General features: G+C 72.5%; 96 protein-coding genes. 39 read left to right on the top strand and 57 right to left on the bottom strand.

The features are described 5' to 3' along the window. Positions 1–270: 270 nt before the first annotated feature. From FHS29_RS25950 to FHS29_RS25915, 8 genes are all read right to left on the bottom strand, one after another. Positions 271–663 (bottom strand): hypothetical protein, encoded by a 393-nt coding sequence (locus FHS29_RS25950; RefSeq protein ID WP_184694869.1) that lies wholly within the window; start codon positions 661–663, stop codon positions 271–273. Positions 664–779: 116 nt separating this feature from the next. Next, on the bottom strand, positions 780–1,511 hold the full coding sequence (locus FHS29_RS25945) for an alpha/beta fold hydrolase (RefSeq protein ID WP_184694804.1): 732 nt from the start codon (positions 1,509–1,511) through the stop codon (positions 780–782). 41 nt (positions 1,512–1,552) lie between these two features. Further along, the gene (locus tag FHS29_RS25940) at positions 1,553–2,143 is read right to left on the bottom strand and encodes a TetR/AcrR family transcriptional regulator (protein WP_184694802.1); all 591 of its coding nucleotides are present in this window, start codon (positions 2,141–2,143) and stop codon (positions 1,553–1,555) included. A gap of 25 nt (positions 2,144–2,168) precedes the next feature. After that, on the bottom strand, positions 2,169–3,008 hold the full coding sequence (locus FHS29_RS25935) for an ABC transporter ATP-binding protein (RefSeq protein ID WP_184694800.1): 840 nt from the start codon (positions 3,006–3,008) through the stop codon (positions 2,169–2,171). Beyond that, the gene (locus tag FHS29_RS25930) at positions 3,005–4,870 is read right to left on the bottom strand and encodes a dipeptide/oligopeptide/nickel ABC transporter permease/ATP-binding protein (RefSeq protein WP_184694798.1); all 1,866 of its coding nucleotides are present in this window, start codon (positions 4,868–4,870) and stop codon (positions 3,005–3,007) included. Before FHS29_RS25930 ends, FHS29_RS25935 begins: the two co-directional genes overlap by 4 nt. Continuing rightward, positions 4,867–5,808 carry an ABC transporter permease gene (locus tag FHS29_RS25925; protein ID WP_184694796.1) on the bottom strand — a complete coding sequence of 314 codons (942 nt, stop codon included), beginning with the start codon at positions 5,806–5,808 and terminating at the stop codon, positions 4,867–4,869. The genes FHS29_RS25930 and FHS29_RS25925 overlap by 4 nt, the downstream gene beginning before the upstream one ends. Positions 5,809–5,869: 61 nt before the next feature. Next, on the bottom strand, positions 5,870–7,408 hold the full coding sequence (locus FHS29_RS25920) for an ABC transporter substrate-binding protein (RefSeq protein ID WP_184694794.1): 1,539 nt from the start codon (positions 7,406–7,408) through the stop codon (positions 5,870–5,872). A gap of 231 nt (positions 7,409–7,639) precedes the next feature. Continuing rightward, positions 7,640–8,617 carry a methyltransferase family protein gene (locus FHS29_RS25915; protein WP_184694792.1) on the bottom strand — a complete coding sequence of 326 codons (978 nt, stop codon included), beginning with the start codon at positions 8,615–8,617 and terminating at the stop codon, positions 7,640–7,642. A 302-nt stretch (positions 8,618–8,919) separates the two neighbouring features. Between FHS29_RS25915 and FHS29_RS25910 the strand changes: the two genes are divergently transcribed. From FHS29_RS25910 to FHS29_RS25885, 6 genes are all read left to right on the top strand, one after another. Further along, the gene (locus tag FHS29_RS25910; RefSeq protein ID WP_184694790.1) at positions 8,920–9,642 is read left to right on the top strand and encodes an SDR family NAD(P)-dependent oxidoreductase; all 723 of its coding nucleotides are present in this window, start codon (positions 8,920–8,922) and stop codon (positions 9,640–9,642) included. 220 nt (positions 9,643–9,862) lie between these two features. Then, positions 9,863–10,972, top strand: a complete 1,110-nt coding sequence (locus FHS29_RS25905; protein ID WP_184694788.1) for a zinc-binding dehydrogenase — start codon at positions 9,863–9,865, stop codon at positions 10,970–10,972. A gap of 15 nt (positions 10,973–10,987) precedes the next feature. Next, entirely contained in the window at positions 10,988–11,944 is a 957-nt protein-coding gene (locus FHS29_RS25900) for an aldo/keto reductase (RefSeq protein WP_184694786.1), read from the top strand. Between the two features lie 29 nt (positions 11,945–11,973). Beyond that, positions 11,974–12,951 (top strand): alpha/beta hydrolase, encoded by a 978-nt coding sequence (locus FHS29_RS25895; protein ID WP_184694784.1) that lies wholly within the window; start codon positions 11,974–11,976, stop codon positions 12,949–12,951. Beyond that, positions 12,948–13,931 carry an alpha/beta hydrolase gene (locus FHS29_RS25890; protein ID WP_184694781.1) on the top strand — a complete coding sequence of 328 codons (984 nt, stop codon included), beginning with the start codon at positions 12,948–12,950 and terminating at the stop codon, positions 13,929–13,931. The genes FHS29_RS25895 and FHS29_RS25890 overlap by 4 nt, the downstream gene beginning before the upstream one ends. Then, positions 13,928–15,142, top strand: coding sequence for a multidrug effflux MFS transporter (locus FHS29_RS25885; protein WP_184694779.1), 1,215 nt, complete (start codon positions 13,928–13,930; stop codon positions 15,140–15,142). The genes FHS29_RS25890 and FHS29_RS25885 overlap by 4 nt, the downstream gene beginning before the upstream one ends. Positions 15,143–15,190: 48 nt before the next feature. Here FHS29_RS25885 and FHS29_RS25880 read toward each other — a convergent pair whose 3' ends face one another. Beyond that, positions 15,191–16,615 (bottom strand): aminotransferase-like domain-containing protein, encoded by a 1,425-nt coding sequence (locus tag FHS29_RS25880; RefSeq protein WP_184694777.1) that lies wholly within the window; start codon positions 16,613–16,615, stop codon positions 15,191–15,193. A gap of 31 nt (positions 16,616–16,646) precedes the next feature. On the opposite strand from FHS29_RS25880, the gene FHS29_RS25875 reads away from it, so the two are divergent. After that, positions 16,647–17,591, top strand: a complete 945-nt coding sequence (locus tag FHS29_RS25875; RefSeq protein ID WP_312865097.1) for a DMT family transporter — start codon at positions 16,647–16,649, stop codon at positions 17,589–17,591. 53 nt (positions 17,592–17,644) lie between these two features. Further along, positions 17,645–17,833 carry a DUF3072 domain-containing protein gene (locus tag FHS29_RS25870; protein ID WP_184694773.1) on the top strand — a complete coding sequence of 63 codons (189 nt, stop codon included), beginning with the start codon at positions 17,645–17,647 and terminating at the stop codon, positions 17,831–17,833. A gap of 133 nt (positions 17,834–17,966) precedes the next feature. On the opposite strand, the gene FHS29_RS25865 is transcribed toward FHS29_RS25870, so the two are convergent. Beyond that, a complete protein-coding gene (locus FHS29_RS25865; RefSeq protein ID WP_184694772.1) occupies positions 17,967–19,130 on the bottom strand; it encodes a hypothetical protein in 1,164 nt (387 codons plus the stop codon). Between the two features lie 195 nt (positions 19,131–19,325). On the opposite strand from FHS29_RS25865, the gene FHS29_RS25860 reads away from it, so the two are divergent. Further along, positions 19,326–19,649, top strand: a complete 324-nt coding sequence (locus tag FHS29_RS25860) for a hypothetical protein (RefSeq protein ID WP_184694770.1) — start codon at positions 19,326–19,328, stop codon at positions 19,647–19,649. Between the two features lie 61 nt (positions 19,650–19,710). Here FHS29_RS25860 and FHS29_RS25855 read toward each other — a convergent pair whose 3' ends face one another. Genes FHS29_RS25855 through FHS29_RS25825 form a run of 7 tightly spaced genes read right to left on the bottom strand, consistent with a single transcriptional unit; the run spans position 19,711 to position 28,851 of the window. Next, positions 19,711–20,487: a GNAT family N-acetyltransferase gene (locus tag FHS29_RS25855; protein ID WP_184694768.1), complete on the bottom strand. Its 777-nt coding sequence runs from the start codon at positions 20,485–20,487 to the stop codon at positions 19,711–19,713. Beyond that, entirely contained in the window at positions 20,474–22,342 is a 1,869-nt protein-coding gene (locus FHS29_RS25850) for a S9 family peptidase (protein ID WP_184694767.1), read from the bottom strand. The genes FHS29_RS25855 and FHS29_RS25850 overlap by 14 nt, the downstream gene beginning before the upstream one ends. After that, complete coding sequence (locus FHS29_RS25845) at positions 22,339–23,712, bottom strand: serine hydrolase domain-containing protein (RefSeq protein ID WP_184694765.1); 1,374 nt, start codon at positions 23,710–23,712, stop codon at positions 22,339–22,341. Before FHS29_RS25845 ends, FHS29_RS25850 begins: the two co-directional genes overlap by 4 nt. Beyond that, positions 23,699–25,477: a dipeptide ABC transporter ATP-binding protein gene (locus FHS29_RS25840; RefSeq protein ID WP_184694763.1), complete on the bottom strand. Its 1,779-nt coding sequence runs from the start codon at positions 25,475–25,477 to the stop codon at positions 23,699–23,701. Before FHS29_RS25840 ends, FHS29_RS25845 begins: the two co-directional genes overlap by 14 nt. After that, positions 25,461–26,273, bottom strand: coding sequence for an ABC transporter permease (locus tag FHS29_RS25835; protein WP_184694761.1), 813 nt, complete (start codon positions 26,271–26,273; stop codon positions 25,461–25,463). Before FHS29_RS25835 ends, FHS29_RS25840 begins: the two co-directional genes overlap by 17 nt. Next, entirely contained in the window at positions 26,273–27,226 is a 954-nt protein-coding gene (locus FHS29_RS25830; RefSeq protein ID WP_184694759.1) for an ABC transporter permease, read from the bottom strand. Before FHS29_RS25830 ends, FHS29_RS25835 begins: the two co-directional genes overlap by 1 nt. Before the next feature lie 2 nt (positions 27,227–27,228). Then, positions 27,229–28,851: an ABC transporter substrate-binding protein gene (locus FHS29_RS25825; RefSeq protein WP_184694757.1), complete on the bottom strand. Its 1,623-nt coding sequence runs from the start codon at positions 28,849–28,851 to the stop codon at positions 27,229–27,231. A 136-nt stretch (positions 28,852–28,987) separates the two neighbouring features. Between FHS29_RS25825 and FHS29_RS25820 the strand changes: the two genes are divergently transcribed. Genes FHS29_RS25820 through FHS29_RS25805 form a run of 4 tightly spaced genes read left to right on the top strand, consistent with a single transcriptional unit; the run spans position 28,988 to position 33,742 of the window. Next, complete coding sequence (locus tag FHS29_RS25820) at positions 28,988–29,875, top strand: serine hydrolase (RefSeq protein ID WP_184694755.1); 888 nt, start codon at positions 28,988–28,990, stop codon at positions 29,873–29,875. A gap of 26 nt (positions 29,876–29,901) precedes the next feature. Beyond that, on the top strand, positions 29,902–30,972 hold the full coding sequence (locus tag FHS29_RS25815) for a M20 family metallopeptidase (RefSeq protein ID WP_184694867.1): 1,071 nt from the start codon (positions 29,902–29,904) through the stop codon (positions 30,970–30,972). Next, positions 30,969–32,072, top strand: coding sequence for an o-succinylbenzoate synthase (gene menC, locus FHS29_RS25810; protein ID WP_184694753.1), 1,104 nt, complete (start codon positions 30,969–30,971; stop codon positions 32,070–32,072). The genes FHS29_RS25815 and menC overlap by 4 nt, the downstream gene beginning before the upstream one ends. A gap of 53 nt (positions 32,073–32,125) precedes the next feature. Next, positions 32,126–33,742, top strand: a complete 1,617-nt coding sequence (locus FHS29_RS25805; protein ID WP_184694751.1) for a PucR family transcriptional regulator — start codon at positions 32,126–32,128, stop codon at positions 33,740–33,742. Positions 33,743–33,985: 243 nt separating this feature from the next. Here the strand turns inward: FHS29_RS25805 and ilvD are convergent, their stop codons facing one another. From ilvD to FHS29_RS25790, 4 genes are all read right to left on the bottom strand, one after another. Beyond that, entirely contained in the window at positions 33,986–35,683 is a 1,698-nt protein-coding gene (gene ilvD / locus FHS29_RS25800) for a dihydroxy-acid dehydratase (RefSeq protein ID WP_184694750.1), read from the bottom strand. A gap of 308 nt (positions 35,684–35,991) precedes the next feature. Then, complete coding sequence (locus FHS29_RS25795; RefSeq protein WP_184694748.1) at positions 35,992–37,626, bottom strand: amidohydrolase; 1,635 nt, start codon at positions 37,624–37,626, stop codon at positions 35,992–35,994. A gap of 7 nt (positions 37,627–37,633) precedes the next feature. Continuing rightward, positions 37,634–37,768: a hypothetical protein gene (locus FHS29_RS37815; RefSeq protein ID WP_281391719.1), complete on the bottom strand. Its 135-nt coding sequence runs from the start codon at positions 37,766–37,768 to the stop codon at positions 37,634–37,636. Positions 37,769–37,928: 160 nt separating this feature from the next. Further along, positions 37,929–39,230 carry an amino acid permease gene (locus tag FHS29_RS25790; RefSeq protein WP_184694865.1) on the bottom strand — a complete coding sequence of 434 codons (1,302 nt, stop codon included), beginning with the start codon at positions 39,228–39,230 and terminating at the stop codon, positions 37,929–37,931. Positions 39,231–39,467: 237 nt separating this feature from the next. On the opposite strand from FHS29_RS25790, the gene ligA reads away from it, so the two are divergent. Further along, complete coding sequence (gene ligA, locus FHS29_RS25785) at positions 39,468–41,459, top strand: NAD-dependent DNA ligase LigA (protein WP_184694746.1); 1,992 nt, start codon at positions 39,468–39,470, stop codon at positions 41,457–41,459. A gap of 75 nt (positions 41,460–41,534) precedes the next feature. Here ligA and FHS29_RS25780 read toward each other — a convergent pair whose 3' ends face one another. After that, positions 41,535–42,164: a TetR/AcrR family transcriptional regulator gene (locus FHS29_RS25780; RefSeq protein WP_184694744.1), complete on the bottom strand. Its 630-nt coding sequence runs from the start codon at positions 42,162–42,164 to the stop codon at positions 41,535–41,537. 102 nt (positions 42,165–42,266) lie between these two features. On the opposite strand from FHS29_RS25780, the gene FHS29_RS25775 reads away from it, so the two are divergent. The 5 genes from FHS29_RS25775 to FHS29_RS25755 all read left to right on the top strand — a co-directional run bounded on the left by FHS29_RS25775 (position 42,267) and on the right by FHS29_RS25755 (position 48,794). Next, positions 42,267–43,463, top strand: a complete 1,197-nt coding sequence (locus tag FHS29_RS25775; RefSeq protein ID WP_312865096.1) for an FAD-dependent oxidoreductase — start codon at positions 42,267–42,269, stop codon at positions 43,461–43,463. A 144-nt stretch (positions 43,464–43,607) separates the two neighbouring features. Then, positions 43,608–44,258: a hypothetical protein gene (locus tag FHS29_RS25770; protein ID WP_184694740.1), complete on the top strand. Its 651-nt coding sequence runs from the start codon at positions 43,608–43,610 to the stop codon at positions 44,256–44,258. 299 nt (positions 44,259–44,557) lie between these two features. Beyond that, complete coding sequence (locus FHS29_RS25765) at positions 44,558–45,073, top strand: DUF4360 domain-containing protein (protein WP_184694738.1); 516 nt, start codon at positions 44,558–44,560, stop codon at positions 45,071–45,073. A 329-nt stretch (positions 45,074–45,402) separates the two neighbouring features. Next, positions 45,403–47,469 carry a M6 family metalloprotease domain-containing protein gene (locus FHS29_RS25760; protein ID WP_376774469.1) on the top strand — a complete coding sequence of 689 codons (2,067 nt, stop codon included), beginning with the start codon at positions 45,403–45,405 and terminating at the stop codon, positions 47,467–47,469. Positions 47,470–47,624: 155 nt separating this feature from the next. Continuing rightward, positions 47,625–48,794 (top strand): FAD-dependent oxidoreductase, encoded by a 1,170-nt coding sequence (locus FHS29_RS25755; protein ID WP_184694734.1) that lies wholly within the window; start codon positions 47,625–47,627, stop codon positions 48,792–48,794. 122 nt (positions 48,795–48,916) lie between these two features. Here FHS29_RS25755 and FHS29_RS25750 read toward each other — a convergent pair whose 3' ends face one another. Beyond that, entirely contained in the window at positions 48,917–49,543 is a 627-nt protein-coding gene (locus FHS29_RS25750) for a histidine phosphatase family protein (protein ID WP_184694732.1), read from the bottom strand. A gap of 10 nt (positions 49,544–49,553) precedes the next feature. Beyond that, entirely contained in the window at positions 49,554–50,141 is a 588-nt protein-coding gene (locus FHS29_RS25745; protein WP_221456585.1) for a transcriptional regulator, read from the bottom strand. Between the two features lie 172 nt (positions 50,142–50,313). Between FHS29_RS25745 and FHS29_RS25740 the strand changes: the two genes are divergently transcribed. Beyond that, positions 50,314–51,552 carry a PEP/pyruvate-binding domain-containing protein gene (locus FHS29_RS25740; RefSeq protein ID WP_184694728.1) on the top strand — a complete coding sequence of 413 codons (1,239 nt, stop codon included), beginning with the start codon at positions 50,314–50,316 and terminating at the stop codon, positions 51,550–51,552. Positions 51,553–51,699: 147 nt separating this feature from the next. Here the strand turns inward: FHS29_RS25740 and FHS29_RS25735 are convergent, their stop codons facing one another. Beyond that, on the bottom strand, positions 51,700–54,573 hold the full coding sequence (locus tag FHS29_RS25735) for an AfsR/SARP family transcriptional regulator (protein ID WP_184694726.1): 2,874 nt from the start codon (positions 54,571–54,573) through the stop codon (positions 51,700–51,702). Between the two features lie 123 nt (positions 54,574–54,696). Between FHS29_RS25735 and FHS29_RS25730 the strand changes: the two genes are divergently transcribed. From FHS29_RS25730 to FHS29_RS25715, 4 genes are all read left to right on the top strand, one after another. Beyond that, positions 54,697–55,062 (top strand): peptidase inhibitor family I36 protein, encoded by a 366-nt coding sequence (locus FHS29_RS25730; protein ID WP_184694724.1) that lies wholly within the window; start codon positions 54,697–54,699, stop codon positions 55,060–55,062. Positions 55,063–55,156: 94 nt separating this feature from the next. Beyond that, on the top strand, positions 55,157–55,531 hold the full coding sequence (locus tag FHS29_RS25725; RefSeq protein WP_184694722.1) for a peptidase inhibitor family I36 protein: 375 nt from the start codon (positions 55,157–55,159) through the stop codon (positions 55,529–55,531). Further along, positions 55,525–56,235 (top strand): ABC transporter ATP-binding protein, encoded by a 711-nt coding sequence (locus tag FHS29_RS25720; RefSeq protein WP_184694720.1) that lies wholly within the window; start codon positions 55,525–55,527, stop codon positions 56,233–56,235. The genes FHS29_RS25725 and FHS29_RS25720 overlap by 7 nt, the downstream gene beginning before the upstream one ends. Further along, complete coding sequence (locus FHS29_RS25715; RefSeq protein ID WP_184694718.1) at positions 56,232–58,490, top strand: hypothetical protein; 2,259 nt, start codon at positions 56,232–56,234, stop codon at positions 58,488–58,490. Before FHS29_RS25720 ends, FHS29_RS25715 begins: the two co-directional genes overlap by 4 nt. Before the next feature lie 126 nt (positions 58,491–58,616). Here FHS29_RS25715 and FHS29_RS25710 read toward each other — a convergent pair whose 3' ends face one another. Both FHS29_RS25710 and FHS29_RS25705 read right to left on the bottom strand, forming a co-directional pair. After that, positions 58,617–59,354, bottom strand: a complete 738-nt coding sequence (locus FHS29_RS25710; protein WP_184694716.1) for a GAF and ANTAR domain-containing protein — start codon at positions 59,352–59,354, stop codon at positions 58,617–58,619. 45 nt (positions 59,355–59,399) lie between these two features. Further along, on the bottom strand, positions 59,400–60,107 hold the full coding sequence (locus tag FHS29_RS25705; RefSeq protein ID WP_184694714.1) for a GAF and ANTAR domain-containing protein: 708 nt from the start codon (positions 60,105–60,107) through the stop codon (positions 59,400–59,402). A 345-nt stretch (positions 60,108–60,452) separates the two neighbouring features. Here FHS29_RS25705 and FHS29_RS25700 point away from each other — a divergent pair, with 345 nt between their 5' ends. From FHS29_RS25700 to FHS29_RS25685, 4 genes are all read left to right on the top strand, one after another. Further along, positions 60,453–61,214 (top strand): ANTAR domain-containing protein, encoded by a 762-nt coding sequence (locus tag FHS29_RS25700; RefSeq protein ID WP_184694712.1) that lies wholly within the window; start codon positions 60,453–60,455, stop codon positions 61,212–61,214. A 149-nt stretch (positions 61,215–61,363) separates the two neighbouring features. Beyond that, a complete protein-coding gene (locus tag FHS29_RS25695; protein WP_312865095.1) occupies positions 61,364–62,092 on the top strand; it encodes a GAF and ANTAR domain-containing protein in 729 nt (242 codons plus the stop codon). A gap of 4 nt (positions 62,093–62,096) precedes the next feature. Continuing rightward, positions 62,097–63,581 carry a PP2C family protein-serine/threonine phosphatase gene (locus FHS29_RS25690; protein WP_184694708.1) on the top strand — a complete coding sequence of 495 codons (1,485 nt, stop codon included), beginning with the start codon at positions 62,097–62,099 and terminating at the stop codon, positions 63,579–63,581. Positions 63,582–63,734: 153 nt separating this feature from the next. Then, positions 63,735–64,064, top strand: a complete 330-nt coding sequence (locus FHS29_RS25685; protein ID WP_184694706.1) for a DUF8129 domain-containing protein — start codon at positions 63,735–63,737, stop codon at positions 64,062–64,064. A gap of 123 nt (positions 64,065–64,187) precedes the next feature. Here the strand turns inward: FHS29_RS25685 and FHS29_RS25680 are convergent, their stop codons facing one another. Then, the gene (locus tag FHS29_RS25680) at positions 64,188–65,129 is read right to left on the bottom strand and encodes an RNA polymerase sigma-70 factor (RefSeq protein WP_184694704.1); all 942 of its coding nucleotides are present in this window, start codon (positions 65,127–65,129) and stop codon (positions 64,188–64,190) included. Positions 65,130–65,305: 176 nt separating this feature from the next. Here FHS29_RS25680 and FHS29_RS25675 point away from each other — a divergent pair, with 176 nt between their 5' ends. Then, positions 65,306–65,791: a carboxymuconolactone decarboxylase family protein gene (locus FHS29_RS25675; protein ID WP_184694702.1), complete on the top strand. Its 486-nt coding sequence runs from the start codon at positions 65,306–65,308 to the stop codon at positions 65,789–65,791. Between the two features lie 128 nt (positions 65,792–65,919). On the opposite strand, the gene FHS29_RS25670 is transcribed toward FHS29_RS25675, so the two are convergent. From FHS29_RS25670 to FHS29_RS25640, 7 genes are all read right to left on the bottom strand, one after another. Beyond that, positions 65,920–66,672 carry an SDR family oxidoreductase gene (locus FHS29_RS25670; RefSeq protein ID WP_184694700.1) on the bottom strand — a complete coding sequence of 251 codons (753 nt, stop codon included), beginning with the start codon at positions 66,670–66,672 and terminating at the stop codon, positions 65,920–65,922. Positions 66,673–66,797: 125 nt separating this feature from the next. Then, positions 66,798–68,897, bottom strand: a complete 2,100-nt coding sequence (locus FHS29_RS25665) for a transglutaminase-like domain-containing protein (RefSeq protein WP_184694698.1) — start codon at positions 68,895–68,897, stop codon at positions 66,798–66,800. Further along, positions 68,897–70,054 carry a DUF58 domain-containing protein gene (locus FHS29_RS25660; RefSeq protein WP_312865094.1) on the bottom strand — a complete coding sequence of 386 codons (1,158 nt, stop codon included), beginning with the start codon at positions 70,052–70,054 and terminating at the stop codon, positions 68,897–68,899. The genes FHS29_RS25665 and FHS29_RS25660 overlap by 1 nt, the downstream gene beginning before the upstream one ends. Further along, the gene (locus FHS29_RS25655; RefSeq protein WP_184694696.1) at positions 70,051–71,034 is read right to left on the bottom strand and encodes an AAA family ATPase; all 984 of its coding nucleotides are present in this window, start codon (positions 71,032–71,034) and stop codon (positions 70,051–70,053) included. The genes FHS29_RS25660 and FHS29_RS25655 overlap by 4 nt, the downstream gene beginning before the upstream one ends. A 23-nt stretch (positions 71,035–71,057) precedes the next feature. Beyond that, entirely contained in the window at positions 71,058–73,322 is a 2,265-nt protein-coding gene (locus FHS29_RS25650; protein ID WP_184694694.1) for a serine/threonine-protein kinase, read from the bottom strand. A gap of 62 nt (positions 73,323–73,384) precedes the next feature. Then, on the bottom strand, positions 73,385–75,049 hold the full coding sequence (locus FHS29_RS25645) for an FHA domain-containing protein (RefSeq protein ID WP_184694692.1): 1,665 nt from the start codon (positions 75,047–75,049) through the stop codon (positions 73,385–73,387). Between the two features lie 87 nt (positions 75,050–75,136). Next, positions 75,137–75,817: a hypothetical protein gene (locus FHS29_RS25640; RefSeq protein WP_184694690.1), complete on the bottom strand. Its 681-nt coding sequence runs from the start codon at positions 75,815–75,817 to the stop codon at positions 75,137–75,139. A 123-nt stretch (positions 75,818–75,940) separates the two neighbouring features. On the opposite strand from FHS29_RS25640, the gene FHS29_RS25635 reads away from it, so the two are divergent. Continuing rightward, on the top strand, positions 75,941–78,475 hold the full coding sequence (locus FHS29_RS25635) for a PASTA domain-containing protein (protein ID WP_184694688.1): 2,535 nt from the start codon (positions 75,941–75,943) through the stop codon (positions 78,473–78,475). 62 nt (positions 78,476–78,537) lie between these two features. Then, entirely contained in the window at positions 78,538–79,140 is a 603-nt protein-coding gene (locus FHS29_RS25630; RefSeq protein WP_184694686.1) for a hypothetical protein, read from the top strand. Between the two features lie 200 nt (positions 79,141–79,340). Here the strand turns inward: FHS29_RS25630 and FHS29_RS25625 are convergent, their stop codons facing one another. After that, positions 79,341–80,810: an aminotransferase class I/II-fold pyridoxal phosphate-dependent enzyme gene (locus FHS29_RS25625; protein ID WP_184694684.1), complete on the bottom strand. Its 1,470-nt coding sequence runs from the start codon at positions 80,808–80,810 to the stop codon at positions 79,341–79,343. A 93-nt stretch (positions 80,811–80,903) separates the two neighbouring features. On the opposite strand from FHS29_RS25625, the gene FHS29_RS25620 reads away from it, so the two are divergent. Both FHS29_RS25620 and FHS29_RS25615 read left to right on the top strand, forming a co-directional pair. Next, positions 80,904–81,065, top strand: coding sequence for a hypothetical protein (locus FHS29_RS25620; protein ID WP_184694682.1), 162 nt, complete (start codon positions 80,904–80,906; stop codon positions 81,063–81,065). 102 nt (positions 81,066–81,167) lie between these two features. Continuing rightward, positions 81,168–82,826 carry a RecQ family ATP-dependent DNA helicase gene (locus FHS29_RS25615; RefSeq protein ID WP_184694680.1) on the top strand — a complete coding sequence of 553 codons (1,659 nt, stop codon included), beginning with the start codon at positions 81,168–81,170 and terminating at the stop codon, positions 82,824–82,826. Between the two features lie 38 nt (positions 82,827–82,864). Here the strand turns inward: FHS29_RS25615 and FHS29_RS25610 are convergent, their stop codons facing one another. Together FHS29_RS25610 and FHS29_RS25605 are read right to left on the bottom strand one after the other, a co-directional pair. Continuing rightward, positions 82,865–85,981, bottom strand: coding sequence for an AfsR/SARP family transcriptional regulator (locus FHS29_RS25610; protein WP_184694678.1), 3,117 nt, complete (start codon positions 85,979–85,981; stop codon positions 82,865–82,867). Between the two features lie 187 nt (positions 85,982–86,168). Further along, the gene (locus FHS29_RS25605) at positions 86,169–86,462 is read right to left on the bottom strand and encodes a hypothetical protein (protein ID WP_184694676.1); all 294 of its coding nucleotides are present in this window, start codon (positions 86,460–86,462) and stop codon (positions 86,169–86,171) included. Between the two features lie 134 nt (positions 86,463–86,596). Between FHS29_RS25605 and FHS29_RS37810 the strand changes: the two genes are divergently transcribed. Then, on the top strand, positions 86,597–87,520 hold the full coding sequence (locus FHS29_RS37810) for a CPBP family intramembrane glutamic endopeptidase (RefSeq protein ID WP_312865093.1): 924 nt from the start codon (positions 86,597–86,599) through the stop codon (positions 87,518–87,520). A 96-nt stretch (positions 87,521–87,616) separates the two neighbouring features. On the opposite strand, the gene FHS29_RS25595 is transcribed toward FHS29_RS37810, so the two are convergent. The 5 genes from FHS29_RS25595 to FHS29_RS25575 all read right to left on the bottom strand — a co-directional run bounded on the left by FHS29_RS25595 (position 87,617) and on the right by FHS29_RS25575 (position 91,252). Next, complete coding sequence (locus tag FHS29_RS25595) at positions 87,617–88,537, bottom strand: aminoglycoside phosphotransferase/kinase family protein (RefSeq protein WP_184694672.1); 921 nt, start codon at positions 88,535–88,537, stop codon at positions 87,617–87,619. A 130-nt stretch (positions 88,538–88,667) separates the two neighbouring features. Next, positions 88,668–89,342 (bottom strand): DUF3618 domain-containing protein, encoded by a 675-nt coding sequence (locus FHS29_RS25590; RefSeq protein WP_184694670.1) that lies wholly within the window; start codon positions 89,340–89,342, stop codon positions 88,668–88,670. Next, complete coding sequence (locus FHS29_RS25585; RefSeq protein WP_184694668.1) at positions 89,318–89,749, bottom strand: phage holin family protein; 432 nt, start codon at positions 89,747–89,749, stop codon at positions 89,318–89,320. The genes FHS29_RS25590 and FHS29_RS25585 overlap by 25 nt, the downstream gene beginning before the upstream one ends. Next, complete coding sequence (locus FHS29_RS25580) at positions 89,736–90,524, bottom strand: hypothetical protein (protein WP_184694666.1); 789 nt, start codon at positions 90,522–90,524, stop codon at positions 89,736–89,738. Before FHS29_RS25580 ends, FHS29_RS25585 begins: the two co-directional genes overlap by 14 nt. 269 nt (positions 90,525–90,793) lie before the next feature. Next, complete coding sequence (locus tag FHS29_RS25575) at positions 90,794–91,252, bottom strand: DUF2243 domain-containing protein (RefSeq protein ID WP_184694664.1); 459 nt, start codon at positions 91,250–91,252, stop codon at positions 90,794–90,796. A 214-nt stretch (positions 91,253–91,466) separates the two neighbouring features. Between FHS29_RS25575 and FHS29_RS25570 the strand changes: the two genes are divergently transcribed. Beyond that, the gene (locus FHS29_RS25570) at positions 91,467–91,625 is read left to right on the top strand and encodes a hypothetical protein (protein WP_184694662.1); all 159 of its coding nucleotides are present in this window, start codon (positions 91,467–91,469) and stop codon (positions 91,623–91,625) included. 112 nt (positions 91,626–91,737) lie between these two features. Here the strand turns inward: FHS29_RS25570 and FHS29_RS25565 are convergent, their stop codons facing one another. The 7 genes from FHS29_RS25565 to FHS29_RS25535 all read right to left on the bottom strand — a co-directional run bounded on the left by FHS29_RS25565 (position 91,738) and on the right by FHS29_RS25535 (position 96,554). After that, complete coding sequence (locus FHS29_RS25565) at positions 91,738–92,295, bottom strand: hypothetical protein (protein WP_184694660.1); 558 nt, start codon at positions 92,293–92,295, stop codon at positions 91,738–91,740. Between the two features lie 22 nt (positions 92,296–92,317). Continuing rightward, positions 92,318–93,316, bottom strand: a complete 999-nt coding sequence (locus tag FHS29_RS25560; RefSeq protein WP_184694658.1) for a glycosyltransferase family 2 protein — start codon at positions 93,314–93,316, stop codon at positions 92,318–92,320. Between the two features lie 99 nt (positions 93,317–93,415). Beyond that, on the bottom strand, positions 93,416–93,577 hold the full coding sequence (locus tag FHS29_RS25555; RefSeq protein ID WP_184694656.1) for a hypothetical protein: 162 nt from the start codon (positions 93,575–93,577) through the stop codon (positions 93,416–93,418). A gap of 73 nt (positions 93,578–93,650) precedes the next feature. Further along, a complete protein-coding gene (locus FHS29_RS25550) occupies positions 93,651–94,469 on the bottom strand; it encodes an MBL fold metallo-hydrolase (protein ID WP_246440843.1) in 819 nt (272 codons plus the stop codon). A gap of 79 nt (positions 94,470–94,548) precedes the next feature. After that, the gene (locus tag FHS29_RS25545; RefSeq protein ID WP_184694654.1) at positions 94,549–94,713 is read right to left on the bottom strand and encodes a hypothetical protein; all 165 of its coding nucleotides are present in this window, start codon (positions 94,711–94,713) and stop codon (positions 94,549–94,551) included. Positions 94,714–94,880: 167 nt separating this feature from the next. Further along, positions 94,881–95,882 carry a methyltransferase gene (locus FHS29_RS25540; protein WP_376774465.1) on the bottom strand — a complete coding sequence of 334 codons (1,002 nt, stop codon included), beginning with the start codon at positions 95,880–95,882 and terminating at the stop codon, positions 94,881–94,883. Positions 95,883–95,966: 84 nt separating this feature from the next. Further along, the gene (locus FHS29_RS25535; protein WP_184694652.1) at positions 95,967–96,554 is read right to left on the bottom strand and encodes a helix-turn-helix domain-containing protein; all 588 of its coding nucleotides are present in this window, start codon (positions 96,552–96,554) and stop codon (positions 95,967–95,969) included. Positions 96,555–96,643: 89 nt separating this feature from the next. On the opposite strand from FHS29_RS25535, the gene FHS29_RS25530 reads away from it, so the two are divergent. Both FHS29_RS25530 and FHS29_RS25525 read left to right on the top strand, forming a co-directional pair. Further along, positions 96,644–97,144 (top strand): mycothiol transferase, encoded by a 501-nt coding sequence (locus tag FHS29_RS25530; RefSeq protein ID WP_184694650.1) that lies wholly within the window; start codon positions 96,644–96,646, stop codon positions 97,142–97,144. An 82-nt stretch (positions 97,145–97,226) separates the two neighbouring features. Beyond that, on the top strand, positions 97,227–98,201 hold the full coding sequence (locus FHS29_RS25525; RefSeq protein WP_246440802.1) for an alpha/beta fold hydrolase: 975 nt from the start codon (positions 97,227–97,229) through the stop codon (positions 98,199–98,201). Positions 98,202–98,282: 81 nt separating this feature from the next. On the opposite strand, the gene FHS29_RS25520 is transcribed toward FHS29_RS25525, so the two are convergent. The 3 genes from FHS29_RS25520 to FHS29_RS25510 form a co-directional block, all read right to left on the bottom strand. Then, on the bottom strand, positions 98,283–98,510 hold the full coding sequence (locus tag FHS29_RS25520; RefSeq protein ID WP_184694645.1) for a hypothetical protein: 228 nt from the start codon (positions 98,508–98,510) through the stop codon (positions 98,283–98,285). Between the two features lie 56 nt (positions 98,511–98,566). After that, positions 98,567–99,025 (bottom strand): SRPBCC family protein, encoded by a 459-nt coding sequence (locus FHS29_RS25515; RefSeq protein WP_184694643.1) that lies wholly within the window; start codon positions 99,023–99,025, stop codon positions 98,567–98,569. A gap of 224 nt (positions 99,026–99,249) precedes the next feature. Continuing rightward, entirely contained in the window at positions 99,250–100,128 is an 879-nt protein-coding gene (locus FHS29_RS25510) for an AraC family transcriptional regulator (protein ID WP_184694641.1), read from the bottom strand. Between the two features lie 203 nt (positions 100,129–100,331). Here FHS29_RS25510 and FHS29_RS25505 point away from each other — a divergent pair, with 203 nt between their 5' ends. Next, on the top strand, positions 100,332–101,558 hold the full coding sequence (locus FHS29_RS25505) for a cytochrome P450 (protein ID WP_184694639.1): 1,227 nt from the start codon (positions 100,332–100,334) through the stop codon (positions 101,556–101,558). A gap of 105 nt (positions 101,559–101,663) precedes the next feature. On the opposite strand, the gene FHS29_RS25500 is transcribed toward FHS29_RS25505, so the two are convergent. The 3 genes from FHS29_RS25500 to FHS29_RS25490 form a co-directional block, all read right to left on the bottom strand. Then, positions 101,664–104,804, bottom strand: a complete 3,141-nt coding sequence (locus FHS29_RS25500; protein ID WP_184694637.1) for an ATP-binding protein — start codon at positions 104,802–104,804, stop codon at positions 101,664–101,666. A 189-nt stretch (positions 104,805–104,993) separates the two neighbouring features. Next, positions 104,994–105,563 carry a GTP cyclohydrolase I FolE gene (gene folE, locus FHS29_RS25495; protein ID WP_312865100.1) on the bottom strand — a complete coding sequence of 190 codons (570 nt, stop codon included), beginning with the start codon at positions 105,561–105,563 and terminating at the stop codon, positions 104,994–104,996. A 68-nt stretch (positions 105,564–105,631) separates the two neighbouring features. Continuing rightward, positions 105,632–106,069 carry a hypothetical protein gene (locus tag FHS29_RS25490; RefSeq protein ID WP_184694633.1) on the bottom strand — a complete coding sequence of 146 codons (438 nt, stop codon included), beginning with the start codon at positions 106,067–106,069 and terminating at the stop codon, positions 105,632–105,634. Positions 106,070–106,147: 78 nt separating this feature from the next. On the opposite strand from FHS29_RS25490, the gene FHS29_RS25485 reads away from it, so the two are divergent. Beyond that, complete coding sequence (locus tag FHS29_RS25485) at positions 106,148–106,864, top strand: helix-turn-helix transcriptional regulator (protein WP_184694632.1); 717 nt, start codon at positions 106,148–106,150, stop codon at positions 106,862–106,864. 130 nt (positions 106,865–106,994) lie between these two features. On the opposite strand, the gene FHS29_RS25480 is transcribed toward FHS29_RS25485, so the two are convergent. Then, complete coding sequence (locus FHS29_RS25480) at positions 106,995–107,528, bottom strand: hypothetical protein (RefSeq protein WP_184694631.1); 534 nt, start codon at positions 107,526–107,528, stop codon at positions 106,995–106,997. Between the last annotated feature and the right edge of the window lie 64 nt (positions 107,529–107,592).

Here is a 107,592-nt window from a genome sequence, read left to right as displayed (position 1 = left end):
TCCTCGCGCGGAGCCGCCGCGCGCTGCCTTGCCGCGCGCCGCCCCCCCCCGCGCCCCCCCCCCCCGCGCCGCCCCCCCCGCCGCGCGCGCCACGGGCCGGGTCCCCCGACCGGGCCACTTCCGCGTGACGTCACCCGTTCCCGATCGGCGCCCGCCGGCGGTCAGGAATACCGTGGTGTCGCGTTCGTCGTGGTCGTCGAAGCCGTCACCGACGGGCACCGCCCGCACGGCCGGCTCCGACCCGGACCACGCCTCGCGGGTGGACCGGGGTCAGAAGTGGTCGGTCGCCGTCAACTCGTGCTCGAAGGAGTCCGCGCTCGCGACGAGCATGGTGAGCGGGCGTTCGAACTCCTCCTGGACGCTCAGGTCCTCCAGCGGCACGGCGTGCTTGAGCAGTGCGACGCCGTCCACCACCGCCGCGCCACCGACGAGTGACGAGCCGGCGAGCTCGAGCAGTCGTCCCGGGTCGATCGCGTCGACCCGGCCGACCGCCGAGGAGATCTCCAGCCACGCCCGGCCGTCCACGTCGGGCACGTGGTGCACCGCGACCTGCTGGGTGCGGCTGCCCTCCGTGTCGAGCCGGAAGCGCAGCCAGCTGTCGGTCTCCTCCAGCACCTCGTACCGTCGGCGAACGTAGTTGATCACATCGGTCCAGCTGGTCACCGTCATTGCCTCCCGCGTCCGGCCTTTCCCCACCGTAGTACCTGCGGGGGCGTCGGAACCCGCGCTACGCCCGGCGGCGTCGGACGTGGGGGGAGCCGAGGACGGGGCCGGCGGCGTCAGACGCCGAGGAACCCGAAGACGGCGGCACGCAGGTCGTCCCCCGCCAGCGCGCCGAGGTGGTCGCCGGGCACGTGCTGGAGCCGTGCGCCGGGAACCCGCGCGACGACCTGCTCGATGCCCCCGGCCATCGGGTCCTCCTGTCCGGCGACGAACAACGTCGGCACCTCGGGAGCGCGCGCGGCCGGGTCGAACGGCTCCCGCGCCAGCCCTTCGACGAGCCGCAGCAGCGATTCGGCGTCCTGCCCCTCGCCGGAGACCATGCCCGTGATGAAGCCGGTGAGCGGGTCCGCCGGCTGCGGTCCACCGCGGAGCGCGGCGCGGGCCGCGGCGAGGTCGACCGCGGCGAACGGTTCCACCGGGCTGAGCCCGCCGAGCACCAGCCGGCGCACCGCGACCGCGCGGGTGGCGGCGAGGTCCCAGGCGAGGCGGGCGCCGAGCGAGTAGCCGACCACGTCGACCTCGGCGGAGCCGATGCCCTCGGCCAGCCGCCGCAGCAGGTGCCCGGTGGTCACCTCGTCCGCCGAGTCCACGGCCGGGCCGCCCGCGTGCCCGGGCAGGTGCACCACGACCGTCTCCCGGCCCGCCGCGGCCAGCGGGCCGGCCCAGCGCTCGGCGGGCCAGTCGCCGGTGCCGCTGGCGGCGAACCCGTGGATGAGCACGACGGGCGGGCCGGTGACCTCGGAGGTGGGCTGGGTTCGGGTGACCGGCAGCGCGGCGACACTGATCATTCTACAAGTGTAGACCAAAAAACCGGGGCCGGTCCAGGAGTTCAGCCGGCGATCCGCTTCACGAGCCCCTCGATGTAGGCGCGGTAGCGGTCGACCAGCTCGCCGACCGGGTACATCAGGCTGGCCACGTTGGCGCCGATGGTGACGGAGATGATCTCGTCCGCGAGCACCCCGACGGCCGGCGCGTCGGGTGGCTCGCCGTTGTCCCAGGCGGCGGCGATCCGACCGGTCAGCTCCGCCCGCCAGGCCGTCAGCAGGTCGCGGTACTGCCGGGCGAGGTCGGGGTTGGCGACCGAGTGCTCCCACAGCACCAGCAGCACGCGGGCGGACGTGATCCGGTGCGCGTCCAGCGGCATGGCCGCCGCGACGAACCCGCGCAGCGCCTCCATCGGGCTCGACCGGGCGTCCAGTTCGGACATCTGCTGCGCGGTCTCCTGGAGGACGCTCTCGAACGTCGCCGCGATGATGCCGTCCTTGCTGGCGAAGTAGTGCTTGAGCGCGCCGTTGGCGAACCCGGCCGCGGCGACGATGCTGCGCATCGTGGCCGCCTCGAAGCCGCCCTCGGCGATCAGCTTCTTGGCGACCTCGACGATCTCCCGGCGCCGCTGATCGTGGTCGATGACCTTCGGCATGGCTACGTCCCGCGTGCGGCGGTCGTCACGCCGAGTCGCGAAGGCCGAGCCAGGTGGCTCGGCGTTCGGCCTGGCGTACCGGGTCGGCGACCGGCGCGGCGAGCAGCAGCCGCCGGGTGTACGGGTGCGTCGGCTCGTGCGCGACCGTGCGGGTGGGCCCGGACTCGACGATCTCGCCCTGGTACATGACCGAGACCCGGTGGCAGATGCGGCGCACGACGCCGAGGTCGTGCGAGACGAACAGGTACGCCACCCCGGTTTCCCGCTGCAGGTCGATGAACAGGTCCAGGATCGTCGCCTGGGTGGTGAGGTCGAGCGCGCTGACCGGCTCGTCGCAGACGATCAGCCGGGGCCGGCGGACGAGCGCCCGCGCGATGGCGATCCGCTGCCGCTGCCCGCCGGAGAACTCGCTCGGGTACCGGTGCACGGCGTCGGTGGGCAGCCGCACGCGGTCGAGCATCTCGGCGACCACCGCCCCCGCCTGCGCCCGCTTCGTCCCGGCCACCAGGAGCGGCTCGGCGAGGACCTCGCCCACGGTCATCGTGGGGTCGAGCGAGCCGTACGGGTCCTGGAAGACGACCTGGATGTCGTTGGCCAGCCGGCGGCGCGCGGCGCCACGCGCGTGCGTGATGTCCTCGCCGTCGAACGAGATCCGCCCGGACGTGACCGCGGCGAGGCCCAGCACGGCCTTGCCGAGCGTGGACTTGCCCGAGCCGCTCTCCCCGACCAGTCCGACGCACTCACCCCGGCCGACCGTGATCGAAACGCCTTTCAGCGCGCGCAACCGCAGCTTGCGGTGCAGCCGGTAGTCGACCACCAAGTCCTCCACCGCGAGCAGCGGCGCGGTGTCCTCGGGCGCGTTCATCGTGCGTCGTCCTCTCCGCCCACGTGCGCGGCGCTCCGGTCCAGGTCCGCGTCCAGGCGCGGATCCCGGTCCCATGCCTCGTCCAGTTCGTGCCGTCCCTCGGTGTCGTCCAGGGACGCGCTGATCAGCTCGGCCGTGTACGGGTCCTCGGGGTGCCGGAAGATCCGCTCCACCGGGCCCGTCTCGACGATCCGGCCGTCCTTCATCACCACGACCCGGTCGCAGATGTCCGCGACGACGCCGAAGTTGTGCGTGACGATCACCAGCGCCATGCCGTACTCCTGCTGCAGCTCCCGGAGCAGTTCGAGCACCTCCGCCTGCACCGTGACGTCGAGCGCGGTCGTCGGCTCGTCGGCGACCAGCAACGACGGCCGCCCGGCGACGGCACCGGCGATCAGCACGCGCTGGGCCATGCCGCCGGAGATCTGGTGCGGGTAGGACGCCAGCACGCGGTCGGGGTCGGTGATGCCCACGCGGACCAGGACCTCCCGCGCACGGGCGCGGGCCGCGGTCTTCGACAGGCCGTGCACGTGTCGCAGCGGCTCGACCAGTTGGCGCTCGACCGTGTAGCACGGGTCGAGGTTGCTCATCGGCTCCTGCGGCACGTAGCCGATCGACCGGCCGAGCAGCGTCGCGCGTTCGGCGGAGGGCAGGCGGCCGACCTCCCGGCCGTCGACCCAGATGCCGTCCGCGACCGCGGTGCCGCCCGACGGCAGCAGGTCGAGCACGGTGAAGATGGTCTGCGTCTTGCCGGAACCGGACTCCCCCACGATGCCGAGCACCTCGCCGGGGGCGGCGTCCAGGGACACCCCGCGGACGACCTCCTTGACCCCGGTCGGGGTCGCGTAGCCGACGCGCAGGTTCTCGATCCGCAGGGCGCAGTCCGCGGCCTGGTGCTCGTGCGTGCCGCTGGAGACCCGGTCGGGCAGGTCACCGGGCGCGGGGGCGGGGCCGGCGAGCGCCTGCCGCACCCGTAGCCGGGCCCGCCGGGCGGGCTGCTCCGTGCGGACGCTGATCAGGTCGGCCAGGGTCGACCCGATGAACGCCAGCGCGGCGATCGTGACGCCCAGCGCGATCGAGGGCCACAGCAGGATCAGCGGGTAGGTCAGCATGTTCTTGAAGCCGTCGTTCATCATCTGGCCCCAGCTCGGCGTGGACGCCGAGCCGATGCCCAGGAACTGGAGGCCTGCCTGCATGCCGATGGCGATACCGGCGGTCAGGGCCGTCTGCACGACGATCGGCGCGTACACCGCGCGCAGCATGTGCGTGCGCAGGATGCGCGGGTTGGTCACCCCGGCGACCCGGGCGGCGTCGATGTACGGCTCCCGGCGGACGGCCAGCGCCCGCGCCCGGGTGATCCGGTAGTAGCCGGGGGCGAGGAAGATGCCCAGCGCGACCATCAGGACCGCGAAGTCCTGGCCGGTGCCCGCGGCGACCACCAGCAGCACGATCATGCCCGGGACCGACTGGAGGGCATCGCTGATCCACGAGCACACGCGGTCCGTGACGCCACCGAAGTAGCCCGCGGCCACGCCCGCCGGCACACCCAGCAGGAGACCCGCGACGCACGTGATGACCGCGCCGAACAACGTGGTCCGGGCGCCGTAGAGCAGCCGGCTGAGGATGTCGCGCCCGGCCGAGTCACCGCCCAGCGGGTGCCCGTCGCCGGGGGTGGCGTGGGTCAGCTTGAAGTCGACCAGGTTGGGGTCGAACGGCGAGAGCCACGGTGCGAGGACCGCCGCGGCGACCACGACCATCAGCACGCCGAGGGCGACCACACCGAGCGGGCGGCGCAGGTAGCGCCGCCACAGCGAGATCCGCTTGACGGGTGCCAGGGTGGCGGGGAACGGAGCTGCGGTCATCGCTCGCGCACCTTCGGGTTGACCCACCCGAGCACGAGGTCGAGCAGGAAGTTGACGATGACGACGAACACCACGGTGACGGCGGTCAGGCCGAGCAGCACCGGGATGTCCCCGATCTGCGAGGCCGACTGGGTCAGGCTGCCGATGCCGGGCAGGTTGAACACGATCTCGACCACGATGGCGCCGCCGAGCAGCCCGACGAACAGCAGCGCGAGCACGGTCAGCGCGGCGGGCGAGGCGTTGCGCAGCACGTGCATGGTGACCCGCCGGCCGGAGAGCCCGCGGGCCCGCAGCGTGCGCACGAAGTCCTGGTTGGCGACCTGGAGGAAGCCGTTGCGCAGCTGCTCCCCGACCATGACGATCGCGCCGAGCGCCAGGGACACCGAGGGCAGCGTGATCGACCGGAGCCAGCCGCCGACGGACTGGTCCGGCGAGACGTACCCGATGGCCGGGAACCACCTCAGCTCGATGGCGAACCACATCACCAGCACCAGGCTGACCCAGAAGCCGGGGAGCGCGAACAGCACCACGGACGCGAGCTTGAGGCCGCGGTCGAGCATGCCGCCGGGCCGCAGGCCGCACGCGATGCCCACGGCCACGCCGATGACGGCGGAGAGCACGGTCGCGACGACCACGACCGACAGCGTGACCGGGACGCGCAGCGCCATCTGGTCGTTGACCGGCTGGAAGTTGCGCCACGAGGTGCCGAAGTCGCCCGTGGCGGCGTTGGAGAACCAGTTCCAGAACTGGACGAGCAGCGGCTGGTCGTAGCCGATCTTGGTGCGCAGGGCGGCCTGCTGGGCAGGCGTGGCGCTGTTGCCGAGCAACCCGGGGGTCGGATCCCCGACGGCCAGGTACGCGAGGAAGAACGTCCCACTCGTGACGACCACGAGCAGCAGGATCCCCGACAGCAGGCGTTTCGCGATGAAGGACAGCATTTCTCGGCTCCTCACCGGCGGGTCCGTCCGGTGTGGACGGACCCGCCGGAGCACGGGCGCGTCAGCCGCGCTGGATGAACCGCAGCGTCGGGAACATCATGCCGGTGATCGGCGTCACCGTGATCCCCTTGACGCTGAAGTAGTTGTTGTCTGCCTGGTACCAGACGCTCCACCAGGCCAGGTCGACCAGCTTCGTGTTGAGCTGCTTGAGCAGCTCCGTCTGCTGCGGGCCGGGCTCGGCCTTCTCGACCTGCTCGACCAGCGCCTTGACCTCCGGGAAGGCGTCGACCGACGGGTTCGGGTTGTACCACTGGGCGGTGGTGACCTGGTCGGACAGCGTGGCCATGTCGTTGCCGCTCATGGCGATCACCGCGAGGAACATCGGGTACGTCGGCGCGTTCTTCTGGTAGTCCGGCATGGCCATGTCCTGCCACTCCACCTTGATGCCCAGCTCGCCGAAGGTCTGGTTGGCGGCGGGCTGCCACGCCGCGAAGATCGGCGACATCGGCATCTTCACGGCGAAGCCGTCCGGGTAGCCGGCGTCCGCGAGCAGCTGCTTGGCCTTGGCCATGTCCGTCTTGTACTTGTCGTTCATCGACTTGTCGTAGACGCCGCTGTTGTCCGAGGGGAACAGCTGGTTGGTGACCGTGCCGGAGCCGTTGCCGACCGCCTTGAGGATGCCGGCCGCGTCGAAGGCGTAGCTGATCGCCTGCCGGACGCGCTGGTCACCGAGGGCCTTGACCTGGCTGCCGGTCCGGTCGGCGAACTGCACGCCGACCCAGGACGACGGCTTGGACGCGATGTTCCAGCCGTTCTCCTTGGCCTTCGGCAGGTTCGCCGCGTTGGCGAACTGGACGTTGAGCTGGCCGGACAGCATCGCGTTGAAGCTGGCCGTCTGGTCGGTGATCGGGAACAGCTTCACCGTCGGGAACGGGTAGGTGCCGCTGTCCCAGTGGCTCTGCTTCTTGGTGAAGACGTACTGCGACTGCGGCGCCGAGTTGGCCTTGTCGTAGGTGTACGGACCCGAGCCGACCGGGCCGTTGGCCAGCGCGCCCGCCTGGATGGCCGCGGGGGAGGCCATCCAGCTGCGGCCCAGGCCCATGAAGTAGAGCAGCGAGTCGTCCCGTTTGGACAGTTTGATCTCGACGGTGTCCGCGTCCTTGGCCTCGACGCCGGCGACGTTGAGGTAGGCCTGTCCGGAGCGGACACCGGCCTTCAGGTGCTGGAGGTTCGCGACGGCCGCGGCGGAGTCGAACTTCTGCCCGTCGTCGAACGTGACGTCCGTGCGCAGTTCCGCGGTCAGGGTCAGCCGGTCGGCGGACCACTCCCAGGACTTGGCCAGTGCGGGCACCGGCTTGCCGTCCTTGTCCAGCGCCACGAGCGGGTCGTAGACGGCCGACAGGTACGGGCCGTCGAAGCCGATGTCGGCGGCGGCCGGATCCCAGGAGGTCACGTCCAGGAACACCCCGGCCTTGAGCTCGCCCGTGTCCGCGGTGCCGGTGCTGCCGCCACCGCCGCCGCCTGAACTGGTGCATGCGGCGAGCGCGGCGGCCACTGCGGCCGCTGTCGCGACCAGTGCCGCTGTGCGTGTCCTCGTCATCGAGTCCTTCTCTCGGGTGATGGACTGCCGGCGGGGTCACGCGCCGCTACAGCGGCCTGGTCCTCGCCTGGAACTGGTGGATCAAGGGGTGAGACCTGGCTCACCACGATGCGGGATAGTCTACGTTCGTCGGCAAAAAAATCAACGGTTGACCGACTGGTATTCGACCCGGAAGTAACCGAACAGCAACAATTCGGAGTCCGCGGAATCGTATATGAAAAGCGTTCTAGATCAGATCGCGTCGGCGACCAGCACGCGCGGGCTGCCCGGCAGCGCGAGGACCTCGCGGGCCCGCCAGCCGGTGCCGTCCAGCCAGGACCGCACCTCTGCCTCGGGGTAGACCACCGTGCCGTCGATGACGAAGTACTCCCCCGCGTGCAGCGCGTCGATCCCGCGCTGGCGCTCGTCGTCGTCCAGGAAGAAGTCGAGCAGCAGGAGGGTCGCCCCGTCCTTGGCCGCCGCCCGGGCGTTCGCCAGGATGGTCCGGTTCTGCTCGGCGGTGAACCGGTGGATCACGTGGTTGACCATGACGATGTCGTGGTCACCGCCCGGTGCGGCCGTCTCGGTGTCGGCGGGTTCGACGGTCGCCCGGTCGGTGAGGCCCGCGGCGGCGAGCGCGTCGGTGATCCCCTGCGTCGCCATGGGCGCGAACACGAACCGGACCGCGAGGTCGGGGTTGGCCCGCAGCGCGCCGATGGCGAACTCCGGCGACAGCCCGCCCAGGTCCAGCATCGACCGGTACGGCGTGAAGTCGAAGCCGCGCGCCAGCATCGCGGCGTGCAGCGCGTTGTACCGCATCACGCCGGCCATGAACGTGGCCCACCGGGCGTCGTCCATTTGCAGGTCGCCCGGCTTGGTCGTGTCCACCGTGTTGTCGAATTGCAACCAATGGCCGTAGCTGATCTCGTTGAGGAAGGTCAGGAACGGCGCGAGGTCGGTCGCACCGCCGCCACCGAGGTACTCCGCCGCGTCCGGCGCCAGCGAGTACCGGCCGTCCTGCCGGTCGAGCAGGCCCTGGGCGTTCATCGCGTCGGCCAGGATGCGGGCCAGCTGCTCGCTCACGCCGGTGGTCCCGGCGAGTTCGGCCGCCGTGCGGGCACCGTCGGCGAGGGCGCGGAAGAGCCCGATCCGGGAGGCGGCGAACAACTGCTTGGCGCCCATGTAGCCGATCGCGATGTCGACGATGCGGTCGGGGGCTGGTCCGGTCATGACGGCTCCTCGGAGGAATGCGGGTCACCTCGGCGGTGCCCGGACGAGAGAGTGATAGTCTACGCACGTCGACTAAAAGCGCCAGTCCCCCGGCCGGGTTCCACCGATGTCGATTTCCTGTCGGGCCACCGCTCGCGGCCCATCTCCGCGGCCCCGCCGCGGCCACCCGGACGACCACCGGGGCGCACCACCGCACCGAAGCGTCCGACCGCCGGTTCCTCTTGTGGTCCAAGGGGATTATTTTCTACGCTTGTATACAGTAAACCCGACCGGGAACCCTGGCCCGTTGAGAGGAACCGACGATGACGTCTGCCCGCACCGTGTTGGTCACCGGAGGAGCCGGCGGCATCGGCCGCGCGGTCGCCACCGCGTTCCACACCCTCGGTGACAACGTTGTCCTCGCGGACGTCGACGGCGCCGAGGACGCGGCCGCCGCGCTGGGCGTGCGCGGGGTGGCCGTGGACATCACCGACGAGGAGTCGATCACCCGGGCGCTCGACGAGACCGGGCCGGTGGACGTGCTGGTCAACAACGCGGGCCTGCTGAGCGTCCACGGCCGCCTGCTGGAACTGCCCGCCGCGGACATGCTCCGCATCCTGCACACGAACGTCCACGGCACTTTCCTGATGACGCAACAGGTCGCGCGCCGGATGGTCGAGCGCGGAGCGGGCGGGGTGGTGGTCAACCTGTCGTCGATCGGCGGCCGGCAGCCGACTCCCGGCATGGGCGGCTACGAGAGCAGCAAGGCCGCGGTCGACGCGCTGACCCGGTGGGCGGCCATCGAGCTGGCCGAGCACGGCATCCGCGTGAACGCGGTGGCCCCCGGCCCGGTGCTCACCCCGATGCTGGCCGCCGGGATGCCGGAGGGCTCGCCCGCACGCGAGGCGTGGGTGGGCCGGATCCCGCTGCGGAAGCTGGCCGCGGTCGAGGACGTGGCGGCGGCGGTGGTCTTCCTGGCCGGCGACACCGCGGCCCACATCACCGGCACGAGCCTCCCGGTCGACGGCGGCCAGCTGCTCGGCTGACGAGCGGGGTCGGACCACCCGGTCCGGCCCACCGCCCCACCTCCGGCGGCACCGGCCCACCCCGTGGGCCGACCGTCCACTGAGGACAGCGCACCGGCGTCCACAGTGGCCCTTTCCCGTGCTCGACGGACACGAGCAACGGGGTCTCGACATTTTAGTCGACAGCCGTAGACTATCCCCGGGCGGCCGGATCGCGCCTCCCGCCACCGGAAGGAGCCCGATGACCGTCCCGACCTCCACCCGAGCGGCGGTGCTGACCGAGCACGGCGAACCGCTGCACCTCACCGAACTCCCGCTGCCCGCCGAGGTGGAACCCGGCGCGGCCCTGGTCCGCGTCTCCTGCGCCACGCTCTGCGGCACCGACGTGGAGATCTGGTCCGGCAAGATGAGCTTCCCCGGCATGCTGCCGATGGTGCTGGGCCACGAGATGGTCGGCGAGGTCGTCGCCGTCGGTCCGGGCACCCGGGACGCGCTCGGCCGCGACATCGCGGTCGGCGCGCGGATCGGCTGGTCGGAGTCGACCTGCGGCGAGTGCTACGGCTGCACCGTGCTGCGCGAGCCCGTCGCGTGCTCCCGGCGCGGCTACGGCTTCCTGCAGCGGTCCGACGTCCACCCCTTCGCGACCGCCGGCCTGTGCGAGTACGCCTACGTCGTGCCCCGCGCGGCGAAGCTGCTGCTGCCCGACGACCTCCCGGACACCTGGGCGGCCATGGCGGGCTGCGCGGCCAAGACCGTGCTCCGCGCGTTCGCCGGCGCGGGCGGGGTGACGCCGGGCTCGCGGGTCGTGGTCCAGGGTTCCGGCGCGCTCGGCCTGTTCGCCACCGCCGTCGCCCACATCTCCGGAGCCGGCAAGGTGATCACCGTCGGCGCCCCGGCGTCCCGGCTGACCTTGGCCGCCGAGTTCGGCGCCGACGCGACGGTCGACGTCTCGGCGGGCTCGGACGGCATCGTCGAACGGGTCCGCGAACTCACCGGCGGGCACGGCGGTGACCTGGTGATGGACTTCGCCGGCGCCCCTTCGGTCGGCCGGGAGGCCGTCGCGATGGCCGCGCAGCGCGGCCGGGTGGTGATCGTCGGCAGCACGGGCCCGGACTCCGCGCCGCTGCCGCTCGGCACCGTGATGGGCAAGGAGCTCACCGTCGTCGGCTCGCTCAACGGCGACATCGCCGACTACCACCGGGCGATCGAGTTCTTCGGCGCCTTCGCCGACCGGATGCCGTGGCAGGACCTGTTCGGCACACCGGTCGGGCTGTCGGCCGCGTCCGACCGGATCGAGGCGATGCACCGGCTCGACGAGGTCAAGGCCGTCATCGACCCCCGCCTTCCCTGACCAGTAGGAGACACCGTGTCCACCTTGCCCCGCCGCCGCATCGGCACGTCCGACCTGGACGTCTCGCTGCTGTCCCTCGGCTCCTGGCACACCTACGACCGGATGGACTTCGCCGACGCCGTCGCGATGGTCCGCGCGGCCGTGTCCGCCGGGGTCAACCTGTTCGACGTGGCCGTCTACGGCATGCCCGGCAAGCCGCCGGTCTTCACCGACGTGATCTGGGGCGCGATCATGCGCGCCGCCGGCATCCCGCGCGACGAGTACCTGGTGTCGGCGAAGCTGTGGCTCGAGGGCTTCGGCGACGAGGGGTTCCGCCCGCAGCTGGAGAACGCCTTCCTGCGCGGCGGGTTCGACGTCGCCGACCTGGTGGTCCTCGGCGACCTCCGGCGGGACGACATCGCGCTGGAGGACCTGGTCGACGACCTCGCCGGGCTGGCCCGCGACGGGCTGATCCGGGCGTGGGGCGTCAACAACTGGTCCGCGGGCAACATCCGCCGCCTCCGCGAGATCGCCGCCGAGCGCGGCGTCGACGGCCCGCAGATCGCCCAGCTGAAGTACAGCATCGGCCGCCGCTCCATCCCGGACGGCGAGCCGTTCGGCAGGCTGTTCGCCGAGGGGTTCACCATGCAGGCCTCCGACGTGCTCGAGGGCGGCATCCTCGCCGGGCGCACCGGCCAGACCCGCGAGATCGGCCGCGACCCCGGAGGCGTCCGGGAGGCGATCAAGCAGACCGCCCCCGGCGTCGTCGAGGTCGCGGAGAAGCTCGGCACGAGCGCGGCCCGGCTCGCCGTCGCCTTCACGCTGACCCACCCGGCCAACGTCACCACGCTGTTCGGCGCGAGCCGGCTCGAGCAGGTCGAGGACAACCTGGCCGCCGTCGACCTGGTCGAGCGGGTCGGCGCCGAGGAGCTGCGCGCGCTGGTCGAGCCGTTCTGGGTCGACCGGGACGCGGTCGACCCGGAGGGCCCGTGATCTCCCAACCCGTCAGCGAGGAGCCTGCCGTGGCGCATCCCCCCGTCCCGTTCGACCCCGAGATCGAGCCCGCGCTGGCGCAGATCGTGTCGCCGGACGCCCCGCCGTTCACGCCCGAGTCGATCCCGGCGATGCGGCAGGCCATGGCCGCGATGTTCCCGCCCGCCGCCGAAGTCGTCGGGGACGCGCCCGTGGACGTCGTCGAGCGGACGATCCCCGGACCCGACGGCGCACCGGACCTGGAGATCACGGTCCTGTCCCCGCGCGGCGCCCGGGGGCCCGTGCCCGCCCTGTACAACATCCACGGCGGCGGCATGATGATCGGCCACCGCAACATGGACGTCTCCCGGCTGCTCGCCCTGGTCCTGGAGCTGGGCGTGGTGGCGGTCAACGTCGAGTACCGGCTGGCCCCCGAGCACCCGCACCCCGCGCCGGTGGAGGACTGCTACGCCGGCCTGGTGTGGCTGGCCGGGCACGCCGACGAACTCGGCGTCGCCCCGGACCGGATCGTGGTCATGGGCGGCAGCGCCGGCGGCGGCCTGTCCGCCGGGGTGGCGCTGCTGGCCCGCGACCGGGGTGGCCCCGCGCTCGCCGGGCAGCTGCTGCTCTGCCCGATGATCGACGACACCAACACCACGGTCGCCAGCAGGCAGTACAGCGGCCTGGGCACCTGGACCCGGGAGTCGAACCTGGCGGGCTGGCGGTCGCTGCTCGGCGACGCCGTCGGGACCGACGCGGTGTCGCCGTACGCGGCACCCACCCGGGCCACCGACCTCTCCGGGCTGCCGCCCGCGTTCATCGAGGTGGGCAGCGCCGAGCCGTTCCGGGACGAGGACACCGAGTACGCGCTGCGGATCTGGGCCACCGGCGGCCAGGCCGAACTGCACGTGTGGAGCGGCGCCTTCCACGGGTTCGACATGTACGTGCCCGACTGGCACGTCAGCCGGACCGCGCTGGCGACGCGGAACTCGTGGCTGCGCCGGGTCCTGGGCCTGGGTGCGGAATGAGCACCGGACAGTACCGGCCCGTGCCGTACGACCCCGAGCTGGAACCGGGGCTCGCGGCGTTCCTGGACCTGGTGGAGCGGATCCCGCTGCGGGCGGACACCATCCTGGCCAACCGCGCCCACTTCGCGACCATCATCCCGCCGGTCGAGCAGATGGTGGGCGACCTGCCCGTCGAGGTGGAGGACCGCACGGTGCCCGGCCCGCCGGGCGCGCCGGACGTCGTGGTGACGGTCGTGCGCCCGCGCGGCGGGGTCACCGACGCGCCCGCGCTCTACAGCATCCACGGCGGCGGGATGGTGCTCGGCAACCGGTACTTCGGCCTCGCCGGGCTGGTGGAGGACGTGCTTCGGTTCGGCGCGGTCGGCGTGTCGGTCGAGTACCGGCTGGCCCCGGAGCACCCCGCGCCCGCGGCGGTCGAGGACTGCTACGCGGGCCTGGTGTGGCTCGCCGAGCACGCCGACGAACTCGGCGTCGACCGCGGTCGGATCGTGGTGACCGGCGCCAGCGCCGGCGGCGGCCTGTCCGCCGGCGTGGCGCTGCTGGCGCGGGACCGGGGCGGGCCGGAGATCGCCGGGCAGATGCTGATGTGCCCGATGCTCGACGACCGCAACGAGTCGGTGTCCACCCGGCAGTACGACGGGATCGGCGCCTGGGACCGCAACAACAACGACACCGCCTGGGACGCCATCCTGGGCCCGTTGCGGGGGACCGACGAGGTGTCGCCCTACCAGGTCCCGGCCCGGATGGCGGACCTGTCCGGGCTGCCTCCCGCGTACCTCGACGTCGGCGCGGCCGAGATCTTCCGGGACGAGACGACCGAGTACGCGCTGCGGATCTGGGCCACCGGCGGCCAGGCCGAACTGCACGTGTGGGCGGGCGGGTACCACGGTTTCGCGGGGTTCTCCCCCGACGCCGAGGTGTCCCGGGCCGCCGGCGAGGCCCGGTTGTCGTGGCTGCGGCGGATCCTGCGGGCCACGTGAGCCTGCGCCGGGTCGCCGTCGTCCTGGGGCTGCTGGAGACCTTCGGGCCGATCTCGATGGACCTCTACCTGCCCACCCTGCCGCGGCTCGCCGCCGACCTCGGCACCAGCGAGAGCCTGGCGCAGGCCACGATGTCGGCGTGCATGCTGGGGCTGGCGCTCGGTCAGCTGGTCGTGGGCCCGCTCAGCGACCGGTTCGGCCGGCGCCGCCCCCTGCTGGTCGGCGTGGGGCTGTTCGCGTTGCTGTCCCTGCTGTGCGCGGTGACGCCGTCCATCGAGCTGCTGCTGGCCGCCCGGTTCTTCCAGGGGCTGTGCGGGTCGGCCGGGATCGTCATCGCCCTGGCCGTGGCACGCGACCTGACCGACGGCGTCGAGCTGGTGAGGCTGCTGGCGATGCTGACCACGGTCGGTGCGCTCGCACCGATCGTGGCCCCGGTCGTCGGCGGGCAGCTGGCCCTGGTGATGGACTGGCGGGGCATCTTCGCCGTCCTGGCCGGGATCGGCGTGGCGCTGTTCGTGCTGGCCGCGACATCGCTGCCGGAGAGCCTGCCACCCGGATCCCGGCACGCCCGGGGCAGCGCGTACAACTTCGGCGCGGTGCTGCGGGACCGGCTGTTCCTGTGCTTCCTGCTCGTCGGCGCGTGCGGCGGTGCCGCCTTCTTCACCTACCTCGCGTCGATCAGCTTCGTGCTGCAGGACAGCTTCTCGCTGAGCCCGCAGCTGTTCAGCATCTGCTTCGCGGCCAACGCGGTCATGTCCGTGGTCGGCGCGCAGGTCAACCGGGTCGCGGTGCGCCGTGCGGGACCGGCGCGGATGTACGCCATCGGCACGACCACGACGGCGGTGGCGGCCATCGCGATGCTCGTCGCGGTGCTGCTCGACGCCGGCTTGGTCGCGATGCTCGTCCCGTTGGCGCTGGTGATGCTCGCGATCGGCTGCTCGCAGGCCAACGGGTCGGCACTCGCCCTCGCCGGCCACCGGGAACGCGCGGGAACGGCCGCAGCCCTGCTCGGCACGGCGTCGTTCGCCGTCGGCCCGTTGGTGGCGCCGCTGGTGTCGTTGAGCGGCACCAGCCCGCTGACCATGAGCCTCACCATGGCGGTGGCGTACGTCGGCGCGGCCGTGCTCGTGTGGCTGGCGGTGATCCCCCGGCTCCGCCGCCGTCCGGTGCACGCCGACCAGGCCGAAGTCGTGCCGCCCGGTCCGTTGTGACGTTCGAACGTCCGTCCTGACGAACGCCGTCGGCCCCGGGCGCTCCCGCTAGACGGTCCGCCGGTCCGCCGGGCGGGCCAGCGCGCGTCCGATGAGACGGGCGGCGTCGGCGAAGCGGTCGGGGTCGGGGCCGGAGTAGTTGAGGCGGATGAAGGGGCCGGAGGGCTCGGCGGGGAACCACTCGGTGCCGGGCGCGATCATCACACCGGCCGCTTCGCAGTCGCCGGCGAGCCGGTCGAGGTCGGTCGCGTCGGGCAGCCGGGCCCAGAGGTTCAGGCCGCCGGGCGGCACGTGCTCCAGGTGTGCCTGCGGGACGTGGTCGGCCAGGCTGTCGACGAGCAGGTCCCGCCGGGCCCGCAGCTGTTGGCGCAGGGTGCGCAGGTGGGTGCGCCAGCCGGGTTGGGTGACGACGTCGAGCGCGGCGGCCTGCAGCAGGCCGCTGACGTACATCGACTCCGCGCCCCGGTCGGCCAGGACGCGGTCGCGCGCGGGGCCGCGGGCGACGACGGCGGCGACCCGCACCGCCGGTGACACGCTCTTGGTCAGGGAGCGCAGGTAGACGACGTGGCCGGCGTCATCGAGCGCCGCCACCGGGCGCGCGGTGGTGTCGATCCCGAAGTCGTGGGCCCAGTCGTCTTCGACGAGGAAGGCGCCGTGGGCGCGGACGACGTCGAGGACCTGCTCGACCAGCCGAGGGGACCACTGCGCGCCGGTGGGGTTGGCGTAGTTCGGCTGCGCGTAGAACGCGCGTGCCCCGGTCTCCTCGAAGGCGCGCGCCAGTTCGTCCGGGTCCGGCCCGCCTGCTCCGCTGGGCACGGGGACGACCCGCACGCCGGCCTGCGCCGCGGCGAGGATGGCGCCCCAGTAGCTCGGCGACTCCACGAGCAGCGGCTGCCCGAACCCCACCAGGGAGCGGAACAGCGAGCTCAGGCCGCTCTGGCTGCCGGGCAGGACCACCACGTCGCGCGGTGCGGGCGGGGTGACACCCGCCGGGGTGGCCTCGGCGAGTTCGTTGGCGAACCACGCCCGCAGCTCCGGCAGCCCGGCGACGGCGGACCTGGTCAGCGCCGCGTCGCTGCGGGAGGCCCGGGCGAGCGCGGCGCGCACCAACCGCTCGGGGAGCAGTTCGCGGTCGGGGTAGCCGTCGTGCAGTCCGATCGCGTCGGGCGAGGTGGCGCGCAGCGGCATGGCCAGGGTGGGGATGCGGACCTGCGGGGAGCGCAACGCGCCGGTCTGCCAGCCGTAGTCGGGCGGGCGGACGGTCCGCACGGCGCGGACGAACGTTCCGACGCCGGGACGGGACTCGACGAGCCCGAGCGCGGCGAGCGCGTGCATCGCCTTCTGGACCGTGACCGGACCGGCTCCGTACTCCGCCATCAGCGCCCGGTTGGACGGCACCCGCGCGCCAGGCGGCGCCTGCGCGATCCACGCGCGCAGACCGGCCACGATACGGGCGGTGCTATCGTTGGACATGTCAGGAGACGATAGCGTTACTGGGCATTCGGTGGCGGTGCTATCGCCGTCGTGGGCGGGTCTGCGGTGGGGTCTGCTGGGGGTGGCGGCGTTCTCGTTCACCGTCCCCTTCACCCGCTTCGCCGTCGGGAGCCTGTCCCCGCTGTTCATCGGCGCGGGACGGGCGGTCGTCGCGGCGCTGCTCGCCGCCGCCGCGCTCGCCCTGACCAGGCAGCCCCTGCCGACCGGCCCGCAGTGGGGACGGCTGGCCGTGGTCGCCGGCGGGATCGTCGTCGGCTTCCCGCTCCTGACCTCCTACGCGCTCACGACCGCACCGGCCGGTCACAGCGCCGTGGTGATCGCGCTGCTCCCGGCGGCGACCGCGGTCATGGCGGTCGTCCGCGGCAAGGAGCGACCGCCCCCGTCGTTCTGGACGATGGCCGTGATCGGCGCTCTCGCCGCGGTGCTGTTCGCGTCCCTGCCGGGCGGCGGGTTCGGCGGGCTGCACTGGTCGGACCTGATGCTGTTCGGCGCGGTCGTCGCCGCGGCGGTCGGCTACGCGGAAGGAGGGCTGCTGGCCCGGGACCTCGGCTCCTGGCAGACGGTGTCCTGGGCGCTCGTGCTGGCCTCGCCCCTGATGGCGGTCCTGGCGGTCGTCTCGGCGGTGCGGCAGCCGCTGTCGGCGACACCGCCGCAGTGGGCGGCGTTCGCCTACCTGGCGGTGGTGAGCATGTTCCTCGGCTTCTTCGCCTGGTACCGCGGTCTGGCCGTCGGGCCGATGGCGCAGGTCAGCCAGGTGCAGCTGGTCCAGCCCGTGCTGAGCATCGCCTGGGCGGCGCTGCTGCTGGGCGAGGAGCTGACCTGGCCCACCGTCCTCGGCGGGGTGGCCGTCATCCTCTGCGCCGGCGTCGCCGTGCGCATCCGCCTCGATCGCAACACGTCGACCGCACCGCGGGGGTCACGGCGTTCGCGAGTCCCGACGCACGAAGGTGGTTGACCGCGCCCACTCGCGGGTATCTCGAACGTGCGTTCTAACGAAGGGAGACATCCGTGAACCGCACACCGGAGAAGGATCCGGAGGACTGGACGACCGGCGACGAGCCGATGACCGGGCCGCAGGAGTCCTACCTGCACACGCTGGCGCAGGAGGCGGGCGAGGAGGTGCCCGACAACCTGACCAAGGTGGAGGCCTCGCAGTTGATCGACCGCCTCCAGGAGCAAACCGGCCGGGGCCGCTGACCGCAAGCGACCTCGAACCCCGGCCGCCACTCCGGCCGCATCCTCGCCGCCCGCAAAGCCACCGTCACCTGACCACGGCTGCTTCCGGTCACCACCTGGTCACCACACACCCCGTACGTGGCCGAGGTGGTGGCTACACCAACCGGTCGTGGTGGGCTGCCGCTTCGGCGCGTACCGCGTCGAAGAACTCCTCGTCGGCTTCGTCGGCCTGCTCAGCGCCGTGCTCGTCCGCCTGCTCGTCGGCTTCCTCGCCGTCCCCGAAGTCATCGAGGTCCTCGCTGTCGAAGCCGGCGTGTTCCCGGTAGAGCAACCAGCAGCCGCGGATGCCGTCGAGCAGGTCCTCCAGGAGATCCCGGGCGGGCCGCATGGGGTCCAGCGGGGTGATCCGGGGCATCAGCTCGGCGAGCAGTTCCGCGTCCCCCGGTGCGAACCGCTCCGCCTTCGCGCGCGCCTGGGCGATCTCCTCTACCAGCCCGCCCGGATCGGCGAGCACGCCTTCGGCGGCCGTCATCGCCGCCGCCACCAGGTCCGTCACGACCTTCCTCGGCGACTCACCGGCCTGCAACCGCTCCAGCACGAGGGTCGGCGTCCGCACCGCGAGGGCCTCGATGTTGTCCGCCTCGATCACCACCATCTCCGGCCGGCACTCCGCCACCTCACCGGCGACCTCCGCCGCCGCCTGGAGCCAATGCGCGGCAGCGACCGCGGCAGCGGTCGGGTCGACCTCCTGCAGGAGCCCGGACGAACCCAACGGCCGCTCGCGCAGCAGGTCGTCCGCGGCAGCCACCTGCAGCGGTGACGCATCCGCGCGGGTCAGCTGCACAGCTTGTCGCGCACGGCCGGACAAGTCGCCCAACTCGGCCTGCTCGACCGCCGCCAGCTCCCGTCCCACCTCGTCGACCACACGATCGACCAACGCCGGGTCGTCGATGCGGTGGAGTGCGCGCCCGACGCGGTGCGCGGCCTCTTCCACCAGGACGTAAGACTCCTCCAGCAGCCCGCCCTCCGGGAGGTTGGGCTTGCTGATGGCCGGCAGCACGTCGGCGAACGCGTCGCGCTCTCCCTGACGCCGCCACCCCTCGCTGTTCGGCTCCATGCTGTCGGCCGCACTCGCCGGGTGCGTGTACGTCCGCCACGCCAGGCGCGACAACGTCGACAACGCCGCCACCAGCCGCATCACGTCGTCCTGGTCGACCGTCCGCCCCACCTCGGCGACCGTGCACGCCGATCGCCCGATCCCGGTCTCCCACACCGCGATCAGAGCACGGCCGGTCTCGTCGTAGGCGTAGAGCGTCATACCGCCATCCTGCCGGACGACGACGGATCCCGATGACCACAACGGTCACGCCACCGAGGAATTCCGGCCACCCGAAGGGATGGACAACGGTTCACGAGTGGATGGTCACCGGTGCGCGGGCGTGGGTTCCGGCAGGTGGGCGGGTAGACGCCTGCACGGCGCGGTCTTGCGCCTTCCACCAGAGAGGAGCGGTTGATGAAGAGGCAACGGATGACCAGTGCGGTCGTGGCTGTCGGCGCGGCCCTGGCGGTGATCGTCACGACCTCCGGGACGGCGTCCGCGGCCAAGGGCACCTTCGTCATCGGCGATACCGCGGTGTTGACCGACCCCCAGGACGAAACCTGCTACCCGATCGAAATCAAGAAGGGGAAAACCATTTACAACCGCACTGACCGATCCGCGAAGATGTACAAAGACCAGGATTGCACCACCTACGTCTTCGACATAGGCCGGAAGGGGAAGACCGGCCAATCTTCGATCGACGCGAAATGGAGCGTGAAGTTCAGGAAGTCCGGCTGACCGCCGGGTCGGCCCTGTCCCCGCAGGGGGTCGCGGAGGTCAGGGCCGACCCGCCACCGGATCAGAGCGGTTCGACGACGTAGGCGCCGTCCCGGGTGAACCCGGTGATCTCGGCCCCGCTCGACAGGTACGTGCCGAGGGACTCCCGCAGGCGCAGTCGCCACTCGTCGGCCGAGGCCGGGTCGGTCTTGCGCAGCCCCTCGATGTCGGCCGGCGTCGGCACCAGCGGGCCGTCGGCGGCGGCCGGGGGCGGCCGGCCGTCGCAGGCCGCCGCCACCTCCGGGGCGTTCAGGTCCCACCGCACCAGCAGCCGGTCGCTGGCCCCGGTGCCGTTGATGTCGTCCCCCATCTCGCCGTAGAAGTCGGGCAGGTACTGCACGGCGCGGGCGGCGAGCTTCGCCAGGTTGAAGTACGCGTTGCGGCGCACCAGCGGGTCGAAGGTCCAGGTGATGGTGTCCAGACCCCGCTCCAACGCCCACGCCCGCTGGTGCAGCTTGAGCGCGAATCCCACCGAACGGCCGCGCATCCCCTCGCTGACGCCGGTCACGTGGGAGTGCAGGGTCCGCCCGATCGGCGTGGCCAGGAAGCCGACCGTCGCGCCCACCAGGCGGTCGCCCAGGTAGGCGCCCACGACGTAGTTGCCCGCGTGGGCGAGGACGCGCATCAGCTCGTTGCTGACCGGCGGGTTGTTCGGGTCGGGCCGCCAGATGACCCGGAACAGGTCGTCCACCTCGCGGATCGAGTCCAGGTCGGGCAGTTCCCGGATCCGCACCGCCGACGCCGCCGCGGCGGCGGAGGCCGCGCGGACCGCGTCGTGGACGGTGTCAGGAATGGTCATTCGCGTGCCGCTTTCCGGTATGCCGGACCAGCCAGTCCACGGTCCGGCGGTGGTAGTCGAGTCGGTGCGACGGCTTGCCGTCGAGGATGAACAGGTGGCTCGCGCCGGGGTAGACGACCAGTTCGGCGGGCACGTCGTGGTCGAGCAGCGCGCCGAACCACTGCTCGGCCTGGCCGACCGGGCACCGCTCGTCCGCACCGCCGTGCAGCACCAGCGTGGGGCTGGTCACGGCGTCGACGTGGGTCAGCGGGGAGAGCGCGCGCCGGCGCTCCACCGGCCCGATCTCCTGCCTGCCGAGCAGCTCGCCCACGTCCGAAGTGCCGGAAATGCTGACCAGGTCGCTGACGACGCCACCGGCGACCACGGCCGCGAAGCGGTTCGTGCGGGTGGGCAGCCGGCACGACATGAAGCCGCCGTAGCTGTACCCGGTCAGCGCCAGCCGGTCGCGGTCGGCGATCCCCTCGGACACCAGGGCGTCCACGGGTTCGAGGAAGTCGTCCGCGTCCGCCTCGCCCCACCCGCCCAGAGCGGCACGGAGGAACTTCTCGCCGTACCCGTCGCTGCCGCGCGGGTTGAGCAGCAGCACCGTCCACCCTTGCGCCACAAGCACTTGGTGGTACAGGTGGATCGGATCGCGCACCGGGCTCCACGCGTTGTGCGGACCGCCGTGGACGTCGACCAGGAGCGGCGCGGGCACTGGGGCGTCCGGGTCGCGCAGCACCCAGCCGTGCACTTCCACACCGTCGGAGATGGTGAACGTGCGCGCTTCGGGCTTGGCGTGACGGACATCGGCGAAGTCCGCCGCGTACGACGTGACGACCGTCGGCTCACCGGTAACCGGGTCCAGGAAAGCGATCTCGCCGAATGCGTCCACAGTGGACAGAACGACGGCCGCCGCGTCCCGCGTCGTGGACAGCCCGGACACCAACCGGTCGCCGCCGATCAGCTTGCGGGTCGCGCCTTGGCCGTCGACCGCGTACAGGTGCGTGCACCCGTTGTCCCGTGCGCAGAACAGGAGCGTCGAACCCACCGCCTGCGGGAGTGCGCCGGGGTAGCCACCGCCCCCGGTCATGACGTTGCGATCCAGGTCCGCGGCCACGGGCTTGCCGCCCCGGACCATCCCCGCGTTGAACACGCCGTCCTCGGGCGTGCCCACCAGGATCAGCTCGTCGGTCCACGACACCGCGCCCACCACGCCGGCGCCGACCCGCTCGACCTCCGAGGTGGCCAGGTCCAGGACGTACGCGGGCGAGTCACCGGACTCGTCCGCGGCCAAGCCCAGGGCGTCGGCGAACGCCAGCCGCGTGCCGTCCGGGGACCACGCCGGCGAACCAGCGAACGCCGGACCCGACGTGACCCGGGTGACCGAGCGGTCGGCCAGGTCCAGCACGAACAGCTGCGAACCCGTGCCGCCCAACCGGCCCAGGCCGTCCAGCTTGTGCAGCCGCCGCGTCGTCGACACCGGCGCGCCGTCCGGGTTCCCGTCCACCAGCGCGGCGAACGCGATCCGCCCGCCGTCCGGGCTCCACACCGGCACGCCCGCGCCCAGCGGGAGGTCGGTCACCTGCTCCGGCTCGCCGCCGTCGACCGGCAGCAACCACACCTGGCCCGAGCGCAGGAACGCGATCGTCCGGCCGTCCGGCGAGAACCGGGGCGCGCTGTCGGCGCGGCCGCGGGTGAGCCGCCGCGTGGCACCGGAGCGGTCCACCCACCACAGCGACTGGACGTTCTCGTCGCCGTCGACCTCCTTGAGCGCGTAGGCGACGCGGCTGCCGTCCGGCGAGATCGACGGATCAGTGGGCAGCCGCAGCCGGGTGAGGTCTTCCACGACGTGCGCGCGCGTGGCGTCCGTCATCGCCCCTCCCCCTCGGTGCGGACCGCCGCCCGGCCGTTGAACAGGTACTCGGCGCGACCCTGCCCGTCCCGGCCGACCAGCGCGAGCACCTGGTGCCGGCCGTGCGCCTCCTCGACACCGATGATGGCGTCCTCGCGCAGCCGGACGAACTCGTCGCGGGTGGGCTTGAGCAGGATCTTGGCCTCGTCGGAGATCGGGGTCGTGTCCACCCAGCCGCGGCCGTCCTCGTCCACGCCGACCGTGAAGCCGACCAGGGGGGTGAGGTAGGTGCCGGTCACCAGGTCGGCGTCCAGCGGCTCCGGCTCGGCGGGCGGCGTGGGCAGCTCCGGGACGTCCGCGCCCGCGTGCTCGCGGAGCAGGTCCTCCACCAGGCCCCGGTAGATGCGCAGGCCGTCGAGGCTGTTGGTCAGCAGCGCCACCGCGAAGTCCGCCGCGCCGGAGATCCGGAGGAACGCCATCTGGCCGATGGTGCCGCCGTCGTGGCCGAAGACGTCGGCGCCGTGGTCGAACAGCTCCCAGCCCAGTCCCCAGCCACCGGCGAGCACGCCGATCGGGGGCACGTCGACCTGGTGCTCGCGCATGGCCTTCGCACTGGCCTCGCTCAGCAGCGGGGCACCGCCGCCGAGGTGCGCGTTCGCCCAGACGAGCAGGTCGCGGGCCCGCATGGCGAGCAGCGAACCGGCGGGGGCGGTGGACGGTTCGAGCGACCACACGGGTGCGGGCACGACCTCGCCGTCGCGGTCGACGTGCCCGACGGCGGCGCGGAACATGATCGCCTCGTCGGAGTTGGTGGCGACGTGCGCCAGGCCGAGGGGCTTGGCGATGTGGTCGTGGACCGCCGCACCGAACGTCTTGCCGCGCAGCACCTCCACCAGCCGGCCGAGCACCGTGTAGCCGGTGTTGCAGTAGGAGAACATCGCGCCCGGCTCGTGCACCTGCTGCGCGTCGGTGATGGTCCCGACGTACTTCTCCACCGCGTCGTCACCGCGGCCCGTGGGGTGGAACAGGTCGCCGTCGACACCCGAGGTGTGGTTGAGCAGGTGGCGCGGGGTGATCGCGGCGGTGGCCCTCGGGTCGGCCACCCGGAACTCGGGCAGGTAGGTGACGATCGGCTCGTCGATGTCGAGCAGGCCGTCGTCCACCAGCTGCATGACCAGCGTCGCGGTCCACACCTTGGTGATGGAGCCGATCTGGAACACCGCGTCGGTCGTGACCTCCACCCCGGTGTCCAGGCTCAGCACGCCGGCCGCGGCGTCCACGTACTCCCCGTCGACCAGCACCGCCGCCTGCGCACCCGGCACGCCGGACTCGGCCACCAGCTCGGCGAGTCTGCCGGGCAGCCAGGCGGCGATCTCTTCACTGCGTGACATGTGCTTCTCCCTCGGTGTGCGGTGCCGCGTCCGGGACCGACTGGACCAGCCGGACGGTGTAGGGGTGGGTGGGCGCGTCGAGCACGTCCGCGGTCGCGCCGTGCTCGACGATCCGGCCCCGGTGCATCACGACCATGCGGTCGGTGACCTGCCGTGCCACGGCCAGGTCGTGGGTGATGAACAGCAGTGCGATGCCCAGCTCGCGGTTGGCCTTCCGGAGCACTTCGAGCACCTGGGCCTGCACGGAGACGTCCAGTGCGGCCACCGGTTCGTCGCAGACCAGCAGCCGTGGTCGGACGGCGAGCGCCCGTGCGATGGCGACGCGCTGCCGCTGCCCGCCGGACAACGCCACCGGCCGCCGGCCGGCATACGAGGCCGGCAGGCCGACCAGGTCGAGCAGCGAGTCCACTTCGGACTCGACGTCGAGGTCTTCACCACGGCGGCGAAGGGATTCGGCGAGCGTGTACCCCACGGTGTGCGCCGGGTTGAGCGACGAGTACGGGTCCTGGAACACGCACTGCACGAGCCGGCGTGCGCGGGCCCGGTCGGCGGACCGGAGCCGCCGGTAGGACGTCACATCCAGGCCGCCCAGCGTGATCCGGCCCGAGGTCGGGTCGGTGAGGCCGAGCACGGCGCGGGCGAGGGTGGTCTTGCCCGACCCCGACTCGCCGACCACGGCCAGCGACTCGCCTTCGCCCACGTGCAGCGAGACCCCGGCCAGCGCGGTGTGCTCGGTGCGGCGCAGGCCGATCGACCGGTACACCTTCACCAGGTCCGCGACGTCCAGCAGCGTGGCGCGGGCGTCGCCGACGGGTTCCGCGTCGGGCTCGGCGAGCTCCGGCGGCGACAGGTCGATCCCGCCGTGCCGCCGGCACGCGGTGGCCCGGTCGCCGAGGTCGACGAGCGGGGGCGCGTGCTCGGTGCACGCGGGTTCGGCCCAGCCGCACCGGTCCGCGAACGGGCACCGGTCGACCACGTCGGCGGCGGCCGGGACGGAGCCCGGGATGCCCAGCAGCACGGGCTGCCGGTGGGTGACCGAGGGCACGGACCGCAGCAGCCCCGCCGTGTACGGGTGCGCGGGCGCGTCCAGGTCGGCGGACCGCGCGGACTCGACCAGCGCGCCCGCGTACATGACGAGCACCCGGTCGCACGCCTGGCGCGCCACCCGCAGGTCGTGCGTGATCAGGACCAGGCCCATCCGCCGCTCGGTCTGGATGCGGCGCAGCAGGGCCAGCACGTCGCGCTGGGTCGTCACGTCCAGCGCGGTGGTCGGCTCGTCCGCGATCAGCAGGCCGGGGTCCTTGGCCAGCGCCGCCGCCAGCGCGACCCGCTGCCGCATCCCGCCGGACAGCTGGAACGGGTACCGCCCCGCCACCGCCGGGTCGTCGATGCCGACCTCGGCGAGCCGCCGCGCCACCTCGACCCGGTCCGCCCGTCCGGGCAGGCTCTCCACGAGGTGCGTGCCGACCGTGGCGAGGGGGTTGAGCATGGTGAACGGGTCCTGCATCAGCAGCGCCACCCGGTGGCCGCGCACGCCGCGCAGGTCCTTGCGCCCCAGCAGCTCGGTGTCGTCCAGGCGGGCCGACCCGCCGGACCGCAGCTCCTGCGGGAGCAGCGACACCAGGGCGCGGGCGGTCAGCGACTTGCCCGAGCCGGACTCGCCGACCAGGCCCACCGTCTCGCCGGGCCCGACCCGGAACGACACCCCGCGGACCAGCACCCGCGACCGTCCATCGTGGACGGTGAGGTCACGCACGTCCAGCATCACGCCCCCTTGCGGACATCAGGTCGTAGAGGCGGTCGCCGAGCAGCGTCACGCTCGCGGCGACCACGGTGATGAGGACGGCGGGGCCGATCATGGCGGCCGGGTTGAGGTCGACCAGGCCCTTGTTCTCCGCCAGCATCCGGCCCCAGTCGGGCGCGCCGGTGCCGACGCCGAGCCCGAGGAACGCCAGCGCGGCCAGGCCGACCAGCGCCCCGACGAACGACAGCAGCAGGTTCGCCACCACGGTCGGCAGCACGTTGGGCAGCAGGTGCGCGAACAGGATCCGGCCGCGCCCCAGGCCCACCGTGCGCGCCGCCTCGACGTACGCGAGGTTGCGCTGCGCCAGCACGGCGCTGCGCACCATCCGGGTGTCGGCCGGCACGCTCAACGCGATCAGCACCCCGATCGCCAACGGGTAGCCGCCGCCGAACACCCCGACCACGACGATCGCGACCAGCAGCGGCGGGATGGCGTAGACCAGGTCGACCGCCCGCATGATCGCCGAGTCCACCCAGCCGCCCCGGTACCCGGCCAGCAGGCCGATCGCGGTGCTCAGCACGGCCACGCCGAGCGCCACCAGCGCCGGTCCCAGCAGCGCGGTGCGGGTTCCCGCGATCAGCCGGGACAGCACGTCGCGGCCCAGCTCGTCGGTGCCCAGCCAGTGCGCGGCGTCGGGCGGCATCGCGGTGCCGGCCAGGTCCTGCGCGCCGGGGTCGAAGGGCGCGATCCAGTCGCCCAGCAGGGCCGCGATCACCACCAGCCCCAAGGCGAACGCGGACAGTGCGCGCACGATCATCAGACACCTCCGGCGTGCCGGACCCGGGGGTCGAGCCCCAGGTAGCACAGGTCCACGATCAGGTTCACGCCGATGACCAGCGCGGCGGTGAGCAGCGCCAGGCCCTGCACCACGGGTATGTCCTTCGTGGACACCGACTCCACCAGCAGCGACCCCAGGCCGGGCAGCGCGAACGTCGACTCCACCAGCACCGCCCCGGTCAACGAGTACGCCAGCACCAGGCCGGCCGACGTGATCACCGGCAGGGCGGAGTTGCGCAGCGCGTACCGGCCCAGCACCACCCGCCGGGGCAGCCCGCGCGCCTCGGCGAAGGTGATGAAGTCCTTCGCCGTCACGTCCATCGTCGCCGCCCGCGTCTGCCTGGCCACGATCGCCACCCCGGCGACCGCCAGGGCGACCGCGGGCAGCGTCAGGTGGCTGATCCGGTCGGCGAACCCGCTGCCCGCGCCGAACACCGGGAACCAGCCCAGGCCGACGCCGAACACGCTCAGCAGCATCAGGCCCACCGCGAACGGCGGCGCGCTCACGCCCAGCAGCGCGGTCACCGTGACGCCCCGGTCCCACGCCGTGTCCCGCCGGATGCCCGCGGACAGCCCCGCGGGCACCGCCACCAGCAGCACCAGCACGAACGCGTACAGGCCCAGCCAGAGCGTCACGTCCAGCCGCTCGGCGAGGATGTCGACCACCTCGCGGCTGGACCGCACCGAACGGCCGAAGTCCAGTTCCAGCACCCCGGACAGCCAGTGCCAGTACCGCACCGGGAACGGGTCGTCGAGCCGGTGCTGGGCGCGCAGCGCGGCGATCAGCTCGGGCGTGGGCTGCCGCGCGCCCAACAGGGTCTGCTCGGGGCTGCCCGGGCTCGCCGCGAGCAGCGAGAACACCAGGAACGAGGTGACCAGCAGGGTGACCGCCGCCGCGAGGACCCGCTTGCCCAGGAACGCCAGGACGAACATGCCTACGCCGCCGCCTTCAGGGCGATCGCCCAGTTGAAGCCCGCCAGCCACGGCGTCGGGTCCGGGCTGAACACGCGCTCGGCGCGCAGGGCGTGCGCCGCGTCCTCCTCGAACAGCGGCACGTACGGCACCTCCTCGGCGTTGAGCCGCATGATCTCGGCGATCGGCGCGACGTCCTCGCCGAGCGAGCCGAGCTTCGCCTCCAGCTCCGGGTCGGCGAAGTTGGCCGTGTTGAAGCCGTTCGGCCCGGCGGAGGCCTGGCCGAACATCATGGGCAGCATCTCGCCGGGGTAGGGCGTGCCGCCGCCGGCGCGCATGATCTGGAGCTTCAGGTCCTTGTGCGCGTAGATGTTCGCCACCCACTGCTGGTCCGGCTGCGCCTTCGGCACGAGCGTGACGCCGATGGTCGACAGGTTGCGCGCCAGGTTCTCCAGCAGCAGCCGCGACCAGGGCTGGGTCGTCGGGTAGGGCACCTCGACGGTGAACCCGCCCGCGTACCGGGACTTCGCCAGCTCCTCCTTGGCCTTGCCCAGGTCGAACGGATAGGTCGGCAGCGACCCGATCACCTCGGCCGCCTTCTCCTTGCCCACCATCGTCTCCAGCTGGAGGGACGACACGGGGCTGGACGACAGCCGGGCCCGGCCGCCGAACAGCGGGTCCAGCAAACCCTGCCGGTCCACCGAGTGCGCGATGGCGCGGCGCACGTGCACGTCGTCGAACGGCGCGGTGGTGACGTCCATCGACAGGTAGTTCACGCTGATGGTGCGGGTGTAGTACATCGAGATCCCGGCCGTGCGCTCCCACTTGCGGATGTCCTGGAGCGGCACCCCGAACGTGCCGTCGACCTCGCCCGACATCATCGCGAGCCGGAGCGCCTCCGGGTCCGGGATCGGCTTGTAGGCGAGCTTCGCCACCTTCGGCCTGGTGTCCCAGTAGCCGTCGTGGCGCTCGAAGTCCACCCCGTCGGCGGGCGAGAACCGGGTCACCCGGTACGGGCCGGTGCCCATGCCCGGCTTCTCCGGCGAGCCGAGGCTCTTGCCGGCCGCCTCGGCGTACTCCTTCTGCTGCACGATCCACACCAGTGCGGGCACGTACTTGAACATGGGGTCCGGCGTGGTCAGCCGGACCGTGACCTCGTCGGGTCCGGTGGCCGCCACCTCCTTGAGCCTGGTGAGGTAGAGCTGCGTCTCGGCCGCCTCCGCCGGGTCCGCCTGGCGGCGCAGCGAGTGGGCCACGTCCTCGGCCGTCATCGGCTTGCCGTCCCAGAACGTCACGCCCTGGCGCAGCTTGTACACGTAGGTCAGCGGGTCCGGGTTGGTCCACGACGTGGCCAGCGCCGGCTGGAGCTCCCCGTCCGCGTCCATCCGGAGCAGCCCGTCGAACGCGGCGAAGATCGCCAGGTTCGACCGGGTGTCCAAGGCGTGCGCGATGTCGAGCGACCGGGGCGCGCCGGGCATCGCCCAGGTCAGCTCCGGGATGTCCGCGTCGCCCGCCACCCGCTTGCCGGTCGGTCCGGCCCCGGTGCCCACGCACCCGGCCAGCACGAGCGCCGCCGTTGCCGCCACTGCCGCGATCCTGGTCCGCCGCATCGCTGCCTCACCCGCCTTGTCGAGGAATTCCCACATGGTCGACCCGCCCGGCGGCCGGTCGCTTCGTCGCGCCCGACCAACCTGCGCCAGAGGGTTCGTCGGTCACGACGAAGCGCCGCGGGCCGGGCGGATCGTCCACTTGTGCCCTGGACCCCGGACGAATGGAGCGAGCATGGAGACCGCGCACGAGGTCGTCGACGAGATCCGGCGCCGGGCCGCGGAGGTCGGTGTCCGGGTGTGGCTGCACGCCGCGGACCTGGACGGACCGCGCCGGGTGGACGTCGACGGCGCGGAACCGGTGGTGTCGGCCTCGGTGTTCAAGGTGCCGGTGGCGGTGGAACTGGCCAGGCAGGGCGCGGCCGGGCTGGTCGACCTCGGGGAGCGCATCACCTACGTGCCCGGCACCGGCACCGACTCGCCGTACGGGCTGGCCACCTACCGGCACGAGGTCACCATCTCGTGGCACGACCTGGCCGTCCTGATGATCGGGATCAGCGACAACGTGGCCACGGACCTGGTGGTCGGCCGGATCGGGCTGCCCGCGGTGGCGCGGCTGCTGACCGGGTTGGGGTTCACCCGCACCGCGGTGCCCTACGACTGCGACGGCCTGTTCCGGACCGTGCGGGACGACCTGGGCGACGCGTTCACCGAGGACGCGTTCACCGCGCTGAGCCGGGAGGAGTACCTGCGGCTGCGCATCCTCCAGCCGGAGCACACCTGCCGGACCACGGCCGAGGAGACGACCCGGCTGCTGGGCATGGTGTGGCGGGACGAGGCCGCGCCCGCCGAGGCGTGCGCCGACGTGCGGAACTGGCTCGGTCTCCAGGTGTGGCCGCACCGGCTGCGGTCCGGGTTCCACGAGGACGGTGTGCGGGTGTCGGGCAAGACCGGCACGCTGCCGATGGTGCGCAACGAGGCCGGGGTGGTGGAGTTCCCGGACGGCGGGCGGTACGCGGTGGGCGTGTTCACGCAGGCCCACGACACCCGCGTGCAGGCGCCGGAACGGGACGCGTTCATCGGGTTCGCGGCGTCCCGGGCGATCGACTGGCTGCGCGCGTGAACCCGTTCGACGACGCGCTGCCCGCGATGCTCGCGGATGTGGAGCGCCTGGTGTGCAAGGAATCCCCATCGTCCGATGTGGACGCCGTGGCGGAAAGTGCCGACCTGGTGGCGGAGTTGGGGACCGCGCTGCTGGGTGTGGTCCCGGAACGCGTCGGCCCGCACGTGGTGTGGCGGCTGGGTGACGGACCGGCTCGGGTGCTGGTGCTGGGGCACCACGACACGGTGTGGCCGATCGGGTCGCTGCGCACGCACCCGTTCTCGGTGCGGGACGGGGTGTTGCGCGGTCCCGGCTGCTTCGACATGAAGGTCGGCGTGGTGATGGCGCTGCACGCCGTCGCCTCGCTGGCGGACCGGTCCGGGGTCACCGTGCTGGTGACCGGCGACGAGGAGCTGGGCTCGCCGTCGTCCCGCGGGCTGGTGGAGGCCGAGGCCGCCGGGTGTGCGGCGGCGCTGGTGCTGGAGGCGGCGGCCGGCTCGGCGCTGAAGGTGGCCCGCAAGGGTGTGTCGGCCTACGAGGTCCGGGCCGTGGGGCGGGCCGCGCACGCCGGGCTGGAACCCGAGCTGGGGGTCAACGCCGCGGTCGAGCTGGCGCACCAGGTCCTGGCGGTGGCGACGCTGAACGCCCCGGAGCGGGGCACGACGGTGACCCCGACCCTGCTGAACGCGGGCACCACCGGGAACACGGTGCCGGCCGCGGGTGGGTTCCAGGTGGACGTCCGGGTCACGTCGGTGGCCGAGCAGGAGCGGATCGACCGGCGGATGCGCGAGTTGGTCCCGGTGCTGCCGGGCTCCGCGCTGGAACTGCTGGGCGGGCCCAACCGGCCGCCGCTGCCCGAGTCGGCGTCCGCCGCGCTGTTCGCGCGTGCCAAGCGGTTGGGCGGAGAACTGGGGTTGGCGCCGATCACCGGCATCGCGGTCGGTGGCGCTTCGGACGGCAACTTCACCGCCGGAGTGGGCACGCCGACCCTCGACGGGCTCGGCGCCACCGGTGGCGGCGCGCACGCCGACCACGAGCACGTGCTCGTCGACGACATCCCCGGCCGCACCGCGTTGCTGGCCGCGCTGATCCGTGAACTGCTGGAGGAGGACGAGTGAAGCTGCGCGAGGTGGAGCTGCGCCGGATCCGGATGCCGCTGGTGTCCCCGTTCCGGACGTCGTTCGGCACGCAGACCGCGCGGGACGTCCTGCTGGTGCGGGCCGTGACCGACGAGGAGGAGGGCTGGGGCGAGTGCGTCGCGATGGCCGACCCGGTCTACTCGCCGGAGTACCTGGACGGCTGCGCGGACGTGCTGCGCCGGTTCTTCGTGCCGGCGCTCACCGCGCTGGACCGGCTCGACGCCACGTCCGTGGCCCCGGCGCTGCGGCGGTTCCACGGGCACCAGATGGCCAAGGGCGCGCTGGAGATGGCGGTGCTGGACGCCGAGCTGCGGGCTCGGGGCGTGCCGCTGGCGCGGGAGCTGGGCGCGGAGTCCGACTCGGTGCCGTGCGGGGTGTCGGTCGGGATCATGGACTCGATCGACGTGCTGCTGGACGCGGTCGGCGGGTACCTGGACGAGGGGTACCTGCGGATCAAGCTGAAGATCGAGCCCGGCTGGGACGTGGAGCCGGTGCGCGCGGTCCGGGAGCGGTTCGGGGACGACGTGCTGCTCCAGGTCGACGCGAACACCGCGTACACGCCGGCGGACACGCGGCACCTCGCCCGGCTCGACCCGTTCGACCTGCTGCTGATCGAGCAGCCGCTGGCCGAGGACGACGTCCTGGGGCACGCGGAGCTGGCCAAGGCCCTGGCGACGCCGGTGTGCCTGGACGAGTCGATCACCTCGGCCCGGACGGCGGCGGCCGCCATCACGCTGGGCGCGTGCTCGGTGGTCAACATCAAGCCCGGCCGGGTGGGCGGGTACCTGGAGGCCCGGCGCATCCACGACGTGTGCGTGGCGCACGGGGTGCCGGTGTGGTGCGGCGGGATGCTGGAGACCGGTCTCGGGCGGGCGGCGAACATCGCGCTGGCGGCCCTGCCGGGCTGCACGCTGCCCGGTGACACCTCCGCCTCGGACCGCTACTACCGGACCGACATCACCGAGCCGTTCGTGCTGGAGGGCGGTCACCTGCGGGTGCCCACCGGGCCGGGTCTCGGCGTGCGGCCGATCCCGGAGCTGCTGGAGGAGGTCACCGCGTCGAGCGAGTGGTTGTCGTGACCGACGAACCGGGCGCACACTCCCGTCGTGTCCGACGAACGGGGGCCGATGTGATGAGCACACGTCCGCGCGCCGGCCTCGGCCGGGTCCTGGAGGACCTGGGCACGACCCTGCTCGACCTCGCGTACGGCGACCCGGACGGCGTGGACCACATCGACGGCGTCGTCATCCACGATCCGCTGGACGAGCCCGTGCTGCCACCGCGCGCGCTGGTGCTCGGGGTGGGGATCGAAGGGGTGCCCGCGATCTCCGGCGCCCTGCGGCGGCTGGGTGGTTCGACCGCCGCGGCCCTGGTGGTGCGGTCGCCGGTGCCCGTCTCGGAGGAGCTGGCCGCCTCCGTCCGGGAGTCGGGGGTGGCGCTGCTGGGGCTGACGCGGGGCGCGTCCTGGGCCCAGCTCGCGGCGTTGCTGCGGTCGCTGCTCGCCGACGGCGACGTGGGCGCGGACGGGTCGGAGGCGGTCGGCGGTCCGGCGTCCGGGGACCTGTTCGCGCTGGCCAACGCGGTGGCGGCACTGCTGGACGCGCCGGTGACGATCGAGGACCGCAGTTCCCGGGTGCTGGCCTTCTCCGGGCGCCAGGAGGAGGCCGACCCGTCGCGGGTGGAGACGATCCTGGGGCGGCAGGTGCCCGACCGGTACACCCGGTCGATGGAGGAGATGGGGGTGTTCCGCGAGCTGTACCGCGGGGACCGGCCGGTGTACGTCGATCCGCTGGCGGCCGGCCTGGACGACCTGGTGATGCCCAGGGTGGCGATCGCCGTCCGGGCCGGTGACGAGGTGCTGGGGTCGATCTGGGCGGCCGTGCGGGCACCCCTGAACCCCGAGCGGACCAGGGCGTTCCAGGACGCGGCGAAGCTGGTCGCGCTGCACATGATGCGGCTGCGGGCCGGGGCGGACGTGCAGCGGCGGCTGCGCGCGGACCTGGTCGGGCAGGCGCTGGAGGCCGGGCCCGCGGCCGCCGAGGCGGTGCGGCGGCTGGGGCTGGTGGGGCGGACCGCCGTGGTACTGGCCATGTCGCCCGCCGATCCGAGCGACCCCAGCGTGGACGAGCACACCCGGCTGGTGGGCGAGCAGAAGCGGGTGTCCGACGCGTTCGCCATGCACCTGGGCGCGGTCTACCCCCGGTCGGCGGTCGCCCTGCTCGGCGACGTGGCCTACGCGATCGTGCCCGTTCCGGACGTGGCCGATGCGATCCGGGTGGCCTGCGACTTCGTGGAACGCGTCGGGGTACGGGTGCGGGCCCGGATCGGCGTCGGGTGCGTGGCGCTGGACGTGGCCGGCTTGCGCCGGTCCCGGACCGCCGCCGACCGGGCGTTGCGGGTGCTGCGGTCCGGGGCCGGTGCCCGGCGGGTGGCGCAGCTGGCCGACGTGGAGGTGGAGGTGCTGCTGCTGGAACTGCGCGACCTGATGGCGGCGCAGGGTGATCCGCCGGCCGGGCCCATCGCGCGGTTGGCCGCCTACGACGCCACGCACGGCGGGAACCTGGTCCAGACGCTGCGGGCCTGGCTGGACGCGTTCGGCGACGTAGCGGCGGCCTCGGCCGCGATGTACGTGCACCAGAACACGTTCCGGTACCGGTTGCGGCGGCTGTCGGAGGTGGGCGGGCTCGACCTGACCGACCCCGATGCCCGGTTCGCCGCGATGCTGCACCTGCGGCTGATGCCCGGGTGAGCTGCGGCATCCCGGTGGTGAACACGGTGACCGTGACACCCACGGCGGCGAGCCGGCACGTCACGGCGCATCAGCGGAGCATCACCCGCGTCCCGGTGCCGGCGATCGACGCCTGCCTCGCGATGACGTCCTCGTCCGCGGTCATCCGACCAGGTCGGCGAGGCCGCGTCACCGCCCGGGGGCTGTTCGGCCGGCGGCGGACCGGCCCCGACCGCCGCCGACCGACGCCGCCGACCGCGCGGGCTAGCCGCAGACCGCACCGCGCGAAGCCGACCCGACGAGCTTGGCGTACTTGGCCAGCACGCCGCGCCGGTAGCGGGCGGGCAGCGGCGCCCAACCCTCGCGGCGGGCGGCCAGCTCGGCGGCGTCCACGCCGACGTCCAACGTGCCGTTGGCCACGTCGAGGGTGATCGGGTCGCCGTCGCGGACGAACGCGATCGGCCCGCCGTCCGCCGCTTCCGGCGCGACGTGGCCGACGCACAGGCCGGTCGTGCCGCCGGAGAACCGGCCGTCGGTGAGCAGCAGGACGTCCTTGCCCAGCCCCGCGCCCTTGATCGCCGCGGTGATGGCGAGCATCTCGCGCATCCCCGGCCCGCCCTTGGGGCCCTCGTAGCGGATGACCACGACGTCGCCCGCGGTGATCGTGCCGTCCTCCAGCGCGTCCATCGCGGCGCGTTCGCGGTCGAACACCCTGGCGGTACCGGTGAACACGTCGGAGTCGAACCCGGCGGACTTCACGACGGCGCCGTCCGGTGCCAGGGATCCGCGCAGGATCGTGATGCCGCCGGTCCGGTGGATCGGCGTGGCCATCGCGCGCAGCACCGTGCCGTCGGGGTCCGGCGGCGCGATGTCGGCCAGGTTCTCGGCGACCGTGCGCCCGGTGACGGTCAGGCAGTCGCCGTGCAGCAGGCCCGCGTCCAGCAGCGCCTTCATCACCACGGGCACCCCTCCGATGCGGTCGACGTCGGTCATCACGTGCCGCCCGAACGGCTTCACGTCCGCCAGGTGCGGCACCTCGGCACCGATCCGCGTGAAGTCGTCCAGGCTCAGGTCCACCTCCGCCTCGTGCGCGATGGCGAGCAGGTGCAGCACCGCGTTGGTGGAACCGCCGAACGCCATCACCACGGCGATCGCGTTCTCGAACGCCTCGCGGGTCATGATCTGCCGAGCGGTGATCCCCTTGCGCAGCATCTCCACCACGGCCTGGCCGGACCGCCGGGCGAACCCGTCGCGCCGCCGGTCCGTCGCGGGCGGTGCCGCGCTGCCGGGCAGCGACATCCCCAGCGCCTCGGCCGCGCTCGCCATGGTGTTCGCGGTGTACATCCCGCCGCACGCGCCCTCGCCGGGGCAGATGGCGCGCTCGATCAGGTCGACGTCGGCGCGGCTCATCAGCCCCCTGGCGCAGGCGCCGACCGCCTCGAAGGCGTCGATGATCGTGACCTCGCGCTCGCTGCCGTCCGACAGCCTGACCCGGCCGGGCAGGATCGAGCCCGCGTAGAGGAACACGCTCGCCAGGTCGAGCCGGGCCGCCGCCATCAGCATCCCGGGCAGCGACTTGTCGCAGCCCGCCAGCAGCACCGAGCCGTCGAGCCGCTCCGCCTGCATGACGGTCTCCACGCTGTCCGCGATCACCTCGCGCGACACCAGGGAGAAGTGCATGCCCACGTGGCCCATCGAGATGCCGTCCGACACGGAGATCGTGCCGAACTCCAGCGGGTAGCCGCCCGCGGCGTGCACGCCGTCCTTGCTCGCCTTGGCGAGCCGGTCCAACGACAGGTTGCACGGCGTGATCTCGTTCCACGACGACGCGACGCCGATCTGGGGCTTCTCCCAGTCGTCGTCACCCATGCCCACCGCCCGGAGCATCCCGCGCGCGGCGGCGCGCTCCAGGCCGTCGGTGACATCACGACTGCGCGGCTTGACGTCCGGGGAATCGTTCATGGACGAAACCTAACGTCCGACCAGCCCGACCGCTGCCCCGGGCGTGTCCGGCAGGCTCGCCCGGGGCCGTAGGGCGCACATCAGAAGCCCTCGGCTTAACGTGGCGCGTCCGCGGAGGGGTGGGCTGACGTCCGTGGGCCTGCCTGACCACGGCAGGCCCACGGCGCGCTACCGCGACATGCGGTTCCGGCCGGTGACGCTCAGGCCTTGCGTTCAGTCCCTCGCGTTCAGTCCGTTGTGCTCAGTCCGTTGTGCTCAGTCCGTTGTGCTCAGTCCGTTGTGCTCAGTCCTCGGGCTTTCCGTCGGGCTCACTCGCGCTCGAACACCTTGCGCCCGGCGAACCACGTCTCGGTCACCTCGGTGGCGTGCAGCTCCGCGGTCGCGCTCTCGAACGGATTGCGGTCGAGCACGATGAAGTCGGCCGACTTGCCCGGCGTCAGCGACCCGGTGACGTCGTCGACCCCCATCGCGCGGGCCCCCGAGAGGGTGAACGCCTCGACCGCCTCGGCGAGCGTGATGGCCTGCTCGGGCCACAGCGCGCCCGCGTGGGCGCCCGCCGGGTCCTGCCGGGTCACCAGGCCCTGGATGCCCTCCCAGGCGTTCGGCGACTCGCTGACCGGCCAGTCCGACCCGCCCGCGACCAGGGCACCGCTGTCCAGCAGCGCGCGGTTGGGCTGCATGCGGGCCGCGCGCTCGGCGGGCAGCACGTTCGCGATGGCCGTGGGGATCACGCCGGGCACCCACAGGAACGGCGAGATGTCCGCGGCGACGCCCAGCGCGCCGAACCGCGCGAGGTCGTCGGGGTGCACGAACTGCCCGTGCGCCACCTGGAACCGGGTGTCGGTGTAGCCCTCGCCGCGCAGCTTCTCCACCGCGTCCAGCGTGGCGCGCACCGAGGCGTCGCCGGTGCAGTGGATCTTGGCGGACAGCCCGGCCCGGGCGGCGGCGCGCAGCCAGCCCTCCAGCTCGGCGGGCGGCATGGTCGGCGCGCCGTGGAAGCAGTCGCCGTGCACCTCGTCGGGCAGGTAGGGCTCCAGGAACGCCGCCGTGCGGGTCGGCGGGACGCCGTCGAGGAAGATCTTCACGAAGTCCGGCCGGTGGTGCTCGCTGCGGTAGCGCTCACCGACCTCCATCAGCGCCGACCCGATCGGGTCGTAGCCGAAGATCGGGTCGTTGACCAGCAGCGACGTCACCACCCAGGCGTCCAGCCGGCCGGCGTCGTCGAGCGACTTGAGCGCGTTGAGGATGTCGACCGACACCCCGGCGTCCTGGAACGCGGTGATGCCGTAGGAGTGCAGGATGCCGATCGCGTGCTGCGACGCGCGCGCGTGCTGCTCCTCGGTCAGCGTGCCGGTCTTCCGCACCGCCCGCTCGACCTGCACGCCCGCGGCCTCCAGCAGCACCCCGCAAGGGCTACCGGTGACCGGGTCGCGGACGATCACGCCGCCCGCCGGGTCCGGGGTCGACGCGGTGACCCCGGCCAGTTCCAGCGCCCGGCTGCTCACCCACCGGTTGTGCCTGCTGTCGTCGGAGAGCATGACCGGCCGGCCACCCGCCGCCGCGTCGAGCGCGCGTCGGGCGGACTCGTGCGACAGCCTCTCCACCAGCGTCGACGCCCAGGCGCCGCCGACCACCCACTCGTCCGGGCCGAGGTCGCGCGACCGGTGCCGGACCGCGTCCAGGATCGCCTCGAAGTCCAGGTCGCCGCCGAAGGTGAGCTCGAACAGCTCGGCCCGCCCGGCCAGCGCGTGGTGGTTGTGCACGTCGACCAGCCCGGGCATGACGAACGCGCCGCCCAGGTCGCGGACCTCGGTGTCCGGCCCGGGCTCGACCTCGTCGAGCGAGACCACCCGGCCGCCCTCGACGGCCAGCGAGGTGGCCCGGGGACGCGCGCGGTCGACGGTGTAGACGGTTGCGTTGGTGAGGATCAGATCGGCTGCCAAGGTGCGGTCACTCCCCGGTCAGGCCGCGGACGGCACCACGCGCGGCAGCACCCGGCAGCCGTCGATGCACGCCGAAGGCGGGATGGCGGAGTTCGGACCCGCCGCGCCCGGCGAGCGACCACTGGGCACCCGGACTGGACATGCGGCTCCTCACTCCCTGACCCGGGCAGTCTTGGCGTGCCCGAGCCCCGGCGGAACCCGCTCGCGGGTGGCCATGCGGCACCGGACAAGAAGGATGCGCTGACGGCCAAGCCGGCGCCCGACGGAGCACCCGCGACGGCGTGCACCGGTTGCGCACGCCTTCAGCGCGACCGCCGTCGGGTGATCACGGTGTGCGCGACGACCAGCACCGCGAAGAACGGCAGGCCCACCATCCAGGCGGTGTCCAGCCCGTCGATGAACGCCGTGGACACCAAGACGGCGAGCAGGAACAGCGCGGCGAGCCCGGACGTGACCGGCGCACCCCACAGCCGGACCGGTGACCGCCGGGTCGCGGCGCGGCGGAACGCCCAGTGCGTCGACAGGATCAGGATCCACACCAGCAGCGCGCCGAACACCGAGATGCCGAACAGGGCCAGGTAGGCGCTGTCGGTGACGGCGGACAGGGCGATGGCTAGGCCGGGCCCCGACGCGGACAGCGCGAGGGCGTTGCGCGGCACACCGGTCCGGCTCACCCGACCGGCCCACGCGGGCGCGTACCTGTCGGCTGCCAGCGAGTGCAGCATCCGCGTCGTCAGGTACAGGTTGGTGTTGGCACTGGACAACGCCGCGGTGAGCACGACGAAGTTGACGATCGTGGCGGCGGCCGGGATGCCCGCGCCCTCGACCACGCGGACGAACGGACTGGCGTCGACGGCCCCGCCCTGGGCGGTCGCGGTCCAGGGTGCCACGGCGACCACGACGGCTATCGCGAGGACGTAGAACAACACGAGTCGGAGCACCATGCGGCGCGCGGCGCGCGGGATGTCGCGTTCGGGGCGTTCCGACTCGGCGGCGGTGACCGCGACGACCTCGGTGCCGATGTAGCTGAACAACACGAACACCATGGCGAGGAACAGCCCCTCCAGGCCGTTGGGCAGGAACCCGCCGTGGGCGGTGAGGTTGGCCAGGCCGGTCGCCGGCGACCTGGGCAGGCCCACCGTGATCAGCACCAGGCCCAGCCCGATGAAGACCGCGATGGCGACCACCTTGATCATCGCGAGCCAGTACTCCACCGTGCCGAAGAACCGCACCGCCAACGCGTTCGTGCCGAGCGCCAGCACGGCGAAGGTGACCACGAGCGGCCACAGGGGCAGCTGCGGCCACCAGAACCGGACGTACAGCCCCGCCGCGACGATCTCTCCGCCGACCGCGATGGCCTGGATGGTCCAGTAGGTCCAGCGCTGCACGAAACCGGCCAGCGGCCCGAGGTACCGGTGTGCGATGGCGCCGAACGACCCGGCTTCCGGGTGCACCACGACCATCTCGGCCAGCGCCCAGGCGATGACGAACGCGACGAGGGCGCACAACGCGTACGCGAGGACCGTCGCGGGCCCGGCGTGGGAGATGGCGAGCGCCGAACCGAGGAACAGCCCCGTCCCGATGGCGCCGCCGAGACCGATCATGCCCAACTGCCGCCCGGTGAGCGCGCGCCGCAGACCGCCGGTGCCGGTGGTGCCCGACGGGTCCGCCACGGTGACCCTCCAGCCGATTCGCCGGGGCTGAACGCGTTCCAGCGAGTGTTGTGACCGGCGTGGCACGGTGTCAACCGACGAAGGGCTGCCCCACCGGCACACCCCCGCACCCACCCGGACGAACGCTGGTGAGGCGGTTTGTCGGTGGGCGCAGGTAGCTTGTTCGCCGTGGACGCTCGTGAACGGATCCAGGAACTCGCCGACCAGGTCGTGGTGCTGCGTGACGCCTACTACCGGGGTTCGCCGTCGGTGGCGGACGCCGAGTACGACGCGATCGAGGACGAGCTGCGGGGGCTGATCGAGGCACACCCGGAGCTGGCGCCCGACCCGAACCCCCTGGAGCAGGTGGGCGCGCCGGCGGTGCTGCACGCCCCGGTCCGGCACTCGCGTCCGATGCTGTCGCTGGAGAAGGCGACCCGGCCCGAGCAGGTCGCCGCGTTCTTCGACCGCTTCCCCGGCCAGCCGGTGGTGGTCATGCCGAAGCTGGACGGCCTGTCGCTGGCCCTGGTCTACGAGGACGGGCGGCTGGCCCGGGCGGTCACCCGCGGTGACGGCACGACCGGGGACGACGTGACCTTCCTGGTCCGGGCGCTGACCGACGGGATTCCCGACCGGGTCGACGCGCCGGGCCCGGTCGAGGTCCGGGGCGAGGCGGTGATGCTGCGCTCCACGTTCGCCGCCTACAACACCGCGCACCCGGACAAGCCGCTGATCAACCCGCGCAACGCCGCCGCCGGCACCCTGCGGGCGAAGGACCCGGCCACGGTCGCCGGGCGCCGCCTGCGGTTCTTCGCCTTCGACCTGGACACCAGCGCGGACACCGCGGCGGCCGACCTGGAGCACGGCCTGCGCACGCTCGGGTTCGACGTCGCCGAGATGCGGCACTGCGACGACGCCGAGGCGGCCCAGGCGGTGATCGGCGGGATCGAGCGGCAGCGCAACGACCTGGACTACGACCTGGACGGCGCCGTGCTGCGGCTGGCCGACCGCAACGCCTACGCGGCCGCCGGCACGCGGTCGAGTTCGCCGCGGGGCGCGTTGGCGTTCAAGTTCGCCGCCGAGGAGAAGACCACGGTGCTGTCCGATGTGGTCTGGGACGTCGGCAAGACCGGCAAGATCGCCCCGGTCGCCCACCTGGAGCCGGTCTTCGTGGGCGGCACGACGGTGACCCGGGCGACGCTGGCCAACCAGGAGGTCATTCGCGCGCGGGGCATCCGCATCGGCGACACGGTGCTGGTCCGCCGCGCCGGCGACGTGATCCCGTTCGTCGCGGGCGTGCTGGACGAGTCCAAGCGCACGGGCGCGGAGCGGGAGATCGAGCCGCCCACCGCGTGCCCCTCGTGCGGGCACCCGCTGACCGAACAGGGCAACAGCCGCGAACTGTTCTGCACCAACGTCGCCTGCCCCGCGCAGACCGTGCGGCGGCTGATCCACTGGGCGTCGCGGGCGGCGGCGGACATCGAGGCGGTCGGTCCGGTGTGGATCGAGCGGCTCGCCGAGGCGGGCGTCCTGGAACACCCGTCGGACTTCTACACCCTGACCAAGGAGCGGTTGCTGGAGTTCGACCGCATCGGCGAGACCTCGGCCACCCGCATGATCGAGTCCATCGCCACCAGCCGCGCCGTGGGCCTGCGCCGGGCGCTGATCGGGCTGGCGATCCCGATGGCCTCGGAGGGCACCGCCACCCGGCTGTGCCGCGCGGGGTTCGGCTCGCTGGAGGAGGTCGCCGACGCGGGCGAGGAACGACTCGTCGCCGTGGAGGACATCGGGCCGAAGGTCGCCGCCTCGCTGACCGAGCACCTCGCCCGGCTGCGGCCCGAGCTGGAACGGCTGCGGCAGCACGGAGTTTCCCTGGACGTGCGCGAGGAGGACCTGCCGCCCGTGGTCGCGTCCGACGCCCCGCTGGCCGACAAGACGGTGGTGATCACCGGCGCGATCAGCGACCCGCGCTCCGGTGAGAAGGTCCCCCGCCCCACCTTCCAGCGACTGTGCGAGAAGGCCGGCGCGACCACCGCGTCCTCGGTCTCGGCGAGCACCGACTACCTGATCACCGGTGCCGACGTCGGCGCGAGCAAGACCGCCAAAGCCGAGAAGCTCGGCGTCCAGGTCGTCGACCAGGGCGAGATCTGGCAGCAGCTGATCGCAGCCGGCATCGTCTAGCCACCGCCCGGTCGTCCGCGCAACGCTCCAGTGGTCGGGCAGCGGGCTTCGGAGCCACGCGGGCGGGTACCGCTCCTACCCGCTTTCCCTCGCGCCGACCCCGGGCCGGCGTGGTGCCGCCGTGGCGAGGTCCTCGACCAGCGCGGTGACCGTGTGCCGGATGCGTCCGTGGACGTCGGAGCCGGTGTCGGCGGTGAGCACGACGTGGTGGAGCACGCCGACGAGCGCGAGGGCCAGCGCCTCGGGGTCGGCGGCCGCGGTGACCCGGCCGAGCCGTTGCTCGGCCGCGAGGTAGCCGGCGACCGCGTTCTCGATCGCGTCGAGACCGGCCGTCTTCTCGCCGAGCACGGCGCGGACACGCCCCACCAGTTCCGGCCGTGAGACGAGGAGCCTGGCCAACGCCAGGACGGTCACCGGCGGGGTCGAGAGCACGGCGTCGCACAGGTTCCCGACGACGCTCCCGGTGCCGGCCCGCTCCGGCAGAGCCGCGGCTCCGGCGCACACCACGAAGGCGCGGTCGACGGCGTACGCGGCCAGGAAGGCGTCGAAATCGGCGAAGTGCGAGTACAGCAGCCCGGTCGCGACGCCGATCTCGCCCGTGACGGCCCGACCGCTCAGCCTGCCCGGCCCATCGCGGACGATCACGCGTTCGGCGGCGGCGAACAGCTGCTGCCGGATCTCCGGGATGGCGACACCTCTGGGCACCCCCTCAGTCTAAGTGCCCGGCCGACCTTGCGCCCGGAATGAGCATGTGTTCATACTGGGTTTGAGCACATGCTCATACTTGTTCGGACCCGGGGAGCGGCAGTGACGGATGGTGTCGGGGGCAGCGGTGCGCGGGCAGGACGGGTGGTCGTCTCGGGCGCCGGGATCGCGGGTTTGGCCACCGCGCTGCGACTGCACCAGGCGGGGTGGGAAGTGCTCGTGGTCGAACGTGCCCCGGCCCGCCGCAGCGGCGGCTACCTGGTGAACCTGCCCGGACAGGGCTACGACGCCGCGGAACGCCTCGGTGTGCTGCCCGGGCTGGCACGTCGACGCCTCGGTGCGTTCACGACGATCCTGGTCAAGTCCGACGGTCGGCAGAAGTTCGTGGTGCCGGCCGCGTTCGCGCAAGCCGCGCTGGGCGCACGGGTGATCACCCTGTTCAGGGGCGATCTGGAGGCCGCGCTGTACGAGGCGGTGCGCGATGTCGTCGAGATCCGCTTCGGCACCACGGTGCGGACCGTCACCCAGGACCGTGCCGGAGTCCGGGTCGTGCTGAGCGACGGCACGTCCGAGCGCGCCGAACTCCTCGTCGGCGCCGACGGTCTGCACTCCGGCGTCCGCCGGGTCGTGTTCGGTCCCGAGACCGACTTCCGGGTGGACCTGCAGCACCTGGTGGGGGCGTTCCCACTCGACCGGGTTCCGGAAGACGTGCCGGAGGCGGCCGGGACCACGTTCATCGGCGTACGGCGCACGGCGGCGGTGATCAACCTGGGACCAGGGCGGTCCTCGGCGTTCTTCACCTACCGCCACGCTGATCCGGCGGCCGAGCTGGCGCGAGGACCGGTGCGGAGCCTCACCGCGGCGTTCGGGGACCTCGGCGGAGGCGTGCCCGACGCGCTTCGCCAACTGGGAGCCGACCCGTCCGGTGCCTACTTCGATTCCGTGAGCCAGGTCGTGATGGAGCGGTGGAGCCGAGGGCGGGTCGTGCTGCTCGGCGACGCGGCCTGGTGCGTCACGCTGTTCGCCGGCTACGGCGCGGCCCTCGCCCTCGCCGGGGCCGACCGGCTGGGTGCCGCGCTGGCGGAGCACGGTAGCGATGTCCCCGCGGCGTTGGCCCACTGGGAGGCTCACCTTCGTCCCGAGATCCGCAAGCGGCAAGCATTGGCCCGCAAGGGGATCAGCCAGTTCGCCCCGCCCAGCGAGGCACACGTGCGGGCACGCGACCTGATGATGCGGGCAATCCAGCTGCCGGGGATCCGCAGCCTGGTCCGGCGTTCCATCGAGCGGGCGAGCCGGTAGGCCACAGCGGCCCTGAGGTCATCGCGAATCTCCGGTGCGGTGGACAGGCGACCCGCCGTCGCAGGTTCACCGCACCGGTCGAACCGAGCCGCCGCGGTGTCCGGTTGACTTGGCGCGCTCAACCAGGGCTTCGAGGAGGCGCGCGTGGAACGGCCCCAACACAGGAGACCATTAGTCGCGGTGGCGATGATCGGGGTGGCGTTGGCCGCCGTGGCGGGGCTCGCGGCATTGGCCGTGTGGCTGCTACCCGCGGAGTCGGCGGTGCCGGATGATCACTCGACCGAGCGCCCGGCCCCGACCGACAAGCTGCTCGACGTCGAGATCCCACCGTCCTCCTACGACGTCGCCGCCTCCTCCTGGCAGCCATACGGTCCTCTCTACGAGGCCGCCAACGACCTGTACACGCGCCACGGCGTGACCCACGCCCACGTATACGGACAGTCCACCGGCCGCCTCGTCTACCGCATCGACCTGGACGAGTTCAGCGGCACCCGTGCCGAACTGACCGCACGGCTGTCCGCCGATGCCGTGGGCTACTCCGACGCACAGGCGCGCCACTCCGACGTCGCCCTGGTGGTCAACCGGACACCGCTGCCGGTCCGCCGCGTCACGCCCGATGACGGACGCGGCGCCCACTACACCTGGCAGTTCGACGCCACGCTGCTCCGCCCCGGCCAGAACACCGTCGAGTTCGTGGTCGACGCCTCGGCGGAGTTCCCCAACGGCCTGTGCGTCTACGGCGACGCCATCGCCCCCGGACACACCGACGAACGAATCAAGCTGCGCACCGGGTAGCAGAACCGGGGCACGGCCGGCAGCGGCGCACCCAACCGATGTTTTGGTCACCCGATCAGTGACTGATTCGGACAGGCGACAGCCGAGCTCACCCAATGTGCGCGATCGTCCATCCGGTGGAGTTTCGTCACAGGTGCTCCCGCTACCGTCTGGTGCTGCCGCCGCAACCGGACACGGATTCAGAAAGGCCCCTCATGCTGACCACAGCAGCGGCGATGCTCTTAGCCGTCTCCACGGTGGTTCCGGCCGACGGAACGGACGTTGCGGACGAACCAGCTCCCCCGACGCGGGTCGAAGTGGTGAGCGTCAACGGATCGGGCTGCCCCGCCGGGACCGCGGACGTCTCGGCCGGCAGCACGACCTTCAGCGTCTCCTACCGCGCGTTCGTCGCCCATGCGGGCGCCGGGGCGGATGCCGCCGACTCCCGGAAGAACTGCCAGCTGAACCTCCGCGTGAGCCTCCCGCCGAACCACACCTACGGCCTCGCCCGGACCTCGTACAACGGCTACGCCCACCTGGAGCCGGGCGCGACCGCCCTGCACCGCATCAACATCTACTTCCAGGGCTCGTCGAACAACACGACGCTGAACTTCCCGTTCGCCGGCCCGATGTCCGACGAGTGGCGATCGACCTACTGGCCGAACCCGGACGACATCGTCTACTCCCCGTGCGGCGGCGACCGCAACCTCAACATCAACGCGGAGCTGCGGGTCGACCTCGGCACGTCGGACCGCGCCAAGCGGAGCTTCATCCTGGCGGAATCCAGCTCCGGCGCCGTCCGCACGCGACACGACTTCACCACGAAACCCTGCTGACGCCAAGACACCTGCCGAGCGCGACACAGGCCCTCCGGCCACCCGGCGACGACCACGGTCGCCGGCACGTCGTAGTCCTGGCCCGCCGAACGGGTCAGGACTACGGCGCCGAGCTTCCCTGAGCGTCGTGGACCTGGAGACCCGACGCGGTTCACGACGGCGACGAGTCGGTGACGACCGGCAGGCAGGGGCGGTGAACACCAGCAACTGACAACCGGACCGAAGGCTGTGCCGGGCGATTGACGGCGGTTAGCGTGTGTGGACAACTCTACGGAGGTGGCATGCACCACACACGGGTTCGTCGTGGGCACAGGCGCCCTGTCCTCTTATTGACCGCGCTGTTCTCGGTTGCCGCGCTGATCGCGGGCAACGCCGGCGCGGTCGCCGCTCCCCACGACGTGCCACCACACCCCTGGCAGTACGACCACTGGCCACAGCAGCAGCCGTGGCAGCAGACCCGGGACTCCGCGCGCGTGGCCGCGCAAGCCGGCTTCCCGGGGCCCATCGACCCGCAGGACTGGGTCAACCCGGACCACATGACGTGGGAGCGGGACTACAAGAAGATCCCCGGCACCAACTGGGCCGACCCGTCGGTCAAGGGTTCGGTGCGCACCTTCAAGGGCGCGCTGGTCCTGCTGGACTACCCGAACCAGCCGTTCGTCGTGACCCAGCCGCCGCAGTCGACGGTGTTCGGCAACCCCAGCACGGAAGCCCACGACATCCCGCGTGATCGGGTCGCGCAGTTCTACCAGGACTTCCTCAACAAGCCGAACGGGCTCAACCGCGGTCACACCGTGCACGAGTACTGGATGGAGGACTCCGGCGGGCGTTACGGCGTCGACCTGACGGGGTTCGGCCCGTACACCATGCCGGGCAAGGACCACGAGTACGCCATGGAGTTCCAGGACGGCACCGGCTGCCCGGCGGGTGACACGTGCAACCGCGACATCCGCACCGACGGCCGCGCGGCCTGGGTCGCCGACGTCGGGTCCGCGGTGCCGGCGGGCTTCGACTTCGTCTACTTCCTGTCCGCGGGCCAGGACGAGTCCGGCACCTGGCAGGAGTTCGGGACGATGAAGTTCCCGACCAAGGAGGACGTGCCCGACGAGTTCGGCCCGCCCGACGCCGCCCTGCCGAACTGGTCGCGCACCCGCTACGTCGACTGGACGTCGTGGGCGGCGGGCTCCAGCCTCTGGCCCAACGCCGGCAGCGGTTCGTCCACGCAGGCGGAGAGCTCCGGCCAGGGTGTGTACGCGCACGAGCTGAGCCACCTGCTCGGCATCGGCGACAACTACAACAACCCGTACGGCAACCCGCCGCGCCGCGCCTACACCGGTATCTGGGACATGCTGTCCCGCGGTTCCTTCAACGGACCCGGCGGCCCGCACTCCCGCTGGGTCATCCCGGCGACCGCGGGCGCGTCGATGGGCGCGCAGCACGTGCTGCGCAACAAGATCAAGCTCGGCATCGTCGACGAGCGCAACGTGCTGCGGCTGTCCCGCGCGGCACTGGCCGACTCCGGGACGGTGATCGCCCAGGTGACCGCCCGGACCGTGCAACCCGGGCCGAACGGGCTGTCGGGGGTCGACATCGCGCTCGACAACGGCGACCTCTCCCCCGCCTGCGACGTCCGGACCGACCCGCTCTGCGACGGCGGCGGCTACCAGAACTACACGGTCGAGGTCGTGGACCGGATGGGTTCGGACTCGTTCACGCCGGACGCGGGCGTGCTGCTCGCCAAGACCAAGAACGAGGACCGCGCGCCGTTCGCGTGGGTGGTCGACGCGAACCCGCAGGACATCGCCATGACCGACTACGTCCTGCCGGACGGGACCAAGGTGCCCATCACGGTCGGCGACTACCGCCAGCTCTCGGACGCCCTGTTCCACGCCGGCACCGGCTCGGGCAGCGAGTTCGAGTACGTCGACCAGGCCAACCGCCTGCACTTCTACGTGCTGAACGTCAAGCGCGACCGCCAGGGCCTGCTGTCCTACACGGTCGCCATCCGGTCGCTCGACGGCACGGGCGGCCCGCAGCGGCGGGGCGTGCGGGTCCTGCCGACCGCCGGCCGGACCGGCTCGGACGGCGTGGCCACCTGCCGGTTCCCGTTGTTCAACACCGGTCGCGGGGCCACCCCGGCCGGACAGCACCCCGAGGACGTCGCGCCGTACCTCGACGGCGACGTGTACCGCGTCTCGGCCACCGCCGAGAATCGCGGTTGGACGGTCTCCGTGCCGAACGCGTTGGCCACGGCGAAGTTCGGCCGGCAGGTCCAGGTCCCGGTGCACGTGAAGCGGGACGGCGGTTCGCTGCTGACCAAGGTGACCCTCAAGGCCACGTCGGAGAGCGACCCGACCAAGACCGCGACCGCGACCTGCACCGTGCTCGGGCGGTAAGCGCTCCCGCGGAGGGTCACGGGTGGACACGCGGCACCCGGCCGCGTGTCCACCACACCGCCCTGTCCCCGGCCGGCGGATTCCACCTGTCACGTCTCGCGGTGCTGTCCCGTCCCGTTGGTACACGGGTTGCCGACAGGAGCACGGAGACGGAAGTGGCGCGAGAGATCGTGGTGATCGGCGGCGGGCTGGCCGGGCTGACGGCAAGCATCGCCTGCGCGGAAGCGGGTGCGGCGGTCACGCTGCACGAAGCACATTCCACCCTCGGCGGCAGGGGCCGGACGACTCCGCCACCGTACGTGGCGCACGAGGGCGCCCACGTCTTCTACGCCGACGGCCCGCACTGGACCTGGCTGGTTGAACGCAACCTGATCGGCGACCTGGCCGGGATCCCGGCGCGGGCAGCGCTGGTGGCGGGCTTCCGGTACCGGGGGAAGCTGCGTCGTCGGCCCTTCCCCGGCCTGCTGCGCATGATCCGCGACCGGCGCCGTTCCGCCCCCGTGGACCGGGACTTCGCGAGCTGGGCGGGCGAGCGGTACGGCGCCGAGGCCGCGAAGGCAGCGGCCAACGCGATCTCCGTCGTCACGTTCGACGCCGACACCGGCCGGCTGTCGGCGGCGTTCGTCTGGGAACAGCTGCACCGCGTCTTCGCCCCGACCCGCCCCGCAGTCCGGTACGTGGTCGGTGGCTGGCCCACGGTGTTCGCGCGGATGGCGCGGCGCGCTCGGGAGCTCGGCGTGCAGATCGAGCTGAACTCCCGGGTCACGGAGATCCCGTCGGTGCCCACGATCGTGGCCACCGAACTGGCCAGTGCCCGCGCCCTGCTCGGTGACGACAGCCTGACGTGGGAGAGCGGTCGGTGCGTCATGCTGGACCTCGCGGTGCACCGCAGGCGCGGCGACATGTTCATCGTGTTCGACGCCGACCAGGGCGGGTTCCACGAGTGCTACACGATGCAGGACCCGTCGCTCGCGCCGGAGAACCAGTCGCTGTTCCAGCTCGACATGCCGATCCGGTCCGGGGAGTCACGAGCCGACGCGATGGCCAGGGTCGAGGAGCTCGCCGACCTCGCCGTCCCGGGCTGGCGGGAGCGCACCACCTGGAAGCGCGACGCCGTCGCACGCGGACGCAGCGGCGCTCTCGACCTGCCGGGGCAGACCTGGCGTGACCGTCCCGCGATCGTGCGCGGAGGAGATGTGTTCCTGGCGGGCGACATGGTCGCGGCACCGGGAATGCGCGGTGAGATTTCCATGAACAGTGCCGTTGTCGCGGCACAGGAGGCTTTGCGCGCGGCGGGTATCCCCGCAGCATCCGCACAACACTGAATCGACCGCGCCCGGGGCGTGTCCTCGAACTGTCCACACTGAACGACCCGCTGCGGCAACTACCCGACGATGACGTCGTGACCCGGACGCCGACACGGCGGAACGGCGTCGACCGAAGGGCTTCACGGCCGCACGGCCGCCGGGAACCCGGTCCAGCGCAGGTCGGCCGGCAAGTGGGTCATGTCGTTGAACATCACGAGCGCGGGAGGGAGGCCGTCGCGGTACTGGATCACCGTCAGTGCCGTGTTGGCACTGTTCAAACCGACCCACCGGTGCGGCGGCGCGCCGAGTGCGTGCCGCACCAGCCAAGCGATCTGGAACGCGTGCGTCACCAGAACCTCGTGCGTCGCGGTTGGTGTGTCGGCCTGTGCCCTTTCCGTGGCCTGGTCGGCGACTCTCGCGAACCGGGACACCAAGGCCTCGGCGAGCCGTCCACCCGAGGCCACCTCGGCGTCGTCGTACTCGTCGAAGAAACCGGCCCAGGGCGGCGGCATTTCGGTCGCACCCGGGACGTAGGGCACGTGGTCGGTGAGTTCGACGGCCTCGGCGACGGGCACGTCCGGCAGGTGCCGGGCGACTTCGCGGGCACTCGCCACGGCGCGTGGGATCGGCGAGTGCCACACGGCGTCGACCGGCAGGCCGGCCAGCCGTTCGCCGAGCAGGTTCGCCTGCCGTCGCCCGACGTCGGTGAGTCGACCGAACTCATCCGCTGCACCGTGGCGCGCCAGGTAGAGGTGTCGGGTCGCCATGAAGGGCAACCTACCGAGGTCCCGACTCCGCGCCGCGCTCCACGCCCAAGGTCGACAGCAGGTCCTCGTGGAGTTCCATCCACGTGGCGTGGCAGGAGGCCACGCCGACACCGGCCACCCACTGCCCCTCCCCCGCACGCGCGCGGGCCAGGGCTGCGGAGAACCGCTCGTCGTAGCCACCGAACCGCGCCAGCGCTCCCGTCAGAGCACCGACCAACCGCCCCAGCTCGTCGGCGAGCGCGGAAAGCTCGTCCAGCACGCGAGCGTCCCACTCCGGGTCGCTGTGGTCGTTGACCGCGAACTGGTTCCCGTCCTCGGGCTTCAGCTGCCAGTCGGTGCACGCACGCACCAGGCGCTCGTTCAGGGGCAGGAACGCCCGATGCGCGTCCTCCACGACGGTCCGGGCCCGGGCTTCGTCCAGCTCCTCGGCGAGCCTCCTGGCGTCCTCGGCCTTGCCCCGCCCGGTGAGCGTCCACCCGCCGGTGCCGGCGAACTCGACGCGCGTCACCCAGCCGTAGGCCTCGTTGTCCTCCAGCAGTTCGGAAACCTTGTGCCGGTCGACCCCGGTGCGACGGGCGACCGCGAGGTCGTCGGCCACGCCGGTCACCCGAACTGCGTGCAGGACCAGCAGGTCCGGCGATGAGTACCATCGCGACGGTGAGGCGTGCGTCATGGTTCAGAGCATCCGGGCAGGAGCCCCCGACGTCAAACGACGGTGCACGCGCTGAAAAGGCCGGGCCCGGCGGGCAGAAGCGAGTGCCGGAGGAGCGGTGCTGATCGACCTGGCCGAGGCCGGGCCCGCGACCTCGGGCGGCAAGGCCGCTCCGCTCGCCCGGCTCGTGCGGGCCGGGCTGCCGGTACCGCCGGGATTCGTGGTGCCGACCAGCGTCTACGAGGAGGCCGTCGCCGGCCTCGATCTCGCCGGCGCCGCCCGTCACGGGGCCGGGGCCGCGCGACTGCTGGTCGGGCGGGCGACCCTTCCTCCCGCGCTGGTCGGCGAGATTTCCCTTGCGCTCGAACGAATCGCCGACCCGTCCGGCGACGGTTGCGTCGCCGTGCGTTCCTCGGCGACCAATGAGGACGGTGTCGACGCCGCGGCGGGGCAGCACGACACCTTCCTGGGCGTCCGCGGTCCCGACCAGGTGGCCGATGCCGTTCGCAGGTGCTGGGCGTCACTGTGGTCCGAGCGTGCCGTCGAGTACCGGCGGTGGCGGGCCGAGGACGCGCGGGCCGACCTGCCCGCGACCGCCGTGCTGGTGCAGCGCCTGGTGGACGCCGACGTCGCCGGTGTGCTGTTCACCGGAACCGACATCCGGATCGAGGCGTCGTGGGGTCTGGGCGTGCGCGTCGTCGACGGTCGGATCACTCCGGACTCCTGGGTGGTGGCCGATGACGCGATCGCCCGGCGGGCGACCGGCGTCAAGGACGCGCGGCTGGACCGCGTGGGCACGCGGGTCGTCACGCGCGAGGTGCCGCCCGCCGACCGGGACCGGCTCTGCCTGGCCGACGACGTCGTACTCCGGCTCGCCCGACTGGGCCGCGAGATCGAGGGCCTGCTCGGTGGGCCACGGGACGTCGAGTGGGCGATCGCCGACGGTCGGATCTGGATCCTGCAGGCCCGTCCGGTCACCGCCGCCCTCCCGACCGCGCGCGCCGCGTCCTCGGACAGCGCCGCGGATCGCACCTCGTTGACCGGCACGCCCGGCAGCGTCGGGCTCGCCACCGGACCGGTGCGCGTGGTGCTCGGCCCGGACGACTTCGCCAGGGTGCGCCCCGGCGACGTGCTCGTGTGCCGGACCACGGAACCGGCGTGGACCCCGCTGTTCGGGGTCGTGGCCGCGGTCGTCACCGAGACCGGCGGCCTGCTCTCGCACGCCGCGATCGTGGCACGCGAACAGGGTCTGCCCGCCGTGCTCGCGGTCCCGGACGCGACGACGGTGCTGCCCGACGGCGCGACGGTCGAAGTGGACGGGAGCACCGGCCGGATCGTGCTGGTCGAGGAGCAGTAGGCCCCGGCGACCGCGCCGCAGGGCGGTGACGGCGGGCAGCCGGTCCGGAAACCCGCACGCTCCGGCGGTCGAGGAGGTCGGCGCGGGCTCCGCCCCGTGCGCGATCCGACGCGCTGCCGGCTCGGCCGTGGTCAGTCCGCACCGTGGTCAGTCCGAGGCAAGCGCGCGTTCGAGACTGACCCGGGTCTTGGCGAGCCGGCGCGGGTCGTCGAGCTTCTCGAACACCGCGAGCCCGCGCCTGATCAGTGCCAGCGCCTGCCTCCGGTCGCCCAGCGCCAGGTGGATGTCGCCGAGGCACACCTCGGTGCACGCGGCGCCGTGCTCGTCCAGCGTCAGCGCGAACACCTCGCGGCTGCGCACCGCGCACGAGTAGGCCCGATCCAGGTCGCCGACGCCGAGGTGCAGGTAGGCGAGGCTGCGCCAGGCGGCTGCCTCCCGCCGCCGGTCGCCCAGGTCGTGGAACTCCCGCCGGCTCGCGTTCAGCATCTCCAGCGCTTCCGCCACGTCGCCGCGCTCGCGCCGCACGATGCCGAGTTCGCGCAGCGACGCGGCCCGCCACCGCCGGTCGCCCAGCCGGCCGAACTCGTCCGTCGCCCGCCGCAGGCAGCGCTCCGCCTCGTCCCAACGCCCCTGGTAGCGGTGCAGCACGCCCAACTCGCGCAGGGCGTAGGCCAGCCACCGCGGCTGGTCGAGCACGGCCAGGCGGCGGAGGCACTCGGCGAAGCACGCCGCCGCGGCGGGCAGCCTGCCCTGCAACCGGTGGCCGACACCGACCGACAGCAGGGTGACCACCTCCAGCAGGGCGTCGCCCGCCGCGGGCAGCACCTCCAGGCACTCCCGGAAGAGCTTCTCGCACAACGCGAACTCCCGCTGCTCCCTGGCCGCGAGACCCCGCGCGAACAGCGCGAACGCCGTCCAGTAGGCGCTGCCCGACCGGCGGGCGGCGGCCAGGCCGAGATCCAGCACGCGCACCAGGTCGTCCCACTGGGCGCGCAGCTCCAGGTAGGCGCCCATCGTCGCGCCGAGCCGGCAGGTCAGCTCGTCGGACCCGTTGCGGACCGAGGTCTCGATCGCTTCGAGCAGGCAGCCGTGCTCCTCGTCCAGCCAGCCGGGGGCGTCCGCCACCAGGTCCTCGACCAGTCCGGGCGCGCCGAGGTCGAGCGCCGGGGCCCGGAACTCGGGCAGGCCGCCGAACCCGAGCCGGACGTCGGCCTGGCGCGCGATGTGCAGGTAGGCGTCGAGGACGCGCCGCTCCGAGTGCTGCCGTTCCTCTGCCGTGCTGTCCTGTTCCGCCTTCTCCTCGGCGAACAGCCGGAGCAGGTCGTGGAAGTGGTACCGGAGGCGGCCCGCCGCACTCGTCCCGCACTCCAGCAGGTTGGCCTCCACCAACCGCTCCAGGAGTCGCTCGGTGGGGTGCAGGTCCTGATCGAGCGCCGCGGCCGCCGCCCAGGCCGGGAAGCTCGCGCCGGGCAGCAGCGCCAGCAGCCGGAACGCCCGCCGTTCCGGCTCGCCCAGGCCGGCGTAGCTGAGCAGGAAACCGGCCCGCACCTCGCGGTCGCCGCCGACCAGCTCGTCCAACCGGTGCTGCTCGTCCTCCAGCCGCAGCGCCAGCGCGTCCGCCGTCAGGTGGGGCAGCGAGCGGAGTTTCGTGCCGACGATGCGCAGCGCCAGCGGCAGGCCGCCGCACAGCTCGGTGATGCGCCGGGCCGCGCCCCGCTCGACCGCCTCGTCGCCCACCAGCTTGCCGAGCAGGCGCGCCGAGTCGGCCGGGGCGAGCGCGCTGAGCCGGATCCGCTTGCAGGTGTCCAGCCCGGTCAGCCTGCTCCGGCTGGTGATCAGCACGCAGCAGCCCGGGTGGCCGGGTAACAGCGGCCTGACCTGGTCCTCCGACGCGGCGTTGTCGAGCACGAGCAGCACCCGCCTGCCCGCCAACCGGTCGCGGAACATGCCCGCCCGCTCCTCGGCCCGGCTCGGGACGTCGACACCGGCCACCCCGAGGTCCCGCAGGAACCGGGCCAGCACCTCCTCCGGTCGGCGCGGCCGGCGGTCGGCTCCCCGCAGGTCGACGAACAGCTGGCCGTGCGGGAACGACGTGGCCAGCCGGTGGCCGGCGCGGATCGCGAACGCGGTCTTGCCGACACCGGGGCAGCCGGTCACCGTCACGACCGGCAGGACGGCGGACTCCCGGCCGACCAGCCCGGACAGCTCGTCCAGGGCCCCGTCCCGGCCGGTGTAGTGGTCGGCCTCCGGGGGCAGTTGGCGCGGGCGGTGGTCGGTGGGAACGCGCTGCGGCACGGGGGCGTCGGCCAGCAGCACGCCGTGCAGCTCCCGCAGGGCCTGGCCCGGCGCGACCCCGAGGTCGGTGTCCAGCATCCGGTAGACCTGCTGGTAGGCGTTCAGCGCGTCCGCCCGGCGGCCGGACCGGTAGAGGGCGAGCATGAGCTGCCCCCACGACTCCTCGCGCAGCGGGTGGTCGGCGACGAGCTTGCGCAGTTCCCCGACGAGATCGGCGTGCTGCCCCAGTTCCAGCCGGACGTTGACGTGCCGCTCCACCACGGCGAGCCGCTGCTCCTCCAGCCTGGCCAACTCCGACCGGAGCACCGGGCCGGCGGCGTGGCCCTCCAGCGCGCCGCCCCGCCACAACCGCAGCGCCCGGTCGAACAGGTCCGCCGCCGCGGCGAGGTCCCCGCCGTGCAGGGCGCGGTCACCGGCCGCGCTCAGCCGTTCGAACTCCATCAGGTCGAGTTCGCCTTCGCCGACGACCAGCGCGTAGCCACCGGACCTGGTGACCAGCCGCGACGGGCCGAGGCGCTGCCGCAACCCCGCCACGTAGGTGCGCAGGTTGGACGCCGGGGTCGCGGGCGGTGCGTCCCACACGGACTCGGCGAGGTAGCCGATGCCGGCCGTCTCGTTGGCCCGGAGCAGCAGTGCCGCCAGCACCGCCCGTTGTCGCGAGCCCCCCAGCGCGACGGCCGCACCTCGATCACGGACCTCGAAGGGTCCAAGGATGCGGAATTCCACGGTTCGCAGTGTGCCCGACGGGTTGCCGCATCTGGGCGGGATCTGGGCAATCGGGCGACCACGGTTGTGCGCACTGCCGAATGTGCAGGTCGGATACCGGTCAGATAGGGGACAGGTGATTTTGTGGGCATCAACGAATTGGTGGTCGTCGGGGCGGTCTCCGCGGCCGTTCTGGCAAGTGGCGCCGGTGTGGCGGCCGCTGAAGCGTCCACCCGGTCCGACGTGTGCGGGGCCGGCCGGGTGTGCATCTACAAGTACCCCGACTTCCGCGTGAAGATCGGCGAACGTGCCGCCGGAGGTGGCGTCGTGGACATTCCACCCGCGCTCGGCCGACAGGTTTCCTCGTGGCGGAATCAAACGCGGGTGAACGCGGCGTTGTACGAGGGCCCGGGTGGTCGTGGACGTTGCATCACCTTGCGGGCGCTCGGGTCGGATGCGGACCTCCAGGGCAGCGAGGTGACGTCGTGGAGGACCGACCGCGGGTGTTGACCCACCGGATCTGGGCGGGATCTGGGCGCGGCGGGGCTCAGAGTTGCCCCAGCCTGCCGACAAGCGCGGGTCGGAACGAAGAACAGGGGATTTCATGAGGTTCGCGAAACTGGCGATCGCCGGGGCCATCGCAGGGGCGATCATCACGGGCGGCATCGGCGTCGCCTCCGCCGACGTGGAGGTCAAGGCAGACGCCTGCGGCGCCGACCGGGTCTGCATCTACAAGCACAACAACTTCTACGTGAAGATCGGCGAGCGGGCACCGTTCAACGGGGTCGCCAACATCGCGCTCGCGAACAACGACGAGATGTCGTCGTGGAAGAACCGCACCAACGTGAGGGCGGCGTGGTACCACGACCAGAACGGTCGGGGCCGTTGCGTCGGCATGGCTTCGGTCAGCAACGACGCCGACATCAACTCGCTGGACGACAACAAGCTGTCGTCCTGGAGGACTGACCGGGGATGCTGACCCGATCCTCCCGCTCGGCGGACCCGTGGCTCGTGGTCGAGGGCGTCAGCCGGTCGTTCGTCTCCGCCGCCGAGACCGTCCGGGCGGTGCGGGACGCCGACCTCACGGCGCACCAGGGGGAGTTCGTGTGCGTCTTCGGGGCGAGCGGCTCGGGCAAGTCCACCCTGATCAACCTGATCGCCGGGCTGGACACCGCCGATGCCGGGAGGATTCTCGTCGGGCAGGCCGATCTCGGCCTGCTCGGCGAGAGCCGGCGCGCCAGGCTCCGGCTGGAGACGATCGGTGTGGTGTTCCAGGACCACAACCTGATCGAGGAGTTCACCGCGCTGGAGAACGTCGCGCTGCCGCTGGAGGCGCTCGGCGTGGGACGCCGGGCGGCGCTGCGCCAAGCCTCCGCACAGCTGGCACGGGTCGGGCTCGGAGGCCTCGGCGACCGGGTGCCGAGCCGGATGTCCGGTGGGCAGCGGCAACGGGTCGGCATCGCGCGGGCGCTGGTCGGTGAGCGCCGCGTCCTGCTCGCCGACGAGCCCACCGGCGCGCTGGACTCCCGCAGCTCGCGCGAGCTCTTCGAGCTAATCCGGGTGCTGTGCGACCAGGGCTCGCTGGCGGTCGTGTGCTCGCACGACGAGCGGTGCCAGGAGCTGGCCGACACCGTGTACGAGATGGTCGACGGCCGCCCGATCGTCCGCGAGAGGGTGTCATGAGGTTCGAACTCTCGTTGGCGCGCAAGCTCATGCGCAACCGCGCGCTCGCGTGGTCCAGCACCGTCGCGGGCGTGACCGCCGCGGTGTTGACCGCCCTGTTCATCACCCTGCAGGCGTTCCCGCTCTCCGGCGCACAGGTCGTCGAACGGGACCTCGGCCGCTTCGACACCAAAGCCGACCTCAGCGCGGTCTTCGGCCTGACCCCCGGCAACGCCGACCTGGTGGGCACGATCACCTCGGCGGCACGCCGGGCCGGCGCGTCCGACGCGATGGTGTCCGTGACGTCCTTGGACATCAGGGCCGCCGTGCTCGACCCGCCCGTGACGAAGTACGTCGAGGCGGACTGGGCCGCCGGGCCGTTCCCGGAGCGCTTCTCGCTGGTGACCGGGCGGTGGCCGGAACGACCGGGTGAGGTGGTGCTCAGCGGGTCGATGTGGCCCGGCGGCGAGACCGTGTCCGTGCTGGCGGGCAACCACACCTTCCGGGTCGTCGGGACGGCCGACGACCGGTACTCGGACTGGGAGACCGTCCTGGCGGGCCGGGGCAGCTTCGCCGGGATCGGCGTCGCCGGGGTGACCGCCTACGCCACCCTGTACTGGGGCGGGAAAGCCGATCGGGACCGGGTGGTGGAGGCCGTCGGATCGGCGATCGGCGCTCCGCCGGCCGAGTTGACCGGGGGGATCACCGACCGGCGGACCGAACTGGCGCGCGAGGCCCGGTCGTCGGTGGAGCGTTTCCCGCTGGTGCACCGAATCCCGGCGCTCGCGCTACCGCTGCTGTCCGTGCTGACCGTGCTGGGGCTGACCAGGCGCCGGTCGTCGGACAGCCTGGCGGTGTTGACGTCGCTGGGCATCCCCCGGCCCCGCGCCGTGGCGGGCGTCGGCCTGGCGATCACGGCGTGGACGATGATCTCGACCGTGCTCGGGGTGGCGGCAGGCGTCGGGCTGGGCGTGCTCGCTCGGCGGATCGTCGCGCGGTGGAAGGCCGAGCCGTTACCGGAACTGCCCGGCCTGTGGTCACCGGTGGGGCAGCTACTGCTCATCACCGCTGCCGCCTGCCTGCTCGCGGCGGTGGTCCTGGGCCCGCGGCGGAACCGACCCGCGGCAACCGCCCTGGTGCGGCGGTGCGCCGCCATCGTCACCTGCGGCGTGATCGTGTTCCAGGTCGCGAGGTTGGACGGCATCCCGCAGGCCATGCTGCTCACCGGAACAATCGGTGTGGCGGTGCTCCTGGCCGCACCGGACCTGGTCGGCGGCGTGATCGGGCGGCTGCCGGGAACCGGGGCCCGGCTGCGGCTCGGCCGGCAACGACTGCTGCACAACCGGGGCAGGGCCGTCGCCGCCGTCGCGGTGCTCACCGCGGTGCTCGCCGCGCCGGTCGCCCTGCTGACGTTGGTGGCCACCGATGCCGCCACCCAGGAAGCCAGGTCCGTGCCCCTCGTGCCCCCGCACCAGGTGGTGCTCAGCGGGGTCGGCGGTTTCACCCAGCCGCCACCGCCCGAGGCGGTCGAAGCGGTCACCCGGCGGGTCGACTTCGCACAACCGCCGATCCGCCTGCGGCTCGCGGAAGGCGTGCTCGCCGTGGACACCCCGGAGGAGGCCGGCCGGCTGACCAACCGCCCGCTGACGACCGCCGAGGCGGAGTTGCTGCGCGGCGGTGGCGTGCTGGCGTGGAACGACCTCGAACCGTCGTGGCGGGCCACCCAGCGGGACGTCCTGCTCACCGGGACCGCGCGCGGGCTGGGGTTGCCGCTCACCGATGGCGGGATCGTGTTCACCGGCGTGCCGGACGCCGACGCCGTCGCGGCGCAGCAGGCGATCCTGGACGCCCGGCTCGACCACGGCCTCGTGGGCGTCCACGAGGCGCCCAGCCCCCCGTTCGTGCCCACCACCTTCTACGCGGCAGTGGCCGGCCTGGCGCTGGTCGCCCTGCTGGCCACCATGGCCGTGGCCAGGTCGCAGGTCGGCACCTTGCGGACCTACCTCGGCCGACTGATCACCATCGGCCTGCCGAGCCGCTGGGCGAGGCAGGTCCTGCTGATCGAGACCGCCGTGGTCGTCGGTGTGAGCACCTTGCTGGCGCCGGCCATCGCGGTCCCGTCGATCATCATCGCCGCATGGCGTATCGACGCGCTCACGCTCCGGATTCCCTGGCCGCACATCGGTGTCCTCGTCGGGGCGTTCTACCTGGCGACGGTGGCGGCGACCCTCGTCGCCAGCCGGCACCTCCGGGCGACCGACCTGGTCCGAACGTGACGCGACGACCCCTGCGTGCACCACGCCATCCGGTCACCCGCTCCGGGTCCGTTCGCCGGCCGCCACCGTCCTGACCCCGCGTGTGGCGGCGATCGCCGACGGGCGAGCCGACCCGGACCGGGCCGGCTAGCGGGAGTCCGGGGTGGGGCGCAGGGCGGCCGGGTCGACGCCGCCGTCGACGATCGCGCGGGCGACGTCGCGGAGGGGGTCGTGACGCCTGGCGGCGTAGTCGGAGATCAGGCTCCGTGCCTGTCCGGTGTCGGTGTCCAGCACGCCGGCGACCAAGCCGGTGGCGTGCGCGAGCAGCACGCGGTCGTTCAGCGCGGTCAAGGTCCGTTCCGCCAGCCGGTGCATGCGGGACGGGTCGCGCTCCTGGGACAGGCCCAGCACCGCGAGGTCGCCGAGCACGCGGCCGAGTCGTTCCTGCCACGTCTCCCAGTGGGCGGTCCGGGTGTAGAGGAGGTTCAGGCCGCCGACCGGGCGGCCGTCCAGGCGCAGCGTGACGGCGTGGATCGCGCGGAAACCGGTGTCGAAGGCGGCCTGGCCGAACGACGGCCAGCGATCCAACTCGGCCGCGAGGTCCGGACAGCCGACGTCCACGTCGCCGCGGATGCAGTCCACGCACGGGCCCTGGTCGATCTGGCTCTGCAGCAGTTCGACGAACCGCGCCCGTTCGTCGGACGCCGACACGACGCTGATCCCGCCACGCGGGTCGACCATCATCACGCCGGTGGCCGACGCCCCGAGCAACTTCGTGCACGCGGCCGTCACCAGGCGCAGCACCGAGTCGGCGTCGTGCTGTCCGACCAGGCTCGCCGTGAGTTCGCTCAACTCGCTGGCGATCTGGTCGTGGACACCGGGCACGCGAGCAGCATACGGCTCACCGCGCCACCACGCCCGCAGCGACGGTCAGTCCGCGAGCTGGTCCAGGGGGATGCTCCGGGCGAGCACGTCGCGGGCCACCTCCAAGACCGACCGACCCGACGAGAACGCGTGCGCCCGCAGCCGGGCGAAGGCGTCTTCGAGACCGATCCGCAGTTGCGCGGCCAGCATTCCGGTCGCCACGTTCACGTCCTGGTAGGAGACGACCATCCGCAGCCGGTCGTCGTCCCCGGCGAGTTCGTCCTGCTCCAGCAGGGCGAGCGTCACCAGGTCGGCCAACACGGCGGCATCGGCGATCGCGTCCGCGGACAAGCCGCCGGGGCGGCGTCGGTAGAGGTCGAGGGTGCCGAGCCGGATGCCGCCGAACTGGAGGGGGAAGGCGAACACCGCCGCGAGGTCCTCCGACGCGGTGTTCGCGGTGAAGCCCGGCCACCGCGCCCCGTCGGCGCTCAGGTCCCCCACGAGGACCGGGCCGCCGATGTCGAACGCCTCCACCCCGGGTCCTTCGCCCACCGTGTACTGGATCTCCTCCAGACGGGCGGCCCAACGATCACTCGCGCCGATCATCTCCTGGGCTCGCGCGTCACCGCGCAAGGTCAACGCCGCCGCGTCCACGCCGGGCAGGACACGGACGCACACGTCGCACAGCGCCTGCGCCAATCCCGAACGTCCGTGTGCCGTGGTGCACTCCGTGACCATCCGCGTGAGCCGGTCTCGACGCTGCCCGTCCAACATCCGTCCTTCGCCAGCGGTCGTGCGGCCGGCATGACGTCACCACCCAGCCCGTGAGGTGCCAGGGTACGAACTCGGACGGGGGTTCCGCACGCTCGCGGTGCGAGCCCGCGGGGAAGAGGTTCGTCACCGAACGGTGTACCCTTTTCGGGTCCGACGCGGTTCCCTGCCGACAGCGGTGGCCGTCGCGGACTGGTTTGTGAAGGACGAGTGCACCGACGTCCGCACAGTCGTCCGGTTCAAACAAGAGCTGGTGGGGACATCGCAGCGCCGACGCGTGAGAGTCGAGTGGCCTGCGGATGTCTCTCGTGCCGTGCTCGCCGAGGGGCCTCGTCGATCGACGAGGAGATGAACTTGACGTCACCGGAAGAACTGGGTCCACCGCTGCTCGACGCGCTCGACGATGTCACGAACGCACTGGAGAGCCTCGCGGACGCACTCGACCGTGAAGACGACCTCCGCGCCCTGGTGGACCAGGTCTGCAAGCAGGTGGTCCACGCGATCCCTGGTGTGGACGAAGCGAGCGTGACGCTGCTCCACGCCGGAACGCCGTTCACCGCGTCCGCGACGAGCGACCTCGTCACCCGACTGGATGGTGTCCAGTACCGGGAGAACGCAGGCCCGTGCCTGGACGCCGCCCAGAGCGGTCGGCTGGTGCGGGCGACGATCGAGGAAGCCGAGGACCGCTGGCCGGTCTTCGCGCGGGAGAGCCGCGCCGCCGCGATGGGCAGCTTCCTGTCCGCGCCGCTGTTCGTGGACAGCGAGCACTCCGGCGCCATCAACGCCTACGCCAGACCGGGCCACGGGTTCCTGGAACTGGACGGTCCGCTGCTCGGGTTGTACACGGCGGCGGTCGAGGCCGCGTTGCGCAGCCACAGCAAGTACCTGCAGGCTGCCGGACTCGCCGCGCAGCTGCGCGGCGCGCTGGAGTCCCGGGCCGTGATCGACCAGGCGAAGGGCGTGATCATGGCCGCTCACGGGGTCACCGCCGACGAGGCCTTCATACGGCTGGCCGAACGGTCGCAGCAGGACAACATCAAGGTCCGCGACCTGGCCGAACGGTTCATCGCCGACATCGTCCAACGCAGTCCCCGCCCCGAGGCGGAGTAGCCCCGCGACAGCCCGTCGCCCCGCACCGGTGTGCTTTGCGCTGCCGCTCGTCGGCATGACTCGCGCTGAACGGACGACCACGCGCCAGGTTCAAACGCGCGTCCACGAGGGTACGCATGGCGGACAGAAGGCGACGAGGGGGTGACGCTGTGGCGACGTCGTCGGACGCCTCGATGGCAGACGAACTGGCCCGTGTGTTCACCCGTGTGTCGGGTCTGCTGTTGTCGGAAGACATCGTGGCCACGGCGTTGAAGCTGATCACCTCGCTCGCGGCGCAGACCGTCGCCGGCAGCGCCGGGGCGGGTGTCTCGCTGTGGGACAAGCAGGGCGGACGCGTCACAGCTGCGGCGACCGATAGCGTGGTGCAACGCGCCGACTCGCTCCAGTACCAACTGGGCATCGGCCCCTGCCTCACCGCGTGGGAGGACCGGGTGGTCGTGCGCGTGGACGACCTGGCGCGGGACGAGCGCTGGCCGGAGTGGTCACGACGCGTGGTGGTGTCCGGGTTGCGGTCGTCGTTGAGCGCACCCCTGGTCGCCGGTGCCCGCCCGCTCGGCGCGCTGAAGGTCTACGCCCGCGAACCCGGCCTCTACGGGGCCCGCGATGAGCACCTGCTCGTGCTGTTCGCCACGCAGGCGGCCATGCTGCTGAGCCACATGAAAACCGCGCGGGATGCCGAGCGCGTCACCGAGAGGCTCAAGAACGGCTTGCGCGACCGGGAGTTGGTCGCGCTGGCCAAGGGGGTGGTGATGGCCCGGGACGGCGTGGACGAGCGGCGCGCGTTCCTGGCGCTGGCCGAAGCCGCCCGCAGGCAGGGCATCACCCTCCGGCAGGCGGCCGAACGCCTGACCCAGTCCACCTCGCGACGCCGCCGTTGACACCATGACCGACAAAGACCGCCTCGAAGAGCAACGACGCAGCCTCGCCCTGGCGCTGCGACGCGCCGAGCTGACCGTCGAGGAGCTCTGGCTGCGCCAATTCAGCCTGGGCGGCGACTCCGGCCTGATCGAGATCGACGCGTACCTCCACGGCATCGGCGAGCTGGACCCGCTGCAACGCGACGTGCTGGCGCAGACCGTCAACGAACGCCTCGACGAGGTCACCTGGGCGCACCGTGCGTCGTACAGCCGCCCGGTCCGGGACTCCCGCCCCCTCGGGCGGCCCCACGCCGCGCTGGTCGGGTTGCTGGAGGGTGCCGAGCTGGCGCCACCGGACCGGCTCCCGGCGGTCGCCGAGGCGGCGTGCCGGCTGATCGGGGTGGAGGTCACGATCTACCTGGCCGACTACGACCAGCGCCTCCTGCACCGCGTGAACGGCGCTTCGACCTCGAACGGCGACCGCCGCCAGGAGACGTTGCAGATCGACACCACCCTGGCCGGACGGGCGTTCCGGGAGGTGCGGGCGCTGCCGTCGACGACAGCCGGCCGGCCGCTCCTCTGGGTGCCGCTGCTGGACGGGGCCGAGCGCCTCGGCGTGCTCGAAGTGCGGCCGGCCGACCCGGCGGACCTCGAAGACCCCGGCCTGCGCACCCAGTGCCGCTGGCTGTCGATGCTGCTCGGGCACCTGGTCACGCTGCTCGACCAGTACGGCGACGCGTTCGACCTGGTACGCCTGCCCAAGCCGCGCACGACCGGCGGCGAGCTGATCTGGTCCCTGCTGCCGCCGCTGACCGCGGGGGTGGACAACTTCGTGGTGACCGGCGTGGTGGAGCCGCGCCAGGAGGTCAACGGCGACGCCTTCGACTACGCGCTGTCCGAGCACACCGCCACCCTGGTCATCATCGACGCGGCCGGGCACGACGTGCGCAGCGGCCTCGTCACGGCGACCGCGCTGGCCGCCCACCGCCGGGCCCGCCACGCCGGGCACGGCCTGTACGAGCAGGCCCGCGCCATGGACGAGGCCATCGGAGAGCTGTTCGACGGCAGGTCGTCCGACGGCAGGCTGTCCGCCACGGCCGTGCTCGCCGAACTCGACCTGGCCGGCGGGCGGCTCCGCTACCTCAACGCGGGCCACCCGCCTCCCCTGGTCATGCGGGCGGGCAAGGTCGTCAAACCACTGACCGGCGGGCTCCGGCCACCGCTCGGCCTCGGCGCCCACGCGCTGACCATCGCCGAGGAGGCCCTGCAGCCGGACGACTGGCTGGTCCTGCACACCGACGGCATCACCGAAGCCCGCGACCGCACCGGCGTGCCCTTCGGCGACGCACGGCTGGCCGACTGCCTGCAACGCGAGGCGGCAGCCGGCTACCCACCACCCGAGACCGCGCGCCGACTCATCCGCGCCATCCTGGAACACCAGGACGGCGAGTTGCAGGACGACGCGACCGTCCTGCTCGCCCGCTGGAGCAGCCCGCGCCACCCCACGTGAAGCCACCAGGCCACCAGGGTCGCAACGGGAAGCCCGACCCTGGTGTAACGCTGGGTGATGCCGCTGACGACCCGTCGAGCGGCTGCGAAAGTACGAGTCGTGCGTCCGAGGAGGGGTCGTTTCGGCCCTGGTGACGCGGGTAGCCGACCGGACATGAACGATGACTTCCCCATCAGGGATTACGACCACCTGACGACGGGAGACCTGCAGCACCGGATCCGGTCGCTGTCGGCGGACGAGCTGCGGCGCGTGCTGGAGCACGAACGCGCCCACGGCGACCGCACGCCGGTGGTCGAACTCCTCACCGCACGACTGTCCCAAGTGGAGGACGGCGCCGAACCCGCCGGCGGCGACCAGCGCAACACCCCGCCCGCCGACTCCGCCGGCGGCAAGCCGGAAGTGTCACCCGCCCACTCACCGGACCCCAACACACCGCTGCGCCACGGCGTGGCCGGCCAGACCCCTTCCCGAGGCCGCCCTTGACGACCGCCGCGCGGGCGTAGTGGAACGCCGGGATCCGAAGCGCGCGGGCCGCCATGTGCGGAGTCCGCTGCCCGGTCACCCTGCGCACACCCGCAACCGGTCGTCGACCACGCAGTCCTCGCCTCAGCGGCGCAGGGTGGTCTCCCGGTGCATGTGCGACAGCTTCTCGGGATTGCGCACGGCGTAGAGCCCGGTGATGAGGCCGTCGTCGATGCGCACCGCCACGACGCTGTCGATCTCGCCGTTGAGCCGGAGGATCAGCGCCGGGTGGCCGTTGACCTGCACCGGCCGCAGCGACGCCAGGTCGGCCATCCTGCCCAGCCCGGCGGTCAGCACGCGTGCCACCTTGTCGGCCCCCACGATGGGCCGCAGAACGGCCTGCTTGACGCCGCCACCGTCACCCATCAGGACGACATCCGGAGCGAGGATGTCGAGCAGGCTCTGCAGATCGCCGGTCTCGACGGCCCGCTGGAAGGCGTCGAGCGCGTCCCGGGTCTCGGCCGGGGACGCGACCCCACGCGGTCGGCGCGCGGCGACGTGCGCCCGCGCCCGGTGGGCGATCTGCCGGACCGCGACCGGGGTCTTGTCGACGGCTTCCGCGATCTCCTCGTACTCCAGGGCGAAGACCTCACGCAGCACGAACACCGCCCGCTCGGTCGGCGTGAGCGTCTCCAGCACCAGCAGCATCGCCATCGAGAGGCTGTCGGCCAGTTCGACGTCCTCGGCCACGTCGGGCGCGGTCAGCAGCGGCTCGGGCAACCAGGAGCCGACGTAGGACTCCTTGCGCCGGCCGAGCGTGCGCAGCCGGGTGAGCGCCTGGCGGGTGGTGATCCGGACGAGGTACGCGCGCTGGTCCCGCACCGCGTCGAGGTCGACGCCCGCCCAGCGCAGCCAGGTCTCCTGGAGGACGTCCTCCGCGTCGGCGGCCGAGCCGAGCATCTCGTAGGCGACGGTGAACAGCAGGTTGCGGTGGGCGACGAACGCCGCGGTGGCCGAGCCCGTGCGGTCGTCCCGGCTCATCGCCCCGCTGCGGTCTTCGGGCCGGGTCTGCGGCGTCCCGTCCATGGGTGGCCCCCTTCACTCTCGACTGCGTCACCCACCAGACGCCGATTCCCGCTGTCTTGTGACATCGAGTCGACTACGGGTCTGGTGGCGCAGGTCACGAAGCCGCGCTGTCACAGAGATCGGGGCGCCGGCATCTGGTGTTCGTCCAGTGCAACACCACGAGTGAGGACGAAGCCATGGAACCCCGCCTCAACCTGTTCGACAACGAGACCGCCATGAAGTTCGGCAAGCGGTTCGCCAACGCCGGGCTGGTGGTCGAACAATCGTCGCTGCCGAAGGCCACCCAGGAGCTGGTGTCGCTGCGCGCCAGCCAGATCAACGGCTGCGGTGCCTGCATCGACATGCACACCAAGGAGGCCGCAGCCGCCGGCGAGACTCCGGTCCGGCTGCACCTGGTCGCCGCGTGGCGCGAGGCCACCGTGTTCACCGAAGCCGAGCGGGCCGCGTTGGCGCTCGCCGAGGAGGGCACCCGGCTCGCCGACGCCCACCACGGCGTGTCCGACGAGACGTGGGAGCAGGTGCGCAAGCACTACGACGACGAGCAGATCGGCGCCCTGGTCGCCCTGGTCGCCCTGATCAACGCGGCCAACCGGCTCAACGTGATCGTGCGCAACCCGGCGGGCTCCTACGAGCCCGGCATGTTCGCCGCCATGAAAGGCTGACCGACAGGCGAATCCCGACCCGGCCAGGATCACCCGATCCGGGCCGGGCCGCGCATGTCCGGGCACCGCTTCGAAACCGTCCGTGGCCGTGCACACCTGGTGTACGTCACTCGACCGGCCAACCCCGCTCACCCTCGGACGGCATCTGTCAGCCAGTCCGACAGCCGGGTCGGGCCGACGAGTGCGCCGGCAGCGGGCAGCAAGGTCTGCTGGTCGAGCAACGTGCCGAAGTAGCGGGCCTTCGGGTCGGTGACGACCTTGCGCCGGTCGTTCCTCGCCGCCAGCACGGTGCGGATCCAGTCGTCCATGCCGAACACCTCCGGACCGCCGACCTCCACCACCCCGTCGAGCGGCGCGCCCACCGAGGTCTGGGCGACGATCGCAGCCACGTCGGCGGCGGCCACCGGTTGCACGCCCCCGTTGGGCAGAGTCACGACGCCGTCCGAGGTCGCGGTGTCCGCGATCCCGCCCGCGAACTCGAAGAACTGCGTGGCGAGCACCAGTGAACAGCTCAGCCCGGATTCGCGGATCAGTCGTTCCTGGGCCGCTTTCGCCCGCAGGTAGCCGGAGTCCGGTGCGCGCTCGGCGCCGACCACGGACAGCGCGACGTAGTGCCCGACCCCGGCGCCCCTCGCCGCCTCGATCAGGTTCGTGGTGGCGGTGCGGAAGAACGCCAGCACCTCGTCGTCGGCGAAGGACGGCGAGTTCGACACGTCGACCAGCACGTCCGCACCCCGCACCACCTCCCGGAGCCCTTCACCGGTGATGGTGTCCACCCCGGTCGAGGGCGACGCCGCCACCGCCTCGTGCCCGTGCTCGCCGAGCCACGCGACGACGTTCGTGCCGATCAGGCCTGTCCCGCCGATCACGACGACCTTCATGGTGACTCCTCTCACCGGTGCCCCGGTCGGTCCGGGACGCCTACGCCAGCCAGGGGCGACGCGATCCCATGAGCCGGCCCGAGCAACGCCGCATCGGGTTGTCGCCGCGTCGGTTCGTCAACGGGTCAGTTCGGACGCAGACCCCCGAGACCCTCATACTCGACCGGCCTGCGTCGCACCACCAACGGGCGCGGGTCGAACAGCCAGGCTGCGCGCCGGCCGGGACTCAGTCCGCCGCGCACCTGTGCCCGGATCTCGCCCAGCTGACGTGCGGCCGTCGCCGCCATCTCCTCGGTGACTTCGTCCGGAGCGAAACCGACGCGGTCGACCAGTTCCGCCAGCGGGCGCAACGCGAGCCGGTGGATCTCGGGCACCGCTTCCACCACCTGTCCGGTGGTCTGGCGTTCGTGGACCGGGGCGCCACCGGCCCGCAGCGTGGTCACCGCTTCGCGCCACGCAGCCATGACACGTCGGCGAGGCGTGCCACGCCGAAGGGCACGGCGGCGTGCGGCCTTGAGCAACGGGACCGCGAACAGCAGCGCCACCGACACCGCCCCCGCCACGGGCAGCACCACGTCCGACCGCGGTCCGGGCGTCGGTGGCACCGCGGCGTTCGGCGGCGCCTCCCACTCGGGCTCGGGCGCAGGCTCCGGGTCGTGAGCCGGTGGCAACTGGACCGAGCCGGTGTCGGGCCGGGTCGCCTGGTCGGGTGGTTCGTCACCGACGTCGGCGGCCTCCCGGGTCGGGCTGGGGTCGATCGGCAGCCAGCCCAGCCGCTCGAACCGGACCTCGACCCACGCGAAGACGTCCCGCCCTTCGACGTGCAGCGCGTCGCCGTCCCACCGGGGCCGGAAGCCGAGCACGACCCTGGCGTCCCAGCCGAGCTGTCGGCACATCAGGGCGAACGCCGACGCGTACTGCTCACTGGTTCCGCGGTGGCTCTTCAGCAGCGCGGAGACCTGGTAGAGACCGTTCCCGCCCGGCGCCTCGTCCGAAGCGTCGTAGTGGAACGGCACGGCGCGCAGGTTGTGGTAGAGCCCGAGGAACCGGTCGAGTTCGGTGTGCTGCCCCGCGGTCGCGGCGTCGACGAAGCCCAACACCTCCGGCGGCAGCAGGAGGTCCGGCCGTCCGGCACCCACCGCGGGCTGGTCCGTGCGCAGGAGTTCCGGCGACACGACCGGTTCGGTCGCGCTGATCCGGTACTCCGCGGGTGTCTCCTGCCCCGCAGGCACCACCAGGTCGCCGGTGTCGGCGTCGAAACCGAGGTCCGCCACGCTGACCCGGCCCGGCCACCCCGGTCTGGGCAGCCAGCCGATGCTGTCAGGTGTGCCCAGCCGCAAGTGCAGCGTCGTCTCCCGGCGCGGTGCCGTTCCCTGCGACGGGGCGGGCAACTGGTGTGCCGCACGGCGGTAGTCCGCCGCCGGTGACCAAGCCCGACCGTCGAATCCCGTCAACGTCACCATGCCCAACCGGTCGACCCGCTCGGAGGCGGTGCCGTCGATCTCCAGCACCATGCGGCCATCGCGCAACGCCAGGTACTGGGCCATCGGGTTGGTGTGCCGCTTGGGCTGCACCGGCGCGTCCACCAACGCCTGTGCGCTCGCGGGCGGACGGAGCGCCGTCGGGCCGAGCAGCCCGAACGCCGGCCCGACCACGGCCGCCAACGCCACCACCACACCACCCACGACGAGCCGGGCACGTGAAGCGGTGCCCGCGCTGAACAACGCGGGCAAGGTGCTCACGACGACGAAGGCCGGTACGTACCAGGCCGGCAGCGGACCGGCGGCGGCGCCGAGCGAGAGCCCCAGCGCCAGGCACACCGACGCCGGCAGCACCGGCAGGAGCACAGCCCTGGCCGCGAGGTGCACCGCGGCCAACGACGTCAAGCCCGACAGCACCGACACCGCGGCCAACTGCGGTGCGGCGGCTTCGGTCGGCAGCACCGACGTCAGCAGCCGGAACGGTCCGGACAGCACGTCACGGCCGGGACGGGTGACCGCCGCTACGGCCGCGACCACCCAAAGCAGGGCCAGCGCGGTGCCGACACCGCCGGACATCCGCTTGAGCACCGAGGTGGCGAGCAGTTCCCACGCCGCGACGACGGCGGCGGGGACCACGACGGCCACCGCGAAGGCGAGCCCGGCCTCGGCGTCGAACACCGGCCGGAACGACCAGGCGGCCAGGGCGGCGAGGGCCGCGGCGCACACCACGCGGACGGACGACATCAGCCCACCACCCCGCCGAGCACCAGGTGGTTCCACGCGGAGACCGCCTCCACCGCGCTGCTCGCGCTGAGCACCGCCATCCCCTGGCGGCGGTAGGGCGGCGGGGCCTCGTGGTGCGCCGGCAGCACCTCCAGCACCACGATCGGCGCGAACCGCCGGCGCCGGTGGGCCAGCCTGGCGGCCACGGCGTCCTCGGCGGGTCCGGTGACGACCACGAGCGCGCCACCGGGCTGCGCCCGGTCCACTTCCTCCAGCAGCCGCAGCGGATCGCCGTCCGAGGTCGACTCGGCGGCGGCCAGGCGGTCGAGCACCGAGATCGCGTCGGAGGCGGGGTCCTCCCCCACCACGTGCACGCCCACGGGCCGCCCGGTCTCCACCGCGGCCTGCGCGATCGACGCGGCGACTTCGACGGCGTGCTCGAACGCGGGAGGCTCCAGCACCGACACGCGGGTGTCGAGCACGACCGTCACCGTGGGTTCCATCGTGTCCACGGAGTCGCGCACCACGAACCGCCCGACGCGGGCGGTGGACCGCCAGTGGATGCGTCGCGGGTCGTCACCGGGCACGTAGTCGCGCAGCGACGTGAAGCTCATCGTCCCCGCCTTCGACGCCTCGGCGCGACCCTCGTAGTCCGGCACGGTGCCGACGGGGATCTGCTGCGCGTGGTGCACGCGCGGGTGGACCCACAGCACGTCGGTGCCGCCCTGCGGCTGCACCCGCCGGAACAGGCCGAGCGGATCCCTCCGGCCGGCCAGCAGCGGTCCGACCAGCAGACGTCCCCTGCGCCCGGTCGGCAGCGAGTACGGCACGGCGCGCCACCCACCGGGGCGCAACGCGGGCACCCGCACCTCCACCGGCTGCCCGCCGACCCGGTCCAGCACCAGCAGCTCGGGGACGGGCAGCCGGCCCGGGTTGCGCACCACCAGCCTGGCCAGCGCGGGCTCGCCGACCGAGACCCGTTCCGACACGACCTCGCGGGTCATCCGCACCCGTGGGCGCACGACGACCGTGGCGGCGCACAGCACCAGCAGCGCGCCTCCCGCGACCGCCAACGACACGAGCGTCGCGTACCCGAGGACGACGCCCGCCCCCAGCAGCACGCCGGTGCCCAGCAGGACCGCCCGACCCGCGGCGGTGAGCGGCACCCGACCCGTCACACCCGCACCGCCTGCGTGGGTGCGGGCACCGAGCCGAGCACCTCGTCCAGCACGGCGGCCGTGGTCACCCCGCGCACCTGGGCCTGGGCGGTCGCCATCAGCCGGTGCGCGAGGACCGGTCCGGCCACCGCCCGCACGTCGTCCGGCACCACGAAGTGGCGTCCGGACCCCAGCGCGTACGCCTGGGCGGCCCGCAGCAGCGCGAGGCTGCCGCGGGTGCTCAGGCCCAGCCGCAGGGCCTGGTGCTCGCGGGTCGCCTTGGCCAGCAGGGCGATGTAGCGGGCGATCTCCGGGGCCGTGTGCACGTCGGCCGCGGTCCGGCGCATCCACTCGACGTCGTCGAGCGTCGCCACCGCCCGCAGGACCGGCGGCGCCGCGGCGGCCCGGTTGATCAGGATGTCGGTCTCGTCCTCCAGACCGGGGTGGCCGAGCGAGATCCGCATGAGGAAGCGGTCCAGCTGCGCCTCGGGGAGCTGGTAGGTGCCTTCCAGGTCGATCGGGTTCTGGGTGGCGACCACCAGGAACGGCTTCGGCACCGGGTGGCCGACGCCGTCCACGGTCACCTGCCCCTCCTCCATCACCTCCAGCAGCGCCGACTGGGTCTTGGGGCTGGCCCGGTTGATCTCGTCGGCCAGCACGACGTTGGCGAACACCGGCCCGCCGCGGAACCGGAACTCCTGCCGGGCCTGGTCCCAGACCGACACGCCGGTGATGTCACCGGGCAGCAGGTCCGGGGTGAACTGGATGCGCTGCCAGCTCCCCGAGACGCTCGTCGCCAGCGCCTTGGCCAGCGACGTCTTGCCCGTGCCCGGCACGTCCTCGATCAGCAGGTGACCTCCGCCGAACACGCACGCGAGCGCGAGTCGGATCGCCGGCGCCTTGCCCTTGATGGTCCGTTCGACCTCGGCGAGGACGGCGTCGTGCGTGGCCCGGAACCGGAGGGCCGAGTCGTGGGCGTCGGTGGCGGTGTGGGTCGTCAAGGTCGTCGTCCTCGTGATGGGTTTCACCGGGTGGGGCAGGCGGGTTTCGGGGCCGGGTCGAGCGGGCGGGCGGTCGTGCCGAGCGCGATCACGTAGTAGCAGCCCGACTCGCGCGGTTCGGGATCCCGGTAGGAGGTGGTGTCGGCGGGCACTTCCCGGCGCGGGTCGAAGCCCTGCATGACGACGAAGCGGTCGAGACCGGGCAGCGTGGTCGCGTCGGCGGGCCAGGACACCGTCGCCGCGCCCTCCGCGTCGACCACGACGGTGACCGGCACGAAGTAGACGCCGGATGCGGCGGTGCTCGCCGAGGCCGAACCGGTCGGTGCCGACCCGGCCGGCGCGACGACCTTCGGGACCACGAACGTGCCGACCGCGAAGCCCGCCACGGCGACCGCGGTCACCGCGACCGCGACCAGCAGACGACGGCGGGACGGACGGCTCGCCGCCGGCGCGGGGGCAGGAGCGGGTTCGGGACGCCGGCTGCTCGTGCGGGTGGGCAGCGACCGATCGGCGTCCGCGGCGGCGGCGTGCCAGGGCGCGGGCTCGACGGGTCGAGCGCCGGTACGGGTGGGCAGGGACTGGACGGTGTCCGCGGCGGGTTCGGGCGCCGGCGCCGGCGCGGTTCCCGGCGGCGTGAGCGCGATCTCGCGGACCAGGTCGTGGAGGACCTCCGACGCCTCGACCGCGCTGGGCCGGGCGCGCGGGTCCTTCTCCAGGCAGGCCGACAGGAAGCGCCACGCCAGGTCCGGCAGGCCCGCCGGCCGGGCGGGTCGCTGGACCTGGTGCTGCCGGAGCACCTGGTCGGTCGTCGGACCGGGGAACGGCCGCCGCCCGGCCAGCACCTCGTACGCCGTGACGCCCAGCGCGTACACGTCCGCCTCGGGTGACGGCTCGCCGGAGCCGACCAGCTCGGGCGCCAGGTAGGACGGGGTGCCCAGCAGCAGGCCCATCCTGGTCAGGTCCGGCTCGCCGAGGGGCTTGGCCAGGCCGAAGTCGGTGAGCAGCGCGGTGTGGCGGTCCCCCGAGACCCGGACGAGGATGTTCGCGGGCTTGACGTCCCGGTGCACGATGCGGCGCTCGTGCAGGTGCGCCAGGCCGGAGGCCACCTCCGACAGCAGCCGCACGCCGTCCGCCCGCCCCACCTGCCCGGTCTTGAGCAGCGCCCGCAGGTCGGTGCCCGGCACGAACTCCATGACGATCGCCGACCGGCCGCGGTCGACCACGATGTCCAGCACCTCCACCAGGTGCGGGTGGGCCAGCCCGCGCAACGTGGCGTGCTCGCGGGCGAGCCGGGCGAGGCTGGTCCCGTCGGCGTCGGAGTCCGGGTTGAGGATCTTGACCGCCACCTCGCGCCCGTCACTCCTGCGGCGCGCCCGCCACACCTTGCCCGCGCTGCCCGAGCCCAGCTCCGACAGCAGGGTGTAGTCGGTGCCCATCGCCTGCTCCGACCGGGACCAGCCCGCCGCGGGGAGGTGGGGCGTGCGGCCGGGGTCGTCCAGCTCGTCCTTCAGGCTCAGCGCGAACGACGCGAGGGAGTGCGGCCGGTCCTCGGGTCTTCGCGCAAGCGCTTGGCGCAGCAGGTCGACCAGCCGCGGCGGCAGGTCGCGGGCGGTGGGCGGCGGTGACGACTCGTCGAACAGGTGCAGCAACCGCTCGTCCCTCGACCCGGCCACCGGCGGCCTGCCGGTGGCCAGCGTCCACACCGTCGACGCGAACGCGTACACCTCGGCCTGCGGTGTCCAGTCACCGCCTTTGAGGACCTCGACCGGCTCGTGCCCGGTGCCCTCGGTCTTGGCGCCGGCGATCTCGGCGAGCACCGGCAGCACCGGCGTGCCCAGCAGCACCCGCCCGCTCGGCTGCCGGACCAGCGCCGCCGGGCCCAGGCCGCGGTGCAGGACGTCCGCGCCGTGCAACGACACCAGGGCCGGCGCGGTGCCGAAGACGGCTCGCCGCACCTGGTCCAGGGGCAGCGGTCCGCGCGCGGCCAGCTCGTCGGCGAGCGAGGGCCCGGTGGACTCGGTGACGAAGAACGGGCGGGCGTCGGCCGTCTGGCCGTGGTCGAGCAGCGGCACGACCAGCGGGCTGTTGAGCTCCTCCAGCGCGGTGGCCAGCGAGGAGAGTTCGGTCCTGACCCGGCGCAGCGTGGCGCGGTCGAGCGGTTCGACCACCACGTGCACGGTCACCTCGGCGTGGTCGGACTCCCGGGTGGCCCGCGCCACGACGCACAGGCCGACGCGGATCGGGTCGGTCGTCACCCGGTAGCCGGAAAGCTGTCCGATGGCGACCACGCCCGCACCTCCAGTCCCGTGCGGCCGAACCCCCGTCGGCCCTCGATCGAGGGACAACATAGTCACCGGTCGACACGTCCCGTAGCACGACTTCGGAGGTGAGCAACCGTCACTTCTTCTTGGGGCGCAGGAGGATCCGGCGCGCGCCGCACATCTGCGGTGACGACGGCAGCGGTGGTGTCGTCCCGGTCCGGCATCACCCTTCCGGTGGGCCGCCCCAGTTCCGTGACCAGTCGCGGTCGAACGGACAGGTCGCCCTCCGCCCCCGGCGACTGCCGAGGGCCGCCGGCCGGCATGACGATCGGCGCGAGCGCCAGGGCGAGCCGCATCGCGTGCTCCGGGAGCAGCCCGTCCACCAACACGTCGGCCACGGCGGGGAACCCCCGGTACCGCAGCTCGGCACGGCTGCCGGACTCGTTGACCGACACCAGGGTCGTGCCGCACGCGGCGGGCAGCGCGTCCTCGTCCTCCGCCAGGCACAGTGCGGTGACGCCCGCCGCCGGCCCTTCGTCCAGCACCTCGGCCAAGCCGGGGATGCCGTGCAGTCGCCGCACGCCGTCGAGCACGACGAGCACCCGGGCCCCGTCGAACCGCGACGCGGCGCGCCGCCGCGCGACCAGGGCGCGCAGTTCACCGAGCCTGGCCCGAGCCTGGTCCTCGTCGGTGGCGACGAGGCGCGAGCAGTCGAACGCCGCGACGGGCGGCCGGGTGTGCGGCAACCAGCCGGCCCATTCCCAGGCCGGCGCTCCGCGGGGCCCGGTCACGAGCACGATCACCAGGTCGTCCGGTGCGCACAACACCGCTGCCTGGGCGACGACGGCCCGTGCCGAGGCGAGCAGCGCGTCGCGCGGACCGGCGAGGCCCAGCACACCGGCCTCACCCAGGTCCGCGGTGACGGGCACCGCGTGGAGCACCGGCGCCGGTTCGGCGAAGGGCATCCGCACCTCCGCCGGGCGGTCGTGCAGCCCGAGCCTCAAGCGCAGGAAATCGGGATCGGCACGGCGGCGCTCCCACAGCCGGGCGGACGGCCCGCGGGCGATGCCCAGCAGCATCGTGGGGTCCGGATCACGCGCCCGCAGCATCCGTTCCCCGTCGGGTGCCACCGGCACCGGGCGTTCCGCCGGTCGGTGGAACACCCGGCTCACGCCATCGGGCCCGGCGGTCGACTCCGCGTCCGCCGGGACGACCTCGCGCAGGCCGATCACGGTCTCGCCCAGTCCCGCGACGTCACCGGGGAGCAGGTCGGCGGACCCCTCCAGCAGCCATCCCCGCCACCGGACGCCGTTGTGCGAACCGGTGTCCTCCAGGCGGACGCGACCGGTGCCCGCCGAGATCACCAGCCGCGCGTGCCGCCTGCTCACCTCCGCGTCGGCCAGCACCAGCCCCGCGTCGGGCGCGCGACCGATCCGCAGCTCCCCCACCGGGTACAGCGTCGTGCTCGGTCCGCCGTGCAGACCGCCTACCACCGCCACCTCCCTGGTGCCGCCGCCGACCGCGGCGCCGCTGTCCACCGGTGGTGGCGCGTCCAGGCCGAGCACGGTGCCGTTCGCGATTCCGGCCTCGCCCAGCGGCAGCCAGCCCGGCAACGCCACCGGGCCCAGGTAGAGGGCCTCGCGGCAGCCCAGTGCCAGGGCGAGTTCCGCGACGCGGTGCTCCGGCCCGACGGTCGCGACCACTGCGCGCCGGACGCCGTCACGTCCGACGCACACCAACCCGACCTCCACCACGCGCCGCTCCCACCGCCGTTCCTCCGTCCGCCCGGACGTTAAGCAGCCCGGTGGCGGGTCGGAATCGGAAGCCCTTCCCAACCGCCGTCACAGGCCGATGAGGCGCAGGTCGTGCTCGGTGATCAGGCCGCGGGTCAGGGCGTGCTCGGCGAGGTTGATCAGCGCGTTGGCGCCGTTCATGTTGGGCACCCCGGCCTTCGTCAGGCGGGTGCGCAGGTACTCGATCTTGCGCAGCAGCGTGGTGCGGGGCCAACCCAACCGCTTGGCGGCGGCGTCATAAGTGCGCGGGTAGGGGTCGTAGGCCGCCCCCTTCTGCAGATAACCCGCGAACAGGGCGGTCAGCGCCAGTTTCTCCTCGCGGGTGAGCACGACGTCGTCACCGGTGATCGTCGGTTGACCGGTGGGCAATTCCCGCAATCCTGCGGAGTCGAATTCGTGCGCGTCGATCTCCACGATGTGCGGTCGAGATCCGCCGCCCTGCACGTAAACGCGCATCGACCCCTGGAGCACGGAGCGCTTCCCCGGTCCGACCAGGCTGCGCAACCCGCGATCGTCGACGAGTTCGAGCCCGCGCCTGGTGCTCGTGTTGACCACGAACCAGATGCCGTTCTCCGAGGTGATCACGCCCGCGCGGCGGGAGATCGTGGCGTCGTCGGGGTCCAGGCACACCGTGCACTCCCGCGAACGGCCGAACGCGAACTCCTCGCCCGGCGCCACCGTGTAGGCCTGCGCACCGACCCGGACCTCCACCGGCAGCTGTCCGCTCACAAATCCTCCGCTCTGTTGGGGAGTACTTCCCGTTTGCCGGGGGCCACCGCTTTTGTACCCTCCAGGTGCACCGTGCCACGCCCCGAATGACTCGTTGCGCCAATCGTCGTACTGGAGACCCAAGTGGGCGAATCGCCATCCCGCCGGAAAAGCACGTCACGCCTGCTCATGCTGACCGGCGCGGTGCTCGCGGCGGTGTTCGCGGCCTCGGTCGGCGCCGGTTACAGCATGACGGACACGGAATTGAGCAATGCTCAGGCCGTCGTGCAGCACGGCGACGGGGTGGTGCAGGTCAACACCGAGACCGAACGCGTCGAAGCGGAGGCGCGGGCCCTGGCGACGGGCGGGCAGCAACTGGAACTGGTCCGGCTCGCCGACGGCCGCGTCGCGTCGGTCAACCACGCCACCGGGCAGGTGCTCCTGCTCAACGAGGACCTGGGCAAGCAGGGCACGCCGATCGAGCAGTCGTCCGCCGGGGTGCCGCGCGGGGACGAGGTGCCGGTCGTCGTCGCGACCACCTCGGCCGCCTACCTGCTGCGGCCGGGCGAGGACGTGGTGGAGCTGATCGACCCGGACGGGCACCCGCGGACCCCGGTCACGGTGCCGGGCGCCACGCGGACGGCGGTGGGCGACGGCGGCGCGGGCATCTGGGTGCTGACCGAGGACGGCGAGGTCGCGCACGTGGTCGGCGAGCGGTTGGCGCGGACCGTCTCGGCGCCGGCCCCGGTCGAGCACCTGACCCTCGCCGACGGCCGGCCGATCGGGATCACGCGGACCGGTGAGGCGCTGGACGTCGCCGCGACCCCGCTGAAGTCGATCAGCCGCGAACCGGTGCCGCACGGCGACACCGTGGTCGTGCCCGCGGCGAACGGCGCGGGCCGGTACCTGCTGGTGCTCGACCGCAGGGGCAAGCTCATCTCGGTGGACCCGCGCACCGGTCAGCGGCACGAGTTCGACGACCTGCCCAAGGGCGCCGACCACAACCTGGGCGCACCGGTCGTGCTGGACGACCGGGTCTACGTCCCCGACTACGCCACGCACCAGCTGTGCGCCTTCGACCTGCGCACCGGCTCCCGCACGGAGACGATCACCGTGCCCGGCAGGTCGCCCGACTTCACCGTCGAGGTGCAGGACGACCGGGTGGTGGCCAACGACCCGGTGGACCGCCGCACGGTCGCGGTGGACCCGGACGGACGGCGCACGGTGATCGACAAGGGCCGGGCTCCCGGCGTCGAGACCGACACCGAGAACCCCGAACCCGTCCGGCCGCCCGAGCCCTCTCCCGAGTCGACACCCGCTCCTCCCACCTGGACACCCGCTCCCCCGCCGACCACCCCGACCGCGCCGCCGGTCGATCCCACCCCGACCGCGCCCCCGGTCCAGGAGGCCCCGCAGGTGCCGACGACCACCGTCCCGGTCGTCCCGCCCGGCACGGAACGACTACCGGCGTGCGCGATGGTCGAGACGGCCCGACTGCGGTGCCAGGTGGTCGAGATCGGTCCGGGCGGAGCCACCGGGACGGTTCGCGACACCACCCCGCCCGGCGGGGTCGAGGTGCCCGAGGGCTCGACCGTGGCCGTCCACGTCTACGGCGAGAACGTGCGCGTCCCCGACGTCGTCGGCAGGCGGTTCCAGGCGGCGTGCGAGTCGGTCAACGCGGCCGCGGCGCAGGCCGGCGCCGACGTCTGCGACGAGCAGGCCATGCCCGCGGCAGGGGCGAACTGGGCCGCGCTGGGCGTGGTCGCGGAGCAGTCGCCGAGGGGCGGCGAGTTCGTCACGGCGGGCACCAGGGTCGCCGTGCGGTACTGGGAGTTCGTGGCGATGCCCAAGCTCGACGGTGGAGTCCACGCCGGCGACGCGGCGTGCAACGCGATCCTCGCCGAGACCGGCAACCAGGTGCTGTGCCAGACCGTGCAGGGCAGCGAAGGCGCGACGCCGGGAACCGTCGAGACGTCCACCCCCGCGCCCGGCGAGAAGGTCCACATCGGACAGACGGTGGTGCTCACCGTGTACCGCGAGGCCAAGCCGGCCACTCCGGTCCCCGCCGTGGGCGGGATGAGCAAGGAACAGGCCTGCCAGACCTTGGTCGCCGGCGGCTGGCAGTGCGACGCGCGGCCGGACGGCCTGCACCACGACGCGGTGGTCACCGCCCAGGAACCGGCTCCGGGCACGCTGCAGCGCGGCGGCGTGGTCGTCGTGCACTACTCGCCCCACCAGTCCGCGCCGTTGTGGCGTTACCAGAGCGACAACCATCCCCACGTCCACATCATCCGCTTCGCGGGGACCGTGGAACCCGGCTACACCCCGAAGAAGTACCTCGGCCGGGCCTACCCGGTCGGGGCGATCCCGGACGGCGGCACCGCGGGCATGGTCCGGGACTTCATGTGCACCGTGAGCGACAAGGTGTGCGGCGGCGCGAAGCCGAACCACTACTACTCCCTGGACACCAGCACCAAGAAGGAGGACTGGCGACTGCTGTCCGAGGTGGGCCTCGTGCTCAAACCGGTGAGCGGCCAGTGCCGCCCCGACCAGGACATGATCGCCCGATACCTGGTGCGGGTCGGCACCGAGGAGCGGTACACAGTGGAGCGTGTGGCGGAAGCACCGCCGAACCCCGCCTACCGCGAGGTCCTGGGCTGCGTGTGGAAGGCCCCGTGACCTGATCGGGTTGGGAAACCCTTCCCGTACCGGGGATCGCGCCACCGACCCAGACTGGGGGCATGTCGAACAACTCGTCGAAGCGCAGGCCGATCAACCTGTCCCTGCTGGCGCTCACCCTGCTGTGCCTGGCATTCCCGTTCGCGGCGGTGTCGTGCGAGTCGCCGATGGCGACCATCAGCGCCGAGTACACCGGTTGGGACCTGGCGTTCGGCGGCGAGGCGACGATCGAGGTGTCGGGCAAGGCGGACAAGCCGGCGTCCGCCTCGAAGAGCGAGATCCCCGCGCAGCCGCTGATGATCGTGGCGGTGCTCGTCCTGCTCGCGGGCCTCGTCGTGCTGGCGAGGTCGAAGGCGGGGTACCTGCTCGGGATCGGCGTCGGCGTGCTCGGGGCGCTCTTCCTCGTCGTCAACCAGGTGGCGATCCAAGACTTCCTGGCCTCGAAGCTGTCGGAGACCGAGAACCTCAAGCCCGCCGCCGCGAGCGACATGGTCGAGTCGCGGGTCGGCTTCTGGTTGACGCTGCTGCTCACGCTCGGCGTCGCGGCGTACAACGCCACCGCGCTGGTCCTCGGCGCCCGGGCAGCCCGGGCGGCGCAGTCGGCCCCGCCGTCGACACCCGGCCCGACGCAGTCCGGCCCCTCTCCCACCGGCCAAGCGGAATAGCCTCCCACCGACCAAGCGGAACAGCCGCCGGGATCACCGCGGACACGCGTACCCGCCACCGGGCGGGGATCCGCATCGGATTCCGGAAGCCCGCACCGCCGGAGCAGGCCCCGGCGATCCCGTCGAAGCGGTCGGACAACGCGTCGGGCGAGGTGGCCCGCGATCGGCGGAGGTGTGGTTTCGCCCGGCGGCCCCGGCCGTCAGCGCTCGCGGACCACCACCCGGAAGGTCTTCAGCTCGGAGTCGGTGGGGTCGGGCAGCAACATGCCCGCGTCCAGGCCGCTGCGCACGTAGTCGACGACCTCCTTCGTGATCACCTCGCCGGGCAGCACGGCGGGCGCGCCGGGTGGGTAGGGGGTGACCATCTCCGCGCTGATCCGGCCGACCGCCTGGTCCGCGGGCACCTGCTCGACCTCGGCGAAGAAGGCGTCGCGGGGCAGCATCGCGGTCTCCAGCTGCAGCTCGTCCGGCGTGGGCAGGTCGACCGGCTTCGGCGCGGGCAGGTCGTCGGCGGCCTTGGCCAGGGCGCCCAGGGCGTCGAGGAGCACACCGGCGGTGCGGTGGTCGTCGGCGTGGGTGAACTGCGCGACGATGCGACGGTGGTCGGACAGGCCGACCGTGACGTGCTGGTGCTCGCGCAGCGAGTCGGCGGCCTGGTAGCCGCTGATGCCCAGCCCCTCCAGGTCGATGACCACCTTGAGGGGGTCCATGGCGTGCGCCAGCCCGGGACCGGTGAACTCGGCCTCGCCCATGACGCGCAGACCGGGCAGGTCGTCGACCGCGGCACGGGTGGAGTGCGCGAGCGCCAGGACGGCGGTGAGCAGCTCCTCGCCGTGCTGGACCATGTGGCGGCGCCAGCCGTCCAGCGTCGCGTAGACCAGGGACGTGGGGCTGGTCGTGCCCAGCAGGTCCTCGCGGGTCTTGAGCACTTTCGGGTCCACCAGGTCTCCCTGGACGTGGAACACCGAACTCTGCTCCACGGCCGCGCCGGACTTGTGGACGCTGGTGACGACGACGTCCGCGCCCGCGTCCATGCCCCACTGCGGCAGGTCCGGGTGGAACGGCAGGTGCGCGCCCCACGCCTCGTCCACGATCAGCGGCTTGCCGAACTCGTGGCAGACGTCGGCGACGGCCCGGATGTCGCCGCACGTGCCGTAGTCGTCCGGGGTCACCAGCAGCATCCCCTTGGCCTCGGGTTCGGCCTGGAACAGCTCGCGCACCTGGTCGGGGCCGGGTGGGTGGGACAGGTGCCGCTCGGCGTCCCAGTGCGGGGAGAGCCACACCGGTCGCACACCGCTGAGGATCAGCGCGGAGACGACGGACTTGTGGGCGTGACGCGGCACGATCAGCTTCTCGTGCGGACCGGCGACCGACAGCATCGCGCTCTTCACCGACAGCGAGCTGCCGCAGGTGGAGAAGAACGCCTGCTCGGCGTCCACGGCGTCGGCCATCAGCTGCTGCGCCTGCTCGATCACGCCCTGCCGGTTCAGCCGGTCGTCCAGGCCGTTGACGGAGATCACGTCCGAGGCGAACACCGCCTCGCCGACGACCTCCAGCACACGGGGGTCCACCCCGCGCCCCTGACGGTGGCCAGGCGGGTTGAACGGGGTGAACCCCTGTTCGCGGAACGCCTGCAACGCTTCCAACACGGGTGCTCTGCTGTGGTCCATGCGAACGGAGTAACCAGGATTGCCCTGTTCGAACATGTCGACCGGAGGTGGCGTCGCCGAGGCGGTCGGCCGGCGGGCCACCAGCGCGCGTCGGTGCGCATCGGACAGCCCCGGACGGCCACCGACGCGACCGCTCTGCGCGACGAACGCACCGGGGCGGCCGGCCAGAGCACCCCGATCAACGAGATCAGCGCGAGCCCGGACCAGGTGAACACGGTGAACAGCTGCACCTGCTGCGATACCCGGCCCGGGTAGCCGGGCAGTCCCCAGCGCCGGACCGTCGCCGGATCGTCGCCGGCGAGGGTGCACGTCCGCCGGTATCCGTTTCCGGTGGACGAACGGTGGTATGCCCAGCCGATGACGACCTCGTCGGAGCACCGCAGCGAGTTGCGGCGTCTTGCTGCGGAGAAGTTCGGGCTGGACCGCCTGCGGGACGAGCAGCTGGAGGCGATGGAGCAGGTGGTGGCCGACCACGACGTGCTGGCCGTGCTGCCGACCGGGGCGGGCAAGTCCGCGATCTACCAGGTGCCCGCGCTGGTGCTGGACGGCCCGACCGTGGTGGTGTCCCCGCTGATCGCGTTGCAGAACGACCAGGTGGAAGGCATCGAGGGCAGCCGCGCCCCGGACGCGGTGGTGGTGAACTCGACCCAGCGCGACGGTGAGCGCCGGGACGCCTGGGACGCGCTGCGCGAGGGCACCGCCGAGTACGTCTTCCTGTCCCCGGAGCAGCTGGCCGACGACGGGCGGGTGGACGCGCTGGCCGAGCTGGGGGTGTCGCTGTTCGTGGTGGACGAGGCGCACTGCGTCTCGGCGTGGGGCCACGACTTCCGGCCGGACTACCTGCGGCTGGGCCGGGTGATCGACCGGCTCGGGCATCCGCGGGTGGTCGCGTTGACGGCCACGGCGGCGCCTCCGGTGCGGCGGGACATCGTGGAGCGCCTGGGTCTGCGTGACCACCGCGAGGTGGTCGCCAGCTTCGACCGGCCGAACCTGCACCTGGCCGTGGAGCGGTTCACCGACGATGCCGGCAAGCGCGACGCCGTCATCACGCACGTCCGCACCCTGACCGCCGACCCCGCGAGCCGCTGCGGGCTGGTCTACGCGGCCAGCCGCAAGGACACCGAGTTCTACGCCGGGGAGCTGACCGCGGCCGGGGTGCGGGCGGCGGCCTACCACGCCGGGATGAAGACCGCCGACCGCGAGCGCGTGCACCAGGACTTCCTCGCCGGCGAGGTCGACGTGGTGGTGGCCACCTCGGCGTTCGGCATGGGCATCGACAAGCCGGACGTGCGCTTCGTCGTCCACGCGTCGGTCACCGACTCGCCGGACTCCTACTACCAGCAGGTAGGCCGGGCAGGCCGCGACGGCGACCCGGCCGGGATCACGCTGTTCTACCGACCGGAAGACCTGAACCTGCAGAAGTTCCTCACCGCGAGCAAGCCCCCCGAGGACACCCTCGAAGAGGTGGTCCGCGCCCTGCACCGCCAGGAAGGGCCCGTCCGCCCGGCCGACCTCGAAAACGAGGTCGACGCCTCCCGCGCCCGACGCACCCGTGCCGTCAACCTGCTCGAACAGGTCGGCGCCGTCACCCCCACCGGCTCGGGCCGCCTCGTCACCGATCCGGACCTGGCACCCGACGAGGCGGTCGAGCAGGCGGTGGAGGCCGCGCAGGCGCAGCAGAGGTTGATCCGCTCCCGCATCCGGATGATGCGGGGCTACGCCGAGACCACCGGGTGCAGGCGGCAGCACCTGCTGGGCTACTTCGGCGAGCAACTACCCGACCCGTGCGGCAACTGCGACAACTGCGACACCGGCACCGCCCGACACCGCCCCGCGGGCACCGACGAGTTCCCCGTCGACAGCCCCGTGCAGCACCCGCAGTGGGGTCCTGGTGTCGTCATGTCCGTCGAAGAGGACCGGATCACCGTCCTGTTCGACGACGTCGGCTACAAGACCCTGTCCCTGCCCGACGTGCGCGAACACGACCTCCTCAGCCGTGACGACCCGCAGGCGTGATGGACAGCGGCACAGCACCCGCACATCCGTTCCAGCGTTCAAGGTCGGTGGTGCCGGTCGCCACCGCGCAGACCGGCGAGCATGAGGCGGGCACGTGCCGCGCCGACCCGATGGCCGATTTCGGCGAAGCGGGTGTTCGCGCGAGACGTGTGCTCGGCAGCCCGGGTCGAGTCCGTGTCGATGGTCGCCAGCGCCAGCAGCGCGTGTCCCTCCAACAGGCGATAGGTGTGCCGCCGGGTGAGAACGAGCGCGGTGTGGGCGTCATCGGCGTCACGCCGCGTGGCGGCGAGGCCGATCAGAGCCTTGGCCTCACCGAAGCGGTAGGCGATGTCGCGGGCGAGATCCACGGCATCCAGGTAGTAGGCGGTGGCTTCGGTGCAGTGTCGGAGGAGGTCGTGCGTGGCACCGAACGCGATGAGGGAGTCGACCTCCCGGCGGCGGTCTCGGGCGTCGCGTGCGAGCGCTCGGGCGAGGTGGGCTTGTTCGAACGCTTCGTCGTAGAAACCGGTGTCGGTGTACACGGTGGCGAGTTCCGCCCGTGCCTCGGCCTCCGAGCTCCGGTCGCCGGTCTCCTGGTGCAGGCCGAGCGCGGTGACGAGGTGTCGGATCGACCGGTCCAGGTCGCCCAGGTCGTGCTGGACGCAGGCGAGGTTGGTCAGCCCTACCGCCCGTCCGTGCGCGGACCCGACTCGCTTGCTGATCTCCAGGGCATCGGTGAAGAGGCCCTGCGCCTGTCGGAGGTCCCCTCGGTGCCAGTGCACCAGTCCGAGGTTGCCCAGGTTGTTGGCCTGGCTGGTGAGTCGCCCGGTGCGTCGGTTGAGTGCGAGCGCGGCGCTGTGGTGCTCCAGGGCCTCGGGGAGGCATCCCGACTCCAGTGCGAGGTTGCCCAGGTTCCCGTGTGCGGCGGCTTGCCCTTCGATCCAGGCGCTGCGCGCGGCCGACGTCAGCGCGTCGGTCGAATGCCGCTCCGCCCGCTCGTTGTGCCCCTGCCGAAAGTGGACGTCGGCCAGGCTCAGCGACGCCACGACCGATCCCCGCGTGTCGTCGAGCGCCTCGGCGATGTCCGACGCGGCTTCCGCCGTCGCAAGCCAGTCCATGGTGTTCATGCGGAGCCAGAAGTAGCCGCGCAGCGCGTCGGCGATCAGCCCGACCGTGGCGACAGGACGATACCGGGCGGCGTGAGTCACCGCGGCGAGCAGGTTCGACCGCTCCTCGTCCAGCCAGGCGGAGGCATCCGCGTGGCCCTCGAACGTCGATCGGACGGCCTTGGTGTTCGCCGGAGGCAGGGTCAGGCGCAGCATCTGCGGGTACAACGCGGTCGCGGCCTGGTCGACGGTGAGCAGGTACCAGGCGTTGAGCCGGTCCGTCGCGGCATCGGTGTCGTCCTCGCCGTCGGCGAGTTCACGCGCGTACGCACGCAGCAGGTCGTGACTGCGGTACCGGCCGGGGCGGTGCTCGTCGAGCAGGTGGGCCGTGGCGAGTTCGGCGACGAGGCAGTCGGCGTCCACGTCGGTGACACCGATGAGCGCTGCCGCCGCCTGGACGGTGAAGTCCACGGCCGGAACCGCGCCGAGAAGGCGGAACAGCCGGCGCGCATCGTCGCCGAGCCGCCGGTACGACCGGTCGAACGCGGCACGCACCGCCGACTGCACCTCGTCGGGCGCTCGGAGGGCGGCCAAGCGGTCACCGCGCAGTTGTCCGACGTAACGGCTGATCGAAAGGGCGGGACGGGCGCTGAGGTACGCGGCTGCGATCCGCAGCGCCAGCGGTAATCGTGCGCACAGGCGGGCCAGGTCCGGGACCGGCCCCGTGCGGTCGGGGCCGAGCACGGTGCGCAGCAGGGCTTCGGCCTCGGGTCCGGTGAGCACGTCCAGCGGCAGGCTCCGAGCGCCGACACCGGCGACCAACCCGGACAGCGGGGTGCGGCTGGTGACCAGCACGACGCAGTTGTCGGAGCCCGGCAGCAGCGGACGGACCTGAGCCTGGTCCCGTGCGTCGTCCAGCACCACGAGCATCATCCGGTCGGCCAGGACGCTGCGGTAGAGGGCGGCGGCCTCGTCCACGTCGGCGGGAATCTCCTCGGCGCGCACACCGAGTGCGCGGAGGAAGCGCGTCAACACCGCGATCGGCTCGGCCGGCGGGCCGGCGGCATGTCCACGCAGGTCGGCGAAGAGCTGGCCACCGCCGAACTTGCCGCGCACCCGGTGCGCCCAGTGCAGCGCCAGCGCTGTCTTGCCGACGCCGGCCGTCCCGGTGATGACCGAGACCGGCAGCGCGGTGGGCGGGTTCCCGACGTCGGTGAGCAGGCGGTCGAGTTCCCGCAGCTCGACGTCGCGCCCGGTGAAGCCCGCGGCGTCGGCGGGTAGTTGGGCCGGCTCGACGAGCGGCAACCGGGCCGTGTCGCGTGCGAGCGCCAGGACCGGATCGTCGGACAGCACCGCGTGTTCCAGGTCCCGCAGCGCCGGGCCGGGCTCCAGCCCCAGCTCGGCGATCAAGTGGGCACGTCCACGCCGGTAGGCATCAAGGGCCTCCGCCCGGCGACCGCACCGGTACAACGCCAGCACGAGGTGACCCAGCAACTGCTCGCGCAGCGGGTGCAGGGCGACCCACCCCTGCAACTCGTCCACGACCTGCGCGTGCCTGCCCAGCCGCAGGTCCGCGTCCAGTCGGGCTTCCAGGGCGGTCAGCCTGACGTGGTCGAGCCTCGCGGCCTCCGCCGCCGGAGCGTCCCCCTCCACGTCGCCGAACGCCGGCCCGTGCCACAGCGCCAGGGCGGCGCCGAGCGTCTGCGCGGCGGCCTCGGGTTTCCCTTCGGCCAGTTCGCGCTGCCCTGCCTGGACGAGATCGAGGAACACCCTGGCGTCGACATCGGTGTAGTCGACCGCGAGTCGGTATCCACCGGTGGTGGTGACCAGCACGTCGTGTGCGTCCTCGCCGATCAACCGCCGCAGTCGGGTCACGTACACGTGAATGGTGTTCAGCGCGGACTTCGGCGGGCGCCCGGACCACAACTCGTCGGCGAGCCGATCGGCGGTGACCGTTCGTCCCTCTTCGATCAGCAGGAGCGCCAGCAGACATCGTTGCTGACGGGCGCGAACGGTCGCCCACTCCTCGCCATCCCGGATCTGGACCGGACCGAGCACCCGAAACCGCATCCGCTTCTCCTGCTACGCGCAGTTCTTCTGCGGCACAGTAGCGCCGGGCCGGTGCCTTCGGCAGCCTTCGTGCCGAATACGCCGGAAACCCGCCGCAGTCGATATGAGCGGACTTCCGAGGCACGACCCGTGAGCCCATCCGTCCGGGTCCGACTCGCCGGTGGAGGGCACGCGGACACGATCGGGTCTACGGGCGCGGGCGTACCCGCGTCCACTTGCGGCCGTTCCGTTCGGCCCGTGGTGTGGTGGCGGCGACGCAGCGCGGGCACAGGTGCAGGTTCTGCTCGGCGGTCTGCGAGAGCCACACCGCGTCCGCCCACGGCACGTGCCGGAACCGCCCCAGCCGACTGCGGCTGAGCGCCTGCCCGCACAGCGTCTGGTTGGTGCCGGGCGTCCAGGCGTGCACATCACCGGACGGCTGCCGGACACCGTCCTCGTCGACCCATTGGCTGGACGCGGCGACACAAGGCTGGGAACCCATGCCTGCGGAGTACCCACTCCAGCCTGCCTCCGACACGGGCGAAGCGGGGTTGACGCCCACATCGATCGGCTGGGCAGCGCACGTCCTACGAAGTGATGACGCGCGCTCACCCCGGCTTGGACGACCATGTTGCGGTGACAGGAGAAACGGACGTTCGCTCGGTCCGGCCGGGCATCACCCGGGCGATCACGCTCGGCGCGCTCACGGTTTTCGTGGCCGCACCGGTGCTGCTGCTGGCCACCGGGAACGACACGATCAAGCCGTCCACGGATTCGGACGAGCCCCTTTCCCTGTGGGGCGCGGTCGTTCCCGCGCTCGCCGGGATCCTCCTGGTCCGGGCGGTTCCGCCGCGCGCACCGGCGCTGCTCGCCGAGGTGGGCGACCGCCGTCGGCTGGGCAAGCAGGCGATGGCACTGGCGCTGGTGGCCTTCCTGTGGCCGCTGGCGCTGTTCCTGGTGACCGCGGTGGGAGACCAGGCACAGCTGGTCCGCGACACGTGGGCGCTCACCAAGCCGATCGTGTACCTGGCACTGCCCTTGGTCATCCTGCACGTGCTGCGCCCGCGCGAGGAGCCGGACCCGTTCCGGCTGCGGCCCACGTGGTGGCCGAGGGACGGTTGGCGCCTGCTGGCCCCGGTCCCGGCGGTGCTGGTGTTCGCCTGGCTGCAGGTGCTGGGCCCGTTCGCCGCGGCGCTCCCCCGTCACGAGGACTACCCCGATCCGACGTACCTGGCGATAGCCGCGACCTTCACCTTCTTCACCGCGAACGTGCTGGAGGAGGTCTTCTTCCGAGGCATGTTGCAGACCCGCCTCGAAGCGCTGTTCGGGCGGTGGCCCGGAATCCTGCTCGCGTCGCTGCTGTTCGCCTGGCTGCACCTGCCGACGCACGGCCAAGGTGCCTCGCCCTGGGCGGGGCTTCCGCTGACGCTCGGCGCGATCGTCGTGTTCCAGGGCGTCTTCGGCTTGTTCACCGGCTACCTGTGGTCGCGCTACCGCAACCTGTGGGCACCGATCGCCGCGCACACCGCAGTGAACACCTTGCCGCTGCTGCTGATGTGAAGTCCACGAGGCTGCGCGGGGTGACCCTGTCGCCTTTGGCCGCACGGCGACGCGGACAGTGCGGAGGCGAGCGCCAGCCGGAATTGCTTGCTGGTGCTAGGCGTTCGCTCGGCGGAGGCGTTCGGCTGCTTGTGCGCGGAGCGCGTCGCCGGACACCGGGGGGTCGCCGTGCAGAGCTTCCCATCGGGCGTTGTGCGCTGCCGGCCACAGGCCGGCCGCCCACGCGACCTCCTGCTCCTCGGCCGTGAACGAACGCCCCCGAATGTCCTGATAAGCCAACAGGAACGCCTCGGAACTCTCGATCGGCGCCAGCGTCGGCGGCCCTGCTCCGGCGAACGACCCACTCGCCGCTCCCACCAGCGCCGCCTCCGGTTGCCACGCCAGGCTGTCCCAGTCGTGCACCGCCCACACCTCGCGACCGTGCCACCGCAGGTTCTGCGCCTCGAAGTCGGCGTGACCCAGCACGCACGGCAAGCCGGCGGCCAGTATCCGCCTGCGGGCCCGGTCGGCCGTGTCGACGACGTACGCCGGCACCGCGCTCTGGTCCCGTTCATCGAGGAACCCGATCGCCGGCCACACCCCGGAATCCGTGTGGTCCCAACGCGCCCAGCGCGGATTCGGCAGCGGCGGCGCGACGGTCACGTCGGTCAGTTCGGCCATCAGCCGGGCGAACACCCCTGCGTAGCAGACGGCCACGTCCGGGGAGTCCCCGTGCAGCATCTCGCCGCCGGGCCGGAACTCCTCGGCGTGCACGGCCAGCGAACCGACAACGACCGCCGGCGTGAGCGGACGGGGGGACGGGAAGCCGCGCTCGGCCAACCGTGCCTGCGCCGCGACACACGACACGGCCCGACCGTCATCGGCGCGCGCCTTGACCACGACGTCCGTACCTCCGACCAGCCGGAGGCCGAACACCGTCGAGATCGATCGCAGGCGGAACAACACGTCGACGGGTTCGCCACCCAGGTGGTCCAGACACCAAGCCGGCAGCCAGTCCGGCAACTCGTCCAACGGCACAGTGGGACTGTGCCATGTCCACCGGCCGCATCGGAATGGTGATTCTTCTGCGGAACTCCTACCGCACACCACGGAGCGGGGAGGCGCCGTGGCTCCTCCCCGCTCCGTCGACCCGTCTTCTAGCCCGCTGTCAGCCGCGCGCGTCCTGAGCGACCGTCTGCCCCGACCCGCGAGCGTGGTCGGCCACGCCGGAGGAAGCGTCCTTGGCCTGCTCGGCCGTGGTCCGGGCAGCCTCGCCCGCGGTCTGCTGGACCTCCTGGACGGCGTTCTGTACGGTGCCGCCCACGTCTTCCTTCAGTCGCTGCCCCGTTTCGGCGAGGGCTTCCTTGACCGGTTCCACGTACTCCGCGGCCCGGTCGCTCACTTGGCGCACCGCGTCCTGCTCGGCACGGGTCGCGGGCAGCAGGGACGCGGCGAGGAGGCCGGCCCCGAAGGCGACCAGTCCGGCGGCGAGCGGGTTGCCCTGGGCCTGGCGCATCGCCTGCTCCGGGGCCTGGCGAACGGCTCGCGCCGCCTGCCCCGCCGTCTCCGACACGGTCTCGGCGGCGCTCTGCGCCTTCTCCTGCACGACCTGCCCCGCGTCCTGCGCGCGTTCCCGAACGCCGGCGGTGGTGCCCTGCGTCGCCTGCGGCACGGTACCCATCACCTTCTCCCTGAGGGTGGTCAGTCCACGGCGCACCTTCTCGGTGCGCCGCTGCGCGATGCGCTTCGGACTCGTGCGGTCCACGATCCGGTTCGTGTCGGCCACGAGTTCGGCGCGGGTCTGGTCGATCTCCTGCCTTATCCGGTCGGGTGACGGGCCCATTCCGCATCCTCCTTCAGGGTGTCGATGGTGCGTTTCGGCATGGGGGAGACGTTCTTCAGCCTGGAACGGCCCGCGCTGTACAGCACGGCCCCCGCGATGCCCCACAGGACGGCGACGATCAGCGTCGCCCACCCGAGGCCCACCGCGTACGCCAGGCCGAACGCCAGTGCGAAACTGAGCAGGACCGCGGTCATGTACCCGGCGAAACCGGCCGCGCCGAGCATCCCGGCGGCCTTGCCGGCCTTGGCCGCCTCTTCGCGGAGTTCCGCCTTGGCCAGCTGGAGCTCCTGCCGCATCAGCCGCGACAGGTCGTTGGCCAGCTCGCCGACGAGGTCTCCGAGCGAGGCCTGGTCGTCGACCGGAGGAGTTCCGGGTACGCGCGTGTACTCGGCCTCAGGGCTGGACATGCGCGGCACCTCCACCCGGCGTGGTGTGCGGCGTGGGCCGGGGCGCCGCGAGCGGGTCCTCCGGGCGGACGGTGGGCGGCACCACGGCACCGGCCGGACCCTGCGCCGTCGGGACGGGGGCGGGTCCGGGGGTCGCTACGGCGGGCTGCGCGGTGTACCCGCCCTGCACCTGGTCGGCGTACCCGCCCTGTGCCTGGTCGGTGTACCCGCGCTGCACCTGGTCGGGCCGCGGCGCGCCCGGCCCGGTCGAACCGGTGTCCTGCTCCGAGCCCGACGAGCCGCTCGCGCTCTTCACCACGCGGCCCACCAGGAACCCGGCCACGGCGGCGCCGATGAGGAACGCGCCGGGCTTGCGCCGGGCGAAGCCCTGGGCGCTCTCCAGGAGACCGGCCGCGCCGCGCTCGTCGAGGAAGCGCGCGGCCTGGCGGCCGGTGTCCGCGACCTGGCGCAGCGCTCCCGCCGCGGGCGAGCCCTCGGAGGAGTGCTCGGCCATGGAGGACAGCTCGTCGGCGATCTTGTTGATCCCCTGCGACACTCGTCGTGCCTGGTCGTCGGCTTCACGGCCGACGCGCCGGCGCACGTCGTCGACGACCTGCCCGGTCTGGCGCTTCGCCTCGTGGGCGACCTGCCGGGTCTGCTCCTTCGCGGTGGACGCGACATCCGCCGCGGCGTCCTTCGCGTGCTGGGCGACGGCTTTGCCCTCCTGTGACGCCGTGGAGGCCACCGTTCCCACCGTGCTGTCCGGCCCAGTGGACCGGCCTCGGGTGTCAGTCACCGGTTTCTCCTTCGGTAGTTTCTCTCGGTCCCACCCGTCCAATTACCCGTCAAGCCCCTCGGATCAACCGATTCGGGCAAGTTCGCCTCAATTGGTTGAGTCACCGGGGAATGGGCACCCCGGCTGGCTGGTGCCGTGATCCGGTCAGGGCGGCACGTGGTGGCCGGGTCAGGCGGGGAATGCCGATCTTCGCGCCGACTCCCCATTCCACGTGCGTCACTCAATCCGGTGAAGCCGGCGGGGCACCGGGAACTCGCGGGCGGCACCGGTCAGCGGTAGGCGGAGCGGGTGAGCCCGAAACCGACCAGCGCCAGCACCACGCCCAGCGCCAGGAACCCGAGGTCCCACGCCAGTTGGTCCGCCCCGTGGCGCACGTGGTGGATCCCGAGCACCAGGTGGTCGACGATGCCCTCGACCACGTTGAAGACTCCCCAACCGCCCACGAGCCCACCCCACAACCCGCGAGCGGGCAGCGGCGCGGCGCGGTTGAGCAGCACGACGCCGCCGAGGACGAGCACCAGGCAGAACAGGTGGAACAACCCGTCGCCGAGCATGTTGCGGTGCAGGTTCTCGGGGGTGTCCGGCGGGTACCAGCCCGACAGCATGTGGTGCCAGCCCAGCAGTTGGTGGATCACGATGCCGTCGATGAACCCGCCGACCCCGAGCCCCAGCACGAGGGCGGCGGTCTTCTTGGTCGTCGGGGAGGAAGTGCCCAGCCGAGTGGTCATCCGCGGCAGCCCTTCGGGTAGAGGTCGTGCGGTCGACGGGTGCCCGTGCGACGCGTTCTCATGCGAGTGATTTGCAACAACCGCACCGGTGCAGGGCGGGCGAGGCGATCCGCGACGCATATTGGCGGCGGTCCGGCCGAACGCGGGCGACCACGAGGTGTGGCACCTCCGTCGACGGGGCACTCCTTCCTCCCGCGACGAACGGAGCAGACCGATGGGCCAGCACGACAACGTGGATCCGGAAGCCGTTGTCGATCCGGAGGAGTTCGCCGAAGACGCCGGCATCGACCCCACGCCGCAGGAGGTCGACCAGTACCTGGAACTGGCGGAGGAAGTGCCACCGTGGTCCAATCCGGATGAATCGGCCCATTAGCGGGTCGCGAATCGCTCGGCTGATCCGGTCGTGAGCCGCGATCGGCGGTGGGCCACGCGCTGCGCCGACGACGCCGACGCAGCAGTCGCCCGCGTCGGCGGGCTCGCGCCCGTCACGCCGGGTCCAGCCGCAGCCGGAGGCTGTTGATCTGCGCGACGGTCACCTCGGGGGCGTCCGGCATGATCAGGTCGATGGCGTCCGACAGCTCGTAGTCACCGCTCCCGGACGGGTAGGACGCACGGGCGGTGCTGAACTTCACCGCGTTCCTCGCCACCGCGTGCACCACGCCGTCGGGTTGGTCGACGGTCGCCTTGAGGGTGACGACGAGGTCGTTCGCGAAGCGTGACGGTGAGTCCGGCAGGGGGCGCAGCACGCCGTCCCCCTCGGCACCGTCACCCTTCGCACCGTCCCCCTCGGCACCGTCCTGCTCCAGCGTGACGGTGCCGCCGTCCTCCGGACCGCCCGCGTCGGGCAGGTCGGCGACCAGCCGCAGGCCGGACAGCCTCAACCGCACCGGCTCCGGTGAGTCGGCGTCGGCTTCGGCCTTGAGCACGCAGGTGCCGGTGAAGTCGACCAGCACCGGCCTCGACCGCAAGGTGAACTCGACGCCGGATGCCCGGCACCGCAGCTCCGACTCGGTGCCGGGCTGCGGGAGGTCGGCACGCGACATGGGATACCTCCTGATGAAGTGGTCACCGGCACGAGAACACCTGACGCCCGCTGAGCCACCGCGTCGAGTGCGCGGCGGTCGGCAGGCGTCCACCGTGGTAGCGCACTCCCCCGAGCAGGACCCGCTGGGCGAGGGCGATCCACACGCACATCCCCCGCTCCGCGATCCACAGCGGGGCGAACGCCGCCGCGGTGGCGGGGTAGGCGCGAACTCCGAGGTGCCGGCGGCGTCCCCACTCGGCCAGCACGACCCCGGCCACCGCCAGTACCCCGGTCACCTCGGCGGCCCTGCGACGCAGGGCGGCCAGGCCTATGACGGGCAGGATGGCGAGTTCGACGCAGCAGCGCACGGGTTGGGCCAGGCTGTCGTAGGCCTGCCGCACCCGTTGTGACCAGAAGTGCCGGGTCGTCGGAGGGTTGCGGCGGACGAACAGGTCCAAGGCGCGCACCACCCGACCGCCCGCGGCCCACACGGTGCGCATCAGTTCGAGGTTCTCGAACAGCACGTCGTCGCGGTAGCCGCCCATGCCGAGGAGCGCGGTGCGCCGGATGCCGAAGGTACCGGGGTAGTCACCGCCGAACGCCCGGTTCAGCAGCGTCCGCGCGGTGTCCCACCGGGCGTGCCACGGCAGTGCGCCGAAGTAGTTCTGCGGCACGACGAGATCGGCGCCGTCCAGCAGACGTTCGACGCGCTGCAACGCGGTGTCGTCGTAGCGCACGTCGTCGTCGGCGAGGACCACCTTCTCGTGGCCGGCGGAGCGGACGCCCCTGAGGACCCCGACCACCTTGCCGTTGTGGGCACCGGTCACCGCGTCGACCCGGAGGTGCGTGAGCCACCCGGACCACTGTTGCGCGTGACGTGCGAAGACGTCGTCGGGCGAACCATCCGCGACGACCACCTGACACCGGTCCGCGAGCCACCGCAGGTAGCCGGTCAGCTCGTCGAGACCACCTTCGTCGCTCCACCGCAGCGGAACCACGCAGGTCAGAGGTCTCTTCGCGTCGTCGTTCGTCGCCTCCACCGCACCGGGATGCCCACCACCGCGCGGTTCATGCCGACGCGTTCGCTCTCGACGCGCCACCGACGGGCAGTCCACCCAGGTCGGTGACGTGCCCGACGGTCAGGCCGTGACGACCAGGGCGATCGAGATGAGGAGGACCAGCACAGAGGTCACGATCAGGCCCTTGCGCCGCTTGGCCTCGTTCTCCGCCCCCGAGCTGCCGTACCGAATGACCACGATCACCTGAACCAGCAGAAGGACGACCGCGATGAGAATCAGCACACAGAGTTCAACGCACGGCGCGGTGCGCTGGTTCCCGACTTCCGGCTCTGCCCGTGTACCGACCGGGCGGCAGTCACGAGGGGTGCTCGCCGTCGGTGCCGGCCTTCCCTCCGGCCGTGGGCAGGGTGAGGGTCTGGCCACGATCGAGGTAGGACACCGCGGTCTCGGGTCGGCGGCGTCGGACTTCGTCGGTGAAGTCGGACAGCGGGGACTTCATCAGGCCGTAGTCGTCGTAGTGCACCGGAACGGCCTGGCGGGGGCGCAGCATCTCCAGCAGGTCCACCCCCTGAGCACCGTCCATGGTGAGCAGCACGCCCAGGACCTTGGTTCCCCCGAGGTGCACCACGGCCACGTCGATGGACGGGTACCGCTCGCGGATCTCGCGCAGGTCGTCGTGGACCAGGGTGTCGCCGCTGAGGTAGATCCGCAGGGCCGGTGAGCCCGCAGTGGCCCGGTACTCCAGCAGCGTGCCCATGACCGGCGGCAACACCCTGGCCAGCGGACCGAGGGCGTGCCTGCCCGGCAGCGACGTCACCGTCAACGAGGCATCGTCCTTGTGCATCGTCTCGTCCGCCCACGTCCTGAGGGCGACGGGCTCGCGGAACCCTCGTCGGCCCAGCCGCCGCGCGGCGTGCGGGGTGGTGAGGATCGGCAGGTCGCGGTCCAACTCCCGGCTCGCCACCCGGTCGAAGTGGTCGCCGTGCAGGTGCGACAGCACCACGGCGTCCAGCGGCGGTAGCTCGCCGATCCCGATCGCGGGATCGGTGCGGCGTCGGGAAACCAGCCCCTGCCCCAGGTAGCTCCACTGGCCGCGGCGCAGGAAGTTGGGATCGGTGAGCAGGGTGAACGGCCCCAGCCGCAGCACCGTGGTCGCCGTGCCGACGAAGTACAGCGAGTCGGACCCGTGCCGCGTGGGCGGGCTACCGCCGCTGGACGCCGTCGGCTCGCCGGGAGTCAGGCCGCCGTCCACGTCAGGAGGTTCCGCTCGGCCCGTGGTCCCCGTGGGGCTGGTTGCCGGGGGAGTCGCTCGGCGGTCGCTCGGACACCTCCCGCTCCACGTCGGTCAGCGGTGTGCCCGTGGCTTCCTCGGCCGCACCGCGCTCCACCGTCTCGTCATCGTGTCGAGGATCTGTCATGACGCATCTCCTTCATCGGCCGCCACCGGCGCACATGACCGGCAGAGGGGTCGTCCCCTCCACGGGATCCAGCGGATACCCGGCCGAAAGGCATCGATCCCTGCCGGTGCGAAATTCCATCCGGCGCGACACCTGCCCGGGGTCAGGGGCACGCCGGGGTCGGGGCGTCAGCCGGTGCCGGCGAGGCGGAACTCCAGCAGGCAGCGCTGGTCGGTCAGGTCGATCACGGTGTCGAGGACCAGTCCGTGGGCCGAGGCGAGGGTGCGGAACTCGTCCACCCGGCGCTCGCGGCCACCGAAGATCACGAGCATGGCCAGGTCGAACTCGGTGTTGTCGTGTCGCCCGCCGACCGGTTCGACGACCAGGACGCGGCCGGCGGGGTGGACGGCCGCGACGCAACGGGCCAGGATCCGGTGCGCGTGCTCGTCGTCCCAGTCGTGCAGGATGTCGCACAGCAGGTAGGCCTGCGCCCCTTCCGGCAAGGGGTCGAAGAAGCTGCGCGCGGTCACCTGGACCCGGTCCTCGACCTGGTGCGCGCTGAACGTGCGACCGGCCTCGGTCGCGGTGGGTTCCAGGTCGACCAGGTGGCCCCGGACCCGGGGGTTCGCGGCCAGGATCGCGGCGAGCAGGGTGCCGTGACCACCGCCGACATCCACGATGGTGGAGAAGCGGTCCCAGTCGTAGCCGGCGACCAGCCGAGGGATCTGGTCGCGGAACCGGTGCGTCATCTGCCGGTCGAACGACTCACGCAGGTGGGGGTGCCGGGCGAGGTCGGCCCAGAAGTCCCGCCCGTAGCGGCGCGAGTAGCCCGCTTCACCGGTGGTGATGCTGTGCAGGAGTTCCACGAACGCCATCTCCGCGCGCCCGCCGGCCATGTCGAGGTGCAGGAAGTTGGTCAGGCCGTTGTCGGCGTCGCTGCACAGCGTCGCTCCGTAGTCCGTGGTCCGGTAGCCGGTGGGTGCGCGCTCGACGATCCCGAGGGCCGCGAGATGGCCGAGGAGGAGTCCGAGCGCGACCGGCGACACCCCGAGGTCGGTCGCGACCCGTTCGACGGCGGCGCCGTCGCCGCGCAGCCGGTCCGGCAGACCCAGGGTCACCGCGACACGCAGAGCCATCGGCGTGGCCAAGCCCGCCAGGTTCCGGATCTCGGCGATGTTGTGCTCGTTCACGACTGTCGACGGTGGCACGTGCGTCAACCGAAATCGGAGAACGCGGCCGTGGGGCGGTCGTCCGGCCGTGCCCGGTCGACGGGTTCAGGGCTGGGACGCCGGGCCGGCGCGCACGTGCGCACGCACCCCCTGCAGGCCGAACAGGATCAGGAGCTCGACCACTCCTCCGTCCGCGCTGCCCAGCCAGTGCGGCACGGACGTGTCGAACTCGGCTGCCTCACCGGGCGGCAGCGTCAGGTCGTGCTCGCCGAGCACCAGCCGCAGGCGACCGTTGAGCACGTACAGCCACTCGGAGCCCTCGTGGGTCCGCGGAGTCGGTTCGAGCGGTTCCGGCCGAGCGGGGATGATCATCTTGAACGCCTGCGTACCGCCCGGCCGCCGGGACAGCGGGATGAGCGTCATCCCGAACCGCCGGATCGGCTTCAGGTGGATCCGGGGGTCGCCCGTGCGCGGGGCACCGACGAGGTCGTCCAGCGGGACGCCGTAGGTGCGGGCCAGCGGCAGCAGCAGCTCCAGCGTCGCCCGGCGCTGACCGCTCTCCAACCGGGACAGGGTGCTCTCCGACACCCCGGTCGTCACCGCGAGGTCGGCGAGCGTGATGCCGCGATCGCGGCGCAGCGCACGCAGCCGCGCCCCCACCACGTCGAGCACGTCCTCGGTTTCGCGGTCCACGCGGCCATCTTGCCAGAACCGCAAGATCCCGTGCCAAAGCGCGGCGCGCCTGGCAAGACTGGGCGCGGACCGACGCCGAGGAGACCACCATGACCACCACTTCGCGCCGCGACCGCCGCGGCGACACCCCGCCGCCGCGGACCGGCAGCAGCGAGATCGAGGTCCTGCGCGGCTTTCTCGACTACCTGCGGGCCTCGATCGCCGCGAAGGTCGACGGTGCCCCCGAACCCCTGGTCCGAACAGCCGGCGTGCCGTCGGGCACGAACCTGCTCGGCCTGCTCAACCACCTGACCCTGGTCGAGCGCGCGACGTTCCTCGGGGCCGAGGTCACCGGTTGGCGGGCGACGTTCCGGGCCGCGCCGACGGACAGCGTGGCCGACGTCGTCGCCCGCTACCGGGAGACGGTCGAGCGCGCGAACGAGGTTCTCGACGGGTGCACCGACCTCGCCGCGCCGGTCCCCCGGCCACGGCCGGGACGCCCCGCTCCCAGCGTCCGCTGGGCACTCGCCCACATGATCGAGGAGACCGGCCGCCACGCCGGCCACGCGGACATCCTCCGCGAACTCGTCGACGGCTCGACCGGGCGCTGACCCCACCCGTTCTCCAGGACAGGAACACATGATCACCGCACCACGGCCGTCGTCGCGCGGCTCCCTCCGATCCGCGCGAACGATGGCGACCATCACCCTCACCCTCCTGCTCGCGATCGGCACCGCGGCCTGCGCCACGCCGACCGCCGACGACGTTCCCCCCTACGCCGTCGCCACGCAGGGCGACCCCCGGTTCGAGAGCACGTTCCGGCACGATTTCGCCGACATCGACGGTGTCCGGATGCACTACGTGACCGGCGGCAGCGGCCCGCCCGTGGTGCTGGTGCACGGCTGGCCGCAGACCTGGTTCGGCTGGTGGCCGGTCATGCCGGCGCTCGCCGAGCACCACACCGTCTACGCCGTCGACCTCCCCGGCCTGGGCGACAGCACCGGTTCGCCGACCGGCTACGACAAAGCCACCCTGGCGCGGTACGTGCACACCCTGATCGCCGACCGGCTCGGCGTACGCGACGCCCGCGTCGTCGGGCACGACTTCGGCGCCGCGGTGGCGTTCCAGTACGCCACCCGGTTCCCCGCCGACACCGCGCGCCTGGGCTACCTCGACCTGCCGCTACCCGGGCCCGCGGTCGACGCGACCACCTACCGCTCGCTGAGCCGGCACATCGCCTTCCACGCCCAACGCCGGGTTCCCGAGACGGTGGTCGGCGACGACGTCCGCGAGTACCTGGCGCTGTTCTACCCGCAGGTCTCGTTCGGCGGAACGGCGTTCGGCGGCACCTCGGACCGGTCCCCGTTCACCGACGCCGAGGTCGACGAGTACGCACGGACCTACCGCCGGCCGGAGGTCCTGTCGGGCGGCTTCGAGCTCTACCGCGCTCTCGACAAGGACGTCCGCGATACCGTCGCGGCGGCCCCGATCCGCGTCCCGACCCTGCTCATGACCGCGCAAGGGCAGCTCGACCCGGTCCGGGCCACCGCGGCTCCGCGCATGACCAACATCGTGCGCGCGGTGGACGTGCCGAACGCCGGGCACTGGCTCGTCGAGGAGAACCCCGGGTTCGTCACTGCGGAGTTGCTGCGCTTCCTCGACGGGTGAACCCGTTCGGCGTGGTGGGCGGTCCGGCCTTCGGCTGCCGGGCCACGTCCCGGGTCGCGGTGCTGGGGCGGTCACGGCCGATCAATCGCAGGGGCGGGCTTCGGCGGCGGCCTTGAGGTCCGGCAGCCAAGCCTTGAGACCTTCCCCGAGGTAGTGGGTGGAGGTGGGCACGCCGGCTTCGACCTGATCGCCGGTCCAGCGAATGCAGCGGTGGTGCTGGATCTGCCGGATGGTGGAGGTGATGACCAGGGTGGTCGCGGGGGTCGTGGGAGTGGCGTACCTGGGCGGCGGTGCCGAGGTGGCCGGCACGGTTGTCTTCGGTGAGGGGACGCTCGGCGTCGGTGATGGGCGAAGAGGCGGCACGCCTACCCGGCGAGGCCTCTGGAGGACTGCGCCGCCGCATGGGAGGCAAGGCCGTCGGCCATCCGCTGCATGACGCGCCGCATCGTGCCCTTCATCAACCACCCCATCCCCCGACGGGCGGAATAGGTGCCGTGCCAGTGGATGACCGTGCCCCCGTCGGGCGTGGGCGTGAGGTCGACGACCGCCCGGTAGTCGTGGATGGCGCAGTTGAAGGCGTCCTCGTACGTCAGTTGTTTCTCCTCGTCGAGTCCGGTCAGCCGTTCCCCGGTCACGGTCCGCCCGGTGCGGAACGCGCGGACCGCACCGACGGGATCCCGGCCGTCCGGGTCGAGGCCGCTGGAGCGTTCGGTGACCAGGCTGTCGACGGTCGACCAGACGGGCCAGGTCCGTGCGTCGACGAGCAGGCGCCAGACGACGGCTGGAGACGCCGTCGAGGTCGCGGTCACATCGTAGTCGAGCATGATCGAATTCCTTCCGTCCGCCGCCGCGCACCCCTTGGACAGCTCGATGGGGTAGGGCGCTCACCGCGAGAGTCGTCACCGGGGCTCCCCGGGCGGAAACGCCCACGTCCGGGGCCGTCGGTGAGTGCGCGGCAACGACATGGCTGCATGGCAACTGCATGGCACCGCCCGAAAGTAGGCGACGCGGCCGGCCAAGGGACATGCGCCGGATTGCCGACGTTCGATCAGTTCTTGCGGTACACCGACGGCCGGACGCCGACCTGGCTCAGGAAGGCCGCCGACAGCGCTCCGGGACTGGCGAAACCGCAACGCCCCGCGATCTGCCCGATGGTGAGGTCGCCGGCGGACAGCAGCCGCTGCGCCCGCTCGATTCGCAGCCGGGTGAGGAACCGGTGGGGCGTCTCGCCGGTCGCCGCCCGGAAGACGCGGATGAAGTGGTACACGCTCAGGTGCACTTCGGCGGCGATGTCGGTCAGCGTCAGGGGTTCGGCGAGCCGGTCCCGCATGACGGCGACGCCCGCGCGGACCGCCGCGTGTTCGAGCCCCGGCAGGCGGGTGTCCCGGCCGCGGGTCAGCAGGTGCGTCGCGAGGAACGCCGCGGCGGATTCCGCGTAGAAATCGTTCGTGCCATCGGCGGCGGGCAGTGCGCGGACGAGGTTCTCGACAACCGGATCACCCGCGTCCACCGCGGCCGACAGCGCTTCGAAGTCCGGCTCCGGACCGCCCAGTCCGGTCGCGACGCGATCGACGGTCGCGGACGGGATGTGCACCTGGATGGTGCGCATCCCGGACGTCGCCCGGTAGTCGCGCACACTCGCCCGGCCGGGGACCATGAGTTCCAGGTTGCCGGGAACCCGGCGCCGGCGATCCGGTTTCCCGTCGGCGCGCGTCCGCATGACCACGTCCCCGGCGACGTAGAGCACTAGGTGCAGGTCGGACACTCCGGGCAACTGGAGGTGGTCGGCCTCGGGTACGTGGTCGAAGCACTGCACGAGCAGCGACCGCCAGCCCGCGTCACCCCAACTGCAGTAGGTGCGCCGCACGTGCGCCGGCACGTCGAACTCCGCGTACGGCGCCAGATCGAAATCAGGCGAGTCGAACACCGCACAAGGCTAGTCGACCGCCCCCGGCCGACCTCGCGCTCAACCGTGGACCAGGGCACTCCGTGCCCGGCGGTGCGATCTCGAACTGGCGTGGACACCGCGGGAGTCGTTGGCCCCGACAGGGCCGGTGTCTGAGCCGTGTCAGCCCTGTGTCAGGTCCGTCGGCGACGGTGACCGCGACAGCCGCCACGAAAGGAAACCCCATGAGCCAGCCGGTTCCCGTCCCGCACGGCCTCCCCGTGGAACGCGATGCGGGCCCGTTCGACCCGCCGCGCGAGATCACCCGGCTGCGCGAGACCCGGCCGGTCAGCCCCCTGGTCTTCCCCGACGGCCACGAGGGCTGGCTCGTCACCGGCTACGACGCGGTCCGCCGGCTCATGGCCGACACCCGGTTCAGCTCCCGCCAGGACATCGGCATCATCCACGTGCCGTACGAGACCCCCGGCATGCCCTTGCCCACCGAACCGTCGCCGCAGATGCCGGGCGTGTTCGTCGCCATGGACCCGCCGGACCACACCCGGCTGCGGCGCAAGCTCACCGGCGCCTTCACCGTCAAGCGCATGAAGCAGCTCGAAGAGCACATCGCCGACATCACCGAGCGGCAACTGGACGAGCTGGCGCGCCTGACCCCGCCGGTCGACCTGGTCAGGGAGTTCGCGCTGCCGGTGCCCTCGCTGGTCATCTGCGAACTGCTCGGCGTCCCCTACGCGGACCGGGCGACCTTCCAGGTCAACTCCGCCAAGTTCCTGGAGAAGGACGTGTCGCTCGACGAGAAGATGGCCGCGTTGGGCGGACTGACCACGTACCTGGCCGAACTGGTGACGCGCAAACGCGACACCCCCGGCGAGGACATCCTGTCCGACCTCGCCCGCCAGGACGACCTCGGCACCGAGGAGCTGGTCGGCATCGGCTTCCTGCTGCTGCTCGCGGGCCACGAGACCACCGCCAACATGCTGGCACTGGGCACCTTCGCGCTCCTGGAGCACCCCGAGCAGCTGGCCGACCTGCGCGCCGACCCGGATCTGCTGCCCGACGCCGTCGAGGAACTCATGCGCTACCTGTCCGTTGCCGACATCTTCTACCGCTACGCCACGGAGGACATCGAGCTCGGCGGCGAGACGATCGGCAAGGGATCGACCGTCGTCGTCTCACTGCTGGCCGCCAACCACGATCCCCGGCGCTTCGACAACCCCGACACCCTGGACATCCGCCGCAAGGCGCGCGGTCACCTGTCCTTCGGCCACGGCATCCACCAATGCCTCGGCCAGCAACTGGCCCGCGTCGAGATGCGCGCCGGTTTCGAGGGACTGCTGCGTCGCTTCCCGACCCTCAAGCTCGCCGTCCCCGCCGCCGAGGTGAAGCTGAAGACCGACATGAATCTCTACGGCGTCCACGAACTGCCGGTCACCTGGACGGAAACGGCCCGGTAGCACGACACGTGCGCGGATTCTTCAGCCGCACACCGTCGGACGGCGGCAAGATCGCCTGGTGCCTCGGGATCGCTGTCGTCGGTCGAGTGTGGGCGCGGACGCGGTTCAACAGGCGAGCGTGACCGCGACCAGCTCCCGCCAGCCCACCCCTGCCCCCTCCTGCGCCGCCTCGGTGAACCGCGCGTCACCGAGGCGTCGCCGTGCGGCACGTTCGATCCGGGACACGTCCGGGTTGGCGCGATCCGGCAGGCCGCGCACGCTCGCGCTCGCCGCGAGCAGCCGAGCGGCCTGCTCGAACTGTTCCCGACGCAGCGCCAGGTCCGCGATCCCGACGAGTACCTGCGCGACCAGGAGGGCGTTCTCCGCCTCGGGCATCGCCCGCAAGGCCGCGACGCGGTGTTCGCGGGCCTCGTCGAGGTCGTCGGCGAGGTAGCCGAGCAGGTCCTGCACCAACGGGCGGTAGTTCGCCTGCTCGGCGTCACTGCCCAGCGCGGCCGTCACGACGCCGAGTTGGCGGGAGGCCTCCTCGACGTCACCCCTCCAGCGCGCGAGTTCCGCCTTAGCCATGGCCAGCTGCGCGAGCGCGAACGGCCAGGCGACCTGCCCCGCGGATCGCTGCGCCTCCGCCATGGCGGCCGCGCTCGACTCCTCGTCCCCGGACAGCCAGTACAGCTGGGCCTGCCGCGACCGCAGCCGCACGACGTCCTCGATGGCGCCGACCTCGGTGAGGACCGCGATGGCCTGTTCGTAGTGCTCGCACGCACCGGCGAACTCGCCGCGCACGGCGATCCGGTCCGCCAGCTCGGTCAGGGCGAACGACATCCCCCACCGTTCGCCGATCGCGCGGAACTCGGTGAGCGCCCCTTCGAGGTACGCGTCCGCGTCCCGCCCGCCCCGGCCGAGCATGATCCGCACCTTGCCCAGTTGCAGCCTGGCGAGGGCGCGCACCCAGGGGTCCTGGTCGGTGAGCAGCGGTTCGTACGCGGTCAGCACCGCGTCCGGCCCTTCCAACAGGCGTGCCAGCGGGGCGATGAACCCCAGCACCGGGTTGCCGCCGCGGACGCGCCGGCTGATCTCGAGGGCTTCGTGGATCCACTCCCGCACCTGGTACTGGTCGCCCAGCCCGGAGGTCACGAACGACACGACGAACACGTACACCGTGGCCCGGATCTCGTCGGCCACCTCGCCGGGCGTGGCGGTGGCCGCCATGATCAGCTCGTGGCCCTCGGCCTTGTGCCCGCCGAGCCACCAGAACCAGCCCGCGGCCGCCGCGAGCCGCATCGCCCCCTGCGCCTCGCCGGCGGCGAGCGCACCGCGCATCGCGGCACCGATGTTGTCGTGCTCGACCTCCAGCGCGGCGAGCCATTCGAGTTGCTCGGCGCGGCGGAGGTGCGGCTCCGCGGTTTCGACGAGTTCGGTGAAGTACGCGAGATGCGCATGGCGCGCCGAATCCGACTCCCCCGCCTCCGCGAGCCGGTCCCCGGCGTACTCCTTGATCGTGCCGAGCAGCCGGTAGCGCGGCGCCCGGTCGCCCTCGGTGACGACCAGGAGTGACTTCTCGGTCAGCGCGGTCAGCAACTCGAGCACCTGGCCGGCCTCGGCCGCACCGCCCGCGCAGACCCGCTCGGCCGCTTCCAGGCTCGCGCCGCCGGAGAACACCGAGAGCCTGCGCAACACCGCCCGTTCGGCGTCGGTGAGCAGTTCCCAGCTCCAGTCGATCACCGCGCGCAGCGTCCGGTGCCGCGGCAGCGCGGTCCGGCTGCCGCCGGTGAGCAGGCGGAACCGGTCGTCGAGCCGGTTGGCGAGCTGGTCGAGGGTCATGGTGCGCAACCTGGCCGCGGCGAGTTCGATCGCCAGCGGCATGCCGTCCAGCGCCCGGCAGATGCGCGCCATGGTCGACAACGTCCGGGCGTCGGTGCCGAGGTCCTTGCGCACCGCGCCGGCCCGGTCCTGCAGCAGCCGGACGGCCGGCGAGGAGTCGATCTCGCCCGGGCCGGCGTCCGCCGCGGGCAGGACCAGCGGCGCCACCTGCCACAGCGTCTCACCGGTGATGCCCAGCGGTTCCCTGCTCGTGGCGAGGATCCGCAGCCGCCCGCACTCCCCGAGCACCCGGTGGGCGAACTTCGCCGCCGACTCGATCACGTGCTCGCAGTTGTCCAGGATCAGCAGCGCCTCCCGCTCGCGGACCGCGGCGATCACCCGGTCCGTCGGCTCCGCGTCCGGTGCCCCGCCGAGCAGCCCGTCCCGCCGGCCGAGCGCAACGAGCGTCGCCTGCGCCACGTCACCGCCCGCGCCGACGGGCGCGAGCTCCACCAGCCAGGCCCCGTCCGGCAGGTCGCCGAGCAGCGTGCGCGCGGTTTCCGCGGCCAGCCTGGTCTTCCCCGACCCGCCCGGCCCGATCAGGGTGGTGAGCCGGTGCCCGGTGACGAGATCGCGGACCGCGGCGACGTCGGCGTCCTTGCCGACGAAGCTGGTCAGCTCGGCGCGCAGGTTGGTCTTCCGGCTCTCCTCCGGCCGCCCCAACTCGCCCCGCAGCAGCGCGACGTGCAGTGCGGACAGCTCCGGCGAGGGGTCGACGCCCAGCGCGTCGGCGAGGGCCTCCCGCGCACGCTGGTACACCAGCAGCGCCTCGGTGCCGCGACCGGCCGCGCCGAGGGCGCGCATCAGCGCGGCGACGAGCCGCTCCCGCACCGGGTGCGCACCCACCGCGTCGGTCAGCTCCGTGACGAGGTCCGCACCGTGGCCGAGGCGGACCTCGGCTTCGAACCGATCCTCCAGCGCGGCCAGGCGCAGCCCCTCCAGCCGGGTGACCGCCGCGTCGAACGCCTCGCTGTCCGGCAGACCGACGTCCTGCATGGCCGCACCGCGCCACAGCCCGAGGGCCTCCCGCAGCAGCCCCACCCGCTGCGGGTCCTCGCCACCGCGCGCCCGGCCCACCAGGCGCTCGAACCGGACGGCGTCGACGGAGTCGGGTTCGACCGCCAACCGGTAGCCGCCCGCCTGCCCGTCGACCGCCCCGTCCCGCAGCGCCCGGCGCAGCCGGGAAGCCAAGCGCTGCAGGGCGTTCGCCGCGTCGGCCGGCGGGTGCCCACCCCAGATCCAGTCGATCAGCGTGGCCTTCTGGACCACCCGGCCGGGTTCGAGCGCGAGGGCGATCAACAACGCGCGCAACCGGGCACCCGGCACGTCCGTCAGAACGCCGTCGTCCGTGTGGACCTCGAACGGCCCAAGCATCCCGATCCGCATTCGGCCAATCTTGCCGCAGGCCATCGACAGGCCCCTCACCAGTATCGACAGCATCTCACCGGTACTGCGGCCGGAACCGTCCCCTTGAAACGGACACTCCGGTCATCAACAGCGGTCTGTGACCGGGGTGTCCGCGTCAGGCGGGGCGAAGCACGCGGAGCGGTTCCACAGCGACTCCGCCTTGCCGGGTCACGGGTGGAAACCCGTCAGGGCGAAGAACTCCTGCCGTGTACGGGCGTCGTCGCGCAGCACTCCCAGCATGGCGGAGGTGACGGTGCGGGAGCCGGCGGCCCGGACGCCCCGCAACGACATGCACAGGTGCTCGGCCTCGACGACGACGCCGACACCCCGGGGCGCCAGGTGTTCCAGCAGCCAGTCCGCCACCTGCTTGGTCAGCCGTTCCTGCACCTGGAGGTCACGCGCGAACAGCTCGACCACGCGGGCGAGCTTCGACAGGCCCAGGATGCGTTCCCCGGGCAGGTAGCCCACGTGGGCGACACCCTGGAACGGCAACAGGTGGTGTTCGCACAGGGATTGCACCGGGATGCCGCGGACGAGCACGAGTTCGCCGTAGCCCTCCTCGTTGGGGAACGTCGTCAGGTCGAAGTCGCGCGGGGTGAGCATCTCGGCGTAGGCGTGGGCGACCCGCCTGGGCGTGTCGGCCAGGTGCTCGGACACCGGGTCCTTGCCCAGCGCGGTCAGCAGGTCGACCACCGCCCGCTGTGCCGCTTCCAGGTCCACCCCGTCACGCCCGTGGATCGACTTGAGCCGTCGGTGCGAACCCGCGGGCGCCCGGAAGTCGAGAGTGGACTGCCGCGTGAGGCCGTTCACGCCGTCCGCCCACCGCGCGGCGGTGCGTACCGCGCCGCCAACCGGGCCAGGGCGACGGCGGCGACGAACAGGCCGAAGTCGCGGAGCGCGACGTCGTAGAACGCCGGGATGGTCAGCAGGTCGACGATGATCCCGGCCAGCCAGGCCGCGACGAGCAGACCGCCGAAGCGCGGCGCCACCGCCACCGCGACGCCCGCGACGATCTCCACCACACCCACGGCGTACATGGCCTGCTGCGCGGTGCCCGGCAGGATCCCGTCGATCCACGGGGCCAGGTACGTCGGCCAGTCCACGAGCAGGTTGGCGAACTTGTCGAGCCCGAACAGGACCGGTGCCACCGTGAACACGGTTCGCAGGAGCACGAACGCCTGGTAGGCGGGGTCGGACCGCAGCACTTGACCAGCCGGCTGGACGCCGGACACCTCGGTGGCCATGACTCCTCCTTCTATAGACAACTTCGGCTAACCTTAGAAGCCAGCGCGAGATTTCGTCAACAGAAGTGGGTTTTAGAAATGGGTGACGCCAGCCAGCCCCGGGCGCACATCTCGGCCGTCGCGGCGCTCGACGAGCCGACCCGTCGCCGGCTGTACGACTTCGTGGTGCGCCACGAGGCGCCGGTGAGCCGCGACGAGGCCGCGGAGGCCGTGGGCGTACCGCGCACCACGGCCGCGTTCCACCTCGACCGGCTGGTTTCCGAAGGGCTGTTGGAGGTCGTCCACGAACGCCGCACCGGCCGCACCGGTCCGGGCGCCGGGCGGCCGTCGAAGCTGTACCGGCGTTCCGCCGAACAGATCGCGGTCTCCCTGCCCGACCGACGCTACGAACTGGTCGGGCTCCTGCTGGCCGACGCCCTCTCCGAAGTCGAGACCTCCGGCGAACCGCCGCGCACCGTGCTCCACCGCCGCGCCCGTGTCGTGGGCAGGGACCTGGGCGAGAAGGCCCGAGCCGCCGCACCGACCGCCCAGGGCAGCCGGCAAGGCGTGATCGAGGCACTCGAGGGCTTCGGCTTCGAACCTCGCGCCGCCGAGCCCGACACCTCGATCGTGCTGGGCAACTGCCCCTTCCACGAACTGGCCCGACAGCACACCGAACTCGTGTGCGGCATGAACCTCTGCCTGTTGGACGGTCTGCTCGACGGCCTTGCCGCCACCGGCCTGACCGCCCGCCTCGCACCCGCGGCGGGTCAGTGCTGCGTGCGGCTCGACCCGGCGGAACACGCTGCGAGGTGACACGAGGCGGCCACTGGCACCACGTACTCGGGAAGCCGACGCCCGGCGAGGTAGGAGTCGGACTCCTGCGTCTCTTCGTCGTGCACGGGGAGCGCCCGCCATCGGGCGCTCCCCGTGTCGTCGGCGTGGATCAGTTGTCGATCGCAGTGGCGGCACCGTAGTTGCAGATGCTCGGCGCCATCACTTCCTGCGGGCTGCCCCAGCCCGCGCACCGGTAGCTGGAGTGGCCGTACCAGTCGTGGCCGAACTCGTGGGCGGCCAGCAGGGCGTCGTCGCCCACACCGCCCATGTAGAGGGCGATCCGCTGACCCTGCCCCCAGTTGCAGCCGACCACCCGGGTACCGCCACCGCAGTCGGAGATGTAGCCGTTGCGGCACTCCACCGGGGTGCCACTGGCGCTCTCGGTCAATCCGTTCCACGCTCGCGCACCCGTGCGGATGGCCGCCGCGTACGCGGAGCAGGAGCTGAGGATGCGGAACGTCCGCGCACGCGGCACGGGCCATCCCGCCGCAGGGGCGGCGGACAGCAGACCCGCGGGCGCTTCCGCGACGTCGACAGCGCTGGTCGCGTGGCCTTCCACGACGAACGAGCCGTGGGAGTTCGGGGCGACGAGGACGGTGACCACCAGTGCGAGCAGGGCGAGTGCCAAGAACAACTTCTTCACGTTGCTCTTCCTTTCATTGCAGGGCGCCGACGCGTTGCAGGGGACGTCGGGTGTATCGGAAGCT

The sequence above is a fragment of the Saccharothrix tamanrassetensis genome, assembly GCF_014203665.1.
In the GTDB taxonomy this organism is placed as follows: Bacteria; Actinomycetota; Actinomycetes; order Mycobacteriales; family Pseudonocardiaceae; genus Actinosynnema; species Actinosynnema tamanrassetense.
Note: the sequence above shows the minus strand (reverse complement) of the source record. Positions and strands in the feature narration are given on the sequence as shown.

What these genes read in the sequence shown, in the direction of transcription:
- FHS29_RS25945 (WP_184694804.1), bottom strand. Translation starts at nt 1,511, where the DNA reads ATGATCAGTGTCGCCGCGCTGCCGGTCACCCGAACCCAGCCCACCTCC.
- FHS29_RS25940 (WP_184694802.1), bottom strand. Translation starts at nt 2,143, where the DNA reads ATGCCGAAGGTCATCGACCACGATCAGCGGCGCCGGGAGATCGTCGAG.
- FHS29_RS25935 (WP_184694800.1), bottom strand. Translation starts at nt 3,008, where the DNA reads ATGAACGCGCCCGAGGACACCGCGCCGCTGCTCGCGGTGGAGGACTTG.
- FHS29_RS25930 (WP_184694798.1), bottom strand. Translation starts at nt 4,870, where the DNA reads ATGACCGCAGCTCCGTTCCCCGCCACCCTGGCACCCGTCAAGCGGATC.
- FHS29_RS25925 (WP_184694796.1), bottom strand. Translation starts at nt 5,808, where the DNA reads ATGCTGTCCTTCATCGCGAAACGCCTGCTGTCGGGGATCCTGCTGCTC.
- FHS29_RS25920 (WP_184694794.1), bottom strand. Translation starts at nt 7,408, where the DNA reads ATGACGAGGACACGCACAGCGGCACTGGTCGCGACAGCGGCCGCAGTG.
- FHS29_RS25915 (WP_184694792.1), bottom strand. Translation starts at nt 8,617, where the DNA reads ATGACCGGACCAGCCCCCGACCGCATCGTCGACATCGCGATCGGCTAC.
- FHS29_RS25910 (WP_184694790.1), top strand. Translation starts at nt 8,920, where the DNA reads ATGACGTCTGCCCGCACCGTGTTGGTCACCGGAGGAGCCGGCGGCATC.
- FHS29_RS25905 (WP_184694788.1), top strand. Translation starts at nt 9,863, where the DNA reads ATGACCGTCCCGACCTCCACCCGAGCGGCGGTGCTGACCGAGCACGGC.
- FHS29_RS25890 (WP_184694781.1), top strand. Translation starts at nt 12,948, where the DNA reads ATGAGCACCGGACAGTACCGGCCCGTGCCGTACGACCCCGAGCTGGAA.
- FHS29_RS25880 (WP_184694777.1), bottom strand. Translation starts at nt 16,615, where the DNA reads ATGTCCAACGATAGCACCGCCCGTATCGTGGCCGGTCTGCGCGCGTGG.
- FHS29_RS25865 (WP_184694772.1), bottom strand. Translation starts at nt 19,130, where the DNA reads ATGACGCTCTACGCCTACGACGAGACCGGCCGTGCTCTGATCGCGGTG.
- FHS29_RS25860 (WP_184694770.1), top strand. Translation starts at nt 19,326, where the DNA reads ATGAAGAGGCAACGGATGACCAGTGCGGTCGTGGCTGTCGGCGCGGCC.
- FHS29_RS25855 (WP_184694768.1), bottom strand. Translation starts at nt 20,487, where the DNA reads ATGACCATTCCTGACACCGTCCACGACGCGGTCCGCGCGGCCTCCGCC.
- FHS29_RS25850 (WP_184694767.1), bottom strand. Translation starts at nt 22,342, where the DNA reads ATGACGGACGCCACGCGCGCGCACGTCGTGGAAGACCTCACCCGGCTG.
- FHS29_RS25845 (WP_184694765.1), bottom strand. Translation starts at nt 23,712, where the DNA reads ATGTCACGCAGTGAAGAGATCGCCGCCTGGCTGCCCGGCAGACTCGCC.
- FHS29_RS25840 (WP_184694763.1), bottom strand. Translation starts at nt 25,477, where the DNA reads ATGCTGGACGTGCGTGACCTCACCGTCCACGATGGACGGTCGCGGGTG.
- FHS29_RS25835 (WP_184694761.1), bottom strand. Translation starts at nt 26,273, where the DNA reads ATGATCGTGCGCGCACTGTCCGCGTTCGCCTTGGGGCTGGTGGTGATC.
- FHS29_RS25830 (WP_184694759.1), bottom strand. Translation starts at nt 27,226, where the DNA reads ATGTTCGTCCTGGCGTTCCTGGGCAAGCGGGTCCTCGCGGCGGCGGTC.
- FHS29_RS25825 (WP_184694757.1), bottom strand. Translation starts at nt 28,851, where the DNA reads ATGTGGGAATTCCTCGACAAGGCGGGTGAGGCAGCGATGCGGCGGACC.
- FHS29_RS25820 (WP_184694755.1), top strand. Translation starts at nt 28,988, where the DNA reads ATGGAGACCGCGCACGAGGTCGTCGACGAGATCCGGCGCCGGGCCGCG.
- FHS29_RS25815 (WP_184694867.1), top strand. Translation starts at nt 29,902, where the DNA reads ATGCTCGCGGATGTGGAGCGCCTGGTGTGCAAGGAATCCCCATCGTCC.
- FHS29_RS25805 (WP_184694751.1), top strand. Translation starts at nt 32,126, where the DNA reads ATGAGCACACGTCCGCGCGCCGGCCTCGGCCGGGTCCTGGAGGACCTG.
- ilvD (WP_184694750.1), bottom strand. Translation starts at nt 35,683, where the DNA reads ATGAACGATTCCCCGGACGTCAAGCCGCGCAGTCGTGATGTCACCGAC.
- FHS29_RS37815 (WP_281391719.1), bottom strand. Translation starts at nt 37,768, where the DNA reads ATGTCCAGTCCGGGTGCCCAGTGGTCGCTCGCCGGGCGCGGCGGGTCC.
- FHS29_RS25790 (WP_184694865.1), bottom strand. Translation starts at nt 39,230, where the DNA reads ATGATCGGTCTCGGCGGCGCCATCGGGACGGGGCTGTTCCTCGGTTCG.
- FHS29_RS25750 (WP_184694732.1), bottom strand. Translation starts at nt 49,543, where the DNA reads ATGGCGACCCGACACCTCTACCTGGCGCGCCACGGTGCAGCGGATGAG.
- FHS29_RS25725 (WP_184694722.1), top strand. Translation starts at nt 55,157, where the DNA reads ATGAGGTTCGCGAAACTGGCGATCGCCGGGGCCATCGCAGGGGCGATC.
- FHS29_RS25720 (WP_184694720.1), top strand. Translation starts at nt 55,525, where the DNA reads ATGCTGACCCGATCCTCCCGCTCGGCGGACCCGTGGCTCGTGGTCGAG.
- FHS29_RS25715 (WP_184694718.1), top strand. Translation starts at nt 56,232, where the DNA reads ATGAGGTTCGAACTCTCGTTGGCGCGCAAGCTCATGCGCAACCGCGCG.
- FHS29_RS25705 (WP_184694714.1), bottom strand. Translation starts at nt 60,107, where the DNA reads ATGTTGGACGGGCAGCGTCGAGACCGGCTCACGCGGATGGTCACGGAG.
- FHS29_RS25700 (WP_184694712.1), top strand. Translation starts at nt 60,453, where the DNA reads ATGAACTTGACGTCACCGGAAGAACTGGGTCCACCGCTGCTCGACGCG.
- FHS29_RS25690 (WP_184694708.1), top strand. Translation starts at nt 62,097, where the DNA reads ATGACCGACAAAGACCGCCTCGAAGAGCAACGACGCAGCCTCGCCCTG.
- FHS29_RS25685 (WP_184694706.1), top strand. Translation starts at nt 63,735, where the DNA reads ATGAACGATGACTTCCCCATCAGGGATTACGACCACCTGACGACGGGA.
- FHS29_RS25680 (WP_184694704.1), bottom strand. Translation starts at nt 65,129, where the DNA reads ATGGACGGGACGCCGCAGACCCGGCCCGAAGACCGCAGCGGGGCGATG.
- FHS29_RS25675 (WP_184694702.1), top strand. Translation starts at nt 65,306, where the DNA reads ATGGAACCCCGCCTCAACCTGTTCGACAACGAGACCGCCATGAAGTTC.
- FHS29_RS25670 (WP_184694700.1), bottom strand. Translation starts at nt 66,672, where the DNA reads ATGAAGGTCGTCGTGATCGGCGGGACAGGCCTGATCGGCACGAACGTC.
- FHS29_RS25665 (WP_184694698.1), bottom strand. Translation starts at nt 68,897, where the DNA reads ATGTCGTCCGTCCGCGTGGTGTGCGCCGCGGCCCTCGCCGCCCTGGCC.
- FHS29_RS25630 (WP_184694686.1), top strand. Translation starts at nt 78,538, where the DNA reads ATGTCGAACAACTCGTCGAAGCGCAGGCCGATCAACCTGTCCCTGCTG.
- FHS29_RS25625 (WP_184694684.1), bottom strand. Translation starts at nt 80,810, where the DNA reads ATGGACCACAGCAGAGCACCCGTGTTGGAAGCGTTGCAGGCGTTCCGC.
- FHS29_RS25615 (WP_184694680.1), top strand. Translation starts at nt 81,168, where the DNA reads ATGACGACCTCGTCGGAGCACCGCAGCGAGTTGCGGCGTCTTGCTGCG.
- FHS29_RS25610 (WP_184694678.1), bottom strand. Translation starts at nt 85,981, where the DNA reads ATGCGGTTTCGGGTGCTCGGTCCGGTCCAGATCCGGGATGGCGAGGAG.
- FHS29_RS25605 (WP_184694676.1), bottom strand. Translation starts at nt 86,462, where the DNA reads ATGGGTTCCCAGCCTTGTGTCGCCGCGTCCAGCCAATGGGTCGACGAG.
- FHS29_RS25590 (WP_184694670.1), bottom strand. Translation starts at nt 89,342, where the DNA reads ATGGGCCCGTCACCCGACCGGATAAGGCAGGAGATCGACCAGACCCGC.
- FHS29_RS25585 (WP_184694668.1), bottom strand. Translation starts at nt 89,749, where the DNA reads ATGTCCAGCCCTGAGGCCGAGTACACGCGCGTACCCGGAACTCCTCCG.
- FHS29_RS25575 (WP_184694664.1), bottom strand. Translation starts at nt 91,252, where the DNA reads ATGACCACTCGGCTGGGCACTTCCTCCCCGACGACCAAGAAGACCGCC.
- FHS29_RS25570 (WP_184694662.1), top strand. Translation starts at nt 91,467, where the DNA reads ATGGGCCAGCACGACAACGTGGATCCGGAAGCCGTTGTCGATCCGGAG.
- FHS29_RS25565 (WP_184694660.1), bottom strand. Translation starts at nt 92,295, where the DNA reads ATGTCGCGTGCCGACCTCCCGCAGCCCGGCACCGAGTCGGAGCTGCGG.
- FHS29_RS25545 (WP_184694654.1), bottom strand. Translation starts at nt 94,713, where the DNA reads ATGACAGATCCTCGACACGATGACGAGACGGTGGAGCGCGGTGCGGCC.
- FHS29_RS25530 (WP_184694650.1), top strand. Translation starts at nt 96,644, where the DNA reads ATGACCACCACTTCGCGCCGCGACCGCCGCGGCGACACCCCGCCGCCG.
- FHS29_RS25525 (WP_246440802.1), top strand. Translation starts at nt 97,227, where the DNA reads ATGGCGACCATCACCCTCACCCTCCTGCTCGCGATCGGCACCGCGGCC.
- FHS29_RS25515 (WP_184694643.1), bottom strand. Translation starts at nt 99,025, where the DNA reads ATGCTCGACTACGATGTGACCGCGACCTCGACGGCGTCTCCAGCCGTC.
- FHS29_RS25505 (WP_184694639.1), top strand. Translation starts at nt 100,332, where the DNA reads ATGAGCCAGCCGGTTCCCGTCCCGCACGGCCTCCCCGTGGAACGCGAT.
- FHS29_RS25500 (WP_184694637.1), bottom strand. Translation starts at nt 104,804, where the DNA reads ATGCGGATCGGGATGCTTGGGCCGTTCGAGGTCCACACGGACGACGGC.
- FHS29_RS25490 (WP_184694633.1), bottom strand. Translation starts at nt 106,069, where the DNA reads ATGGCCACCGAGGTGTCCGGCGTCCAGCCGGCTGGTCAAGTGCTGCGG.
- FHS29_RS25485 (WP_184694632.1), top strand. Translation starts at nt 106,148, where the DNA reads ATGGGTGACGCCAGCCAGCCCCGGGCGCACATCTCGGCCGTCGCGGCG.